The sequence below is a fragment of the Solimonas flava DSM 18980 genome (genome assembly GCF_000426685.1).
Classification (GTDB): Bacteria; Pseudomonadota; Gammaproteobacteria; order Nevskiales; family Nevskiaceae; genus Solimonas; species Solimonas flava.
Map to the genome: position 1 here is coordinate 57,260 of NZ_AUFV01000010.1, position 113,262 is coordinate 170,521.

A 113,262-nucleotide genomic window follows, 5' to 3' on the forward strand; every position below is an offset into this window, starting at 1 on the left:
GCGCGCCGCATGCCGAGACGCCCGCGGCGCTGTCGTGGCGACGGCGGACGCACTAAGCTTGCCGGGCCCGCTTCCGGGCCGCTCCGCCGCTGCCGTGATCGTTCCGCGCTACCGCATCGCATTGTCCCGTATCCCGCAGGCCGGTCAGGGCCTGTACCTCGATGAGCCGGTCGCCCGCGGCGCCGTGATCATTGCGCCCGACAAGGTTCACACCGTCTGGCCGGAATCGCGCCTGCGTGCCTGCGCGGCCGATTCGATCGAGGTTGAATCGAGCGTGCGCTGGTTCGAGGACTGGTTCTCGCTGACGCCGGAATGGAGCGACGAGTGCTACGTCAACCACTCGTATGCGCCGACGGCGCTGTGGCACCTGGGTTTCATCTTCGCGCTCGACGATCTGCCGGCCGGCACTGAAGTGACGATGGACTACCGCTACGTCATCGGCGACGGCGAGCGCATGCCGTTCGCCGACAGCGTGACGGGCCGCGAGATCGTCGGCCTGCCGTGGCGGCAGGTCCTGGCCGACGGCGCCCGCCGGCTGCTCGATCTGTCGGCTTAGGCCGCGCCAGCCGGCGCCGCGCTCGCCGCCGCGCCTGCCGCGGCATCCATTGCCGCGGTTCGCGCGTACAGGGGAATCGAAGGAGATTCCCGATGTCGCCGCTGCCTGCCTTCCTGCTGACCGTGCTGCTCGCCGCCGCCGCCAAGAGCGCGGCCTGGCTGCTGCAGCGCCGTACCGGCAACGCCGGCACGGTCGACGCGATCTGGGCGTGGACGCTCGGCGGCCTCGCCGTCGTCTATGCACTGGCCGGCAGCGCGCCGCCGGGCCTGCGCGTGCTGCTGGCGGCGATGGGCGGTCTCTGGGGGCTGCGGCTGGGCGTCTATCTGTGGCGCCGCAACCACGGACACCCCGAGGACTGGCGCTATGCCCAGCTGCGCGCCGCGTGGGGCCCGCAGGCGCAATTCCGGCTGTTCTGGTTCTTCCAGTTCCAGAACCTGTTCACGCTGCTGCTCGCGGCCTCGGCGTTCCTGCCGGTGGCCTATCGTGCCTCGACGCCGACGGCCGCGGCGCTCGTGCTCGCGATGCTGATCTGGACCGTCGCGGTCGCCGGCGAGGCGCTCGCGGACCGCCAGATGCGCGCGTTCCGCGCGCAGCCGGCGCATCGCGGCAGGGTCTGTCGCCGCGGTCTGTGGCGCTATTCGCGCCATCCGAACTACTTCTTCGAATGCCTGCATTGGCTGGCCTACGTGCCGCTGGCGCTCGGCGCGCCGTGGGGCTGGGTCAGCCTGGCGGCGCCGGCGGTGATGGCCTTCCTGCTGACCCGCTTCTCCGGCCTGCCGCTGCTCGAACGCGAGCTGGCGCGCCGCAAGCCGGGCTACGCCGAGTACATGCGCACCACGAGCGCGCTGCTGCCCTGGTTCCCCAAACGCCGAGAGGACGAAGCCCATGCCCCTGAACGCGATCGACTGCTGTGAGCGAGGCTGGATTCCCGATCCGCTGGCGCGCGCCGGCATGCGCCGCCTGATCGGACAGCGGCTGGTCGACGAGGGCGGCCGCGACGGCGAGCGCCGCGCCGCGCGCTTCTCCCGCCTGCTCGCCGAACTGCGCGCCAGCCCGATCGCGATCGAGACCGGCGCCGCCAACGAGCAGCATTACGAGCTGCCGGCGGCGTTCTTCCACGGCCATCTCGGCCCGCGGCTCAAGTACTCGTGCTGCCTGTACCCGTGCGGCGACGAGACGCTGGCCGAGGCCGAGGAGCGGATGCTGGCGCTCTATGCCGAACGTGCCGGCCTCGCCGACGGCCAGTCGATGCTCGATCTCGGTTGCGGCTGGGGCTCGCTGTCACTGTGGCTGGCCGAGCGTTACCCGCACGCGCGCATCGTCGGCCTGTCGAACTCGCACGGGCAGCGCGAGTTCATCGAGGCGCGCGCCCGTGCGCGCGGCTTGCGCAATCTGCGCATCGTCACCGGCAACATCGTCGACTTCGAAATGCCGGCCGAGCTGCTGCAGCACGGCTTCGACCGGGTGCTGTCGATCGAGATGCTCGAGCACATGAAGAACTACGGCCTGCTGTTCGCCAAGCTGGCGCGCTGGCTCGCGCCGGACGGGCGTCTGTTCGTGCACGTGTTCGCGCACAAGCTGCTGGCGTATCACTTCCAGGACGAGGGCCGCAGCGACTGGATGAGCCGCCATTTCTTCACCGGCGGCACCATGCCGAGCGCGGCGCTGTTCGCGCATTTCCAGGACGATCTGAAGCCGGTCGGGCAGTGGTGGGTCAACGGCCGTCACTACGAGAAGACCTCGAATCACTGGCTCGAGCGGCTCGACGCGCAGCGCGAGATCCTCCTGCCGATGCTGCGCGAGGCCTGTGGCGATCAGGCCGAGCGGTGGCTGCAGCGCTGGCGCATGTTCTACATGGCGGTCGCCGAGCTGTTCGGCTACGACGGCGGTGAGGAGTGGGGCGTCGCCCATTACCTGTTCGCGCCACGGCGCGTGCCGGGCGCTGCGCCGTGACGCGGCGCCGCGCGTCCCTGATCGGCGCGATGACGGGCGCGATGACGGGCGCGATGACGGGCGCGATCTGGACGCTGGCGGCGGCGGCCGGGCCTCAGCCGCTCAAGTTCTATGGATATGCCTATGACCTGCACTCGAACCGCTATCTCTACACCGAGGTGCACGACCAGCGTGCCGACGGCGAGCGCTGGCTCGGCGGCACGATCGCCTACTACGCGGCCGACGGCACGCGGCTCGGCCGCAAGACACTCGATTTCTCGCAGGACCCCTATGTGCCCGTTTATCGGTTCGAGATGGACGCCAGCGGCTATCTGGAGGCGATCTTCCGTGTCGACGACCGCGTGCACCTGCGCCGGCGGCTCCGAAGTGGCGAGGAACTGAAGGAAACCGCGGTTCCCCGTCTGGCCTCGATGTGCGCCGACTCCGGCTTTCACGCGCTGATACGGGCCCGCTTCGACGAACTGATGTCCGGACGGCCGCTGCATCTTCAGCTTGCCGCCGCCGGCAGCCTCGATTCGTAAAAATTCGTCGCGCGGCGCGTCGACGACGGGCCGTTCGAGGGACGCGCGGTCGTACGCCTGCGTGTCGAGCCGGATTCGGTCCTGCGCTGGTTCGTCGCCCCGCTGGAACTTCGCTACGCGGCCGCGGAGCGCCGCCTGCTCGAATACCGCGGGCTGTCCAATGTCCCCGATCCGGCCACCGGGCGGCGCCGCGAGGTACGCATCGCGTACTATGCCAAGCCCCCGAACGATGTGCCGGTCCTGCCGGCATTGGAGCCGTGATGTCCAACCGTCCGCTGCTGTCGCTCGTCTCCGTCGCCCTGCTGCTCGCCGCCTGCGGCGAGCGCCAGTCCGCCCAGGCGCCGGCCCCGGTTGCCGACGCCGCACCGGCCGCGACGCAGGCCTCGCTGTCGTTCGACGAAGGCCTGGCCCAGGCGCGCGCGCGGCAGGCGCCGCTGATCGTCGATTTCCATGCGCCGTGGTGCTACTCCTGCTACTTCATGGCCACCAACGTGCTGACCGGCGCCGACTGGGACGCGGTCGAGAAGAAGGCCGTGGTCGTCGAGGTCGACGCCGACTCGCCGGACGGCGCGGCGCTCAAGGACCGCTACGGCATCAAGGCGCTGCCGAGCTACCTCGTGCTCGACGGCGAGGGCCGCGAGCTGGGACGCATCCTCGGCGAGCAGACGCGCGCCGAGTTCTATCCGCAGATCAACCGGCTGGTCGACGGCGGGCAGCCGCTGACGGCCGTCGCCGAGCAGGTCAGGGACGGCTCGGCGGCATCGGTCGAAGCCGGCCGCAGCGTGCTCAAGTCCTATCAGGCGCGCTACGACGCCGACGGCGGCCTGCGCTGGTTCGCGGCGCTGCCGGCACCGGCGCGCGCGGCGCTGCGCCAGGATGCCGCCGCGCAGCTGCTCGTCGCCCGCCTGCAGTTCCTGAAGGCGGTACAGCAGAACGACGCGAAGGCCGCGCTGGCGGTCGGCGCGCAGGTGCTCGCCGGCGATCTCGGCTGCGAGCGGCCGTACGAGCTCGACCGCTATCTCGCCTTCGCGGCGCAGCAGGCCGACGCCAGGGCACTGGTCGCCGTGCAGCGACCGGCGATGGAAAAGCTGGTTGCCGACGGCGTGTTCGGTCCGGCGCCGTGCGCGGACAAGCGGTCCGCCGTGCTCTCGCTCGCCGACGTCGACGCGGTGCTCGGCGATCAGGCGGCGCGCCAGACCTTGCTCGAGAAGGCGATCGCCGATGTCGAGCGGCAGATCGGCGGCGATCTGAAGAAAGACCGCAATCTCGACGACAACCTGCGCATCTATCGCGATCAGCTCGCCGAACTCAGCGGCGATTACACGGCTTACGACGCGCTGATGCCGAAGCTGATCGCCGCCTGGCCCGACGACTACGTCTACGCGGCGCGCTGGGGCAAGAGTCTGCTGGCGCGCGGTCAGGCCGAGCAGGCGCTCGCGCAGCTCGATGCCGCCGCCGCCAAGGCCTATGGCGTCAACCGCCTCAAGGTTGCGCAGGATCGCGTCAAGGCCCTGCAGGCGCTGCATCGCGACGCCGACGCCCGACGCGTCGTCGCCGAGACGCTGAAGGCCAACGGCCCGTGGTTCCCGGACGAGGCTGCCAGGCTCAAGGATCTGGTCAAGACCTGAGCCGCGGACGTGCGTGGCGCAGCGGCTGAGGAGTTTCCCGGGGGCGCCGCTTCCGGTATAAACGCGCCTCCCGCACGTGCCGCGGGGCCTCGCTGCGCGCCATGACGACCGAATCCGACACCACCGCCCGCCTGCTGATCACCTGTCCGGACCAGCCGGGCATCGTCGCCGCGGTCACGACGTTCCTGTACCACCACGGCGTCAACATCACCGAGCTCGATCAGCACTCGACCGATCCGGAAGGCGGCCGCTTCTTCCTGCGCCTCGAATTCCAGACGCCGCATCTGGACGTCTCGCGCACGGCGCTCGAGCGCACGTTCCGCGATGCCGTCGCCAGCCGCTTCACGATGGACTGGCGCATCAGCTACGCGGCCGACAAGCCGCGCATGGCGATCCTCGTCTCCAAGCACGATCACGCGCTGATGGAGCTGCTGTGGCGCTGGCAGCGCGGCGAACTGCGCGTCGACATCCCGGTCGTGATTTCCAACCACGACGATCTGCGCGCCGAGGTCGAGCGTTTCGGCGTGCGCTTCGAGCACGTGCCGATCGACGCGGCGACGCACGCCGAGGCCGAGGCGAGGATGCAGGCGCTGCTCGACGGCCAGACCGACTTCATCGTGCTGGCGCGCTACATGCGCATCCTGTCAGCGGATTTCGTCGCGCGTTATCCGCATCGCATCATCAACATCCACCACAGCTTCCTGCCGGCGTTCGTCGGTGCCGATCCCTACCAGCAGGCCTACACGCGCGGCGTCAAGCTGATCGGCGCCACCGCGCACTACGTGACCTCCGACCTCGACCAGGGGCCGATCATCGACCAGGACACCGGCCGCGTCTCGCACCGGCACGAAGTCCCCGACCTGCGCCGCCTCGGCCGCGATCTGGAGCGTCAGGTGCTCGCCCGCGCCGTGCGCTGGCACGTCGAGGACCGCGTCATCGTCGACGGTAACAAGACGGTCGTTTTCGCCTGATGCCGGACCGCGCACGGCGGCCGCCGTGCGCAGGCGCGGATCAGGACGCGAGCTTGCGTCACGCATGAAAAAGCCCTCGCAGAGGCGAGGGCTGAAAGTGCGCGTGCCGGCCGGTGTGCGGCCGGCACGAAAATGGATTCTCAGTCTTCCCAGACGACCTTCGTGTTGCGGTCGCCCGCGCACTTTTCGAGCAGGGTCGCGTAGCGCTTTTCCACTTCGTTGCGCTTGACCTTCATGGTCGGCGTCATGATGTTGTTGTCGATCGTCCACGCGTCCTTGGCGACGATGATCTTGGCGATCTCTTCGTGGTTCTCGAGCGTGGCGTTGACGGCCTGCATCTCGGCGAGCAGGCCGGCCTCGACCTCGGCGCGCGGCTTCCTGGCGCCGTCGGCCGACAGCGTGACGATCATGATCGGCTGCTTGAGGCCGGTGCCGACGAAGCACAGCTGGTCGATGTCGGTGTCGCGCGACAGCGCGCCTTCGATCGGCGCCGGCGCCACGTACTTGCCCTTCAGCGTCTTGAAGATGTCCTTGGTGCGGCCGGTGATGTAGAGATAGCCGTCCTCGTCGATGCGGCCCTTGTCGCCGGTACGCAGCCAGCCGTCGGCGGTGTACAGCTCGGCGGTCTTCTCCGGGTCCTTGTAGTAGCCCGGCGTGCAGGCGGCGTGCTTGAACTGGATCTCGCCGTCGTCGCCGATGCGCATGTCGGCGCCCGGCTGCGCGCGGCCGACCGAGCCCCAGCGGTTGGCGCCCGGCAGGTTGACCGTCGCGTAGATGTTGTTCTCGGTCATGCCGTAGCCCTGCAGCACGGTGATGCCGAGCTTGTCGAGCCACAGCATCAGCGGCATCGGCATCGGCGCGGCGCCGACGATGATGTAGCGCGCGTTCTGCAGGCCGAGGCCGGTCTTGATCTTCTTCTTGACCAGCGACGCGACGATCGGCAGCTTGAGCAGCAGGTCGAGCTTCTTCTGCGGCAGCTTCTGCAGGATGCCGGCCTGGAAGCGGCCGTAGACCAGCGGCACGCCGAAGAAGCGCGTCGGCGCGACTTCCGGCAGCTGCTCGGCGAGTTTTTCGAGATTCTCGAGGAAGAACACCTCGGCCCCGTAGTAGATCGAGCCGAGCTCGACGGCGCCGCGCTCGAAGGCGTGCGCGAGCGGCAGGTACGAGAAGAAGCGCTCCTGCCCCTTGGCCGGCATCGACTTGAGCATGCCCTCGGCCGCGAACAGGACGTTGCCCATCGTGATGATGACGCCCTTCGGATTGCCGGTGGTGCCGGAGGTGTAGACGAGCGTGTGGATCGCGTCGAGCGCCGGCGGCTGATAACCGGCGAACGGCTCGGACGCGCGCACCAGATCGTCCCAGAGGTGGTCGCAGCCGGACACGCCGGCGTACGGGAAGCCGATCTTGACGATGCCTTCCGGCAGCGCCTGCATGAACTCGTCGGCATCCGGCATCGGGCCGATGAAAATGGCCGTGGCCTCGGCGTGGTTGAGGATGTACTTGACGGCGTCGCTGGCCTGCTTCGGATAGAGGCCGACGCTGATGTAGCCGGCCATCGCGATCGCTAGGTCGGCGAGGAACCAGTGCGCGGTGTTGCGGCCGGAGATGGCAATGCGCGAGCCCGGCGGCAGGCCGAGCTTGCGCAGCGCGGTCGCCATGCCGCGAACCTGCGCTTCGCACTCGGCGAAGGTGTACTTCTTCCAGATGCCATCGACCGGCTGGTAGAGCCAGGCCTTGTTCGGCTGCTCCTTGGCCCACTGCACCAGCATCTCGACCGGGTTCTTGAGAGACATCTGCACTCCTGCAAGTTGCGAAAACCGTTTGCGGAGCGATCCACCGGCGGGCGGCCGCCGGGCTAGGCGCCTGCGGACGCGCCGGCATGAACGGGCACGGTCCGGCGGATCCGGATGGTCGTGTGGCCCGTCGAGGGTGAACGGCTCCGAGGGCGGCGCGGGGCGTTGGGGGAATCGCGGCGCGGCGGCCCTTCTGTCGGGCGATTGTAGCGGCCTTCGCCGGCGGCGTGGTCCGCGCGGGCGGGTGTCAGCGGACGGTCAGCGCCGGCGCGAACGGCGCCGGAGCGCCGGCATGGTCGAGGAAATGCCAGAGCGCATCGCGGTATGCGTTCTGGCGACCGCCGGCGCGCAGCTCGATGCCGGCGACTTCGTTGAGCATCGCCAGATAGAGCCGCGCCAGCGCGTCGGCGCGTGCGCGGCCGGCCGCGCGCATTTCGGCGGCCAGCAGCAGGCCGTAGATTTGCGTCTGCTGCCGGATCGCGTGCAGTACGCCGGGCTGCCCGTAGGCGGCCAGCAGCCAGTGGCGCAAGGCCGCATTCTCGAGGTTGTAGCCGAGGTAGGTTTCCGACGCGAGCATGATGCGCCGCAGTCCCGGCGCGGTGCCTTCGGTGACCTTGATCAGCCGCTGCCGCATCTGCTCGAGAAAATGGGCGTGCAGGGCCTGGACGTAGGCGGACAGATCGTCGAAGGCCAGGCGGAAGGCGCCCGGCGCGACGCCGCCGGCCGCGCAGACGCGTTCGACGGATAGCGCGCTGTACGGGACACGCTCGGCCAGTCGTGGCGCGACGGCGAGCAAGTGCGAACGGAGCTGCCGCTTCATGCTGCGCGCGCCGGATCGAAATAGCCGAGCAGCGCCGCGCGCAGCTCCGGCAGGCGTCTGCCGGCCGCGGCTTCCGCGGTCGCCGTCTCGATCAGCGCGGCCGTGCACAGCCGCGCGGTTTGCGGCGCGAACGGCCAGCCCATGGCTTTCAGCTCCAGCTGGAACATCAGGCTGAAGCCGGTGACGCGCTGCCGGAGGATGGCGGCGCCCCGCGGATGGAAGCGCAGCCGACGGGTCAGCGCGGCGAGCGCCGGTCGATCGAGCAGCGCCTGCAGATAGGTGTCGATCGCCAGCTGCAGGCGCACGCGGCCCGCCGGCATGTTCAGGGTCAGCTTGGCGACGAGATCGCGCACCTCGTCGTACAGCAGGGCGAGCAGCTCGCACTGCAGGGCGTCGAATCCGCCGAAGTGCGCGTCGACGGCGCTCGGCGGCATCCCCGCGGCCGCCGCGATGCGTGCGGCATCGGGCGGTGCGCCGCCTTCGCCGGCGAGCCGGTGCGCGGCCTGCAGCAAGCGGATTCTGGGCGGAAGCGATTCGGACATCGGCAGAGTATCCTTTCCGGCTGAGTCTGCCGTCCTTGCGGCGGATCACGTCACTCCTCGAACGTGGGGTATTCGGGCCTCTTGCTCTGGCCGAGTCCGGCTGGCACAATTGCGCCCCTTTTCGTGGCCCTTGGGCCGCGTCGCACTTTCCCTAAGGGTTTTGTGTCATGTCGAAAGTCTGTCAGGTCACCGGCAAGCGTCCGATGGTCGGTAATACCGTCTCGCACGCCAACAACAAGCGCCGTCGCCGGTTCGAGCCGAATCTGCACACGCACCGCTTCTGGCTCGAGTCGGAAAAGCGTTTCGTGTCGCTGCGCGTTTCCGCGCAGGGCATGCGCATCATCGACAAGAAGGGCGTCGACTCCGTCGTCGCCGAGCTGCGCGCGCGCGGCGAGAAGGTCTAAAGAGACCGGGAGCTAGATCATGGCCAAGAAGAAGGATGTCGAGAAGATCAAGCTGGTGTCGACGGCCGACACCGGTTATTTCTACACGACGACGAAGAACCGCAAGAACACGCCGGACAAGTTCGAGTTCAAGAAGTACGATCCGGTCGCGCGCAAGCACGTCGCGTTCAAGGAAGCCAAGATCAAGTAAGAGCCGCCCGGCTTTTGCTGGTTTGTGGTGACAACGCCGCCCTCGGGCGGCGTTGTTCGTTGGGTCCGCGGTTCTTGAGCGGACCCGGACGCCGGGAGCCGCACGAGCGCAGCAAAAAGCCGGGCATCGCCCGGCTTTTTTGCATGATGTCTGTGCGCTCTAGTGATGGCGGCCGTGATGTTCCCAGCCGCGCGGCGGAGGACCGTAGCCGCGCGGGCCGCGGTCGACGTAGACGACGCGCCGCTCGTAGTAATACGGCGCCGGGTAGTACACGACCGGGGCCGGCGCGTAGTAGCGCGGCGGCGGCGGGGCGTAGTAGACCGGGGCCGGCGCGACGTAGACCGGCGGCGGCAGGCCGAGGCCGATGCTGAGGGATACGTCCGTGTGGGCCAGTGCCGGCAGCGGCGCCATGGCAGCGGTCAGCAGGCCGGCTGCTGCGAGGGCGGTCATTTTCGTCTTGATGTTCATGGTCGATGCTCCTGTCCTCCTCGGACGCCTTGCAATCTACGGGCAGGCGATGAACCGCTTCTGAATGCCGCGCGGAACTGCGCGCGCTCCGGCGGACGCGACGCTGGCGGGTTTGATCGGCGCGCACGGGCGGGGTGGCGCAGGCACCAGTTACTTCGTCCTCGCGGCGGCGTAGAGTCGCGCGGATTCCTCCCAGCACGCCGCGCCATGCAGCGCCGGCCCACGACGGAATTTCCAGACATGAGAGGTACTCTGGCGCTGCTCGCGCTGTGCTCGATTTCCCTGCCGGCGCTGGCACAGCAGGCCGGTTCGATCGTCCTGCAGGCCGGCTGGATTCATGCACAGACGCTCGACAGCAGCCAGCCGCTGCATACCGACGTCAAGCCGGGACTCGGGGCGCTGATCGGCATTCCCGACAGCTTCGATTCACCCGGCACCGCGGCGTCCGTCAACGATGCCGATACCCTTCTGCTGGCGAGCACCTATTTCGTCACCGATCATTGGGCCGTGAAGATCGAAGGCGGCATTCCGCCGACCTTCGATCTGCAAGGCAAGGGTGTGGTGCAGCCGAACCGGAACATCGACGCGCTCAGCGTCGATCTGGGCGCGCACAATCCGATCGCCTCGTCGCGGCAATGGAGTCCGGTGCTGCTGCTGCTGTACCACTTCGGTCGCGCCGAGGCGCGCTGGCGGCCCTCTCTTGGCCTGGGCGTGACGTACACGTGGTTCACCGACGTCGAGCTCGGCCAGGGCTTCTACGACGATCTGAACAACACCTTCGGTCGCGCGCTGGCCGTGGCCAACGGCAAGCCGCCCGGCGACACCTATGTGGAGGCGGATTCGTCGCCGGCCTGGGCGCCGATCGTCAATGCCGGTCTGTCGTACGCGCTCAGCCGGCAATGGGGGCTGTCCGCCTCGGTTTCATACGTGGCGCTGAAGACCGAATCGACGATCGACATCTACGCCGGCGACGGCACGCGCCTGTCGCACAGCACCACGCAGATCGACATCGATCCGCTGGTGACGGCGCTGATGCTGACGTACGTCTGGTAAGCGCGGCTGCCCGGCGTCGAGCAAAGGCCGGTCGCGTGACCGGCCTTCGTCGATGCGGGCGCGGCGCTTGCCGCCGCCGTTGCCGTCAGCCCGGGACGCCCGCCGCGAAGGCTTCGGCCAGGAAGTCGTGCATCAGCGCGAACGCGCGGCGCGCGGCCTTGGCGTCGTACATCGACTGGCCCGGCTGATTGGCCTTCTTGTCGGTGAACGAGTGCACGGCCCCGCCGAAGCGCACCAGTTCCCAGTCGACGCCGCTGCTGCGCATTTCGACGAGGAACGGGTCGATCTGATCGGCCGGCACGTACGGATCGGCGTCGCCGTGCAGCGCCAGGATGCGGGTGCGGAACTTTAGGTTCCGCTCCGGCGGCGCGATCGCGAGATTGCCGTGGAACGATACCGTCGCCGCCAGCGGTTCGCCGGTGCGGGCCAGTTCCAGCGCCGTGCCGCCGCCGAAGCAGAAACCGATGACGGCGACCTTGCTGGTGTCGGCGATCCGCGCCTCGCCGGCGTAACGCACCGCCTCGTCCTTCGCCGCCTTGGCGCGGCGGCGCAACTCGGGGCGATCGCCGTACAGCGCACGCACCGCCTGACCGGCGGCAGCGGCGTCGGCCGGCTGGCGGTCGCGGCCGTACATGTCGGCGACGAAGACGACATAGTCGCGCGCGGCGATTTCGCGCGCCTGCTCGCGATTGTCGGCGTTCGTGCCGAGCCAGTTCGGCACCATCACGACGAGCGGCAGCGGCTGCTTCACGGCGTCGTCGTAATAGACGTAGCCGCGATAGTCGGCCTCGCCGATCCTGTAGTCGACGATCTTCTCCACGCTGCGTGCCGCCGCCGGCATGCTGAGCGCAGCCAGGGTCAGGGCGCCGGCGACGGCGAGCAGGGCGGTCATCTTCGTTTTCATCGGGACTCCTCCGTTGCTTCTTCGTGTGGATGCGCGCGTCAGCGGCGATGCCAGAGCGCCCACTCGCGCAGTGCGAGCAGGAACTTGCCGAGCAGCTCGCGGGTCGGTTCGTGCACGAGCTGGCCGCTCGCGTCGAAGCGCTCCGGCGCGTGGCCGATCATCACTTCCGGCTTGTTGAGAAAGCGCAGATCCAGATACACGCCGATCTGCCGCAGGTGATATTGCGCACGTGCCGTGCCGAGCATCCCGGAACTGGCGCCGATGATCGCTGCCGGCTTGCCGGCGAACGGATTCGGCTGCAAGCGCGAGACCCAGTCGATCGCGTTCTTCAGCGTGCCGGGCACCGAGTAGTTGTACTCCGGCATCGCGAACAGCAGCGCGTCGGCTTCCGCGATCTGCCGTGCGAGCCGCAGCACCGCTTCGGGATAACCCTCGGCCTGGCGGTCGGCATCATAGAGCGGGACATCGGCGATGCTGCCGATGTCGATCTGCATGCCTGCCGGGGCCAGCGCCTGGCAGGCGCGCAGCGCGGCGGTGTTGTAGGAGGCCCGGCGGAGACTGCCCGACAGGGCGAAGACCTTCAGTGCGTGTGACACGGATTCGATTCCTCTTGGATGGCGACCGATCCCAGACCCCGCGCGCATGGTAGCGAAGCCGCCGGCGCTACGGCGCGCACGCGCGCCGTAGCGATGCGACAATGCCGCGGCCGCCATGAGTACGCCCCCGATGAACGACGACCGGCTGATCGATCTCGAGACCCGCCTGACTTATCAGGAGGCGCTGCTGCACGATCTCAATGCGGTGGTGGTCGCCCAGCAGCGACGCATCACCGAGCTGGAGACGCTGGGCCGCCAGCTGCTGGACCGTGTCGCGCGCCTCGGTCAGGACATAGACAAGGGTTCGGCGGCGGACGAGATTCCGCCGCACTACTGACGCCGCCGTCAGCGCGCCGGGTTCCTGCGCGTGAAGGTCTTTGCGAACCAGGCGTCGAGCATGTCCTTCTCATAGCGCAGAGGATCGGTCGAGCGGCGCAGGCTGCTGCTCGCCAGATAGTTCATGTCGCTGAGGCTGGCGTCGGCGTCGGCCAGCGTGCGGCCGTCCTGCTGCAGCGTGTAATGCAGGTCGATACGAGGCCAGTCGACGTCGCGCATGATGCGGACGCGATCGTTGCCGCCGGGCTGCGGATCGAAGCGGCCGGCGAGGTCGATGTCGGTGATCGTGATCTGCAGCGTCTCGCCGGCCGGCAGCTTCTTCGCGCCGAGCTGCTCGAGATGCACCTTCAGCGCATCCAGCACCCGGGGACTGGTGCGCGAGCCGATGCCCTCGGTGCCGGCGTCGGTGAACTTGTCCGGCTTCTTGAAGCTGACCGTGGTGTTGCCGGCTGGCGGTGCAGCGGCGGGCGGGGTGGCAGGATCGGCGGCGATGGCCGTGCCGGCGACCAGCATCAGCAACAGGGCGGGAGCGCGCATGACGGAACTCCAGACGGGGGGGACGGGGCTAGTGTGCGCCGGACGCCAGGCGGTCGCCAGACGTCCCGGCGCCTGGCGCCTGTTGCGCGGCGACCCAGCTTTCGAGGCGTTGCCGCTCGTCGGCAAAGGCGCGCCCGATCGCCGCGTGCAGGCCGTCGTGCGCGAACCAGTGTGCCGAGTACGCGAGTTCGGCGGCGAAGCCGCGCGCCAGCTTGTGCTCGCCCTGCACGCCGGCGTCGAAGTGCGGCAGTCCGCGCGCGAGGCAGCGCTCGATGCCCTGGTAGTAGCAAAGCTCGAAGTGCAGGGCGTCGACCGGCATTGCCGCGCCCCAGTGGCGGCCGTAGAGCGTGTCGCCATCCTCGAAGAAGAAGGCCATCGCCAGCAGGCGTGTGCCGTGGCGGGCGAGGCAGAACGACATGCGTGCGCCGAACGCGTCCGCCCAGCGGCGCAGGCAGTCGAGATTGAGGTACGGCTCCTGGCCGCGCTGCGCATAGGTGCCGGCGTACAGCGCGTAGACCTGCGGCCATTCCGTGTCCGACAGCTCGGCACCGGTGCGCCACTCGATCGTCAGCTCCGTCAGCTTGCGGCGTTCGGCGCGGATGTTCTTGCGCTTCTTGCCCGGCAGGCGGGCGAGAAAGGCGTCGAAATCGGCGGCACCGTCGGCATGCCAGACGTAGCGTGGCTGGGCGCGGCCGATCCAGCCGTCGGCGGCCAGCAGCGCCAGCTCCTCGCGCGGCAGGAACAGCACGTGCGCGCCCGAGCCGGCGCGGCCGGCCTGTTCGCGCAGCGTTGCGCCGAGCGCGCGCCGGCCGGCGTCGTCCGCGGCGAGCAGACGCGGGCCGGGCACCGGCGTGAACGGCACGCAGGCGACCTGCTTCGGGTAATAGCGCAGTCCCATCTGGCGGTAGACGCGCGCGATCTCGAAATCGAAGACGAATTCGCCCCAGGAATGACTTTTCTCGTAGCACCAGACGCGGCCGGCGACGGTCTCGATGTGGCGCGGCGTCCAGCCGGTCTCCGGCGTCACGCAGCCGCTGTCCTCGAGCGCGGCGATGTAGGCCGGATCGGTGAACAGCGTGGCGGGCGGCAGGCGGGATGGCACGGCTGCGATCATTGTGGCGCAAATATCCGCCCCCATCTTCACGAACCCGGCCGGCGCAGGCGTTATCGTGTGGCCGGTCCCCGCATTCGGAGCAGACGATGATCGGCAGTTTTTTCGGCGGCAGTCTCAAGATCAGTCCCAAGGACGTTCCGGCCGCGGCCTACGATCCGCCGGAAAGCGGCGCGCCGAAGCTCGCGGTACTGGCCGGCGGCTGCTTCTGGTGCGTCGAGGCGGTCTATCGCGAGCTCGACGGCGTGCTGGCGGTGACCTCCGGCTACGCCGGCGGCAGCGCGCAGACGGCCGACTACAAGGCCGTCTGCACAGGCGACACCGGCCACGCCGAGGTCGTGCAGATCGCCTACGATCCGGCGCGGACCAGCTTCGGCAAGCTGCTGAAGATTTTCTTCACGGTCGCCCACGATCCGACGCAGCTGAACCGCCAGGGCAATGATGTCGGCACGCAATACCGTTCGGCGATCTTCTACGCCGACGCGCAGCAGCGGCAGGTCGCCGAGGCTTACATCGCCCAGCTCGACGCCGCCGGCGTCTACAAGGCGAAGATCGTGACCCGGCTCGAGCCGCTGCAGGCCTTCTTCGAGGCCGAGGCCTACCACCAGAACTACGCGGCGCTGCACCCGGACCAGCCCTACATCGCCGCGATCGCGCTGCCGAAGGTCGACAAGCTGCGCGCCTACTTCGGCGAAGACCTCAAGGTCTAGCAGCGGTGCGGGCGAACCGCCGGCTGCGTCACAGTGCGCGGCCGGCTTAAGGATTCTTTATGGTTTTCTTAATCAAGAAATAAGAACGCCGGCGCCCTCGCCTGCCTACAGTGGCGGCCATCCGGAGCAAGGCCTCCGCCACCATCCACGAGGGAACAGACCATGCAGCACAGTGAACAGACCGCGGCGCGCTACGACATCTACGCGCGCATCCACAAGGCCATCCGCGCGATGATGAGCGAGACGCTGACGGCGGTCGGGCGCTGCGACTGGCACGATCGCGATGAATGCGCGCAGACGCTGGCCCAGGTCCGCGATCTCGCCGACTTCTGCTTCGCGCACCTCACGCACGAGAACCAGTTCCTGCATCCGGCGATGGAAGCGCGCGCGCCGACGACGTCGATGGCGGTCGCGCACGAACACGTCGAGCACGAGGCGGCGATCAAGCGTCTGCGCACGCAGGCCGCCGCCGTCGAAATGCTGAACGGCGACGCGCGCCTGGCCGCCGGCGACGCGCTGTACCGCATGCTCGCCGCCTTCGTCGGCGAGAACTTCCTGCACATGCACGATGAGGAGACGCGCCACAACGCGGTGCTGTGGGCGACCCGCAGCGACGCCGAGATCGCCGGCATCGAACAGGCCCTGGTCCGCTCGCTGACGCCGGTCGAGAATCAGCAGTCGATGCGCTGGATGATTCCGGCGCTGACGCATCACGAGCGCGTCGCGCTGTTCGCCGGCATGCGCGAGCATGCGCCGGCGCCGGTGTTCGAAGGCACGCTGGCGATGGCGCGCGGCCTGCTGTCGGCCGCCGACTGGAACAAGCTCGACGCGGCGCTGCAGCTCGACGTCGAGGTCGACGCGGCCTGAGGCGGCGTCCGCGCGTCCCGGCGGGATTTTCTCAGGCCACTTCGGTCAGGCGCAGCGGCCGGCCGACGTGCAGACGGAAGCGGCCACGGCCGGTCTTCTCGATGCGCAGGCAGTCGCTGCGCTCGGCCAGGCGCCGGGCGAGCAGCACGAGGCGCGCTTCGAGGTTGTCGGCGATTTCCGGCAGGCGCAGCGAGGGATCGAGGCGCAGCTCACGATTGCTGAAATCGGCGCGGCCGTCCTGCTGCCAGCTGCCGAGCAGCTTCCAGATGATGGCGCCGGCGACGCCCTTGATGAGGTAGTCGTCATCGAGGAACACGCTGTCGTCGCCGCGGTAGCGGCGCACCGTCAGCGGCGCGCCGGCGGACGCCGGCGCCGGTGCCGGAGCGACGCCGCGTTCGTCGGCGACCGCCTCGGCTTCGTCCTGCTGGGCCGCCCGCTGCGCCTGTTCGAGCGCCAGCCCGAGCTGGGCGGCGAGCGCCATCAGCGCGTCCTCGTCGTCGTAGCCGAAGCGGCGCTGCTGCGGGCTCTCGGCGTAGAGCACGCCGAGCACTTCGCCGCCATGCACGATCGGCACCGCGAGCTGGCTCTCGGCGTCGGCGAGGCCGGGAAAGGCGATTTCGGTCGGCGCCGGCGGCAGGCCGCTGCCCTGCGCGGCGGCGCGCACGTAGCTGTAGTCGGAAGTGGCGTAGTTGATGCGGATCGGGATGTTGTGCGCGGCGGCGACGCCGATCACGCCGTCGCCGAGCGCGATCTCCGCGCCGACGCCGGACTCGGCATAGCCGCGGCTGGCGATCGCGTAGAGCCGGCCGCGGCCGGCGTCCAGCATCAGCAGCAGGGCGTGGCGGATGTCGAAGTGGCGCTCGAGCGCATCGAGCGCGGCGTCGAGCAGCGCCTCGAAGCCGCCGTTGCACGATGCGATCGCGGTCGACGCGGCGCGCAGCGCGGCGAGCGGTTTGCGGCCAGGGGCCTGCGGCAGCGGCGCCAGACCGGGGACGGCCTCGATCTCGCGCACGCGGTAGACGTCGGCGCCACGCAGGCGGAACACCGCCGCCATGCTGCTGTGCGAGGCGATGCCGGCGAGTCGCGCCTTCATGCGCTCGAACAGCGGCCCCTCGGATTCGGTGCGCAGGTAGTCCAGCGTCAGGCGATAGCTGGCGCCGGTCTGCGAGTCGGTCGCGTACAGCACGGCCTCGCGCCGGCACAGGACGTTCTCGCGGGTCTTGTTGAAGAACTGGAAGCTGAGGGCCAGATGTGCGGCGTCGACGTACTCGGCATGCGAGACGAGCGTGACGTTGGGCACTCCGTCGGCCGAGACGGTGGCGATCGCGCAGGGGATCGCGCTGTCGAGGCATTCGCGGACCGCGTCGAGATCGGGCTTCACGGCGTGTGATCGGGAATGCGCTGGCCGGCCTGCGGACCCGGCGTCTGCTCGAAAGCGGTGTGCGGGACGAACGCGATCGCGGCGAGCGCCGCCGGCGTGCCGCCGATGATGACCCGCACCAGCGGCCGGCTGAAGCCCATCGGCTCGATCATGGCCGCGAACGTCTCGAAATGCCGTTCGGCGAGCGCCGCCGTTTCGGCCGGCGGCAGCGCGACGCGCACCGCATGGCCCTTCAGCTGCAGCGTCCGGTGGGTCTCGGGGGCATTGATGACGACCGCCAGGTCCGGATCGATGTCCAGGTCGCGCAGGAGCTGCGCCGCCTGTTCGGGATGCACGATCAGCAGCAGCCCGCGGCGGTCGTCGGCGATGCGCACCCCGAGCGCACGTGCCAGCGTCGGCCGCATCTGGCGGTCGCGACTGGCGACGTAGAGCGAGCGCGGCCCCGCAATGAACGCGGCCTGCTCGGCCGTCAGTGTGGTGACAGGGTTACCCATGCCGCGGATCATAGCGGCGCCGGCGCTCCACCGGCGTCACGGCGGCCTTACAAATCCCTCACAAATGCCGGATGGCAGGCGCCGGGCCTCTCGACCCCTAGCGTCGCCGTCCGAACCAGCCGCGCAGGCGCAGCTCGGTGCGGTCGAGGAAGCCGGCGAAGGCGTGCGACTCGCCGGCGACGATCGCCGCGCCGGCGGCGGCGATCAGCGAGCCCGGCCCGGGCGCCGGCATCAGGATTACCCCGACGGTGATCAGCCCGCCGCCGCCCGCCAGCAGCAGCGGCCGCTGCCAGCGGTAGCGGTGCTGCTGCTGGCGGAGGGCGTGGTAGCGGGCAAAGCGCTCGCCCGGCGGCGCTTCCCTGAGAAACGTCCAGTGCTCGCGAAGGCGGCCGCTCACCGGGCCCTTCAGGCGCCGAGCGTGGCGTTGTCGATGACGAAGCGGTACTTCACGTCGCTCTTGAGCATGCGTTCGTAGGCCTCGTTGATCTTGGCGATCGGGATCAGCTCGATGTCGGAGACGATGCCGTGCTCGGCGCAGAAGTCCAGCATTTCCTGCGTTTCGCGAATGCCGCCGATCAGCGAGCCGCCGAGCTTGCGGCGCGAGAAGATCAGGTGCTGGAACTGCAGCGTCGGCGGTGTGTCCGGCACGCCGACCAGCGCCATCTCGCCGTCGCGCTTGAGCAGCGCGAGGTAGGCGTTGATGTCGTGCGGCGCCGACACGGTGTCGAGGATGAAGTCGAAGCTCTTCACGTGCGCTTTCATCTGCGCCTTGTCCTTCGACACCACCACTTCGCGGGCGCCGAGGCGCCTGGCGTCCTCGGCCTTGCCGGGTGAGGTCGTGAACAGCACGACGTGGGCGCCGAACGCGTGCGCGAACTTCACCGCCATGTGACCGAGGCCGCCAAGGCCGACGACGCCGACTTTCTGGCCGGGCCCGACCTTCCAGTGGCGCAGCGGCGAGTACGTGGTGATGCCGGCGCACAGCAGCGGCGCGGTGGCGGCGAGATCGAGCTTCGGCGAGATGTGCAGCGTAAAGGACTCGTCGACGACGATGTGGTTCGAATAGCCGCCGTAGGTCGGCGTCTTGCCGTCGCGCTCCAGCGCGTTGTAGGTGCCGGTGAAACCGTTCTCGCAGTACTGTTCCAGCCCCTCGGTGCAGGCCGGGCAGGTGCGGCACGCGTCGACCATGCAGCCGACGCCGGCGAGGTCGCCGACCTTGAAGCCCTGCACGTGCGCGCCGACCTCGACGACGCGGCCGACGATCTCGTGGCCCGGCACCATCGGGAAGAGGCCGTGGCCCCATTCGTCGCGCACCTGATGCAGATCGGAGTGGCAGACCCCGCAGTAGGCGATCTCGATGCGCACGTCGTGCGGACCGGGCGCGCGGCGCTCGAAGCGGAACGGCCCGAGCGGGGTCTTGGCGGCGGGGGCGGCGTAGCCGAGGGCGGCGGTCATGGGAAGGCTCCTGGACGGAAGTCGGGAGCCCGCATCATGCCGCACGATGATGAACGCCGGGAAAATCGCGGCGGATCAGGCAAGGCCGGGCCGCGGTTTGGGCAGGCCGGAGATGAGAACGCAAGGTTGCGTGGCGTTCCCGGCGGGCGCCGGGCGCTATACGACCTCGCCGGCCGCGTGACCGGAGGCCCAGGCCCACTGGAAGTTGTAGCCGCCGAGCCAGCCAGTGACGTCGACGACTTCGCCGACGAAGTGCAGGCCCGGCACTTTGCGCGATTCCATCGTCGCCGACGACAGCTCGTGCGTGTCGACACCGCCGAGCGTGACCTCGGCGGTGCGGTAGCCCTCGGTGCCGCTGGCGACGATCGGCCAGTCGTGCAGCCGGGCGGCCAGTTCCTTCAGCTCCTGCGCCCTGAACTGCTTCAGCGGCCGGCTCGGCAGCCAGCGCTCGCAAAGCCGCTGCGCGAAGCGCGACGGCAGCACGCCGGCCAGCGCGGTGCGCAGTTCGGCGTTCGGATGCGTGTGCTGCTGCTCGCTCAGGTAGTCGAGCGCGTCGAGGTTCGGCAGCCAGTCGACGCGCAGTTCGTCCTTCGGCTGCCAGTACGAGGAGATCTGCAGGATCGCTGGCCCGGACAGGCCGCGATGCGTGAACAGCAGGCCGGCGCGAAAGGCCTGTCCGTTGGCGCGCGTCTCGACCGGCAGGGCGATGCCGGCCAGCGGCGCGAAATCGTCGAGCGGCGCGCCCGACAGCGTCAGCGGCACCAGGCCCGCGCGTGTCGGCAATACCGTGTGCCCGAACTGGCGCGCGAGCTGGTAGCCGTAGCCGCTGGCGCCCAGGCTCGGGATCGACAGGCCGCCGCTGGCGACCACCAGCGAGCCGCAGCTCAGCTCGCCGAGCGCACTGGTGCGCAGGCGGAAGCCGTCCGCGCCGCGCTCGACCTGTTCGACGCTGCAGTTGACCGCGATCTGCACCGCCGCCGCCGCGCATTCGTCGAGCAGCAGGCGCACGATCTGCTTCGAGGACTCGTCGCAGAACAGCTGGCCGAGTTCCTTCTCATGCCAGGCGATGCCGTGCCGCTCGACCAGGCCGATGAAATGCGCCGGCGTGTAGCGGGCCAGCGCCGACTTGCAGAAGTGCGGATTGGCCGACAGATAGTTGCGGGCGCCGACTTCGAGATTGGTGAAATTGCAGCGCCCGCCGCCGGACATCAGGATCTTCTTGCCGACGCGGTTGGCGTGCTCGATCACCAGCACGCGGCGACCGCGCTGGCCGGCGGTCGCCGCGCACATCAGGCCGGCGGCACCGCCGCCGATGACGATGACGTCGTAGCGCATGGCTTCAGCGCGGCGCGGCGCGCGCGCGACGGGCTCGGCTCACGAAGGACCGGCGCCTAGTAGCGCTTCGCCTTGCCGCCGGGTTTGCCTTTGCCGCCGGCGAAACCGCTCTTGAAGCCGCCCGGGCCCTTGCGCGGCCCGGCCGGACGCGAGTCGCCGTCGGCGGCCCGCGCCTTGAACGGGCGCGGACCCTCGCTGCGGGCGCCGAAGCTCTTCTTCTCGAAGCCGGGCTTGGCGTAGCTCTTCTTCGCGAACGGTTTGCTTTCGAGGCTCAGCGTGTCGGTGCTCTTCTTCGGGAATGTTTTTTTCTCGAAGTCCGGCTTGTCGGCGCTGCGCTTCTCGAACGTCCGCGGTTCCCGAGCCTCGTCGTGGAAAGGCTTGCGCTCGAACGGCTTCTTGCCGAAGTCACGGTTCGCGCCGGCCTCGAAGCGCGGCTTGGACGGCTTCTTTCCGGTAAACGGGTGGCTGCCCGACGCTTCGGCCGCGCCCTCGGCCGCCACCGGAGTCTCGCCGGCGCGCGCGATCTGCAGCTGCCGGCCGCAGACCCAGACCTTCTGCAGCTCGCGGAAGATGTTGTTCGGCATGCCCTGCGGCAGATCGACGAGGCTGTAGTCGTCGAAGATCTCGACGCGGCCGATGTACTGGCTGTCGAGGCCGGCTTCGTTGGCGATGGCGCCGACGATGTTGCCGGGCTTGACCTTGTGCGCGTGTCCGACCGCGATGCGGAAGGTTTCCATGCCTTCTTCCGGCGCGCCGCGCGGCGGTCGGGCGGGGCGGCGTTCGCGCGTTTCGCGCTCCGCGCGTTCGAAGCGCTCCGCGCGCTCGTCGTGCCCGGCCGCTTCGCCCGCCTCGGCTTCGGGACGGCGGAAGGCGGCGGGCGCGTAGTCCTCGCGCGCCGGTCGCGCCGTATCGCGGCGGCGGGTGTCGTGCGCGAAAGGATTCACGTCGGCGCGCGCGGCCGCCTCGCGACGCGGTGCCGGCTTGTCGCCGGCCGGCGCGTTCAGCAGCAGCGGCGTGTCGCCCTGCAGCAGGCAGCCGAGCGCGGCGGCGATGTCGAGCGCCGGCACGCCGTGCTCCTGTTCGTATTCGGCGACCAGCTTGCGGAACGGCTCCAGGCCGCCGGTGCCGAGCGCCTCGCCGATGCGTTCCTTGAACTTGGCGAGGCGCTGCGCATTGACGTCTTCGACGCTCGGCAGATCCATCGGCGTCACCGGCTGCTTGGAGGTGCGCTCGATCAGGCGCAGCAGGTGGCGTTCGCGCGGCGCGACGAACAGAATCGCCTCGCCCGAGCGGCCGGCGCGGCCGGTGCGGCCGATGCGATGCACGTAGGATTCGGGATCGGTCGGAATGTCGTAGTTGACGACATGGCTGACGCGCTCGACGTCGATGCCGCGCGCGGCGATGTCGGTGGCGACGACGATATCGATCTCACCGTTCTTGAGCTTGGCGATCACCCGCTCGCGCGCTTTCTGCTCCATGTCGCCGTTCAGCGCCGTGGCGTTGAAGCCGCGTGCCGCCAGCTTGTCGGCAAGCTCGACGGTCTCGGCCTTGGTGCGCACGAAGATGATCATGCCGTCGAAGGGCTCGGCTTCGAGGATGCGCGTCAACGCGTCGAGCTTGTGCAGGCCGACCGCCAGCCAGTAGCGCTGACGCACGTTGGTCGCGGTCGTGGTCTTGGCGGCGATGCGCACCTCGACCGGCTCGTTCAGATAGGTCTGCGCGATGCGGCGGATCGGCGGCGGCATGGTCGCCGAGAACAGTGCGACCTGACGCGAGTCCGGCGTCGCCTGCAGGATCGCCTCGATGTCTTCGACGAAGCCCATCTTCAGCATCTCGTCGGCCTCGTCGAGCACGAGGTAGCGGACCTGCGAGAGGTCCAGCGTGCCGCGCTTCAGATGGTCGAGCACGCGGCCCGGCGTGCCGACGACGACGTGCACGCCGCGGCGCAGCGCCGCGAGCTGCGGGCCGTAGGCCTGGCCGCCGTAGATCGGCAGTACGTGGAAGCCCGGCAGGTTCGCCGCGTAGCGCTGGAAGGCCTCGGCGACCTGGATCGCCAGCTCGCGCGTCGGCGCCAGCACCAGGGCCTGCGGCGCGCGCTGGCCCCAGTCGAGGCGCGACAGGATCGGCAGCGCGAACGCCGCGGTCTTGCCGGTGCCGGTCTGCGCCATGCCGAGCACGTCGTGGCCGTCGAGCAGATGCGGGATCGTCTGCGCCTGGATCGGCGAGGGCGTTTCGTAGCCGACCGCCTCCAGCGCGGCAACGACTTCGGGGGCGAGTGCCAGATCGCGGAACGTGAGCGGGGCGACGGCTTCGTCGGACATCGGCATAACCTCGGTGGCCAGAGCTGCGGCCGGCTGACTGCGGCGGCGCGAAGTTGCGCCGATCCCGCGTAGGCGGCAAAGGCCCGCCAAAAGGGCGGCGATTCTACTCGCTCGCGGCCCGCAAAGCCCGTCCGCGCCTCACCAGATCGTGCGCCCGGGCAACAATCCGCGCAATTCGGCTTCGCTCAGATCGCGCCACTGGCCGGGCTTGAGGGCGCCGAGGCGGACGTTGACGATGCGCACGCGCTGCAGGCGCCGGACCTTGCAGCCGAACGCTTCGCACATGCGGCGGATCTGCCGGTTCAGTCCCTGCGTGAGCACGATGCGGAAGGTGTTGCCGGCGATTTTCTCGACACGGCAGCGCTTGGTCGTCGCGTTCAGCTCCGGCAGATGCACGCCGCCGGCCATGCCGGCGACGAATTCCGGCGTCACCGGGCGGTCGATGGTGACCAGGTATTCCTTCTCGTGGTTGTTTTCGGAGCGCAGGATCTCGTTGACGATGTCGCCGTTGCTGGTCAGCAGGATCAGACCGTCGGAGTCCTTGTCGAGGCGGCCGATCGGGAAAATGCGCTGCGGGTGGCCGATGAAATCGATGATGTTGCCGGCGACGTGGCGCTCGGTCGTGCAGGTGATGCCGACCGGCTTGTTCAGCGCGATGTAGACACGGCGCGTCGCGTGCTCGGCGCCGCGCACGCGGCCGTGTACCGGCTTGCCGTCGACGCGCACCTCGTCGGTCTCGCCGACCTGCTGGCCGAGTTCGACCGGCTTGCCGTTGATCGTCACGCGGCCGGCCGCGATCAGCGCGTCGGCCTCGCGCCGCGAGCACAGTCCGGTTTCGCTGATGTACTTGTTGAGGCGCACGCTGCCGGCCGCATGAAGAACCGGCGCGCATGCTAAGGCCCAAGCCGGCGGCCCGCCAGCGATCGCGCGCCTATGCGATTCGAGCGGCCGGGAGATCCGGCAACGTCGCATGGCGCCGCCGCGCCGGAGGGCACGGCCGTCGGCGCTGCTGCGCGCGCGGGCGCTTCGCGGAGACGGCGGCGCGGCGGCGCCGGCGCCGCGCGCGTCGCGGTTGACAGTCAGGCGTTGCCGAGCGCAGGTTTGCCGTACGCGGCGTCGATTGGGGGATTGATCATGCGGACGTGTTCTCGCTCGGTTCGGCGGTGCGGCGGCTTCGCGATCGGTGCATCCGCCGTGGCCAAGACATGAGCGCCCTGGCGCGCTTGCTGGCGGGGGCCTGGGAGATCATCCGCCAGCCGAACAAGGACAACTCCCAGGTTGCGCTCATCATTGCCGCGATCGCGATCGCCACGGTCATCGGCGGCGTCGTGGCGGCGCTCTACGGATTCAGCGTTCGTCAGTGCGGATTCGGCTGTCGTACGGCCGGAGCGTTCCTGGCCCTGCTCAGCGCCGCGGCGGCGTTCGCCGCCGGCGGCCTGTTCGGCCTGCTGTTCGGCGCGCCGTCGTGGAACGGCAGCACGCCGGCGGCGGGCAGCGGCGACGCCGACGGATCGGCGACGGACAGCGCCCGTCAGCCGTCGATCCGGCCGAACACGAGCCTCGAGGAAATCGCGCGATGGCTGACGACGATGATCGTCGGCCTGAGCCTCGTCAATCTGGGCAAGATCAGCGCCGAGGCCACCCAGCTCGGCCTCTGGCTGACGCAGGCGGTCACTCTCGATGCGCACGGCGCGAACGCGACACCGGGCATCGTGCTGGTGCTGCCGTTCGGATTCGCGGGCTTTCTGCTGATCTATCTGTGGTCCTTGCGCTTCCTGCCGTCCGAACTGCGCGAGTCCTATCTGGAACTGAAGAACGAGGTCCGCGCGGCCAAGGCGAAATCGGAACGGCTCGAAACCAAGCTCAAGGAACTGCCGCTGGCCGTGCCGGCCCACGCCCTCGACCGGCAGATGGCGGAAATGAAGGACGCCGGCGTCGATGCCGCAACCGTCGACGAAATCCGCAAGCGCTACGACGCGGCATCGAAATGGGACGACGAGCCGCTGCAGGGCTTCGGCCCTGCGCAGGCCGCGGGTTACACGCTGAGCGCCGAGGTCACGAAGGCCGCCGACAACGTCTATTCGATCAAGGTCAGCCTGAAGAGCGGTGATGTGCAGGAAAGCGGCAAGATGTTCTGGCTCCTGCACCACTCGTTCCTGCCGGAAGTCGTGTCGGCCTGCCCGTTCGAGTCCGGCCTTGCGATCTATGCCAATACGGTCAGCGAGGCCTTCTGGATCGGTGCGGTGATTCCGAAAGCCGGCGGCGAAGCGGTACGGCTGGCCCTCGATCTGGGTACGGCGGCGGGCGCATCGGATGCGTTTCGCGGCATCGAGTCCTGAACGGGGCACTGAGTCCGGCTTTCTTCCGGCTCGGCCGGGCAATGCGGGAGTACGACATGGCGACAGTGAAGAAATCGGCCGGGAAAGCATCTGGCAAGAAGGCGGTCACCAAGAAGGCGACCGTCAAGAAGGCAGCGGCCAAGAAGGCGACCGTCAAGAAGGCAGCGGCCAAGAAGGCGACCGCCAAGAAGGCAACGGCCAAGAAGGTCGTGAAGAAAGCGACCGCCAGGAAGGCCGCGGTCAAGAAGGCCGTGAAGAAGGCGATCCGCAAGCTTGCGGCCAAGAAAGCGGCCAGGAAGGCGATGGAGACGGGCGTGCGGGCCGCGGCGCCGTGGCGCGGTTTCGGGTCCGCGTTGCGCTAGAGGAGGCGCTCCTGTTCCTGCGCCAGAGCCTGCGCTCCGACTACTGCGCGGTCTATGCGTCCGGCATGCTGCTGAGCCTGCTGGGCGTCGCCACCGATCGGCGACAGGCCCGGCAACTGTTCGGCGTCCGGCCCGGCCACTGGCGCGGCTCGACCCATCGACAGATCCGGCAGGTCTTGTGCGATCGCGTTCCCGGCGTGGCGTTTCACTGGCGACATTCGCGGCGCGGACGCGATGGCGTCTGCGACTTGTTGCAGACCGCGGCGGCTGCCGGGCAGCCGGCGCTGGTGACGGCCTACTGTCGCCATCCGCGGCTGCAAGCTTCGTGCGGTCATGCGTTTCTGCTGACGGGCGCGCGGATGGATACCGTGCTGCTGCTCGACCCGCTGGGTCGGCCGCCCGCCGCGGGTGAGCGCTTCAACGCCTGCCTCGATGCCGCGCCTCGCGCCGGCGCTGCCGACGCCGCCTTGCTGGAGGTCGACGGCGTGGCGTGGTCGATCGACAGCTCACGGCGGGTTTCGGTGCTGATCCTGTCGGCGTCCGATCCGGCTTGAAGACGACAGACGCCGCCGGCTCGCGACGTGTCGGGTGGCAGCGCCGGACGGCGGGCGACGCGCTCCGGCTGCCGCCGCCTCAGTGGCGCAGGCCTTTGACGCGTACCTTGAAATCCATTTCCGGGCCAGGCGTCGGCGCGGTCTTGGTCTTCAGCACGTAGTCCGGCGGGTCGAGTTCGAGATCGAGCTTGTAGAACAGGCGCGCCATCGACAGCGCGATCTGGATTTCGGCGAGGCTCTTGCCCAGGCAGGTGTGCGGGCCGCGGCCGTACGGCGAGTAGACGCCGGGCTGCATGTGCTCGGCGCGCGGCTTGGCGTAGCGGTCGATGTCGAACTTCTCCGGCTCCGGCCAGTACTCGCCCATGAAGTGCGGCACCGAAGTGCCGACGTAGATCATCTCGCCGGCGCGGATCTGGTGGCCGGCGAAGACGAAGTCGCGGGTCGCGGTGCGCATCTGCGCGACGGCGATCGGATACAGGCGCATGGTTTCCATGATCGCGCCCTGCAGCGACGGAATGCGCTTGAGCAGATCGTCTTCCTCGATCGTGCCGCCGGCGAACAGCGCGTCGACCTCGGCCTGCACGCGCGCGAGCACGTCCGGGTGCTTGAGCACGGTGTAGACGATCGCCGCCGTGGTATTGGCGACGGTGTCGAGGCCGGCCACGTACGGGCCGGTCAGCGTCACGATCAGATCCGAGGCCGGCATCACCTCGGGCGTGTCGAGATGCGCTTGCATGACGTCGTCGATCAGGTTGCGCTCCTCGTCCCTGATCTTGCCGACGCGCGCCTTGGCGGCGGCGATCATCTTCTCGCCGAGTTCGTAGACGCGCGCCTTGGCCTTTTTGTACTGCGGTCGCTTGAGCAGGATCTTCGGCCGCTGGCGCGTCACCAGCACGTTGAGGATGTGCAGGATGGTGATGCGGATGTCCTTGACGTATTCGAGCGGCGCGGCGCCGGTCAGGATGGTGCCGAGCTGGTCGACGACCATGTACTGCATCGCTTCGACCACCGGCACTTTCCTGCCGACCGGCCAGTCGCGCCGCAGCGAGCCGTCGGTGATCGCGATCAGCTCGTTGTAGCGGCCCTGGATCGATTCCTTCGAGTAGCCGTGGCGCATGACGTCGCGCAGCTTTTTGTGGGCCTCGCCGTCGGTGCCGGGCAGCACCTGGGTCGCGCCGTATTCCTCGACGAGGCCCTGCCAGAACTCCTTCGAGCGCAGGCATTCCTTGCCTTCGCGCGTGCCCATGAAATTGGCGGCCTCGACGCCGGCGATCAGCACGTACGGCTGGCCGAGCACCTTCATGCGCACCACCGGCCCGAAGCGGCGATAGCAGTCGAGGAAGAATTTGGCCGGGTCCCGGGCCATCGGGATCAGGCTGCCGATCAGCGGCAGGCCGCGCAGCGTCGGCGTTTGGCGGGCTTCGAGCGTGGGATGGACGGTGCTCACGGGACTTCCTGTCGGCGGGCGGCGCTCGGCGCCGCGGATCGACGCCCTTGTAGCAAAGGGTCGCCGGACTCAACTCATCCGAGCGGGGGAGGCGGGTATGCCGTCCCGCGCGGACGTGGGAAACTCGACCTTCCCCCACGGATCGGAAGGAGCGTCATGAGCCAGACCCGCAACATCCTGATCGCAGTCGCTGCCGCCGCCGGTATCGGCGCCATTCTCTGGTATCACTACGGACGCGATCTGCTGCCGGACGCAGCGGCGCCATCGACCGTGCCGGAGGCTGCGACGACGCCTTCGTCGGCGCCGGCGCCCGCCGCGTCGGCACCGGCGTACCGCGTGCCCGAACAAAGCGCCGCACAGCCCGATTTCGTGCTGCCCGAACTGGCCGGCAGCGACAGCGCCGTGCGCGGCGAACTGGAAGGGCTCGTCGGTCGTCAGCCGCTCGAGGCCTGGCTGATTCCGAATCAGATCGTGCGCCGCTGGGTGGTGTTCATCGACAGCCTCGACCGCGACGGCGTGCCGCTGCCGCAGCGTCCGGCGCGCCACGTCGCCGGCGTGCCGGTCGTCGAGCAGCGCGACGGCCAGCTCGTGCTCGGCGCCGCCAACGCGCAGCGCTACGCGGCGCTGATGACGCTGGTGCGCAGCGTCGACGCCGAACGTCTGGTGAGTTTCTACTTCCGTTACTACCCGCTGTTCCAGCGCGCCTACGGCGAGCTGGGCTACGGCCAGCGCGACTTCAACACGCGCCTGATCGAAGTCCTCGATCACCTGCTGGCGACGCCGAGCGTCGACGGGCCGATCGTGCTGACGCAGCCGAAAGTGCTCTACCAGTACGCCGATCCGCAGCTCGAAGCGCTGTCGTTCGGCCAGAAGGCGATCATCCGCCTCGGCGCCGACGACGCCACGCTCGTCAAGGCCAAGCTGCGGCAGATCCGCGCGGTGATCGTCACACGGGCGCTGCCCGCCGACGCGGCGCCGCGCTGAGCCGCTGGCCAGCGGCGCCGGCGGCTGGCAAAGTGAGGGGCGTTGCCGCGCCCCCCACGCGGCCTGGAGTTTCGCCATGCAGCGCATTCGCCTGAAGGCAGCCCTTGTGGCCGGCGTCGCCGCCGTCCTGCTCGGGGCCTGTGCCGCCACCCCGCCCGGACAGAAGCCGAAGACGCTCGAGCAGAAGCTCGACGACAAAGGCTATGAACTTGGCAAGCCGGTCGACCGCATCGTCAACTGGACCATCAACGGCTGGGGCTACATCGACGACGAACACGTCGTTTTCAGCGCCGGTGTCAGCCGCGACTATCTCGTCACCCTGCTCGGGCCGTGCAACGACCTGTCCTCGGCGACCACGATCGGCTTCACCGCGATGGGCAGTGAGGTCACGCGCTTCGACAAGCTGATCACGCGCAACATGGGTTTCTCGCAACAGTGTCCGATCCGCGAGCTGCACGAGCTCAAGCGTCTCAAGAAGAAGGACTAGCGATCGGCGCGCGGCCGCGCGTCCTGCAGGTCGGCCGCCTGATGCCGTCGCTGGAGGCCGCGCTTGCTGCCGAGTTCGACCTGGCGCCGCTGTGGCGGCAGGCCGACGCCGACGCCTTCCTTGCCGCGCAGGGCGCCGGCTTCGTCGGGCTGGTCACCTCGGTCTGGGGTCCGGTCGACGCGGCGTTGCTGGCGCGCCTGCCGAACCTGCGCGTCATCTCGAACTTCGGCGTCGGCTACGACGCGCTCGACGTCGCCGCGATTCGCGCCCGCGGCATTCCGTTCAGCAACACGCCGGACGTGCTGACCGACTGCACGGCCGACCTCGCCTGGGCGGCGCTGCTCGATGTCGCGCGCGGCGTTTCGGCCGCCGAGCGCTTCGTGCGCCGCGGCGACTGGGCAGCCGGCCGCCCGTTTCCGCTGCAGACGCGCGTCAGCGGCAAGCGGCTCGGCATCGTCGGGCTTGGCCGCATCGGCCGCGCGATCGCGCGGCGCGGCGAGGGTTTCGGCATGCGTATCGCCTACCACGGCCGCCGGCCGCAGGCCGGCGTGCCGTACGCCTATCACGCGACGCCGCAGGCGCTGGCGGCGGACAGTGATTTCCTCGTGATCGCCGCCGCCGGCGGTGCGCAGACCCGGCATCTGGTATCGCGCGAGGTGATCGCCGCGCTGCCGCCGCAGGCCTTCCTCATCAACGTCGCGCGCGGCAGCGTCGTCGACGAAGCCGCGCTGGTCGCGGCGCTCGTCGAAGGCCGCATCGCCGGCGCCGCGCTCGACGTCTATGCGCACGAGCCGCAGGTGCCCGAAGCCCTGCTGGCGCTCGACAAGGTCGTGCTGCTGCCGCACATCGGCAGCGCCACGCGCGAGACGCGGCAGGCGATGGCCGATCTGACGATCGCCAATCTGCGCGCGTATTTCCGCGACGGACGACTGCTGACGCCGGTGCTCGACTAGCGTTCGTCCTTCGGCGCGGGCCGTGCCCGGCCGTGACGCCGGCCCCACCTCGTACCGCAGCGCGCGGCGCGGCGATGGTAAATCGAGCCCCGCGCTCGCCGGCTGTCGCGCTTTTCATCTTTCCGACACGGCTTTGCAAAACGCCTGCGTTGCAATCCTGCATTCGCGGCCGGGGCGGGTGCCCGGTCATGCCCGGCTTCGTTGCCGCCGGACCGCATTTCGATCAGGGTTCTGGATTTCCTCATGTTGCGTCATCGTTTCCGTCTGCCGGCGCTGGCTGGCGCCTGGTGTTTGTCCCTTCTGCTGGCGGCCTGCGGCGGTGCGTCCGGCGACCGCGATACCGCGGCGCCGCTGACGCTGCAGGAGAGCGCGACGCAGTACGCGATCGGCGACGGGCGCAGCATCGTCGAGCTGGACCGTGCGCAGTGGCGGCTGCGCTGGCGTGATGCGGGTGGCGCCGAGCTGACGGTCGACGCGACGCCGTCGGGAGCGATGAGCAATCCGGACTACGCGCGCTTCAACGACAAGCAGGACGGCATCGACAAGGCCTATCCGGGCCTGCCGACGATCACCGACCAGCCGTTCGCCTATCTGGCGGGCGAGACCTGGCATGCGGCGCTGCGGCCGACGGCGGTGACGCTGCAGGGGCGCGAGGCGATCGTCGCGGTGCAGACCGACGACGGCGCCGGCGCGACGCTGACGCTGCGCTTCGCCGACGACGGCACGCTGCGTTTGCGCTACGCGCCGAAGGCGGCCGGCGTCACCGCCGTGTCGACGGTCTGGCAGGCGGACGAGGGCGATGCCTGGTTCGGCGGCGGCCAGCGCTTTTCCGGCTTCAACCTGCGCGATACGGCGCTGCCGCTGTGGATCAGCCACGGTCCCGGCGCCAATCGCGAAGGCTCGACCAACGAGATCGCCGCGCCGTTCTTCTGGTGCCCCTGCGGCTGGGGCGCGGCGCTGGCCTCCGACGCGCGCGGCGAGATCGTCTTCGCACGCCGCAACGAACGCGACGACGCGGTGCGCGCGACGATCGAGGACGATGCGCTCGATCTCGTCTACTACCGCGGCACGCCGGCGCAGATGCTGTCCGCGCATACCGCGCGCGTCGGCCGTCCGCAGTGGACGCCGCCGGACTGGATGTGGCGGCCGATGGTCTGGCAGGACTCGGACACCAGCACCGAGAGCGTGCGCAAGCTGGTCGACGGCATGATCGAGCGCGACATCCCGCTCGGCGCGGTCTGGCTCGACAACCCCTGGGACGCCGGCAAGGCAAGCTTCGATTTCGATCCGGCGCGCTTCGACGACGCGGACGCGCTGATTCGCGAGGTGCACGACAAGGGCGTGCGCTTCATGGTCTGGCTGTCGCCGTTCGTATCGGGCGACGCGCAGACGCTGGCGACGCAGAACGGCTGGACGGTCACCGGCACGCGTGCCGACGGCAACGACGCGACCTACTACCCGACGCGCGGCATCGACACGCATCTGGATTTCACCAACGCCGCCGCCTACGCCTGGTGGCGCGACGGTCTGCGCCGGCTGATCGAACGCGGCGTCGACGGCGTCAAGGTCGACCGCGGCGAGGAAGATCTCTCCGACGATTCGGTCTGGGCCAACGGCCTGCCGAACCGGCTCAACCACAACGCCTACGTCGGGCTTTATCACAAGGCCATCTACGACGCCTTCGCCGCCGCGCGTCCGTCCGGCGATTTCGCGATCTTCGCGCGCGGCGGCTGGAACGGTTCGGCGCAATGGGCCGGCCACTGGGCGGCCGACAACACCAGCCTGCTCGGCGAGCTGGGGCTGACGCAGGCGCTGCGCTCGCTGCTGTCGCTGTCGGTGTCGGGCTTTGCGTTCAACGGTTCGGACATCGGCGGCTATGCCGGCGCGCGCCAGGATCTGGGCGAGGCGGCCGGCGGCATTCCGCTGCTGCCGCCGACCGAGGCGACCTATATCCGCTGGACGCAGCTCGGCGCGCTGTCGCCGATCATGCAGACGCCGGTGCCGCCGTGGTGGGTCAGCGCGCGCGCGGTGACGGTCTACCGCCGCTACGCGACGCTGCACGATCGGCTCGTGCCGTACATCGCCGCCGCCGCGCGGCGCACGATCGCCGACGGCACGCCGATCGTGCGGCCGCTGCCGTACGCGTATCCCGACGATGCCGACGCGGTGGCGGCCGACGACGAATACCTGTTCGGCGACGACCTGCTGGTCGCGCCGGCGACGACGCTGGCCAGCGGCCTGCCGCTGAGCACGCGCCGCGTCTATCTGCCGGCCGGCCGCTGGCGCGACTTCTGGAGCGGCGCGGTCCACGAAGGTCCGCAGACGCGCCTCGAACTGATCGACCTCGAAACCCTGCCTCTTTACGTCCGCGACGGCGCCGAGCTGCCGACGGGCGTCACCGCCGGAGAATTGCCGTGATTACCCGCCGCAGCCTGCTCAAGTCCACGCCCGCGCTGCTGCTGCCGCCGCTGTTCGGCGCGCTGCCCGGCTGCGGCGGCAGCGACGGCGACGCCGCCGGTGCCGGCTGCGCGACGCCAGTCTCGACCGCGGGGACGCAGCCGCCGCGCGGCCTGCACGCGAGCTGGACCGGCGATCCGCGCACGACGCGGACGCTGACCTGGTTCACCGACGGCAGCAGCGATCCGGGCAGCGTCATCGAGTACGGCCCGGTCGAGGCCGGCATGAGCGACTGCGAGATCGCCAGCGCCGCGTTTCCGTCGCGCGCCGAGGGCAGCGCGCAGGCGACCTACGGCGTCGACGCGCTGACGCACACGGCGACGGCGAGCGAGCTCGATCCGGCCAAGGCGCTGCGCTACCGCGTCGGCTCCGAGGCCGGCGGCTGGTCGGCGGTGCGCGTGCTGCCGGCGGCGCCGGCCGAGGGCTTCCGCTTCTGCCACTTCGGCGATCACGCGATGTCCGATGCCAGTCGCGCGGTGGTCGCGCGCGTGCAGCAGCGCGCGCCGGACTTCACGATCATCGCCGGCGATCTGTCGTACGCCAACGGCGAGCAGCCGGTCTGGGATCAGTACTTCGACATGCTCGAGCCGCTCGCCGCGCGCGTGCCGCTGATGACCTGCCCGGGCAATCACGAGGCCAAGGACGGCGGCGGCGATGGTTACCGCACGCGCATGACGCAGCCCGGCCAGAACACCTACTACAGCTTCGACTACGGCAACGTGCACTTCTGCTTCAGCACTGGCGGCTCGCTGGTCGGCGATCTCGCCGATGCGGGGGCGCTGCTCGCCGAGCTGGCGTGGCTGGAGTCGGATCTCGCCGACGCCGCGCGCCGTCGCGCCGCCGGCGCGATCGACTTCATCGTCTTCGTGCAGCACTACACGATCTGGACCAGCTGCGAAGGCCGCGATCCGGCCAACTTCACGCTGGTCGCGCTCGAGGAGAACATCCTGCTGCGGCACGGCGTCGACCTGCTCGCCGTCGGCCACGACCATATCTACGAGCGCTCGCAGCCGATGGGCTACGGCCGTCCGCGCGACGGCGGCTACGTGCAGGTCACGCAGGGCGGCGGCGGGCAGTCGCTGTACGAACTGGTCGTCAATCGCTCGGACTGGTCGGCGATCGCGCTGCTGCGCCACGGCTTCACCGAATTCGTCGTCGACGGCACGACCCTTCGCGGCACCACCTACGGCGTCGAGAACGACGCGCTCGAAGTGCTGCCCGACGGCGCCGAGCTGCCGGTGCTCGATACCTTCGAGATCCCGGCGCGCAGCACCACGGCGCGCGCGGCATTCGTCGTCGCCGCCGCCAAGTCGCGCGCCGACGCGGGCTTCGACTACGAGGCGATGATCCGCCACACGATCGAGCGCAACCGCCTGCACGATCTCGCCGAAACCGGCGCCTGACATTTCGTCACGCGCGCCGAAGAAACTTCGGCGCCCGGCACGGTTCCGACGCGCGGCTTCGTGCGGTGCGCGAAGAAGGAGGCGCGCGCGAGCGTTGGGCCGAACAAGGTTCGGTGCGTACTCCTGACTTCCACCCAGGCGACGGCGATCCAAGGGTTTTCACCGCAGGCGCTTCGCGGCGCCCGGCATATACTCGTCCGAAAAACGCGGTGTCTATCATCCCCTCGGCCGTGCAGGAGCGCGCATGAGATCGGAAGCCGTCGAAGAACAGGCGATGTTGCTGGAACGCCTGCAGGTTCTGGGCCGCGAGCGCGCGCCGGCCAATGTCCGCGCCGCCTTCGTGCCCTTCATCAAGGCCTACTACGAGATGGCCTCGCAGGACACGCTGCGCATGCGCTCGGCCGAGGAACTGGTCGACACGGCGCTGCGCCATTTCCTGTTCGCGCAGCGGCGCGCGCCGGGCGAGGCGCTGGTGCGGGTACTGCCGCCGGCCGACTTCGCGTCGCGCGACGGCCGCGGCCTGGCGCGACTGGAGACCGTGGTCGACGATATGCCGTTCCTGGTCGATTCGCTGAGCATGGCGATTCGCGACACCGGCGCACCGATCGACTGGCTGGTCCATCCGATCGTGCATGTCGCCCGCGACCGCGAGCAGCGCTGGGACGAGCTGGCCGCCGACGGCGAAGCCGAGTCGATGATCCATATCGAGTTCGAGGCCTTTGCCAACGCCGCGAGCTACACCGCGCTGGAAGCGACGGTCTCTGGCGTGCTCGGCGACATCCGCTGCGTGGTCGACGACTTCTCGGCGATGCGCACGCGCGCCGTCGAGCTGGCCGAACACTATGGTGCCTTGCGCGCGGACGCGACCAGCGACGACGGTCACGAGGCCGGCGAGTTCCTGCGCTGGCTGGAGGACGGCCATTTCACCTTCCTCGGCTACATCGAGACCGATGTCGTCGCCGGCGACGACGGCCGGTCGCGCTTTGCGACGCGGCCCGAGGCCGCGCTCGGCCTGGCCCGGCCCGGCCGCCGCTACGCCGACGCCGACGCGCTGATCGCGCCGCGCGAGGAACTCGACAAGTACAGCGAGTCCTCGCGCCTGGTCGTCATCACCAAGGGCAATTTCCGCTCGCACATTCATCACGCCGAGTTCGTCGACGTGGTCTCGGTCAAGCGCGTGCGCGCCGACGGCAGCATCGGCGGCACCTCGCGCTTCATCGGCCTGTTCTCGGCCGATGCCTACATCGACCGGCCGCGCAATATCCCGCTGATGCGGCGCAAGGCCGAGCACGTGATGCAGCGCTCGCGGCTGCCGGAGCTGTCGCATTCGGGCAAGTACCTGCGCGAGATTCTCTACCAGCTGCCGCGCGACGAGCTGTTCCAGTCCAACGAGGACGAGCTCTACGACATCTGCATGGGCGTGCGCGCGCTGCGCGAGCGCGCGCAGCTCAAGCTGTTCATGCGCCGCGACCGCTACGGCCGCTTCTTCTCGTGCCTGGTGTTCCTGCCGCGCGAGCGCTACTCGCGCGAGTTGCGCGACCGCATCGGCAGCGAGCTGATGGCGGCCTGCGGCGGCGTCGGCATGGACCGCAACACCGAGTTCCTGCGCCACGGCATGGCGCGCATCCACTACATCGTGCGCACGCCGCCGGGCACGATGCTGACATCGACGCCGGCGCAGATCGAGCATCGCCTGCTGGCGGCGACGCGTTCCTGGCGCGAGCAGCTGCGCGATGCCTGCGCGCGCGGCAAGCTGCGCGAGAACGTGCATCTGAACCGCTTCCTCGATGCGTTCCCACTTTCGTATCAGGAAAGCGCGAGTGCCGAAGAGGCGGCGATCGACCTGCGCTACCTGCTGCAGCTGACGGCGGCGAAGAGCGTGCTGCCGCGCCTGATCGTCGAGTCGGGCGACGAGGCGCCGCCGCACGTGACGGCGCTCAAGCTCTATTGCTGGGGGCAGCCGCTGCCGCTGTCGGACGTACTGCCGACGCTCGAGAACTTCGGGCTGCGCGTACTCTCGCAGGACCCGCACGAGATCCGGCCGAAGGACGGCCCCGTGCTCTGGGTGCAGCAGTTCCAGATCGAGCTGGCCGGCGCCGGCCCGCTGCCGGCCGAGCAGCAGCGCGCGTACTTCGAGCACGCGTTCCTGCAGACCTGGCAGAACCAGACCGAGAACGACGGACTCAATCGCCTGGTGCTGCTCGCCGGCCTCGACGCGCGCCAGGTCGTCTGCCTGCGCGCGCTGACCAAGTACCTGATCCAGACCGGCCTGCCGTACAGCCAGGACTACCAGGAGCGGCTGCTGGCCGAATACGCGACGGTCGCGCGGCTGCTGGTGCGGCTGTTCGAGACCCGCTTCGATCCGACGCTCGCCGACGACCGCCGCCGCGACGAGGAGATCAAGTTCGCGCAGGCGCTCGACGATGCGCTCGACAAGGTCGCGACGCTCGACGGCGACCGCGTGCTGCGTGCCTATACCGCCGTGGTGCGTGCGTCGCTGCGCACCAACTACTTCCAGAAGGACGCCGACGGCGGCGCCAAGCGCTACGTGTCGATCAAGCTCGATCCGCGCAAGGTGCCGGAGCTGCCGGCGCCGCTGCCGATGTTCGAGATCTTCGTCTATGCGCCGGAGGTCGAGGGCATTCATCTGCGCGGCGGTCGCGTCGCGCGCGGCGGCCTGCGCTGGTCCGACCGCCGCCAGGATTTCCGCACCGAGGTGCTGGGCCTGATGAAGGCGCAGATGGTCAAGAACGCGATCATCGTTCCGGTCGGCGCCAAGGGCGGCTTCGTCGTCAAGCAGGGCGATCCGTCGCAGCGCGAAGCCTGGGCGCAGCAGGGCGTCGAGTGCTACAAGACCTTCCTGCGCGGCCTGCTCGACATCACCGACAACCGCGTCGGCGATGCGATCGTGCCGCCGCCCGACGTGGTCCGCCACGACGGCGACGATCCGTATCTGGTCGTGGCCGCCGACAAGGGCACGGCCACGTTCTCCGACATCGCCAACGGTCTCGCCGCCGAGTACGGCTTCTGGCTCGGCGACGCCTTCGCCTCCGGCGGCAGCGCCGGCTACGACCACAAGAAGATGGGCATCACCGCGCGCGGCGCCTGGGAGAGCGTCAAGCGCCATTTCCGCGAGCTGGCGTGGACCGACGAGGCCGGCGCGCAGCGCGCCGGGCGCGACATCCAGCGCGAGCCGTTCACGGCCGTCGGCATCGGCGACATGAGCGGCGACGTGTTCGGCAACGGCATGCTGCTGTCGCGGCAGACCCGCCTGATCGCTGCGTTCGATCATCGCCACATCTTCATCGACCCCGAGCCCGATGCCGAACTCGGCTTCGCCGAACGCGAGCGCCTGTTCGCGCTGCCGCGCTCGTCCTGGGACGACTACGACCGCGCGCGGATCTCGGCCGGCGGCGGGGTCTGGCCGCGCAGCGCCAAGCTGATCCGGCTGTCGGACGCTGCGCAGCGCGCGCTCGGCCTGACGCAGGGCAGCGTCACGCCGCAGGAGCTGATGCGTGCGATCCTGCTGGCGCCGGTCGACCTGCTGTGGAACGGCGGCATCGGCACCTACGTGAAAAGCCATCTGCAGTCGCATCAGGAGTGCGGCGACCGCGCCAACGACGCGATTCGCGTCAACGGCCGCGAACTGCGCTGCAAGGTGGTCGGCGAGGGCGGCAATCTCGGCATCACGCAGCTCGGTCGCATCGAGTATTCGTTGTACGGCGGGGCGCTGCAGGGCCGCGGCGGCGAGGGCGGTCGCATCAACACCGACTTCATCGACAACGCCGCTGGCGTGCACACCTCGGATCGCGAGGTGAACATCAAGATTCCGCTCAACGGCCTGATGCACGAGGGCAAGCTGACGCGCGCGGTGCGCGATCCGCTGCTCGCCGGCATGACCGGCGAGATCGCCGCGGCGGTGCTGCGCGACAACTACGTGCAGAGCCTGGCGATCAGCCTGATCGAACGCGGCGCCGCCGAGCAGCTCGGCGAGCACAACGAGGTGATGCGCACCCTCGAGCGCGACGGCCACCTCCATCGCGCCGTCGAGTTCCTGCCGGACGACGAGGGCCTGAAGGAGCGTCGTGCGCGCGGCAAGGGCTTGACGCGGCCGGAGCTCGCCGTGCTGCTGTCGTACAGCAAGATTTCGCTGTACGACTCGCTGCTGCAGTCGGGCGTGCCGGACGAGCCCTTCTTCGATCGCGACCTGCTCGATTACTTCCCGCGCGCGCTCGTCGCGCAGTACCGCGAGCCGCTGCTCGGCCATCGCCTGCGGCGCGAGATCATCGCCACCGTGCTCGCCAACGCGGTCATCAACCGCATGGGCTTTTCGTTCGCGCACCGTTTCGCCGAGGATCACGGCGTGCCGCGCGCCGAGGTGGTCAAGGCCTATGCGGTCGCGCACGAGATCTTCGACGGCGATCGCTACTGGCTGCCGATCCAGGAGCTCGACGGCCGCATCCCGGCCGCGCAGCAGCTGCGCCTGTTTGGCCGCGCGATCGGGCTGATGAAGCACGCCACGACCTGGCTGCTCAGCTATCGCTGGACCGCCAGGCCGGTGCATGAGGCGGTCGAGCGCTTCGGCGACGGTGTCGGCAGCCTGGCGGCGATGTGTCCGGACCTGCTGCCGCCCAGCTATCGCGCCGACTGGGACAAGGCCGTCGCCGCGATGCTCGCCGACGGCGTGCCGGTCGGTCTCGCTCACCAGCTCGCCAACACCATGGTGCTCGGCAGTGCGCTCGACATCATCGAGCTGGCGCGCGACGCCGGCGTGCCGCTCGGCGAGGCGGCGCGCGCCTATTTCCTCGTCGGCGACCGCCTCGGCATGCTGTGGCTGCTGTCGACGATCATCGCCTTTCCGACCCACAGCAAGTGGCAGGCGCTGGCGCGCTCCAACCTGCGCGAGGACAGCTACCGCCTGCACCGCAAGATCGCCGGCCGCGTCCTGCAATGTCCCGGCGCAGACGCCGAGGCGCGCTTCGCGGCATGGGCGCAAGCGCGGCAGGCAAAGCTGCAGTTCGCGACCCGGCGCCTGCAGGAACTGCAGGCCGGCGGCGTGGCGGACTTCATGACGCTCGCGGTCGCGGTGCGGGAGCTGCGCGAGGTCGGCGGCTCGTGATGTGGCGGGCGTCCGCCGGATGCGATCCCGGCTGGCGCCGGCTCTTGCCTTGTCTTCTTCGGCAAAGAATGACGGCGTGAGGCGTATCACATTGCGAGTGAACGTGATGCTGTGACGCAACAATTCAACAGGCCGAGAGATGTCGCGATGCTGGGGGGTTTCCCGGGTTGTTCATTAACGTGACATGAACGCATCCTCGGTCTCGCGCCGCGGCGTAAGAAATTTGTTGGGGAGTTTTCGCGGCGACGCTTCGTTAAACCAAATTGGGAGTTTCGCGATGAAAATGACCGCGATCGCCGCTGCCGCCTGCGCGTTGGCAGCGACGTCTGCTTACGCTGCAACCGCCAGCAAGCAAACGGTGCTGCCGCAGTACGATGCTTTCTCCGCCAAGCTCGGCGCCTCCACGACCGCAAAGTCGATTTCGGGACAGGCCAAGCTTTCCCGCCAGGCGGTCGCGAAGGCCAAGCGGGCCAATGTCGGGCCGCGCGGCATCAAGTCGAATTACGACTCCAAGCTCGGCGCGCACACGTTCCTGTGGCTTGCCAATGGCGCGCAGGTTGCGGAGAAGGCAGCGAGTTCGCCGCTCAAGCGTTCGGTGCTGGCTGAATCGGTTGCCCGTTCCGCAGTGGAGACCAATGCTTCGGCGCTGGGAATCGGTCGGACGTCGATCGAGAATGCGAAGCTCACGGACCTGCAGGACGATGGCAAGGGCTTGGTGATCGCCAAGTTCCAGCAGCGCGTAAGCGGCCGCGACGTTTTCAATCGCCACATTTCGGTCCTGATGGATCGCAAGCTGACGCCGAAGACGGTGTCCGGCTATTTTGCGCAGGACAAGCTCCAGCTCGACGCGGCGAAGAGCGCCAGCTTCAGCCGCAGCCCCGCCGAAGCGATCTCTATCGCGTTCCGTCAGATGGGCGGTAGCGTAGCGCCGGCTGCACTGCAGCTCGCAGCTACGTCGGGCGAATACAGCCTCTTCAAAATTCCGTCCACGGACGGTTATGTGATGCGCTCGGCCCCGCGCGTCAAGGAAGTTTTCTATCCGGCCCAGGATCGCTTGGTTCCGGCTTACTACGTTGAACTGTCGGGGAAGCAGTTCGACGGGGGCAACATCGACCAGTACGGCTTCGTTGTGGCCGCCGACACCGGAGAGGTGCTGTTCCGCAACAATCAGGTCGCCTACGACGCTGCGTTCACCTACAAGGTTTACGCGGACGCGACGGGTATCCAGCAACCCTTCGATGGTCCGCTTGGCAACGATAAGCAGCCGGTGACAGCGGGGCCAAACGGGCCGTTCTCGCGCGCCCCGGGGACGCAGAACAGTGTCGCGCTGATCAACGGTCCGATCGTTCCGACGACTTTGGTGCGTCCATGGCTGCCCGATGGGGCGAACGTGACGACCGGCAACAACGTCAACGCCTATCTGGACCTCAACGATTACCTGCTGCCGGACGCGACGCACGGCGCAGACGGCTTCGACGAAGGCAGCAGCGATGTTCGCGGCGAGATCAGCGCGGCGAACACGTTTGCCTATACCTACACGCCCGACGCCGATCCGACGACGGCAACGCAGCGCCAGGCGGCCGCAGTCAACCTGTTCTACCTGAACAACTGGTTGCACGACTGGTGGTATCACAATGGCTTCGACGAAGCGGCCGGCAATGCGCAGGATGACAACTTCGGTAGCGGCGGCGTTGGTGGTGACGCGATCGAAGCGCAAGGACAGGACGGCACCGGCACCGACAATGCCAACATGTCGACGCCTGCCGACGGCGGCAAGCCGCGCATGCAGATGTATCTGTTCACCGGACCGATCGCCGGGCACGTGACGGTCAATTCCCCGGCTGCCATTGCCGGAGAGAAAGAGTTCGGCGTTGCGGTGATGGGGCCGGTTGAATACGACCTGACCAAGGACGTCGTGATCTATTCGGACGGAACGGCCAGCCCGACGCTCGCTTGCAACCCGGCGACCAACGCCGCCGCTCTGGCGGGCAAGATCGCTATGGTTACGCGCGGCACCTGCGCCTTCACGGTGAAGGTCAAAAATGCGCAGGATGCCGGCGCCGCCGCCGTGCTGATCGCGAACAATGCCGCCGGCGTGCTGTCCTCGTTCGGCGGTGCCGACGCATCGATCACGATCCCGTCGATGATGGTGTCGAACACCGACGGTGCGGATATCAGCGGTGCGATCACGGGCGGTCAGACCGTCAACGTGCGTCTGCAGCGCAACGAAACGCCGATGCGCGACGGCACGATGGACAACGGCATCATCGCGCACGAGTGGTTCCACTACGTCAGCAACCGTCTGATCGGCGATGCGAGCGGCCTGTACAACCAACAGGGCCGCGGCATGGGCGAGGGCTGGTCGGACTTCTCGACGCTGATGCTGATCGTCCGTGAGGAAGATCGCATGGTGCCGGGCAACGATCAGTGGCAAGGCGTTTATTCGACGGGTACTTACGTCGACGACAATCAGTACTTCGGCATCCGCCGTGCGCCGTACACCACCGACCTCACCAAAAATCCGCTGACCTTCGCTTATATCGAAGCCGGCGTGCACCTTCCGGAAGGCACTTATGCGCCGGGGACCGACCTCACGGGTTCGGTGTTGTACTCCGATGGTTCGGTCGGTAATGCCGAAGTCCACAATGCAGGTGAAATCTGGGCCAATACGCTGTGGGAACTGTATGCCTCGCTGCTGAATGACAGCCGCTACACGTTCGCCGAAGCGCAGGACCGGATGAAGAGCTACGTCATCGCGGCGCTGAAGATCACCCCGGTGGCGCCGACGATGCTGGAGGCCCGCGACGCCTTGCTGGCGGTCGCGGCGGCGAACGATGATCAGGACTTCGACCTGTTCGCCAAGGCGTTCGCGAAGCACGGCATGGGCTACGGGGCTGTCGCGCCGGATCGTTACGATGACCTCAATTCCGGCGTCGTCGAGAGCTTCGAGCCTTACGGCTCGTCGTTCATCTTCGACAGCGCCGCGGTCGATGCTTCGTACAGCAGCGAAGGCGAAGGCTATTGCGATACCGACAACGTGTTGGACGTGGGCGAGACCGTTGAGCTCAAGCTGACGATCCGCAGCACGGGCTCCGAAGCGATGACCACGCCGATCACCGGCAAGCTGATCGCGCCGGAAGGTGTGTCGCTGCCGGACGGCGATGAAGTGACCTTCACCTCGCTCGGCGTTTTCGATCAGACGGCGACGGCGTCGGTGCTGGTCAAGCTCGACGGCCCGGCGACCACCGGCGAACCGCTGACCTTCTCGGTCGAATTCCCGGAGCCGGAAACGGCCGACGGTATCGGCCGCCCGGATACCGCTGAATTCGAACTGGCGGTCAATTACGATCTTGGCACCGGCGGACGGAGCGACAACATGGAGTCGCCGCTGGCCTCGTTGCACGACTGGACGGTGGCTGATCTTGAAGGCACACCGCTGCCGGGCTACGAGAATCTGCCGGGTTGGGAAATCACGGATGGATTCGATTCGGTGCTGCACAGCGGTAATATCTGGTATGCGCCGGACAACGATGGCATCTCGGACCTGACGCTGACCTCTCCCGCGCTGGAAGTCGGTTCGCAGCCGTTCACGCTCAGTTTCCAGCACCGTTTTCAGATGGAGGTGGCCGGTCAGCTTCAGGACGGCACGATCGTCGGCTATGACGGGGCGGTCATCGAGATCAGCGTCGATGGCGGCGTGTGGGAAGACGCTCTGACGTCGGAAGACTTCGGCGGTACCGTGACGAATGGCGCGGGCTACAACGGCAAAGCGCTGGTCTTCAACGGGGCAAGCGATTCGGCCGACTGGCGGCCCGCGTTCGTCTATCGCAATGGTGCGTTCGTGCCAACGACGATCGACTTCGGCACCGCGCTGGCAGGTCATTCGGTGCGGATTCGCTTCCGCGAGCGCTCCGATCAGTCCACCGGTGATGTGGGCTGGCTGGTGGACAACATCGCGTTCACCGGCATCAACAACTCGCCGTTCTCGGTGGTCAGCGACAACGTCGGCGAATGCGCTGCGAGCATCGATGCGGGCCCGAGCCAGCACGTGATGGTGCCCCATTCGGTGACGCTCCAGGGCAGCGGCTATACGCTCGGTGGCCTGACTTACCAGTGGACGCAAACCTCCGGCCCTGCGGTGACGCTGGACGATCCGACCTCGCCGACGCCGAGCTTCGGCGTCACGACCGCCGGTTACTACACGTTCAAGTTGACGGCGGAGACGCCGGACGGCCGCGTGCTGACCGATACGGCGGAAGTTACGGCCTCGAAGTCGGTGCCGAGTGGAAAGTCGAGTGGCGGTGGCGCGATGGGTTGGGTGATGGTGCTGCTGGCGCCGCTGGCGCTGCTGCGCCGCCGCCGCAAGCTGCACTAAGCCTCGTTCGGTTGTAAGCGGTATGCTCGCACGCGGAGGACTTTCCTCCGCGTGCGATTTTTTATGAACGCCAACCTTGTCGTCTTTGTCGCGACGCTGATGCTGACGCTCGCGAACTGCAGCAACATGAACTCGAAAGGTGCAGAGAGAAAGAGCGCGGAGTCGTCCTTGGCCCAAGCCGTGAAGAATGACGCTGCAATGCAGCCCTTGGCTCCCGAACGTTCGGTTCCTGCCATGCTTGGCACCGAGGCGGCACAAACGGACAATGGCGCAGCGGCGGTCGTCCCGGGGGCAACCGGGCCGTTCTCGATCGGCATGCGCCACGGCCCTTGTTATGGCCGTTGTCCCGTGTACCGTGTCACCCTGTATTCGGACGGACGTGTCGAGTTTGTTGGTGATCGATTCGTTGCCGCGCCCGGCGTCCAGAATAAGCAGATCGACGTTGCCGGGATCGCTGCGCTCGGTGCCCAGGCGAGGAGACTTTTTACAACGGTGGGTGACGTCAAGCCGGGCACGAAAAGTTGCGGAACGTACGCGACGGACATGCCGCAGATTAGCCTGGAGTTCGACGAGGGCGGCCGGGCTCGCACGATCGCGCACTACACGGGATGCGCCAACGTTCCGGCCGCGCTGGCGGCATTCGAGCGCTCCTTCGCCGAGACGGTTGCCGTCGACGAGTGGGTCAAGGGGCCGGTGCTGCGCTGAAGCCGAGTGCGGCAAGCGTGCTCGACAACGGTATCGTGAGTCGCGCGTACGGGCCGCGAACGGACGCGTGATCGGGGGGCGGTTCAGGCCAGATGCGGCTTGGCCAGATATTCCTCGGACTGCATCTCGGTGAGGCGCGACAGTGCGCGGCGACGACACGGTGCCTGCGCAGCAGCGGGTGCGGGAGCCGCCGCGAACGGACGCGTGCTCGGGCGCCGGTTCAGGCCAGATGCGGCTTGGCCGGATATTCCTCGGATTGCCTGTCGGTGAGGCGCGACAGCGCGCGGCGGCGACACGGTGCATGCGCAGCAGCGGGTGCGGGAGCCGCCGCGAAGGGACGCGTGCTCGGGCTCCGGCTCAGGCCAGATGCGGCTTGGCCAGATATTCCTCGGACTGCATCTCGGTGAGGCGCGAAAGCGTCCGCTGGAATTCGAAGCGCGATTTCTCGCCGCGATAGAGGTCGTCGAGCGCGACGTCGGCGGCGAGCAGCAGCTTGACGCCGCGGTCGTAGAACTCGTCGACGAGGTTGATGAAGCGGCGCGCCGCGTCTTCGCGGAACACGGTCATCTGTGGCACGCGCGAGATCAGCACGGTGTGATGCGTGCGGCCGATCTCGATGTAATCGGCGGCGCCGCGCGGGCCTTCGCAGAGCTCGTCGAAGTCGAACCAGATGACGCCGTCGAGTTCGCGGCGGGCGTGGATCACGCGGTCGTTGATGCGCAGGTCCGGATCGGCGCAGCCTTCGCCGTGGGCGATGGCGGTGAACCACTTCTCCAGCGCCTGTTCGCAGGCCTCGTCGCAGGGCCAGCGGTAGATGTCGGCGTGGGTCAGCGTACGCAGACGGTAATCGACGCCGCCGTCGACGTTGAGGGCGTCGACGTGGCGCTTGAGGATGTCGATGAACGGCAGGAAGTTGGCGCGCTGCAGGCCGTTCTCGTAGAGCCGTTCCGGCGGGATGTTGCTGGTCGTCACCAGCGTCACGCCGAGCGCGAACAGGTTCTCGAACAGGCGGCCGAGGATCATCGCATCGGCGATGTCGGAGACGAAGAATTCGTCGAAGCACAGCACGCGGACTTCGCTCGCGTATTCCTCGGCGACGAGCTTGAGCGGATCGCGCTCGTCGGGGTAGCGCTTGCGGCGTGCATGCACGTCGAGCATGAAGCGGTGGAAGTGCGTGCGCAGCTTGCTAGCGAACGGCAACGCGTCGCAGAACGTATCCATCAGGTACGTCTTGCCGCGGCCGACGCCGCCCCACATGTAGAGGCCCTTGACCGGCGTCCACGACTGCCGGCGGAACCAGCGGCGCGGCGGTGTGTCGACCAGGCGTTCGTAGACGTTCTGCAGGGCGTCGATCGCGCGCGACTGGGCTTCGTCGTGCGCGAAGTCCTCGCGCCGAAGGTCGTGCTCGTAGCGCGCGCGGGGGGACAGCGGGCGTTGATGCGTCATGTTCGGGTTCAGCGCAGGCTCGCGCCGAACAGCCGGGCGAGATGCGGGTTCAGGAAGAGGCCACGCGGGTCCAGCTCGGCGCGCAGCCGGCAGAAGTCGTCGAAACGCGGATACAGCGCGCGCAGTTCGACGACGGTCTTGTCGTGCGCCGACGCCCAGTGCGGGCGGCCGTCGACGCGGTCGAACAGCTCGGTGGCGGCCGCGTAGTAGTCGCTGTGCGGGCGGTCGCGGTAGGCGGGCAGGGTGATGCAGACGCTGTCGCGCTCGTACTGCGGTGACAGCCAGGCGTCGTCGCGGCGCACGAAGCGGATCTCGACCGGCACATGCACGCGGAAGTCGAGCGCGCGAACCACGCGTTCGAGCTGGCGCAGCGTCTCGCCGGCGTGCTCGATCGGGATCGCGTATTCCAGCTGCTGCACGCGCGTGCGGCGCGGCAGATGATAGGCGTGCTCGGCGCCGAGCACGGTGTTCTCGGCCGGAATGCGCGCGGCGAGCAGCTTGCCCGCGTATTCGGCGGCCTGCGGCGAGCGGCGCGCCAGCGTGCGCATGCTGCGCATCACCACTTGATCGTAGAACAGGCCGCGCAGGGCCTGCCGGCCGAGCGGGCGATCGGGGACTTCGCGTGTTTCGTCGCCGAAGCGCTGGCGCACGATGTTGGCGTACGGGAACCAGTGCAGCTCGAGGTTGCGATGGTCGCGGCGCAGCTCGGTCAGACGCGTGACGGTTTCGCCGAAGCTGGCGCGCCGCGAGCTCATGCGCAGCCGGTAGTAGTCGACGCACTGCAGTTCGACATGGGTGACGACGCCGAGCGCGCCGAGCGATACGCGCGCCGCGTCGAACAGTGCCGGTTCATGCTCGCGCGAGCAGACGCGGACCGAGCCGTCGGCGAGCACCAGGCGCAGGCCGGTGACGAAGCTCGACAGATTGCCGAAGGCCATACCGCTGCCGTGCGCCGCCGTGGCGATCGCACCGCCGATCGTCGGCCAGTCGATCGACGGTCCGTTCTCGAGTGCGAGATCGCGATCGGCCAGCATTTCGTAGAGGCGGCCCAGGCGCGTGCCGGCGCGGACCCAGACGCGATTGCGCTGCACATCGGCCGCTTCGATGCCGGTGAAGCGGCGCAGCGACATGTGGTTGTCGTCGGTCCAGCACAGCGGCGCGAACGAAGCGCCGCCGCCGATCACGCGCAGGCGCTCGCCCTCTTCGGCGGCGCGCAGCACTTCGGACTGGATTTCTTCGAGCGTGACCGGCTCGGAGCACCAGTTCGGTTCGCAGCGGACGGAGCCGGACCAGTTGCTCCAGCCTCGCGGTCGGGAGAAGCGCTTCATGCGGAGTCAACAGCGGCCGGGGCGGCGAGGATAGCGAATCCGCGGGGCGAATACATGACGTTCAGAGTTCCGAATCGCCGCTGGCGCCGGCGGCGGCCGGCGCGCGATCGTGCTCGCCGCACAGGCGCAGCACTTCGCGCCGCGCCGCGTCGCGCAGGCGCAGGGCGGCGTCGCGGTCGCTGCCGTCCGGCACGAGCGGCGCGGCGACCTCGATATCGAGCGCGCTCCAGCGCGGCAGGTGCCGCCCGCCGCCGTACAGGCGTCGCGAGCCGCGGATCGCCGCCGGCACGACCGCGACGCCGCAGCGCGCCGCCATCAGGAAAGCGCCGGCCTTGAACGGCAGCAGGCCGGGTTCGGGCTTGAACGTGCCTTCGGCGAAGATCGCCAGCGCCTCGCCCTGGTGCAGGCGGCGCATCAGTACCCGCGTCGTGCGCGCACCGGCGCGGGCTTCGGCGCGGTTGACGAAGATCACGCCCATCGCGCGCAGGCAGCGGCCGATCAGCGGCCAGCGCTCGGCGCCGTCCTGCACGACGAAGCTGTAGTGCGGCGGCAGCGCCGCGGTCAGCACGATGCCGTCGAGGTAGCTGGCGTGGTTGCAGACCACGATGCCGGCCCCGGCCGGCAGATGTTCGAGGCCGCGTACGCGGACCGGCACGCCGATGCAGGCCATCATCAGGCGCACGCCGAGACGGCCGGTCTGGCGGCGGACCGCGAGCGACGGACCGAGGATGACGGCGACGCAGACCGGCGGGATCAGCAGAGCGAGCACGAGCGCCGCGAACGGCGCGTAGATCAGGTCGAATAGGCGGCGCATAAACCCGCCCATTGTCGCCGATCGGTACCGGCGTCGTCAGCGCAGCGGCAGGAACACGTCGGTGCTGGCGGCGTCGGCCGCGACGTCGGGGAACGTCGCCAAGCGCTGCAGGAACGGCGGATGGTCGCGCAGCGCTTCGCCACTGTCCGGCAACCAGTCTGCGTACAAGCAGCGCAGGGTGTCGCCGAGCCCGTCGTCGCCGCCGCGGTGGCGCAGCACCGCGCAGCGGCCGGCCGGAATCCAGGCCGCGACGAGACCGTCGTCGTCGGCGGTGATCTCCCGCGTCGTCGCCACCGCGAGGCCGAGGCGGAATTCGTCTGCCGGAACCGCGGCGGGATCGTCGTAGAGCAGGTTGTAGGTCGCGGCAGCCGACGGCGGCAGGTGCCGCGCCCGCCGCCAGGCGATGAAGCGGCGGATCGACTCGCCGAGGCGCTGCGGATCGCCGCGGTGCACGAGCAGGGCGATGCGCGTGGCCGGAAAATCGACGATGCGTACGGCGGACGGGACGGGCGGCTTCGGCATGTGCGTGCTCCGGATGTGGCGCAGCGCGTCCTCGCGTGCCTGCCACATGGGCCAGTCCGGCTGTCGGCGGAATGCGCTCGGCGTCTGTCCGGTGGCGGCTTTGAAGGCGCGGGCGAAGGCTTCCGGCGAACCGTAGCCGCAGGCCAGCGCGATCTGCGCGACGCTCTGCCGCGGCCGGTAGGCCAGCCGCCAGGCCGCGCTGCGCAGCCGGGCCTGCGCCAGATAGTCGCGTACCGTGCAACCGGCCAGGGCCGCGAACTGCCGATGGAAGTGGAACCGCGAGCACGCGGCGACGCCGGCGAGCGTCGCGGTATCGAGCGGTTCGTCAAGGCGGGTCTCGATGTACTCGAGCACCCGGCGCAGGCGCTGCTCGCGGCGGGCGGCGGCTGTGGCGGCGGATTCGACGGTAGACATGGCGGCACTGTACGGCGCGGCCGGCGCGCCGGCCTGACCCGGATTGCGCACCTGCGCTCACGGCGCTTGCCCGCGCCGGCGCGGCGACGCTTCAATACGCGGATGCCGCACGCCGCCCCGTCCTCGCCCCCGCTCGCCACCGCACCGTCCGAGGAGGACCGCGCGGCGATCGAGCGTTTCCTCGACCGCCTCTGGCTCGAACGCGGCCTGTCGCCGAACACGCAGGCCAGCTACCGTTCCGATCTGGCGCTGCTGGCACGCTGGCTGGCGCCGCGCGGTACGCCGCTCGTCACCGCCGGCGAGGCCGATCTGCGCGAGTACCTGGCGGCGGTGCGGCGCAGTCCGCGCAGCCAGGCGCGCTTGCTGTCGGCGCTGCGCCAGTTCTTCCGCTATCTCAATGCCGACCGCCAGCGCGACGACGACCCGAGCGCGCGCATCGAGTCGCCGAAGCTCGGCCTGCGCCTGCCGAAGACGCTGAGCGAGGGCGACGTGCAGCGCCTGCTCGACGCGCCGGACGTCGAGACCGATCTGGGCCTGCGCGACCGCGCGATGCTGGAGCTGATGTACGCCAGCGGCCTGCGCGTCAGCGAGCTGGTGACGCTGAAGCTGACCGGCGCCGACCTGCGCCAGGGCGTCGTGCAGATCGTCGGCAAGGGCGGCAAGGAGCGGCTGGTGCCGATGGGCGAGGAGGCCGTCCACTGGGTGCAGCGCTATGTGCGCGAGGCGCGCGGCGAACATGCGCCGGCCGGCACCGACTGGATGTTCGTGAGCACGCATGGTGCGGCGATGACGCGGCAGAACTTCTGGATGCGCATCAAGGCCCACGCGCGCCAGGCCGGGATCCGCAGCGCACTGTCGCCGCACACGCTGCGCCACGCTTTCGCCACGCATCTGCTCGAACATGGTGCGGACCTGCGCGCGGTGCAGGCGCTGCTCGGCCATGCCGACCTGTCGACCACGCAGATCTATACGCACGTCGCCAAGGCGCGGCTACGCGAGCTGCACGCCCGCCACCATCCGCGTGCCTGAGCGACGGCGGGCGGCGTCGCGGCACTGAACCAGCGGCGGACGGTGCTGTCATAATGGCCGCCCTCATCCGCCCGCCGTGAAACCTCCATGAAGTTCGCGTTGCCGCTTTCCGTCGCCGCCACCGTCCTGCTGCTCGCGGCCTGCGCGCCGAAGCAGGATTCCGAACTCGAAACCGTCCGCGTCCGCGTCAAGGAGCTGCTGCCGAGCGTCAAGGCCGAGAACATCCGTCCGGCGGCGAGCAAGGGGCTCTACGAAGTCCAGGACGGCCCCAACATCGGTTACGTCACCGCCGACGGCAAGTTCCTGATCGAGGGCGACCTGATCAGCCTGAAGGACGGCAGCAACCTCACCGAGAACCGCCGCAAGGCCGATCGCGTCGCCAAGCTCGCGGCGTTCGGCGAGGAGAACATGATCGTGTTCGCGCCGGAAGGCCGGACCAAGCATGTCGTCACCGTCTTCACCGACGTCGACTGCGGCTACTGCCGCAAGCTGCACAGCGAGATGGCGCAGTACAACGCCGCCGGCATCGAGATCCGCTATCTGTCGTATCCGCGTACCGGTCCGAACTCGGAGTCGTTCCGCAAGGCCGAGGCGGTCTGGTGCTCGGCGGACCGCAAGGCGGCGCTGACCCAGGCCAAGCTCGGCGCGGTGGTCAGCGGCGGCGAGAAGTGCGAGAACGTCGTCGAACGCGAATGGGCGCTCGGTAACGAGTTCGGCCTGCGCGGCACGCCGCTGCTGGTGCTCGAGGACGGCAGCCTCGTCAACGGCTATCTGCCGCCGGCGGCACTGGCGCAGCGCCTCGATGCCGGCGCCGCGCCGGCGCTCGGCGGCCCCGGCCAGAGTTGAGCGCGCGCTGCAGGCTTCGGACCCCGGCCCCGGCCGGGGTTCTTTGCATCCGGCCGCCGCGCGCTGCCGCTGCGCGTGGCCGCCCCTTACAATCGTCCCGCGATCCCTAGATCGAGCCCGTCGTCACTCTCCAGATGTCGGAACCGTCCTCTCCCTCCGCCGCTGTTGCGTCCCCTGCAGCGGCTGCCGCGCCGATGCCACCTGAACTGCCGCTGGCCGGGCACTGGTCGCGCTGGCGCATCGCCCTGACCATCGGCGGCGCCGTGCTGCTGACGGCGTTGATCCTCTATGCCCTTCAGCGCCTGACCCAGCAGATCCGCTACGCCGACCTGCTCGCCGCGATCCGCGCCACGTCGTGCGCCGGCATCGCCCTGTCGATCCTCGCCACGGCGGCGAGCTTCATCGCCCTGAGCGGCTACGATTTCTCGAGCCTGCGTTACGTCGGCGCGCGCGTGAAGCCGCGCGTGGTGATGCTGACCTCGTTCATCGCCTACGCGCTCGGCAATACGGTCGGCCTCGGCGTGCTGACCGGCGGCGCCGTGCGCATGCGCATGTACACCGCCGCCGGTGTCGAGGCGCCGCAGGTCGGCCGCGCGATCGCCTTCAACGCGCTCGCGTTCGGGGTCGGCATCTCCACGCTCGGCGCGCTCGGCCTGCTGTGGGGCGCGCGCCAGGTCGCCGACGTCGCGCACCTGGCGCCGAACCTGCTGCGCACGATCGCCGTGCTGCTGCTGATGGGGGTCGCCGCCTTCATCACGCTGTGCGCGGCGCGGCCGGAGATTCCGCTCGGGCCGAAGCTGACGCTGCGCCTGCCGGCCGCCAGGCTGGCGCTGCAGCAGCTCGGCATTTCCGTCGTCGAGCTGGTGTTCTCGGCGGCGGCACTGTGGTTCCTGCTGCCGCACGGCAGCGTCAGCTTCGCCGGCTTCGTCGCCTTCTACGCGATCGCGATCGCGCTCGGCATCATCAGCCACGTGCCCGGCGGCCTCGGCGTGTTCGAGGCGACGATGCTGCTGGCGTTCTCCGGGCGCCTGCCGGTCGACCAGCTGGCCGGCGCGCTGGTGCTGTATCGCGGCGTCTACTACCTGCTGCCGCTGCTGGTTGCGGTGGCCATGCTCGCGGTCTTCGAGCTGCGCTCCGGCGTCGCCGCGCCGGTGACGCGCGCCGCGGCGCGTCTGTCGCCGGTGTTCCTTGCCGCGTTCGCGATGATCGTCGGCGTGATGCTGCTGGTGTCCGGCGCGACGCCGGCGACCGACGAAGCCGCGGAGCTGCTGGCGCTGAAGGTGCCGCTGCCGATCGTCGAGGCCTCGCACTTCATCGGCAGCATGGCCGGCATCGCCTTCCTGTTCATCGCCCGCGGCCTGCTGCATCGCCTCGACGCCGCCTGGTGGGCGGCGCTGGGGCTGACGGTGCTGAGCTTCTGGCTGGCGCTGCCGAAGGGCTTCGCGATCGGCGAGATGGTGCTGCTGGCGTTCCTCTGCCTGACGCTGATCGCCTCGCGCAAGGAGTTCTACCGGCGCGCTTCGCTGCTGTCGCAGAGCTTCTCGCTGGCCTGGTTCGTCGCCGTCGGCTGCATCATCGCGGTGGTCTTCTGGGTCCTGTTCTTCGCCTATCGCGACGTCGATTACGGCAACGAGCTGTGGTGGCAGTTCGCGTTCAACGCCAATGCGCCGCGCTCGCTGCGCGCGATCACCGGCATCGCCGCGCTGGCGCTGGTCTACGCCTCCTGGCAGCTGATGCGGCCGGGCTCGGGGGAAATGACGCCGCCGAGCGACGAGGAACTGGCGCGTGCGCAGGCCATCGTCCGCAAGCAGCCGCGCGCCGAGGCGACGCTGGCGCTGACCGGCGACAAGGGTCTGCTGTTCTCGGCGTCCGGCAACGCCTTTCTGATGTACGGCAAGCACGGCCGCTCGTGGGTGTCGCTGTTCGATCCGGTCGGGCCGGTCAAGGAATGGCCCGAGCTGATCTGGCGTTTCATGGAGATGGCCTCGGCGCACGGCGGCCGCGCGGTCTTCTATCAGGTACTGCCGGCCTCGCTGCCGATCTACCTCGACACCGGGCTGCATGCGCTCAAGCTCGGCGAGTACGCTTCGGTGCCGCTGCCCGACTTCACGCTCAAAGGCAGCGCCCGCGCCAATCTGCGCCACGGCGCCAGCCGCGGCGAGCGCGAGGGCCTGACCTTCGAATGGCGCGAAGGCGCGGCGGTCGCCGAGTGGCTGCCGGAGCTGCGCGAGGTCTCCGACGGCTGGATGGCCGAGCATGAGGCGCGCGAGAAGAGCTTCTCGCTCGGCCGTTTCGACGAGCGTTATCTGCAGTGCGGCGCGATCGGCGTCGCCCGGGCCCAGGATCGCATCGTCGCTTTCGTCAGCGTGCTGGTCACCGAACAGCGTATCGACGCCGTCGTCGATCTGATGCGCTACCGTCCGGATGCGCCGAAGGGTGCGATGGACTTCCTGTTCGCCAAGACCCTGCTGCAGCTGCAATCGCTCGGCTACCAGAGTTTCGGCCTCGGCATGGCGCCGATGTCCGGCATGATCGAGCACCCGCTCGCTTCGCGCTGGCATCGCTTCGGACGCCTGCTGTTCGCGCATGGCGGCCAGTTCTACAACTTCCAGGGCCTGCGTGCGTTCAAGGAAAAATTCGCACCGACCTGGGAGCCGCGCTACCTGGTCGCGCCCGGCGGACTCGGTCCGCTGCTGGCGATGACCGACATCGCCGCCCTGATCGGCGGCGGGCTCAAAGGGGTCATCAGCAAATGAGCGCTCGCCTGCTCGCCGCTGCGGCGTTCGCGCTGCTCAGCGCCGCCGCGCTGGCCGCGGAACCGCCGTCGGTCAGGCCGGCGCACGCCAGGCCGGCGCCGCCCGCCAGGCCCGTCGCGCCGAAGCCGCCGAAGGAAATCCCGCTGGCGCCGGGCGCCGAGCAGATGGTCTCGCACGGGCGCTTCGACGGCGTCGCCATGTATCCGCCGCGCCATCAGGTGAAGAGTTTCGTGATGCTGCTGTCGGGCGCCGACGGCTGGAACGCCGATGACGTGGCGACCGCCAAGCGGCTCGCCGAGCGCGGCGCGCTGGTCGCCGGCATCGACACCAAACGCCTGTACGCGGAGTTCGCGAGCGCCGACGACACCTGTCTGTATGCGAGCGGCGACTTCGAGAATCTGAGCCGCTTCGTCCAGGCCTACTACAAGGTGCCCGGTTACTTCCCGCCGATCCTGGTCGGCGAGGGCAGCGGCGCGGCGCTCGCCTACATGCTGATCGCGCAGGCCGAGGACGGGAAGTTCACCGGCGCGGTGACGCTCGGCTTCTGTCCGCAGACCGGCCTGCGCAAGCCGTTCTGCGAAGGCCAGGGCGTGCGCTACGCCTCGCCGCGCGCCAAGCCCGGCCTGCTGCTGCCGGCCAAGGATCTGCACGCGCCGTGGACCTGGATCGACGCCGGCGTCGATCCGAAGACCTGTCCGGTGAAGATCGACCGCGGCTTTCCGGACGTCGACAATGCGCGCCGCATCACCTCGGCGGCCAGCAATCGCGACCGCCTGTTCGACCAAGCCTACGATGCGCTCGCCGCCAAGCTCGAGCCGCTGACCGGCATGGCGCTGCCGACTTCGCTGTCCGACCTGCCGCTGATCGAAATTCCGGCGAGCGCGCCGGGCGACACCTTCGCCGTGCTGCTGTCCGGCGACGGCGGCTGGGCGGGGCTCGACAAGGATGTCGCCGAAGCGCTCAAGGCGCATGGCATCCCCGTCGTCGGCGTCGATTCGCTGCGTTATTTCTGGAGCGAGAAGACGCCGGCCAGCCTGGCCCGGGACATGGACCGCGTGATCCGCTACTACGCGCACCAGTGGAAGCGCGACAAGGTGCTGCTGATCGGCTACTCGCAGGGCGCCAACGTGCTGCCGTTCGCGATGAACCGCATGCCGGACAAGACCCGCGAGATGGTCGCCGTCACGGCGATGATGGGGCTGTCCGAGCGTGCCGATTTCGAGTTCCACGTGACGAACTGGGTCGGCGGCGGCGACGACGGTCTGCCGATCGCGCCGGAAGTCGCCCGGCTCGACGGCGGCAATCCGCTGTGCATCTACGGCGCCGAGGAAGACGACACACTGTGCCCGTCGCTCGATCCGAAGAAGGTCAAGCTGGTCAAGCTGCCAGGCGGCCACCACTTCGACGGCAACTACGATCATCTGGCGCGCATCATTCTCGACACCGCCGGCGTGACGGCGCCGAAATGAGCGCGGCGCGAGGCAACGTCCTGCTCGATCTCGACGGCACGCTGACCGATTCCGCCGAAGGCATCGTGCGCAGCATGCAGTACGCGCTGCAGCAGATGCAGCGGCCGGTGCCGGACGACGCGGCGCTGCGCCAGCTGATCGGTCCGCCGACGCAGGTCACCTTCGGTCTGTTGCTCGGCAGCGACGACCGCAGCCTGATCGATGAAGCCGTAGGCCATTACCGCGAGCGCTTCGCCCGCATCGGTCTCTACGAGAATCGCCTCTATCCCGGCATTGTGGACATGCTCGACGGCCTGCGCGCACTCGGCTGCCGCATGCTGCTGGCGACTTCGAAGCCGCAGGTCTACGCGCAGCGCATCGTCGAGCACTTCGACCTCCAGCGCTGGCTGTCCGGCGTCTACGGCGCCGAGCTCGACGGCACGCGCGCCGACAAGGCCGAGCTGCTGCGCCATCTGCTGCAGGCCGAACGGCTCGATCCAGCGAGCTGCCTGATGGTCGGCGATCGTCGCCACGACGTGCTCGGCGCGCACGCCAACGGCGTGACGGTGTGGAGCGTGCTGTGGGGCTACGGCGCGCGTGACGAGCTGCTGGCGGCGGGCACCGACGGCTTCTGTGCCACGCCCGCCGAACTCGTCGCGCGGCTGTCCGCACGTCTCGGCGCGGCGCGCTGAACTCAGCCGCGCGCGTACCCGCTGCGCAGCGCGATCTCCCAGTCCGGCCGCCCGTTGCGCGCCGCCAGCCGCGCCATCGCCTCGTGATCGTAGGGCACGGCGATCAGCTCCGCCTGCCAGACGCCGGCGCGGCGTTCGGCGATCGCGTAGCGCGCGTCCGGCGCGCCGTTTTCGACGACGTAGGCGTGCGGACGGTCTTCGGCGTAGGCCGGCAGACCGACGCTGCCCGGATTGACGATCAGCTGGCCGCTCGCCGTGCGCGCGAGCCGCGGCAGGTGCGTGTGGCCGCAGGCGATCAGCCGCGCGCTTGATGCGCCCGCGCGTTCGGCGATCTCGGCCGCTCGCGCCCTGCGCAGGCCTTGCGGTGTCAGCGTGTCGAGCAGCGGCTCGATATCGCTGTGCGGCGTGCCATGGCACAGCAGCACGTCCTCGGCATAGGCCTGGCAGTGGCGCAGCGTGCGCAGCCACGCGAAGACCGCCATCGGCAGCTGCTCGTGCGCGTAGGCATCCGACGCGCTGCGCCGTTGCGGCGGATCTTCGAGCAGCTGCCGTTCGTGGTTGCCGGCGAGCTGCGTCCAGTCGCGCCGCGCCATCAGCAGCTCGGCGGTCTGGCGCGGCAGCAGCGGGCCCGACAGGCTGTCGCCGAGATTGATGACCGCATCGGCGCCGCGCCGCGCGACGTCGGCCAGCACCGCTTCGAGCGCCGGCAGGTTGCCGTGAATGTCGGACAGCAGGGCAAGGCGCATGGCGTCTCGGCATCCGCCGCCGGTCCGCGGCGGCGCGGGCGGCCATTATGGGCAGCGCCGGCTTCAGGGCGCCATCGGATAGGGACCGTCGGCAAAGGTCTGCGCGTGATAGCCCTTGCTGCCGACGGCGATCGCCAGCGGGCTGCGGAAGTCGCGCTGCCTCGCGCAGGCAGTCGAGCACATGCGCGAAGTCGTGGGCCGGCCGCCAGCCGAGCGTTTCGCGGGTGCGCGCGTTGACGTAGACGCGGTCGAGGGATGGAAATATCCGCGGCCTGCGGACGGGTGCGCACGCCGATTATCGCCGAGGCGTGCGTCCGGTCACGGTGCCACGCCCGACGCACGCCGCGAATCGGCTACAGTCGGAAGACCGTGACGCGAACTGCGGCGCGGCTTTCGATTTCGACAGGGGGAAATCATGAAGAAGTTTCTTGCCGGGCTACTGCTCGGCAGCACGGTCCTGCTCGGCGCTTGCTCGACGACCGGCCATTTCGTCACGCCGCCCGATACGCAACTGGTCGTGATGGGCCGCTCGCTCGACGTGCCGGCCGACGGTGTCGTCACCACCAAGCCGTTCTTCTGGAGCGCTGCCGGCGGCATTCCGTACCGCCTCGAAAAGGACGGTCAGGTGGTTCAGGCCGGCAAGCTGCGCACCAAGTTCCGCGTCGCCTCGATCTTCTGGCCGCCGTTCGGCGCGATCTACTGGCCGATGGGCTTCAATCCGGACATTACCTATGATCTGGTGCGCCAGAAGCAGGAATAGTCTGCGTCGGGCGGGGTGAGCGGGTGATTCCGGAGCTGCGCCCGCCGCGGCGCGCGGTTCGGCAGGAGCGCGATCTGCTGCCGTCGATCCTCGCTGTCGTGCTGATTGTTGGCGTCGGCGCTTACATCGGCTTGCGCAAGCTGGCGCCGCCTGAGGAGCTTGCTGTCGACGTCGAGACGCCGCCCTCATCGCTGCCGGCATCCGCCGGGCCGGTGCGCGCCCCGGCATCGGCTCTGAACGCGGTGCCGGCGCCAGCGCCCCTGCCGGATGGCACGCGCGTCGATTGCGGGCTCATCAACGGTGAGCGCCGCTGCGTGCCGCGCTCGGCCGCGGCGGACGAGTCGGCTCCCTCCGCGGCCGAGCGCGTGCAGCGGGCGCTGGACATCATGCGCGAGCGGCCGTCCTCGCCGCCGGCGCATGGCGACGCCGCCGCGCGCTATCCGAGCGTCGACGGACTGCTCGCGCTGGCCGAGCGCGACTGTCGGCTGGTGCGGGCCGAGGGCAGCATCGCCTATCGGCAGTGCCGCGCCCGCTGGTGGCAGCACTTCCGGGACCATTGCATCGGCTGGCGCGGGCGGCTGAATCTGGCCGGCGCCGCGCAGTACGAGACAGTGCGCAGCCAGACCGACGCGTTCTGTGGCGCCGAGCAGCGCTATCGCATCATCGAATGAAGCCTAGGATGGCGCCGTCATGAGTAAAACGAACGGGTGGATGACGGGGTGCGCGTTGCTGCTGGCGGCTTGCGGCGGCGGCAGCGGCGGCGGTGAGGATGCCGGTGGCGGTCCAAGCGACCCCGCGCCACTCGCGCAGCCGATGTTCGAAGACTACGCCCAGCTGCAGGATGGTCCCTACCTCGCGGCCAAGCAGACCATGTCGATTGCCAATGGCATCTTCCAGGGCAGCGATTGCGGGACGTTGACGTCAGCCACGCTGGAAGACCGCGCTGTGCAGATCCGCGCCGAGGGCGGGATGGTCAGCCTCGACAGCGAAGATGCCTGGTGTGCGGCCTCGGACCGCGACCGCTGGTGCCTGCGGCGCGGCGAAACGACGTTCGTTCAGGATCACTACTGGCTGGCGCCGGAAGCTTCTTCCTGGGCTCACGATCTGGAGATCGTGATGGCCACGGGCATCGATGTCCATCGCGCGTATTTTTCGATCCACCTTCCGGATGCCGCCTCGGACAACGATCGCGAGAGCGGGCGCGCCCGCGCCGCCTGGCGCGATGTCGCCGCGCCGTCTTCCGGCGAGTGCCAGCCGCCGGCCTTTGATCTGTCCGACGATGCGATCGATGGCGTCTGGCAGGGAACGCGCCTGCGTTACGAACCTGCGAGCGGCTTGCTCAGCGAAGCTGCGGGTGAAATGCGCTGCGCGGGAGGGAACTGCACGTTGAGTGACGGACCGATCGATTTCGTCACGGCCTTGCACCAGTTCGGATCCTGGTTTGGTTCCAGGGCGCAGGCGGCCGGTCCGATCGTCGGCTTGTCGATGAGCGCTGACGCGCGAGCATTGGCGGTCTGGACCTGTCCATTTCCGGGCATCAGTACCAGCCGGATCGGCAGCTGCACGCTGTATGCGCTGACGCGCGAGTGAGGTGCGCGGTGTGCCCGGCGATTTCGGCAGCGCGACGGATCGCGCGGAGGCGACCGAAACGGACTTGCTTCGAACCAGCCCGAAAAACAAAAACCCCCGGCATCAGCCGAGGGTTCTTGCGGTGTTGGTAGGCGCGATTGGACTCGAACCAACGACCCCTACCATGTCAAGGTAGTGCTCTAACCAGCTGAGCTACGCGCCTAGGGTCCGTCGAAGGGCGCGAAAGATACCGTGTCGCCGGGCCGGGCGCAAGCCTCGACGGGTTTCCTCTGCGTCAGGCGGCGTTGACCAGCGCCTGTTCGCGCAATTTGCGGATCTCATCGCGCAGCTTGGCGGCGGCCTCGAATTCGAGGTTCATCGCGTGTTCCTTCATCTGCTTTTCGAGCTTGGCGATCTTCTTCGCCATCTGCTCGGGCGGCAGCACCTCGTAGCGCGCCTTGACCTCCGCGGCCTTGAGCGCGGCGCCGGCACCGACCTGGTAGTCCTCGTAGCCGTAGCGCATGACGTCGGCGATGCGCTTCTGCACGCCCTTGGGCGTGATGCCGTGCGCCTCGTTGTAGGCGATCTGTTTGGCGCGGCGGCGGTCGGTCTCGCCGAGCGCGCGCTTCATCGAGTCGGTTTCGCGGTCGGCGTAGAGGATGGCCTTGCCGTGCAGGTTGCGCGCGGCGCGGCCGATGGTCTGGATCAGCGAGCGCTCGGAGCGCAGGAAGCCTTCCTTGTCGGCGTCGAGAATGGCGACCAGCGAGACTTCGGGGATGTCGAGGCCTTCGCGCAGCAGGTTGATGCCGACCAGCACGTCGAACAGGCCGAGGCGCAGATCGCGGATGATCTCGGCGCGCTCGACGGTGTCGACGTCGGAGTGCATGTAGCGGACCTTGACGCCGTGCTCGTGCAGATAGTCGGTGAGATCCTCGGCCATGCGCTTGGTCAGCACGGTCACCAGCACGCGCTCCTTCTTGTCGGCGCGCAGGCGGATCTCGCCGAGCAGGTCGTCGACCTGCGTCGAGGCCGGATGAATCTCGGTCGGCGGATCGATCAGGCCGGTCGGCCGCACGACCTGCTCGGCGATGGCGCCGGCCGAGTGCTCGATCTCGTACGGGCCGGGCGTCGCCGAGACGTAGATCGTCTGCGGACAGATGCGCTCGAATTCATCGAAGCGCAGCGGGCGGTTGTCGAGCGCGCTCGGCAGGCGGAAGCCGTATTCGACGAGCGTTTCCTTGCGTGAGCGGTCGCCCTTGAACATGGCGCCGATCTGCGGAACGGTGACGTGCGATTCGTCGAGCACGACGATCGCGTCCGGCGGCAGGTAGTCGAGCAGACAGGGCGGCGGCTCGCCCGGGTTGCGGCCCGACAGATAGCGCGAGTAGTTCTCGATGCCGTTGCAGTAGCCGATCTCGCGGATCATTTCGAGATCGAAGTTCGTGCGCTGTTCGAGGCGCTGTGCCTCGACGAGCTTGTTCTGCGCTTTGAGCAGCTTCAGGCGCTGACCGAGTTCTTCCTTGATCGCGTCGAACATGTTGACGATCTTCTCGCGCGGCGTGACGTAGTGCGTCTTCGGGAAGATCGTCACGCGCGGCAGCTTGCGCTTGACCTCGCCGGTCAGCGGGTCGAACTCGGAGATCGTTTCGATCTCGTCGTCGAACAGCTCGACGCGGATCGCCGCCGCGTCGCTTTCGGCCGGATGGATGTCGATGACTTCGCCACGCACGCGATAGGTGCCGCGGTCGAGCGCGACTTCGTTGCGCACGTACTGCATCGAGGTCAGCTGGCGGATCAGCTCGCGCTGCGGCAGGCGCTCGCCCTTGACCAGATGCATCACCATCTGGAAGTACTGCTCCGGATCGCCGAGGCCGTAGATCGCCGAGACCGAGGCGACGATGATGGTGTCGCGCCGCGTCATCAGCGCCTTGGTCGCCGACAGGCGCATCTGCTCGATGTGGTCGTTCACCGAGCTGTCCTTCTCGATGTACGTGTCGCTGCTCGGCACGTACGCCTCCGGCTGGTAGTAGTCGTAGTACGAAACGAAGTACTCGACCGCGTTGTCCGGGAAGAACTCGCGGAACTCGCCGTAGAGCTGCGCGGCCAGTGTCTTGTTCGGCGCCATGATCAGCGCCGGGCGCTGCAGCTCGTTGATGACGTTGGCGATCGTGAAGGTCTTGCCCGAGCCGGTGACGCCGAGCAGGGTCTGATGGGCGAGGCCGTCGCGCAGGCCCTCGACCAGCGTCGCGATCGCGGTCGGCTGGTCGCCGGCCGGCTGCCAATTGGCCTTCAGGTGGAACAGGCCGGCGTCGCGCTCCTTGAGCCGGCGGTCCTTGAGTTCGTCGCGGGGGGCTTCTCGCATGGCGGCAAGATGGGGCCGACGCCGGCCCGGTTCAACAGGGCCCTACAGCCTACTCCAAGGCAACCCCGCACCGGGTGGCGGCGTGCGTGTCTGCTGACGGGGAAGTGTCAGCAGACACGCGCGGCTCAGCGGCTTTCGAGTTCTTCCCAGCGTGCATAGGTGGCGGCGAGCTGCGTCTGCAGCGCGGCGAGCCGCTTCTGCATCTCCGTGGCCTTGCCGGGATCGCTCGCGTACAGCTCGGCGAGCTTGAGGCCCAGCGCCTGCTGCTCGGCTTCGAGCTTTTCGATCTTGCCCGGCAGGTTCTTCAGCTCGCGACGCTCGTCGTTGCTGAGCGCCGGCCTGGCCGGCGGCGGTGCGGCGACCGGCGCCGGCGCCGGCACCGGCGTCGCGGCCGGCTTCGGCGCAGCGGTCTTGGCGGCCGGCGCGGGGCGCTGGCGCAGCCAGTCGCTGTAGCCGCCGATGTATTCGCCGATGCGGCCTTCACCTTCGAACACCAGCGTGCGCAGCACGACGTTGTCGAGGAAGGCGCGATCGTGCGAGACGACCAGCACGGTGCCGTCGAAATCGGTGATCAGTTCTTCGAGCAGGTCCAGCGTCTCGACGTCGAGATCGTTCGTCGGCTCGTCGAGCACCAGCAGGTTCGCCGGCTGCGAGAACAGCTGTGCGAGCAGCAGGCGCGAGCGCTCGCCGCCGGACAGCACATGCGTGGGGCTGCGCGCGCGGTCCGGCGTGAACAGAAAGTCCTGCAGATAGCTCATCACGTGCTTGCGCGCGCCGCCGATCTCGATGAACTCCTTGCCGCCGGCGATGTTCTCCCAGACCGGCTTGCTCTCGTCCAGTGTCGAGCGCAGCTGGTCGAACCAGGCGATTTCCAGATTGCTGCCGATGCGCACCTCGCCGCTGTCCGGCTGCAGCTGGCCGAGCAGCAGGCGCAGCAGCGTGGTCTTGCCGGCGCCGTTCGGACCGACGACGCCGATCTTGTCGCCGCGCAGGATGGTCGTCGAGAAATTGCGGCAGATCAGCTGCTCGCCCCAGCGGTACGTGAGGTTCCTGGCTTCGGCGACGAGCTTGCCGGAGCGCTCGGCCTCCTGGACCGTGAACTGCGCGGTGCCCTGCAGCTTGCGGCGCTGCGCGTACTGATCGCGCATCTCGTAGAGGCGTTTGACGCGGCCCATGTCGCGCGTGCGCCGCGCTTCGATGCCCTTGCGGATCCAGGCCTCTTCCTGCGCGAGCTTCTTGTCGAACAGCGCGACTTCCTGCGCCTCGGCGTGCAGGCGCTCCTCGCGGCGGCGCAGGTAGTTGTCGTAGTCGCCGGGCCAGCTCGTCAGCCGGCCGCGATCGAGCTCGACGATGCGCGTCGCCAGCCGGCGCAGGAAGGCGCGGTCGTGGGTGATGAACAGCAGCGCGCCTTCCCAGGCCGCCAGGAAGTCCTCGATCCAGGCGATCGCGTCGACGTCGAGATGGTTGGTCGGTTCGTCGAGCAGCAGCAGATCGGGCTCGGCGGCGAGTGCGCGGCCGAGCAGCACGCGGCGCTTGAGGCCGCCGGACAGCGACTCGAACGCGGCATCCGGCGGCAGGCCGAGACGCGAAACGACGCCATCGATGCGCGCATCGAGCGCCCAGCCGTTCTGCGTGTCGAGCACGTGCTGCAGCTTGCCGAGGCGGTCGAGCTGCTCGGGGTCGTGCAGCAGCAGGTGGTGGTATTCGGCGAGCGCCGCGCCGACCGCGCCGGCGCCGCTGGTGACGATCTCGCGGACCGTGCCGGTCAGGCCCTTCGGCACGTCCTGCGGCATCTCGGCGATGCGCAGGCCCTGGGTGCGGATCACCTCGCCGTCGTCGGCGTGCTGCTGGCCGGTGATGACGCGCAGCAGCGTCGACTTGCCCTCGCCATTGCGCCCGAGCAGGCAGACGCGCTCGCCGCGTTCGATCGCGAAGTTGACGCCATCGAGCAGCGGCGGGCCGCCGAAACGCAGGGTGATGTTCTTGAGAGCGAGCAGGGTCACGGTTGGGGATTCCGGCGAGGGATGCGGATTCTAGCCGCCGGCAGGGCCGGCATGCGGCCAAGCATTGCATCGGCGGCCGTCGCTCACTAGAATGCGCACCCCTGCCGATCCGCGATAGCTCAGTCGGTAGAGCAAGTGACTGTTAATCACTGGGTCCCTGGTTCGAGTCCAGGTCGCGGAGCCAAACATGGAGGGTCTGCCGGATGGCAGACCCTTTTTTGTGCGGCAGCGATCCTGATCAGCGCTCCCGAGGATTCCGCATGTCCATCTTCTCCGCCGTCGAAATGGCGCCGCGCGACCCGATTCTGGGCCTGAACGAAGCTTTCGCCGCCGACAAGAACCCGAACAAGATCAACCTCGGCGTCGGCGTCTATTACGACGACAACGGCAAGCTGCCGCTCCTGCAGTGCGTGCAGGCCGCCGAGAAGGCGCTGATGGAAAAGCCGACGGCGCGCGGCTATCTGCCGATCGATGGCATCGCCGCCTACGACGCCGCGGTGAAGGGCCTCGTGTTCGGCGCCGACAGCGAGCCGGTCAAGAGCGGCCGCGTGGCGACCGTGCAGGCCATCGGCGGCACCGGCGGCCTGAAGATCGGCGCGGACTTCCTGAAGAAGCTGAATCCGAAGGCCAAGGTCCTGATTTCCGATCCGAGCTGGGAGAACCACCGCGCGCTGTTCACGCAGGCGGGCTTCGAGGTCGGCACCTACCGCTACTACGACGCCGCCAGCCGCGGCATCGACTTCGCCGGCCTGCTGGCCGATCTGAAGGCCGCCGCGCCGGGCACGATCGTCGTGCTGCACGCCTGCTGCCACAATCCGACCGGCTACGATCTGAGCGCGGCGCAGTGGGAGCAGGTGATCGCCGTCGTCAAGCAAGGCGGCCTCACGCCGTTCCTCGACATGGCCTACCAGGGCTTCGGTTCGGGTCTGGCCGAGGACGGCGCGGTGATCGGCAAGTTCGTCGCCGCCGGCCTGACCTTCTTCGTGTCGACCAGCTTCTCGAAGAGCTTCAGCCTCTACGGCGAACGCGTCGGTGCGCTGTCGGTGCTGTGCGCGAGCAAGGAAGAAGCCGATCGCGTGCTGTCGCAGCTCAAGATCATGATCCGCACCAACTACAGCAACCCGCCGACGCACGGCGGTGCGGTGGTGGCGGCGGTGCTGAACACGCCGGAGCTGCGCGCGCAGTGGGAGCAGGAGCTGGCCGGAATGCGCCAGCGCATCAAGCTGATGCGCAGCCAGCTGGTCGAGGGCCTGAAGGCGGCGGGTGTGCAGCAGGACATGAGCTTCATCACCCAGCAGGTCGGCATGTTCAGCTACTCGGGTCTCAGCAAGGAGCAGATGCAGCGCCTGCGCAGCGAGTTCGGTGTCTACGGCGTGGACAGCGGCCGCATCTGCGTGGCCGCGCTCAACAGCAAGAATCTGGACTACGTCTGCAAGGCGATCGCGGCGGTGATCTGAGCGTCGCCGCGGCGGCCCGACGTCCGGGTTCGCCGGCACTCGAAAGCCCCGGCTCCGGCCGGGGCTTTCGCATTTCCGGGCCGGCGTTACGCTGCGCGGCAGGTTTGCCCTTGTGAGTTCGTCGATGCCCTCGTCTGCTGCCTCCTTCGTGTCGCCCGCCGATCCGCGCGCCGTGTTGCTGGTGATCGACGTGCAGAACGACTTCATGCCGGGCGGGCGCCTGCCGGTCGCCGATGGCGACGCGGTGGTGCCGCTAATCAACCGGCTGGGCGCGCGCTTTGCCCATGTCGTGCTGACGCAGGACTGGCATCCGGCCGATCACGCCTCGTTCGCCAGCCAGCATGCGGGACGTCAGCGGTTCGAGCAGATCGCGCTGCCGTATGGCGCGCAGACGCTGTGGCCGGATCACTGCGTGCAGGACAGCGCCGGCGCGGCGCTGCATCCGGACCTGGCGCTGCCGCAGGCGCGGCTGCTGATCCGCAAGGGCTGCCATCGCGATGTCGACAGCTATTCGGCCTTCGTCGAGGCCGACCGCCGCACGACCACCGGCCTGGCCGGCTATCTGCGCGAGCGCGGCGTCGATACGGTCTATCTGGCCGGCCTCGCGCTCGATTTCTGCGTGGCCTGGTCGGCGCTCGATGCCTGCGCCGCGGGCTTCGCGACGGCGGTGATCGACGATGCCTGCCGGGCGATCGACCTCGACGGTTCGCGCGAGCGTGCCTGGCGCGACATGACGGCCGCCGGCGTGCGGCGTCTGCAGCTGCGCGATCTGGCGGTGGCTTGACCCGCGCCACCGGTTGCGCGCGCAGGCGGCCGCCGGCGGTTCAGGTGGACTTCATTTTGAGGGGGCTACTTTCCCGACCGTTCGCGACTGCTCGCGGACAACCATGACCAGGGATCCAAGGAGAGTCGTCGATGAAGACGTACGGAGTCGCCACCAAGCTCGCGATCGGCCTGACGGCGGTCGTGCTGGCCGGTTGCCATCACTATGTGAAACAGGAGGATTACGACGCGGCCATTGCCGAGCTTCGCGCCAACGACGCGGCGCTGCGCAATGACCTCAATGGCCTGAAGAGCGAGCTCGACAGCCGCTTCGCCGCCTACGACGCCAAGATCTCGCAGTTGCAGGGCCGCGTGCGCGTCGATCTCGGTGCGCATTTCGACTACGACAAGGCGGCGCTGCGCGAGCAGGACAAGCCGGCCCTCGACGAGTTCGCCGCGGTGATTCGCGAGCACCACCCGAACGTGCTGGTCACGGTCGAAGGGTTCACCGACGCCGCCGGCTCGGCGGGCTACAACAAGAAGCTCGGCCTGAAGCGCGCCGAGGCCGTGCGCGACTACCTCGTGCAGACCGGCGGCCTCGACGCCGGCAAGGTGCGCGCGGTCAGCTACGGCAAGGACAAGAACCGTCAGGTCGAGCCGGGCGCCTACGGGGCGCAGGGCGAGGCCAATCGCCGCGTCGCGCTGGTCATCGACCATGCGCCGGCCGATGCGGCAGCCACGAGCGCCGGCAACGCCGACTGAAAACACCTCGGCGGAATCCGCCGTGCCCGGACCGGCCTCGCGGCCGGTCTTTTTTTGTCCGTCACTACAGGCTGCGGCTGATCCAGCCGTCCGGCTGGCGCGCCGGCAGCAGTTCGCCGAGGTGCTGGCTGGCTTCCAGTTCAAGCTCGGCCGGCGGGCGCTCGCTGCGGAAGGTCTCCTGCTCGCCGGCGCGTTCGGTGTCGAGCACAGGCCGTTCAGGATCGGAGGCTTCGACGGAAGTCGCCTCGGATGCGGCGCCGGCGGTTGGTGACGGCCCCGCCGGGGCGGGATGGAGCGAGCTGTTCATGTCCGATTCCTCCTTGTGCCGGGGTTGCGTGTTGCAAGCCCGATCACATCTTGGACCGCGCAAACGGCGCGACGTTTGGATCTTTTTTTGCGCTACAGGCCGCGCGCGGTCCAGCCTGCGGGCAGCGATGCGGCACCCGTCTGCGCCGCGCCGCTCGCCGCCTGCGGGTGACGCAGCAGGTGGAAGTTGCGCGCGCACTGCGCCAGCTCCCAAGCCAGCGGCGGACGCGGGCGGCGGCGCAATGTGTCCAGCGTCGGGGCTGGGATCGCCGCAACGGCCGACGCCGCGTTCGCGGGGGTGGCGGTCGTGGCGGCGGGGCGGGGAAACAGCGGGACGAAGAAGTCCGCGCCAGGCAAGGTGGCGATTTCCATGATCGGGTCTCGGGTGGAACGGCGGCGGCGATGGGTTGCTGCCGTTTGGATGCGCGCCCTGAGCGGATGGTTTACACGCTTGGCGAGCGGCGAGTCGACAAATACCGAAGGATCGCGTAGTGTGCACGCCGCAGTCGCCTCAAGTAGTGCTATCCGTTGGACATCCGCCATTTGGGTGGTATGAATTTCCCGATGCGTTCCTCTTGACCGTATGCACCCCACGGGCGGGATTGCCCGATTACCGTTTAAAAGGAATGTATCCATGAGCAATGTTTCGACCGGCACCGTGAAGTGGTTCAACGACGCCAAGGGCTTCGGCTTCATCACGCCGAGCGAAGGCGGTGAAGACCTCTTCGCGCACTTCAAGGAAATCCAGGGCACGGGCTTCAAGACCCTCGCCGAAGGCCAGCGCGTCGAGTACACGGCGGCTCGCGGCCCGAAGGGCATGCAGGCCACCAAGATCCGCGCGATCTAAGCCGTCCTGAGCTGTAAAGAAAACCGCGGCCTCGGCCGCGGTTTTTTGTTGTCCGGCGTTTATTGACGGCGTTATTGCCCGGCGTTGGCGAGCGGCAGCCGCACGCGGGCCCGCAGGCCGCCGCCCGGCGTCTCCTCCAGGCGGAATTCGCCGTGATGCTGGCGGACGATGTCGGCGACGATCGCCAACCCCAGTCCGGAACCGCCGCCGTCGAGCGTGCGGGCGTGGTCGCGGCGATGGAACGGCTCGAGCACGGTCTCGCGCTCGGCGGCCGGAATGCCGGGTCCGTGGTCGTCGACCCGCAGCTCGGCCTGCGCGCCATCGCGCCCGAGATGAATCTCCGCGGCGCCGGCGTACTTGAGCGCGTTGCCGACCAGATTGCTCAGCACGCGCGCCAGCCCGAGCGCCTGCCCGGACACGACCAGCGTCGCCGGCGCATGCAGCGACACCTGGCCGCCCTCGGCGTGGCGCTCGCGCCGCTCGCGCTCGGCGAGCGCGACCAGATCGACCGCCTCGGGCTGCGCGTCGCCGGCCGCTTCGGTGCGCGCCAGCGCCAGCGCGTCGCGCAGCAGCTGGTGCATGTCGTGCAGGTCCTGGCCGGCGCGCGCGCGCTGCTCCGGATCGTCGATCAGTTCGACGCGCAGGCGCAGGCGCGTCAGATAGGTGCCGAGGTCGTGGCTGATCGCCGCGAGCAGGCGCGTGCGCGCTTCGAGCAGGCCATGGATGCGCTCGCGCATGCGGTTGAAGGCGTCGACCAGCTGGCGCACCTCGCGCGCGCCGCTCTCCGGCAGCGGTGCGCCGTCGGCGTTCGTGCCGATGCGCTCGACCTCGCGCGCCAGCGCTTCGAGCGGGCGGATCTGCGCGCGCAGCGCCCACAGCGCGGCGAGTCCGATCGCGCCGACCAGCAGCATCGTCGCCAATGCGAACGGCCGGCCGAGCGTGCGCCGCAAGCTGGCGCCGCGAACCTCGGCTTCGAGGACGCGCCCGTCCCGCAACGCGACCGTCACGCGCAGCGCGCCGCTGCCGTCGCCGGCCTCGTCGCTGGCGCGCTGGCCGCTGACGGACAGCGCGTGCTCGCGCAGCGTGGCGGCGCCGCGCTGCAGCAGCGCCGCCACGCGCGGATGCTCGTCGTGGTCCTGCGCGCCGAGCGGTCCCGGGCGCAGGCTGAGCCGGAAGTCCGGCGAGGTCGCGGCGCGCAGGATGCGCGCGCTGTTCGCCGGGTCGGCTTCCAACAGCTCGACGATCGCCGCCAGCCGGCCGGGCAGTGGCGCCAGCGGCGTTCGGCCGGTTTCGCTCGCGCGCTGCAGGTAGAACGCGCCAAGCAGGGTCATCGACACCAGCAGCAGGGTCGTCACCATCAGCACGGTGACGCGGAGCGCGAGACCGATCACGGCGCGACGCGCTCGACCAGCGGCGTGAACAGGTAGCCGCCGTTGCGGACCGTGCGGATCAGCGTCGGATGCGCCGGGTCCGGCTCGATCTTGCGCCGCAGCCGCGAGGCCGCGATGTCGATCGAACGATCGTAGATCTCCCAGCTGCGACGCTTGGTGAACTCCATGATCTGCTCGCGGCTCAGCACGCGCTGCGGATGGTGCACGAACATCGCGAGCAGGTCGTAGTCGCCGGCGGACAGTTCGATCGGCGTGCCGTCGTCGCGGCGCAGTTCGCGCGCGCCGAGATCGAAGACGTAGCCGGCGAAGCGCAGGCATTCGTGGCCGCTCGGCTGCAGCGTCGTCGCCGAGGCGGTGCGGCGCAGCACGGCGCGGATCCGCGCCAGCAGCTCGCGCGGATTGAACGGCTTGCCGAGATAGTCGTCGGCGCCGAGTTCGAGGCCGATGATGCGGTCGAGGTCCTCGTCCTTGGCGGTCAGCATCACGATCGGCAGATTGCCCTGTGCGCGCAGGCGCCGGCAGATCGACAGGCCGTCCTCGCCGGGCAACATCAGATCGAGGATCAGCAGGTCGGCGCGCTGGCGGGCGAGGGCAACATCCATCTCGCTGCCGGAGCGCACCCACTCGGCGCCGTAGTTCTCGCGTTCGAGCAGGGCGCGCACCAGCGGGCCGATCTCGCGATCGTCCTCGACGATGACGATGCGGGCGGCGAGATTCATGCGCGACGGCTCCACGGCGGACATGCCGCTTTATAGCCGACCGCGGTCGGCCACGACACGCCTGTTACACGGCGTCACATGGCGTGCAGCGGCGGACACCTGCGTGCAGACGCCGCGCGGCACTCTGGCCGCACTGTCACCGACCGGAGCCTGTCCATGAATCGCCGCCGTCTGTTGCCCGCCCGGGTTGCGCGGCACGTCGCCGCCTTGCTGCTCGCCGCAATGGCGCTGCCGGCGGCCGCCCAGCCGCCGGCCGACGTGCCCGGCGGCGCGCGCATGAAGGCCGTCGACACCGACGGCGACGGCGCGATCAGCCGCGACGAGGCCGCGGCCGCGCTGCACGCCGAATTCCGGCGGCTCGACCGCGATCACGACGGCGCGCTGCGCGAGGATGAGTTCGTCGCCGCGCGCCTTGAACGCTTCAGCGCGGCCGACGCCGACGGCGACGGCAAGCTGACGCGCGCCGAACTGCGCCAGCGGGCGCGCGCCGCGCGCGGTTCCTGAGCCATCACGCTTCGATTTCCCCCTTCCCCCCAGCGGAGCTTCGCCATGTCCCGTTCCCTTCGCATTCCCCATCTCCTGACCCTCACCGGCGCGGCGCTGTCCGCGGTGCTCGCCTGCAGCGCCGTGCTGCCGCGCGACGCCGAGGCGCGCGAGCGCCAGCACAGCGTCTCGCGCAGCGGGCCCGAAGGCCGCACGGCGCAGCGCAGCGCGCAGGTCTCGGCCCAGCCCGGCCACCGCGAGGCCGAGCGCACGCAGCAGGGCCCCAACGGCGCCACGCGCGAGGCCGAGCGCGGCTACGACGCCGCGACCGGCACCGCCTACCGCGACGTCACGGTCACCGGCGCCAACGGCCAGACGGTGACGCGCGGCGGCCAGACCGTCGTGCAGCCGGGCAGCGTCAGCCGCTCGCGCAGCGTCACCGGTCCGTACGGCGAGACCGCTTCGCGCAGCGCCACGCGCAGCTACGACGCACAGACCGGCGCGCGCTCGGCCGAGGTCGTGAAGACCGGCCCGAATGGCGGCAGCGTGGTGCGTGAAGTCGAGCGCACGCCGGCTTCGGCGCCGTAAGCGGCGGGCCGGTGCGATGTTCGCCTCGTTCGCCGCCGGCGCGCCGCACCGGCCGCTGCTGCCCCTGCTGCTGATGCTGTTCGCGCTGGCCGAGCTGGGCTGGCTGGCCTGGCGCCGCCGCGGCGGCTACGACTGGCGCGAGAGCGCTGCGTCGGCCGCGGTGGCGTTCGGCAACGTCGGCGTGCGCGCGCTCAACGCCGCGCTGCTGGCGCCGCTGTTCGCCTGGGTCTACGCGCATCGCCTGTTCGATGCGGACCTCGGCGGGCCGTGGGCGCTGGCCGGCGTCGTGCTGCTGGTCGATTTCCTCTACTACTGGATGCATCGCAGCAGCCACCGCCTGCGCTGGCTGTGGGCCACGCACGGCGTGCATCACTCGCCGACCGAACTGAACCTGTCGGCGGCGTACCGGCTCGGCTGGACCGAGCTGCTGTCCGGCGCCTGGCTGTTCCTGCTGCTGCCGGTGTGGCTCGGCGTGCCGCCGCTCGCGGTGGCCGCGGCCTTCGCGCTGAACCTCGCCTATCAGTTCGCGCTGCACAGCCGGCTGATCGGCCGGCTCGGACCGGTTGAATGGGTCTTCAACACGCCGACCCATCACCGCGTCCATCACGCCTGCAACGCCGAACTGCTCGATCGCAATTTCGGCGGCATCCTGATCGTCTGGGACCGCCTGTTCGGCACCTTTGCCGTGGCGCCGGCGGAGGTCGAACTGCGCTACGGTGTGCTCGGCCGGCCGCCGCGCTACAACCCGTTCGCGATTGCGTTCGGCGAGTGGCGCGCGATGTTCGCTGACTGGCGCCGTGCGCGGGGCTGGCGCGCCCGGCTGAAGGTTTTCGTATGAGCGCATTCGCGTCCGCTGCCGCGCAGGTCCTGCTCGGGCCGGTCTGTGCCGCCATCGTCGCCTGGTGGCTGCATCGTCGGCGCCGGCAGCGCCGCCGTTCGCGCTCGCGCACGGTGCGCCGGGTGGCGCCGTTGTCGCTGCTGGCGCTGGCGACCTGCGGGAGCACCGCCGCGCAGCGCGATCTCGGCGACTGGAGCGATGGCGTGCCGGTGCATCCGCTCGCCGTCACCGACACGCCATGAGACGCGGCCTGCGCAGCGCCGCGATGCTGCTGCTCGCCGCCGCACTGCCGGCCTGCGCGGTGACCTCGGACGGCGAGGGCAGCGTCGAGCGCGAGCTGCGCTACACGCCGCCGGACTGGCCGCAGGCGCTGGCGCTCGATGTCTACGAACCCGTCGGCGCCGGGCCGTTTCCGGCAGTGCTGCTGGTGCACGGCGGCGCCTGGCAGCGCGGGTCGCGCGCGCACATGGCGCCGGTCGCGCGCCAGCTCGCCGCGCACGGCTATGTCGCCGTCAATGTCGACTACCGGCTGGCGCCCGCCTATCGCTTTCCGGCGCCGCTGCAGGATTTGCAGCAGGCGCTGCGCTGGATGCAGGCGAACGCGGCGCGCTACCGCATCGATCCGCAGCGCCTCGCGGCCTGGGGCTACTCGGCCGGCGCCAATCTGGCCGCCTTGCTCGGCGGCATCGGTACCGCGCCGCCGTACGGCGCGGCGCCGGCGCGGCTGCGCGCGGTCGTTGCCGGCGGCACGCCGGCCGATCTGACGCGCTTCGCCGACAATCGCATGGTGGAGGCTTATCTCGGCGCGCCGTGCTCGCAGGCGGCGGCGCTGTGCCGCGCCGCTTCGCCGGCGCTGCAGGTCGATGCGCAGGATCCGCCGGTTTTCCTCTATCACGGCAGCGACGACCGTCTGGTGCCGATCGCCCAGGCGCAGGCCTACGGGCGCGCGCTCGATGCCGCCGGCGTGCCGAATGCGTTGTTCGTGGTGTCCGGCGCCGGCCACATCGGCGCGGTGCGGCACGGCGACGACGCGGTGCGCGCCGCGCTCGAGTTCCTCGGCCGCCATCTGCGCGGCTGAACGCGCGGCGGCCTTCAGTCCGGCGTGCCGGGCGCGTCGCTGTCCGACCGCGCGTCGCCGGGTTCGCGCTGCAGCTGATCGAGGCGTTTGCGCGCGTCCTCGGTGCGCGCGGCGTCGAGCGTCTTCTCGGCCTTGCTGCGGCCGAAGCGCACGCGATTCTCGGCCGCCTGCCGCTCGGCCTCGGCGCGCGCCTTCTTCTTGCGCGCCTTGTTGAAGTTGATGATCTCGGCCATCGCACGCTCGCGGCGGGGGAGGGTGCCGAGCATAGCCAAAGATGCCGGCGCCGGCTCGTGCGGCGTCCTACGCGCCCTGTCCGTCGCGGCTGACACCGGTGTCGGGGCCGCCCGCGATGGCGGCGTGTCGCGGCGCGGCAAGAATTGCTCCCGGGCCTTCACTTTCCTGCGCGCCGCCATGATCGACCCGCACGCCGCCGACACTTCCAGCCGCCCGGCCAGCCAGTGGCCGATCGGCATCCGCCTGCGCTTCCGTCCGGACGCGAGCCTGAATCCGCAGTACGAGCATCTGCGCGGCAAGCCGCTGCTGGTGCTGTCGCGCCTGCAGCTGCTCGGGCCCAACGAACAGGGCTGCTATTCCTGGCGCCAGCAGATCCTCGCGCTGAGCACCGGCCGCGTCGGCTGGGCGCGCCCCGAGCAGCTGACGCTGCCGATCGACGATCCCGACGAGGACGAGGGCTTCTGAGGCCCGGCGAGACCGCCGCGCGGCGAGGCGGCCGGAACCGATGGTAGGCTTCGCGCTCCCCCATCGGTTTTCGAGCAAGAGCATGAATGAAGGTCTTTTCCGTCTGCAGACGTCCGCGCAGCTGGCCGTGCTGACCGACGCCGTCGCCCTGCTGCTGGCGGACCACAGTGTCAGCGCCGGCGTGCCGCTGTCGCGCCTGCACGAGGGCATGGTCGGCTATCTGGCCGACGCGGTCCGGGCCCGGGCCGGCAACGACGCCGAAGCGACGCTCGGCCTCGAAGGCATGCTCGAGGAAGCCGCCGACGATCTGTTCTCGCGCGCGGCGCGCATGCTGGCCGAAGCCGCGAACTGAGCCGATGCGCGCGCCGGCCCTGCGTGCGTGCCGCCTGCGGGCAGCGGTGCTGCCGCCGCGCGCCATTAGCGCACGGCGCGCGCCCGTTCGCGTCGGCGCCGGCCGTCGGCCAGCCGTTTTCCGCTGGTGGTGCGGGACCCGGCTCCTGCGGGCCGCGCCGGCGCTCGTTCTTTGTGCCGCGCTGTCCGCCTGCGGCGGCCCGGCGCGGCTGTCGGTCGAGCAGGGCACGGGGCCCGATCCGCAGCTGCCGGCGCCGGAAAAGGCCTTGCTGCCGGTCGTCAACATCGCGCCCGCGATCGGCTGGCCGGCGGGCGGCAAGCCGACCGCGGCGCCGGGACTCGCGGTCGGCGCCTACGCCGACGCGCTCGACCATCCGCGCTGGCTTTACGTGCTGCCGAACGGCGACGTGCTGGTTGCCGAGACCAATGCGCCGCCCAAGCCGGAGGACGATGCCGGTCTGCGCGGCTGGGTGGCGAAACAGATCATGAAGAAGGCCGGTGCCGGCGTGGCTAGCGCCAATCGCATCACCCTGCTGCGCGACAGCGACGGCGACGGTGTCGCCGACCAGCGCAGCGTGTTCCTGCAGGACCTGCATTCACCGTTCGGCATGGCGCTGGTCGGCGACGCGCTCTACGTCGCCAACACCGACGCGGTGCTGAGCTTCCCGTACGAGAACGGCCAGACGCGGATCGCGGCGGCCGGCACGAAGCTCGTCGATCTGCCGGCCGGACCGCGCAATCACCACTGGACCAAGAACCTCATCGCCAGCCGCGACGGGCGCAAGCTGTACGTGACGGTCGGCTCGAACAGCAACGTGGCCGAGAACGGCGTCGAGGCGGAAGTCGGCCGCGCGGCGATCTGGGAAGTCGACCTCGGCAGTGGCGAGGCGCGCGTCTTCGCGTCCGGTCTGCGCAATCCGAACGGCCTGGCCTGGGAGCCGGACAGCGGCGAGCTGTGGACGGTCGTCAACGAACGCGACGAAATCGGTTCGGACCTCGTGCCGGACTACCTGACGTCGGTGCGCGACGGCGGCTTCTACGGCTGGCCGTACAGCTACTACGGCCAGCACGTCGATGCGCGCGTGCAGCCGCAGAAGCCGGCGCTGGTCGCCCAGGCGCTCGTGCCCGATTACGCGCTCGGCCCGCACACCGCCTCGCTCGGACTGGTCAGCGCGCGCGGCAACCGGCTGCCGCCGGCGTACGCCAACGGCATGTTCGTCGGCCAGCACGGTTCGTGGAACCGCCAGCCGCTGAGCGGTTACAAGGTGATCTTCGTGCCGTTCGCCGACGGCAAGCCGCGCGGCTTGCCGAGCGACGTGCTCGGCGGCTTCGTCAGCGCCGACGGCAAGGCCTATGGCCGGCCGGTCGGCGTCGCCCTCGATGCGCGCGGCGCGCTGCTGGTTGCCGACGACGTCGGCAACGCGATCTGGCGCGTCAGCGCCGCATCGCCCCCAGTCGCATCGCCCTGAACGCGCCGCGCGAGGTCGCGAACGCAAAGGCGGACCACGCAGGCCCGCTTCTGCGTGGCGCCGGGCTATGAAGCGGACGCGGCGGCGTCGACCACCGACTGCAGCACGCGGCCGACGCGCGAGCGCTGCGGATGGTCGCCGACCGGGATGCTCGCGATCTTCTGCTCGCTCGCGTAGTCGATGACGGCGATCGCGTCGTCGCCGGACATCGACACGAAGCAGCGCGTGCCGTCGCCGCTGTTGGTCGCCCAGTACGGCTTCGAGCCGTTGGCGACGATCTTGTACGCGAAGGTCTCGCGCGAGACGACGGCGACGTAGTCGTCCATCGTGCCGGCCACGCAGAGCTTGGTGCCTTGCGGATTCATCGCCAGGCCGTGATGCGCGCTGTCGAGCAGATACTGCGAGCGCGGCACGTCGGGAATCGCGTTCGGCAGTTGCGCGACGCGCAGGATGCGGTCCTGCGCGAGGTCGTATTCGACGAAGCCGTGGAAGAACGAGAGCTGGAAGTAGAACAGGTTCTCGTCCGGCGCGATCGCCATCGGCCGCACCGCCGAGCTCATGTCCGGATAGCCGGCTTCGGCGAGTTTTTCGCCGATGTCAACCTTGTGCGTCACTTCCAGCGTGCCGGCATCGACGACCTCGAACACGCGCTCGCCCTTGGTGGTGTCGAAGACCGGCGCGTCGGTCGGCGTGAACACGGTGCCGATGCTGGCGTGGAAGATCCGTGAGCCGTCCTTCGAGTAGTTGTTCTCGTGCGGCTGGTCGCCGGACGCAAAGCTGCCGACGATCGTACCGGTCGCGGTATCGATCACGTGGACTTGCTTCGACGTCGAGGCCGAGACGGCGAGGCGCTTGCCGTCCGGCGAGATCGCCATGTGGTCCGAGCGGTAGCCTTCGACCGGCGTGCGCCAGACGATCTGCCGCGTTGTCAGGTCGAAGGCGACGACGTCGGCGAAGCTCGGCCGCGACACATACAGGTAGCGACCGTCCGGCGAGGTGAAACTGTCGTCGACGAACTGGTCGTGGCCTTCGCCGATCAGCTGGCGCACGCCGAGGAACAGGGCGAGCCGCAGCGGATTGCGGGTGATTTCCGCCATGCGCTCGTCCTTGTCCGGGATGATGTCGAGACGCAGCAGGCGTTCGTAGCTGCGGGTATCGATGAAGTCGGCGGTGCCGTCCCAGTTGTTGCTGACGACGAGGACCTCGCGCGTCTTGCCTGCGGCGCCGCCGCCGCTGTCCGAGCCGCCGCAGGCGGCGAGCGCCAGCGCGGCGACGCCGGCTGCGCAAAGATGCTTGAGTGTGACCACCATGGGCGCTATCCCCCGTATCGGTTTTGTAATGCCGACATCGTAGGCATGCGGCCGCCTCGCGCCGCTAGTAAATCGTGCCCGGCGCGGCAGGCTGTCGGGGCGCTGACAGCGGAGCGCAAGCTCCGGATGTCGGTGTCGGGTGCGGCGGCGCAGGCTGGCGCGTCCCTACCGGAGTCCGCCATGTCCTTTCGCATCACCGGCCTGCCCGCCGATCCCTTCCGTCCGCTCTATGACCTGTCCGACGCGGCGCTGCGCGCGCGTGGCGTGCGGCGCTGCGTCGCCGACCGCAAGCCCGGCTTTCCCGATCGCATCGAGCTGCGCGACGCCGAGCCGGGCGAGACGCTGCTGCTGCTCAACTACATGCACCAGCCCGCCGACAATCCGTATCGCGCCAGCCATGCGATCTTCGTGCGCGAAGGCGCCGAGCGCACCTGGGATCGCATCGACGAAGTGCCGGCGCTGCTGCGCTCGAGGCTGCTGTCGGTGCGCGCTTTCGATGCCGACGATCTGATGATCGACGCCGACGTCGTCGACGGCGTCGCGCCGGAGACGCTGATCGAGCGCAGCTTCGCCGATCGGCGCGCAGCCTATCTGCACCTGCACTACGCCAGACGCGGCTGCTACGCGGCGCGCGTCGAGCGCGCCTGAAGGCGTCAGCGCGTCCGGCGTCCGCTCCAGCGGTCCATGCGCCGCTGGATCACGGCGCAGCGCTCGGCGAGCGGCACGAGCCGTTCGCGTACGCGCTGCGGCGTGTGGCCGCGGCCGGGCAGCAGCGCCTGCACCGGCGCCGCGCCGCCATGATGGCCGGGCAGCAGCGGCACGAGACGGCCGGCTTCGAGATCGTCGATCACGTCGGTGAGCGCCTTCACCGCCACGCCGCGGCCCTGCAGCGTCCATTCGCGCACCAGCGCACCGTTGCCGCACAGGCCGCCGTGCGCGCGCACTCGTTCGCCGTCGCCGGCCGTGCGACGACCGCGCCACAGCCGCCAGTCGCGGAACGGCCGGCCGTCGAGCTGCAGGAAGATGCCGTCGTGGGATGTTCGCGCGCTCCAGCTTCGGCACGCCGGAGATGATCGAGCAGGGCCGCCCGCTCGACGAGCTCGCCCAGCTGTTCGACGCCGGCGCGATTCGCGCGACGCTCGCCGAGCACTACGGCCGCATCGACGCCGCCAATCTGCGCCGCGCGCATGCGCTGGTCGAGCGCGGCACCGCCCGCGGCAAGATCGTGCTCGAAGGCTTCTGAAGCGTCTCGGCGCGAAGGCGGGTGCGCGGCGAACGAGCGCCGCGCACCGTCCGCACGGGCTCAGTGCGTCAGCGGCACGTTGGGTGCGGACGGCGTGGTCGGCGCGGTGGTCGACGATACCGGGCAGCCGGGAATGTCGCCGGGCTGCGGTTCGCGCGCGACGATCGCGTCCTGGTAGGTGTCGCCGAAGGTCTTCCACAGCTGGTCGGCCTCGCCGCAGCGCGCGGCGAAGTCGAACAGCGCCTTCATGTGCTCCGCCTTGAAGTCGAGAGCGCCGCCGAAGCGGAAGGCGTTCGGGATCGCGGTCAGCTTGAAGTCCATGCCGTAGTGCCGCGCCGTCGCGAAGGCCAGGCCCAGCGCCGCGCGCGTGCCGTGCGTGAGGCTGACGTCGAAGCCGCGCACCAGGATCTTGCGCGCGCCGATGCGCGTGGTGCCCGGCTCGCGGCTGAGCTGACTGTTGACCAGTGCGTAGACGCGCACGTCGCCGATGCGGGGGACGCCTTCGGCGACCAGCGAGGCGATCTCCGGACCGATGAACAGCGGCACTGAAGCGCCGCCGTCGACGTGCATCTCGTCGTAGGTTTCGCCGTTCTCGCTGACGCGGATCATCACCGGCGGAAACACCACCGGAATGCTGGCCGAGGCCACCAGCACGTTGCGGAACAGCAGCCGTGCATCCGAGCCGCCGCGCGCGGCGATCGCGCCCATGTCCCAGATCACCGCTTCGCCCTTGTCGAGGTCGGTGGTCTCGATCAGCAGCATGCGGCCGCGCATGTACTCGCGCGCGACGGCGAGCAGCAGCTGGTCGGTGACGAAGCGGTCGACGAGATCGACCAGCGGCTGGCCGCGATACATCGCCGGCTGGCCGAGCATCAGGCCGGTGAGGTCGCGTTGCAGCAGATTGCTGCTGCTGTCGCCGGACAGCGCCTCGGTCAGCTGCGCGTCCCAGGCCGGGCCGAGGTAGGCGAGCGGCGCGATCAGCGCGCCGACGCTGACGCCGGTGACGAGCTGGAATTCCGGGCGCCGGCCGCTGCGGCTCCAGCCGACCAGCGCGCCGGCGCCGAACGCGCCGCCGGCGCCGCCGCCGGACAGCGCGAGGATGTTGATCGGGCCGTCGCCGGCGGCCGCTTTCATGCGTTGCAGGTTCTGCGCCGAGTGCTGGCGGAAGCTTTCCGGGCTGTCGTAGGCCAGGCGCACCGGCGCGTCGAAGCCGAGCGGGGTCGCGGTGCTCAGCTTGCCGGGCGGTGCCGGCAGGCGCTCGATCGAGATGCAGCCGGCGAGCAGCGCGAGGCTCGCAGTCGTCAACAGGGTGGGGAGGCGGCGTCGGTCCATGGCAGGCCGGAAGCGGGAAAGGCTCGCGCACACTACCGAGTTTCGACGGCGCGAAAAAGGATGCGCGTCGCGCGCGGTTCGCCGGCGGGCGTGGTTCGCCGGCGGTGATACGCTCGCGCCCCTCGTCTTGCCATCCGCCATTGCCGTGAAGATTCTGCTGACGCCGTTCGCGCAGGCACGCCTGTTCCCCAAGTCCGGTCGCGCCAACACCCTCCAGGACACGACGCCGGAAGATTTCGAGCGCCATCTCAACGCGCATGCGCCGCTCAAGGTGCTCGACGGCTACGCGCCGTTCTGCAAGCTGCACGTGCATCGCAACTGGACCTCGACGCGCTGCCTGACGGTGCCGATCACCGATGCCAACCGCCACCTGCTGCGCTCCGCCTACGAGGCGCGCACGAAGCGCGAGCTGCCGGTGCTGGTGCGCTGGTTCGAAGGTGTCGAGGCGCCGGTCGCGAACTATCTCGTCGTGATCCTCTACAGCCGCGAGCAGATGGCGCGCGAGGGCACGCCGATCGACGCCGACTGGGGCGTGGTCGGCTGTCTGGCGACGGCCGCGCCCGAGGAGATTCCGATGGCGCCGATCACGATGATGCGCAACGCGCTCGGCGTCGAGGAAGGCGGCTCCGGCGTGCCGCTCGACCGCGAGGCCTACCGGCGCAGCGTCGAGTTCTGGGAGCGCAACGCCAACTGGCGGCCGTGACGCACGGGCCGTGACGCACGGGTGCTAGCGCGGATCGCCGCGGCGCGACATGACGCGGGTCATGGTGCGCGGCGGCCGTGCTGCCGAGACTCGTGCGCCCGAAGCCACGAGAGCGAAAAGCCGATGAGCGATCCCACGCCCTATGACCTGATCGGCGGCGAGAACGGCGTGCGCGCCCTCGCGGTCGCGTTCTATGACGCCATGGACCGCCTGCCGGAAGCGGCGACGATCCGCGCCATGCACGGCGAATCGCTCGACGGCATCAAGCAGAAGCTGTTCGAATTCCTGTCCGGCTGGCTCGGCGGTCCGCGGCTCTATTTCCAGAAGTACGGCCACGTCTGCATCGGCAGCGCGCACGGCCCGTATCCGATCGGCGAGGCCGAGCGCGACCAGTGGCTGCGCTGCATGGACATCGCGCTCGACGAGATCGGCGCCAGCGACGAGGTGCGCAACATTCTGCACGCGCCGATGTTCCGCATGGCCAACGCCATGCGCGATCGCTGAGGGCGAAGCCGTCGCACGCCCTCACGTCGCGGCGCCGTCGCGCGGCGTTTCACGGCGGCGCGGCGGTCGGCGCCGGCGCCGGGCCGGCGTCGAGGCGCTCCGCGAGCGCGCGCAGGTGCCGCGCGAACGGCATCACCGTCTTGACGCTGCCGAGCGTGACGAGCACGCCGTAGCGGCCTGAGCTGCGGTCCAGCCACGGATAGGTGCCGAGCGCGCCGGCGCTGCTGACGCGCGTGCAGCGGCGCCCGTCCTGCTGTTCGCACCACAGGCCGAGCCCGTACGACCAGGTCGGATCGATGCCCGGCGGCCGGAAGTTCTGCACCAGCGCGCTGCTGTAATCGGTTTCGATGGTGTCGATCGAGGCTTGCGACAGCAGCATGCCCGGCCGCTGCAGCGCGACGAGGAAGCGCGCGTAATCCTGCGCCGAGGTGTGCAGGCCGGCGGCGACGTTGGCGCTCGGCAGGTCCGCGCCCTCGCGATACCAGATCGGGTGCGCGTAGAAGCTCGACGCCATGCCGGCCGGTGTGGCGACCTCGTCGACGAACAGCGTCGTCCAGCGCCGGCCGCTGACGCGTTCGGCGAGGTGGCCGCCGATCTGCATGGCGATGCCGCCGTAGGTGAAGGCGGTGCCCGGCGCATCGTGCATCGGCAGCGCGACCAGACGCGCGAACAACTCATCGGCCGGCATCTCCGGCGAGTAGTTCAGCGCGTGGCCGAGATCGGCGCCGGCGGTATGGCTGAACAGCTGGCGTGGCGTCGTGCGGGCCCAGGGGCCGCCGAGTTCCGGCAGATAGGCCGACAGCGGCCGGTCGAGGTCGAGCCGGCGCTGCTCGACGAGCCGCATCAGCACGACGGCGGACACCCATTTGCTCGACGAGGCGACCGGCACGACGCTGTCGAAGCCGATCGCGCCGACCTGCACGCGCGCCTGCTCGGCGCCGTCGCGGCCGACGATCAGCGCCGCGCCGTCCAGTTCCAGCGCCGTCGTCATCTGCTGCAGCGCCGCGCGCAGATCCTCGACCGACGCGCGCGCCGGCAGCGCCGGGTCCGGCAGGCCGCGCGCGTGCATCCGGATGCGCAGGTTGCCGAGCAGCGCGCTGGCCGAGAAGCGCAGCAGCTCGGCGTCGTCGAGGCTGCCGTCGCCGTCGCGGTCGAACTGTGCGAAGTGCCGGCGCAGCAGCGGTCCGGCCTCCTCGGGTTCGAGCCGGCCGTTGCGGTTGAAGTCGAGTTCGGCGGCGAGCGTCCGCGTCATCCGCCACTGCCAGAACAGCAGGCCGCCGGTGGCGACGAGCGTCAGGGCGAGGCCTGCGAGCAGGATCTTCTTCATCGTCTCGCCTCCGTTCGCGCTGCGCGGCGCGCCCGCGCCGGTCGGCACTGCGGCGCGTGCGATACGCACGATGCCGGTGGCGTGTCGGTACGGCGCGCGCTGTGCCCGCGTCCTGTCCGGTGTTTCATGCCTGTTCTCCTCCCGCGTCAGGGTCGATGGTTCTGATTTCTTATTGTGCACAATGTATGCGCATTGGCCGCTTGTGCGCCACTCTGGGTTCCGGCCTTCGCGCTTGCGCAACTATCGAGATATTGCGGCTTTGTCGCATGTCCGCCAATCGCATCCGGAAATGGCGGTGGCCATTGACAAGCGAAGATTGCCGGAAATATTGTGCACAAAAATTGGCAGGACAACGATCCTGCCCGGAGGAGAGACATGCTTCGCAAGGTTCGCAGCGCCGTTTCGGAGCAGCGCCGATGATCGACCGGCGCGCCTTCCTGCTCGCCGGGCTCGGCCTCGCCGGCGGCTGCGCCGGCTGGCGGACGCGGCCTGCCATTGCCGCGCGCCGCGCCGAAGAGTGGCCCTGCTATGCGGCCGACAACGCAGCCAGCAAGTATTCGCCGCTCGACGCGATCCATGCCGGCAACGCCGGCCGCCTGCGCGTCGTCTGGGAATGGGAGTCGCCCGACGCGGCGATCCTCGACGCGCATCCGCAGCTCGGTCCCGGCGAGTTCCAGGCGACGCCGATCATGATCGGCGGCGTGCTCTACACCTCGACGGCGATGAGCCAGGTCGCCGCGATCGACGCGGCCAGCGGCCGCACGCTGTGGGTCTACGATCCGGGCACTTGGCGCCGCGGGCCGACCACGATCAAGGGCTTCCAGCATCGCGGCGTCGCCTGGTGGAGCGACGGCGAAACCTCGCGCATCTACATCGGCACCGGCGACGCGCGCCTGATCGCGCTCGACGCGCGCAGCGGCCGGCCGGTGCCCGGCTTCGGCCGCAACGGCGAGATCGACCTGCGCAGCGTCGGCCTGAGCCGGCCGGTCGAGCGTGATCCGGCCGATCTCTACGGCTGCACGTCGGCGCCGCTGGTCTGCCGCGACACGGTGGTGATCGGCGGCTACATCCACGACCGCGCGCTCAAGGACCCGATGCCGCTCGGCGACGTGCGCGGCTTCGACGTGCGCACCGGCGCGCTGAAGTGGAGCTTCCGCACCATCCCGCTGCCCGGCGAATACGGCGCCGACACCTGGCCGGACGGCGCGGCGGCGCGCATCGGCAACGGCAACGTCTGGGCGCCGATGAGCGCCGACGACGAACTGGGCATCGTCTACCTGCCGGGCAGCTGCGCGACCGACAATCTCTACGGCGGCCTGCGTCCCGGCGACAACCTGTTCTCCAGCAGCCTGATCGCGCTCGACGTCGAGACCGGCGCGCGGCGCTGGCATTTCCAGACCGTGCATCACGACGTCTGGGACTACGATCTGCCGTGCGCGCCGAACCTCGTCGATCTCGATATCGGCGGCGCGCGCGTCAAAGCGGTCGCGCAGGTCACCAAGCAGGGGCTGTGCTTCGTCTTCGACCGCGTCAGCGGCAAGCCGCTGTGGCCGATCGAGGAGCGCGCCGTGCCGCAGAGCACGATTCCCGGCGAGCGCAGCGCGCCGACCCAGCCGTTCCCGACGCGGCCGGCGCCGTTCGAGGTCAACGGTGTGACGCCGGACATGCTGATCGACTTCAGCCCCGAGCTGAACGCCGAGGCGCGGCAGATCCTCGAAACCTACCGCTATGGCCCGCTCTACACGCCGCTCGACCGCCGGCCGACGATCGTGCGGCCGAGCTGGCTCGGCGCCGCCAACTGGCAGGGCGCGGCGGTCGATCCGGACAGCGGCGTGCTCTACGTGCCCTCGCAGTCGGCGGCGACCGCGCTGGCGCTCGACGAGCACGGCGCGCCGGCGCTGCCGGACGGCGCGCGCGACACCGAGATCGCCGGCGCCTCGGTTGTGGTGCGCGGTCCGCGCGGTCTGCCGCTGTTCAAGCCGCCGTACGGCCGCATCAGCGCGATCGATCTGCGCCGCGGCGAGCTGCTGTGGACGCGGCCGAACGGTCCGGGCGCGACCGACAGTCCGGCGCTGGCGCCGTACCGGCTCGGCTGGATCGGTTCGCAGCAGCGCGCCGCGCCGCTGCTGACGCGCAGTCTGCTGTTCGTCGGCGAGGGGCCGCACGACCGGCGCTACGCGCAGAAGGTGCTGCGCGCCTACGACAAGCGCAGCGGCGAGGTGAAGGCCGAGATTGCGCTGCCCGGCCACACGCTCGGCGCACCGATGAGCTACGCCGTCGGCGGCCGCCAGTTCATTGTCTACGCGATGGGCTTCCGGCAGCGGCCGCACAAGCTCGTCGCGCTCGCGGAGGTTTGATGATGATGACGTTCCCGCGATTCGCCGCGTTCGTCCTGGCCTTCGCCCTGCTCGGCTTCGGCGCCGCGCGCCCGGCGGCGGCCGAGGCGGTCAAGTTCTACATCATGGTCGACGTTCCGGACCCGACGCAGCTGCTCGCGCTCGACCGCTGGTACCTGCGCTATCACGGTCCGGAAATGCATCGCGCGATGAAGACCTGGCAGCGCAACTACGTTTCGTACCGCAGCATCGCGGTGCCGGCCGAGGCCGAGCGCTACGGCGCGATCTGGCGCGGGCGCCTGACCGAGATCCAGTACGACCGGCTCGAAGACTTCTACGAAGGCCGCCGCAACAACCCGTATCTGGACCTGCTGACACCGCCGCCCGGCGGCTGGCGCAAGACCTTCTTCCGCACCGAGACGGCGACGCTGCCGATCAATCCGCCGGAAAACTATCTGGCGCCGGAGCCGTCCAGCGGCGTCGATCGCGGCTGGGTCGACCGCCCGCCGGCGACGCCGCCGAAGGAAACGCCGTACCTGCGCTGGGTGCTGTTCCTGCGGCCGCCGGCGGGCGTCGACGCCGAGGCCGCCGAGCGCTGGTTCCGCGAGGTGCACGTGCGCGAGGTCGCGCGCCTGCCGGGCCTGCGCCGCTACGTCGGCTATCGCAGCGTCGGCCGCGAATCGCGCTATTCGCGCGTCGTCGAGCTGTGGTTCGACGACTACGCCGCCTGGCGTCAGGCCTTCATCGAAGCGGCCCCGACTTTCACCGCGCCGCCCTGGGGCGGCACGTTCCCGTTCATGGATTCGGTGTCGACGTTCATCGGCGAAAACCCGGACGTCGATTTCATCAACGACCGGCGCGTCATTCCGTAGCGGCCGCCGGCCACAAGCGCAGATCCCGGACCACCGGGACGGCAGAGAAGGGGGAGAACATGGCTGGACAAGTGCCAGGGATGAGGCTGGCCGCCGCAATGGCGGTCCTGATGGCGGCCGGTGCGCTGGCGGCCTGCGGCAGTAGCGGCGGCGGCATCGACGAGGCGCGCGCCGCGGCGGCGGCGACGCCGGTCGACAGCTGCGTCAGCGCGCCGCTGGACGGCTACGGCGGACCGGGACCATACGCGGTCGCCGTGCAGAGCGTCGCCAATCCCGAGCGCCGCGGTGCGGAGGTCACCGTGTTCAGCCCGCAGGACGCCGGCACTGCGCCGCGCCCGGTGATCTTCTTCTCGCACGCGTTCGCCGCCGGCGAGCTCGACACCTACATCGAACTGCTGGAGCGGCTCGCCTCGCAGGGCTGGATCGTCGTGCACTCGCCGTACGGCATCCTCGAATCATTCCAGCTGCTGTCGCCGGGCAAGGTGCCGCCCGCCTACGACCAGCTGTGGGCGGGATTCGAGGCGGCGGTGACGCGCTACGGCGCCGAGCTGCACATGGACACCTCGCGCATCGGCTTCATCGGCCACTCGTTCGGCGGCGGCGCGTCGCCGGCGATGCTGACGCGCGCACTGGCGCGCGGCTGGGGCGGCAATGCGCGCTTCGTGTTCATCATGGCGCCGTTCCGCGTCTACGAGATCACGCCGGACGACTACGCGCGCTGGCCGTCCGACACGCGCGCGCTGATCGAGGTCTACGACGATGACGACACCAACGATCACCGCTACGCGATCGACGACATCTGGGCGCACCTCGGCACGATTCCCGACGCGCGCAAGGACTATCTGCTGCTCGGCAGCGCCACGCACGGCAGCTGCACGCTGCCGGCCGACCACGCGGTGCCGATGGCGCGCAACGGCCGTTACGGCCAGCTCAACGGCTTCGATCCCTGGGCGGTCTGGCGCCGCGCCGACGCGCTGGCGCGCTGTACGTTCGACGGCGACGCCACCGGCTGCGCGATCGCGCTCGGCCGCGGCGATGCCCGGCAGGCCGCCATGGGCAACTGGCTCGACGACGGCTCGCCGCTGCCGCCGATCCAGAGCCTGATTCCGCCGCAGCCGCGCAACTGCGGCGAGGGCGAGCGCTGCACGTTCCGACGCGACTGAAGGCGCGCGGTTCCAACCATAACGACAGAAGGGGGAGAGTCATGCGCATCGAAACGATGAGCGTGCTGATGCTGGCGTGCCTGTGCGCGTCGCCCGCGCTGTGGGCGCAGGACGGGGACGCATCGGCCCCGGCGCCGTACGCGACGCTGCCGGTGCCCGCCGCACCCGAGCCGCCGCCGGCGGTGGAGCCGGCGCCGGCCGCGCCGCCGGCGCTGGAGGAGATCGTCGTCACCGCCGAGAAGCGTTCCGACCGCCTGCAACGCGTGCCGCTGGCGATCACCGCGATCACCGCCGACCAGCGCGAGGAGCGCGGCATCAAGAGCGTCAACGACATCGCCGACGTCACGCCGGGGCTTTCGTACGACAAGGGCACCGGCAGCGATCGCATCAGCGTGCGCGGCATCGGCCGCCTGACGTCGGCGATCGGCACCGATGCCGGCATCGCCGTCTACAACGACGGCGTGTTCACCGGCAGCGGCACGCAGATCCAGAAATCGCCGCTGTTCGTCGATCGCGTCGAGGTGCTGCGCGGGCCGCAGGGCACGCTCTACGGGCAGAACTCGATCGGCGGCGCGATCAACGTCGTGTCCAAGCGGCCGTCGTCGCAGTTCGACGCGCAGGCGCGCGGCGCCTATGGCAGCTACGGTGCGTTCGAACTTGAAGGCTTCGTGTCCGGGCCGCTGCGCGACGGCCTGCTCGGCCGGCTGTCGCTGAGCCAGACCGGGCAGCAGGATGCGCAGTTCGACAACGAAGGTCCGGCCGACGGCCTCGGCCGCGAGCAGCATCGCCTGGCCGAGGCGCAGCTGCAGTTCGGCGACGGTGCACCGTGGCAGGTATGGACGCGCCTCTCGTACCGTGAGTGGGACGACCGCAAGCCGACCGCGAATCTGGTGACGCCGTACGTGCGCGATCAGTTCAGCAATGCCGTGTATCCGAATCCGGCGTACCGGTACGAACAGGAGAACCCGGGCGTCGGCAACTTTCACCGGATCAACACCAACCGCGACAGCGTCTACCAGATCAACGAGAACTACGCGGCCGTGCTCGAAGCGAGCTATGACCTGGGCGCGGTGCGCGCGAAGTATCTCGGCGGCTGGCAGACGCTCAAGCTGCCGCTGCGCGGCGACTTCGATCGCACTGCGCGCGGCGACTTCCGTGTCGGCCTGCCCGGCGATCCGCAGACCTTCACGCTGCTCGATCCCGACGGCTACACGATCTCCGGCGACATGCGCAGCCAGACCGACGTCGACAAGACCTACTGGTCCAACGAGCTGACGTTCTCGGGCGAGGACGAGCGGCTGCGCTGGATCGCCGGGCTCTACGAATCCGGTGATCGCAGCACTACGGTCGGCGTGCTGCGCAATCCCGGCCAGCCGCAGTACGAGCAACCGCTGACGCAGGCTTCCGTGCTCGGCGTGCCGAGCGCGGCGCTGCCCAATCCGGCGCGCGACGTGCTGCGCACGGCGGCCGATCTCGACGTGCGCTCGTACTCGGGGTTCGGCCAGCTCGACTGGCATCTGAGCGAGCGCGCCAAGCTCAGCTTCGGCCTGCGCTACACGCGCGACGAGAAGAAGGCGCGCGAGCAGCTGCGCATCGTGCTGTGGAGTCCCAGCAACAATCCGCTGGTCAGCGGCCTGTCGCTGCAGGACCTCGGTGCGACGATCAGCGATCAGCTCGACAGCCTGATCGGCCTCAATCCCGGACTCGATACCGGCGCGCTGCCGCCGACCGATCCGCTGTGCTGCACCGGGCGCGGCGACAACGAGCCGGCCTACGACATCACGCCGACGCTCAGCGGCGCGCCGGCGAGCACCAGCGGCCCCGCGGTGCGCCACCTGGATCGCTCGTGGACCGGTCGTACCGGGCGTCTAGCGTTCGACTACGCAGCCAGCCGGCGCGCGCTCGTCTACGCCAGCTATGCGCGCGGCTACAAGGCCGGCGGCTTCCGGCTCGGCGGCTTTTCGCAGGACTACGACGTCGGTCCCGAACATGCCGACGCCTTCGAGCTGGGTCTGAAGAGCGACTGGACGCCACTGCTGCGCACGAATCTCGCGCTGTTCTATACGCAGTATCGCGACGCGCAGGTGCCGCTGCTGTTCGACAACGGCGTCACCGCCGACAACCTGTTCATCAACCTCGAACGCTCGCGCAGCTACGGCGCCGAGCTGGAGAGCCAGTGGATCGCGCTGCGGGGCCTCAGCTTCAATTTCAGCTACAGCTGGCTGGTCGCCGAAATCCAGTCGGCGTGCTGTTTCGTCAATCTCGAAGTGCCGCCGGAGCAGCGCAGCCCGCAGGCGCTCGACGGCAATCGCCTGCCGTTCGCGCCCGAGCACAAAGCTTCGCTCAACGGTCTTTACCGCTACGGCTTCGAGCGCGGCGACCTGCTGCTGTCGGCGACTTACTCCTGGCGCGACAAGACCGACTATCAGGTCTTCAACGACCCGCGCGCGCGGGCCGATGCCTACGGCACGCTCGGCGCGCGCCTTGCCTGGATCGACCGCCGCCTGCCGGTGCAGCTCGCGCTGTTCGGCAGCAATCTGCTCGACGAGCAGCAGGTCACCAACATCGAACTCGGCACCGGCGCCGGCGTGGTGGGCTACGGCAAGGTCGTCAGCGTGTCCGATCCGCGGCTCGTCGGGCTCGAAATGCTCTGGTACTTCCAGTGACGCCGGCCGGCCGTTGAGCCATCGCCCGGCCGCGTCCAAGAGACCGGGCGCGGCCGGGCGATGTCGCGGCCATGCACGCATGCACCGGGCACGCTGCGCATCACTCGGGACGTGCCCCGACGCGAGCCGGCGCGGCGGGGCGCCGGCGCGTCCTACAACCCCAGCGCACTCAGGCCCGGATGGTCGGCGGGACGCGGCGCGCGGCGGTCCCAGTGGAACAGGCGTTCCTCGGCGCGGATCGGCCGCTCGTTGATGCTGGCGTGGCGATGGGCCATCAGGCCCTGCGCGTCGAACGCCCAGTTCTCGTTACCGTAGGCGCGGTACCACTGACCGGAATCGTCGCGGTACTCGTAGGCGAAGCGCACCGCGATGCGCGCGCCGTCATGCGCCCAGACTTCCTTGATGAGCCGGTAGTCCAGCTCGCGGTTCCACTTGCGGGTGAGGAACGCCACGATCTCGTCGCGGCCCTGGAAGATCTCGCTGCGATTGCGCCAGCGGCTATCCGGCGTGTAAGCGAGCGAGACGCGCTGCGGGTCACAGCTGTTCCAGGCGTCCTCGGCGGCGCGCGCCTTCTGCGCGGCGGTTTCGGCGGTGAAGGGCGGCAGCGGCGGGCGGCTCTGCATGGTGGATTTCCTCGGGGTGGGCGATCAATGTAGACAAGTCTGTCTACATCGCCACTGTGGCAGGTGTAGACAGGTTTGTCTACCATGCGCCGCATGACAACCATTGCCCAGCTCGCCGCTGCCTCCGAGGAAGAACGCGCCGCGCTGCCGCCGCGCGAGCGCATCCTGCAGACCGCCTACGCGCTGTTCTACCGGGACGGCATCCGCGCCACCGGCATCGACCGCGTAATCGCCGAATCGGGCGTCAGCAAGGTGACGTTCTACCGTCAGTTTCCGAGCAAGAACGACCTGATCCTCGCCTTCCTCGACTTGCGCCACGAACGCTGGATGGTCTGGTTCAGCGACGCGCTGCAGCGCCACGCCGCCAAGCGGCAGGGGCTCGATGCGCTGGTCGCCGCGCTCGGCGAATGGTTCGCGTCCGAGGACTTCCGTGGCTGCGCATTCCTCAACAGCGTCGGCGAGCTGGGCCACACGCTGCCGGAAGTGCTGGAGGTGACGCGCCGGCACAAGGCCGACATGGCCCGGGCCATCGAATTGCTGCTGCCGGCAGGGGCGGGGAGAAAGCAGATTGCCGCCGCGGCCGTGCTGGCGGCGGACGGCGCGATCCTGCATGCGCAGTACGAGCCGGGCGCGCAGGCCGCGCTCAAGCAGCTCACTGCCATCGTTCACGGTCTGGCGGCATAGCGCGCGGCCGGAGCCGGCGCTGCCGCATGTTTCACGCGGGGCGCGACGCTACACTGCGCGGCCGTTCCAAACACAAGGCCTGCGAATGTCCGTCGATGCTTTCCTGAAGCGCCTGCGCGAAGCGCCCGAGCAGATCGAGTTCTCCGAAACCATCGCCGCGATCGACGGCGCCTACGACTACACCCCGACCGCGTTCCGCAACGGCGATCTCCACAACGAAGCCGGGCAGAACGCCGGCTCGTGCAAGCTGTTCTCGTTCGCCCAACTGCAGGGCCTCACCGAAGCCGAAACGCTCGCCTGCTTCGGCCGCTACTACCGCGACGACGTCCTGAAGAATCCGGACGGCACCGAACACCAGAACATTCGCAACTTCATGCGGACGGGGTGGAAAGAGGTTCAGATTGGCGGTGACGTACTGAAAAAACGCTGTAGGGATTAAGTCGGCCTGCTGTTGGGCAATGGAGATCAGCGGCGTGGGTTTCGCTGGCTAGTTGCCAAGCCCTGTCTGGCAGCATCATTGGCTTGGACTCGAAGTAAAAAATCTCGGTAGGCTGGATTAACTTCCCAAACGATCTTTTGTAGGTCAGTCCAGCGTGATTTGCTGACGAGAGACGGGGACTCTTCAGGTTTGATGTGGCGATAACCATCTTTCTCCCGGACGTCAGAAATTCTTGCGTTTAGGACTCCAAGGTCAAACAGTAACTGTAAAAGAAGTAAGAAGCTATCATCGTCTTGCGGCTTAAGGGCGCGATTAAAAATTGAATGTGCGCCTGTAGATGGAATGCTGTGGCAATAATTCCGAAGGATTTCAAATGACGCTTTGAATGAACCTTGATCGAAGGGGATGAAGGCTAGCCGCTCCACTATTGCCTTTATTGAGGGGCATTCACTTTCACTTTCGTTTGACAAATACTCCACGCGTCCCATAGAGAAATCAGGCATTGCCGCATCAAGGTCATCTTGATTAATTCTGGCTGCGCTTCGCTGTTTTGCTTTTACGGCTAGGCTTCTGATCAACTGAACAGCGTCTCGCGGCCGCTCACGCGAGCGGCTTACGATTATGTCTTCCCAACTGCTCTGTTCCTTGCTCAAGGGCATATATGCAGTCTTTCCATCAAAGAAGACTTCAAATGGATTCAAGTCATCCCTGCCAGCGTCCCTTGCCGCTTCCCCGAGACGTTTGGAGACTATAGCGGCCAAGTGTTGCCTACTAGATCCAAGGCGCCTCACTAATGGTGCAAAGTGATCGGCTTGGTCTCGTTGTCCGGCTCCTTCTCTATTAATTCGCCGCCATACTTCTTCTCTTAAGGTTATGAGAACGCGAATTCTTTCGGAGTCTTGGGCGATTTTTCTGGCGGCCAGAAGAACTCCCCAAATTCTATTTAAGTGATCAGCTCTATCGGGTAAGGCGACTTGATCCGTATCGTCTAGAACTAAATATAGACAGCCCACAGAAGTTGATAGTTTTCTTACAATCGCTTCGCGCAGGGCAGGTAACTGCGGCGCCGATGGGCCATCGTCTATTTCTGTCAGATCAATTTCTGCTATCGGCTTCGCAAGCCGTGGAAGTAGAACGGCGAGACGAGAAATTAAGTCGGGGCGAATTATGCCTGTCTGTAGTCCGTGGTCTAGAAGTTCTTTGTCTTTCCCTCTGACCAGAGGTTGTAAGCGGAGCGCTAAATGCTTGGCAACGGCCCCGATCAAGGCCGCATACCCCACTCGCATATGTTCACCAACCGCCGCATCAGTTGCGAGATCGGCAAGCGCCATATCCCCTGGCGTGACTTTGACGAGCGGGATATCTGCGGGTAGGAGAAGCGATGCGAGCGCATCGATTAGCGCCGTTTTCCCTGTTCCCTTTTTGCCGACCAAAAGAAGCGGGCTGTGGGCCGGCGGTACTACTAAATCCGCGAAATTAGGATGTTCGACAAAGACACGTTGTATGAACTGGCGCTCGCCCTCTGCTGTTCCCGTCGGCACTAGTGCAAGCAGAGAGTCGAGCGCATCCATGGTTTTTTATTGCTTAGTTAATGTCTTGTATTATTTCTACTCGCTATTCTTAATCCCAGCTCAACGCGCCACCCGTCTGATACTCCGTCACGCGCGTTTCGAAGAAGTTCTTTTCCTTCTTGAGGTCGAGCACTTCGCTCATCCACGGGAACGGATTTTCGGCGCCGGGGTAGAGGGGCTTGAGGCCGATCTGGGCGCAGCGGCGGTTGGCGATGAACTTCATGTACTCGTTGAACATGCTGGCGTTCAGGCCGAGCACGCCGCGCGGCATGGTGTCGTGCGCGTAGCGGATTTCGAGGTCGGTCGCTTCCCGGATCATCTTCAGCGCTTCTTCCTGGAAGGCCGGCGTCCACAGGTGCGGGTTTTCGATCTTGATCTGGTTGATCACGTCGATGCCGAAGTTCATGTGCATCGCTTCGTCACGCATGATGTACTGGATCTGCTCGGAGACGCCGACCATCTTGTTGCGGCGGCCGAAGCTGAGCAGCTGCACGAAGCCGACGTAGAAGAAGATGCCTTCGAAGACGACGTAGAAGGCGATCATGTCGCGCAGCAGGCGCTGGTCGGCTTCCGGGGTGCCGGTCTGGAACGCCGGGTCGCCGAGCGACTGCGTGTACGGCAGGGCCCAGGCGGCCTTGTCGTGGATGCTCGGGATCTCGCGGTACATGTTGAACACTTCCGCTTCGTCCAGGCCCAGCGATTCGATGCAGTACTGGTAGGCGTGCGTGTGGATCGCTTCTTCGAAGGCCTGGCGCAGGATGTACTGGCGGCATTCCGGATTGGTGATCAGGCGGTAGACCGCCAGCACGAGGTTGTTGGCGACCAGCGAGTCGGCGGTGCTGAAGAAGCCGAGCGAGCGCTTGATGATGGTGCGCTCGTCCTCGGTCAGGCCCTGCGGGTCCTGCCACATGGCAATGTCCGCGGACATGTTGATTTCCTGCGGCATCCAGTGGTTGTTGCAGGCGTCGAGATACTTCTCCCAGGCCCACTTGTACTTGAACGGCACCAGCTGGTTGAGGTCGGCGTGGCAGTTGATGATCTTCTTGTCGTCAACGCGGATGCGGCTGGCGCCCATCTGCACGTCTTCGAGGCCGGTCGCGCCGGCTACTACAGGCGACGCGGCGTGCGTCATCGGCGGCACCGGCATTTTGGCGGCCGGGGCGGCGGGCGTGTTCGTGGCGGGGGTGTCGTCCCAGGTCAGCATTTCTTATCTCCATGTGCCGGGCAGCGTTGCCCGGTGGTCCGGTTGTTTGTTCGCGGCGCTTTGGCTGCGTCTGCGGCTTGTTAGGCCCTGAATGCCGGCATTTGCCGGCTTTTCCCCTGCCGGGCACCGCAGGGCGAAGGCCAGCTTCGCGCGGGTGTGGCGGCAGCTAAGAGTGCTCCGCGGTCCCAGGTGAGTCAAGCAAAAAATACTACGGGTTGTGGCTCAATCCGGCTTCCGCTTCTACATATTGTGATTGGACACAAGTTTTCCCGGCCTTGCCCCCATCTTGTGCACAGCTTTGTCCTCAGGCGCCCGAATGGGGCGCCAGGAAAACGGGCGGGCTGCAAGACGGGTCGGGCGCGGGCGATCGGCCGCCCTGGGCTCAGGCCGGGCCGCTGTAGCCGCGGGCGATGAGCACGATCAGCAGCGTGATGACGGCGATCGCCGTGAGCTGCACATGCACCAGCACGCGTGTCGAGCGCAGCTCGGTCTCGGCGGGCAGAGCGCCGCCGGCTTCCAGCGCGCGCCGCCAGCGGATGAAGCGCACGGTCGGCAGCAGCGAGAGCAGGGCGGCAAGCACGAACAGGCCGACCATGCCGTGGAACAGGCCGTTGTGCCAGTAGTAGTCGGCGCCCTTGGCGCCGTGCCAGACGCGCGCCAGCCCGGTGATGAAGACGAGCGCGGCCATGATGCCGTACAGGCGGTCGACGCGCGGCAGCAGGCGCACGGCGTCCGGCGTGCTGCCGATCTTCAGCAGATAAAGTTCGGTGACGGCGGCGCCGGTCATCGTCCAGACGGCGAGGTAGTGCAGCCACGGCAGGGCGACGGTGCTGAGCATGAAAGGCTCCGGTTGGGTGGGCTCGTCGAGTCTGGAAAGCCTGGTGGCGGCGCAGAAGCGCGGGGCCGGAAGGCGCTGGCACAATGCGGCACGGGCCGCTGCGGCCGTGATGGAGATGGTACGTGAAGAATCTGCGGAAGTCGGGATGGTGCTGGGTGCTGGGGGGCGCACTGGTCGCCGGCGGCGCGCATGCGGCCGATGCGACCGTCTCGTTCGCGCCAGTGACGGCGGTGCAGGGCGGCCTGGCGCTGCCGAAGCTGCAGCAGCCGGCGCCGCGGCTGTGGATTTCCGGCCAGCCGGCCCCGGCGCAGTTCGAGCAGTTGCCGGCCTCGGGCATCCGCCGCGTCATCAATCTGCGGCCGGCCGGCGAGACGCCGGATTTCGACGAGGCCGGCGCCGCGCAACGGCTGGGCATCGCCTATCGCAACCTGCCGATCGCCGGCGCCGGCGATCTCACGCTGGGCAACGTCCGCGCGCTCGATGCGCTGCTGGCGGAAGCGCCGGACACGCCGACGCTGCTGCACTGCGCAAGCGGCAACCGGGTCGGCGCGCTGATGGGCCTGCGCGCCGCCTGGCTGCAGGGCCGTCCGCTGAACGATGCGCTGGCGATCGGCCGCGCGCATGGTCTGGCATCGCTGGAAACCGTCGTTGCGCAACTGCTCGCGCGCGGCGTCCAGACCGCGCCCTGAGCACTTGCGCCGAGTCGGCGCGTTCGTCGCTTCGCCGGTTGTTTCAGCGTTGCGCTTTCGCGCACGCTCCGGCCAGAGGCGCCGCATCGCCGTAAAGCTTGCGCAGCGATCGGCCATGAAAAAGGCCGCCCCGAAGGGCGGCCTTTTCGTTTGCAGCAGGCGCTTCGACAACGTGCTTACTGGCAGGCCTCGCAGTCCGGATCGAGGATCGAGCAGACCTTGGCGCTGCCGGTGCCGGCTTCGAGCGTCGGCAGCACGATCGGCTCGGCGTCGGCCATGACCGGCTTCGGCGCGGCCAGCGCTGCGGCCGGGGCGGACGGTTTGGCGGCGCCGCCGCCGCCAGCACCGGTCTTGCCGACGGCGTTCAGGCGGTCGTCCTGGATCGTCGTCTTCTCGGCGTGCGTGGCGCCCAGCGTGCGCAGGTAGTACGTGGTCTTCAGGCCGGACAGCCAGGCGTGCTTGTAGAGCTCGTCCAGCTTCTTGCCCGAGGGCTGCGCCATGTACAGGTTCAGCGACTGCGCCTGATCGATCCACTTCTGGCGGCGGCTGCCGGCATCGACGAGGCGCCTGGCGTCGACCTCGAACGCGCACTTGTAGATGTCCTTCAGCTCCTGCGGGATGCGGTCGATCTTCTGCACCGAGCCGTCGAAGTACTTGAGGTCGTGCGCCATGACCTCGTCCCACAGGCCGAGCTTCTTGAGGTCGTTGACGAGGTATTCGTTGACGACCGTGAACTCGCCCGAGAGGTTCGACTTGACGTAGAGGTTCTGGTACGTCGGCTCGATCGACTGCGACACGCCGGTGATGTTGGCGATGGTCGCGGTCGGCGCGATCGCCATCGTGTTGCTGTTGCGGATGCCGGTGGCGCGGATCTGCCCGCGCAGCGCGTTCCAGTCGAAACGGCCGGACTCGCGGGTGTCCTGCTGCAGGTACTGCTCACCGCGCGCCTTGGCGAGGATCCGGATCGAATCGATCGGCAGGATGCCCTGGTCCCACAGCGAACCCTTGAAGCTCGAGTACGCGCCGCGCTCGATGGCGAGGTCGGCCGAGGACTTGACCGCGTAGTAGCTGATCGCTTCCATCGACTCATCGGCGAACTGGATCGCCGCTTCCGACTCGTACGGCAGGCGCAGCTTGTACAGCGCGTCGTTGAAGCCCATCACGCCGAGGCCGACCGGGCGGTGGCGCAGGTTGGAGTTACGCGCCGTGGCCACCGAGTAGTAGTTGTAGTCGATGACGTTGTCGAGCATGCGCATCGCGGTGCGCACGGTCTTCTCCAGCTTGACGAGGTCGAGCTGGCCGTCAGCGCCGATGTGCGACGGCAGGTTCACGGAGCCGAGGTTGCAGACCGCGATCTCCTGGCCGGCCTTGGTGTTCAGCGTGATCTCGGTGCACAGGTTCGACGAGTGCACGACGCCGACGTGCTGCTGCGGCGAGCGCAGGTTGCACGGGTCCTTGAACGTGATCCACGGATGGCCGGTTTCGAACAGCATCGACAGCATCTTGCGCCACAGGTTGAGGGCGGGGATGCGCTTGAAGTTCTTGATGCGGCCCTCGTCGGCGAGGCGCTCGTACTCCGTGTACTTCTTCTCGAAGGCCTCGCCGATCAGGTCGTGCAGGTCCGGCGTTTCTTCGGGCGAGAACAGCGTCCACGGGCCTTCTTCCATCACCCGCTTCATGAACAGGTCCGGCACCCAGTTGGCCGTGTTCATGTCGTGCGTGCGGCGGCGGTCGTCGCCTGTGTTCTTGCGCAGTTCGAGGAATTCCTCGATGTCGCGGTGCCAGGTTTCCAGATACGCGCACAGCGCGCCCTTGCGCTTGCCGCCCTGGTTGACGGCGACGCAGGTGTCGTTGGCGACCTTGAGGAACGGCACCACGCCGTTGCTCTTGCCGTTGGTGCCCTTGATCCAGCCGCCCATGCCGCGCACCGGCGTCCAGTCGTTGCCGAGGCCGCCGGCAAACTTGGAGAGCATGGCGTTGTCGTGGATCGCGCCGAAGATGCCGTGCAGGTCGTCCGGCACCTGCGTCAGGTAGCAGCTCGACAGCTGCGGACGCAGCGTGCCGGAGTTGAACAGCGTTGGCGTGCTCGACATGAAGTCGAAGCTCGACAGCAGCGTGTAGAACTCGATCGCGCGCGCTTCGCGGTCGATCTCGTTGATCGCCAGGCCCATCGCCACGCGCATGAAGAACGCCTGCGGCAGCTCGAAGCGCGTCTTGTTGCTGTGGATGAAGTAGCGGTCGTACAGCGTCTGCAGGCCGAGATAGTCGAACTTGCCGTCGCGGTCGGCGAGCAGCGCCTTGCCGAGCGCGTCGAGGTCGTAGAGCGCGAGCTTGGGATCGAGCAGTTCGAGCTCGACGGCCTTGTGGATGTAGGCGCGGAAGTAGTCCGGGTAGATCGCCTTCATTTCCTCGAAGGTCGGCCGCGTTTCCGGCATGCCGAGGAACTTCAGCGCCTCGTGGCGCATCGCGTCGAGCAGCAGGCGCGAGGAGACGTAGGTGTAGTTCGGCTCCTTCTCGATGCGCGCGCGGGCGGCGAGCGTCAGCGCCTGACTCAGCTCGGCTTCCGGAATGCCGTCATAGAGATCGCGCAGCGCGGCGGCGACGATCTCCTCGACGTTGACGTTGGCGAAGCCGGCGCAGGCTTCGCTGACGAGGCGGTGCATGCGGGCCTCGTCGAGCGCCACGACGCTGCCGTCGTCGCGCTTGACGCTGATCGACGGCTTGGCGGCGTCGGCCGGCGCGGCCTTGGCGGCTTCGGCGGCGCGCTTGCGGGTCTGTTCCTCGCGGTACAGCACGTAGGCGCGGGCAATCTTGTGCTCGCCGGCGCGCATCAGGGCCAGTTCGACGTGATCCTGGATGTCCTCGATATGCAGCGTGCCGCCGCCGGCCATGTTGCGCGTCAGCGCGGCCTGCACCGACTGCGTGATCTGCTCGACCTTCTCGCGCACGGCGGCCGAAGCCGCGGCGGCGCCGCCTTCGACGGCGAGGAAGGCCTTGGTGATGGCGACGGAAATCTTCTTGGCGTCGAAGCTGGTGAGCTTGCCGTTGCGGCGGATCACCTTGATGCCGCCCGGCGCGGTCGCCGCGACTTCCGCGGTGCTGACCAGCGTGTCCGGCGGGGTGCGGCGGCTTTCGACGGGCGAAGCGGTGGTTTGTGTCAGCATTTTTTGTGTCCCCTTCGAAATGAATCGGTCCCGGCCTGGGTTCCAGAGCGGGTGCCAGGTGCGCGCGTTCCTCGCTTATTTCCGTGGGAGCAGGGTGACGCGTGGCAGTGTCGCAAGACTAGGCTGCGCGCCTACGAGCGTCAACCGATTTTTCAACATGTTGTGGTTGTCTCCGCCATGAACCCCAATGGCTTGTGTCATCGCGGTGCAATACGGGTTCAAAACTTGTGCATAAGCTCGGGACAATCCGGCTTTGCCGACCGCAAACAGACACTTAGCAGCGCGTGCCCGGCGCCGGGCCAGCGTCGAAGCGGAATCGGCCGGCAAAAGCCCGGTTCCATGCGCGTTCCACCGGCTGCGACGATGTGACAATAAATCGATCATTATCGCGCTGAATGTCAATAAATCTCATACGCCGGGGGCTTCCGTCCGCGAAATTCGCGTTGTCGGTCACAGGCTTTGCCCCGATATGGCGTCGCGGCCCATCGTTTTTTTCGTGACGGAGATCGCGCACAGAAAAGACCCGAGGCCGCGGGCTGCGCGAATGGCGGCTGCGGGGTGCGTGGCGGGCCGCGCCGCCTGCGGCCGGCCGCCGCGGCGCGGCGACGGCGCGTTTCGCGGTGCGGAAGCGGCGAGCCGGCGGCGGCGCAGGCCGGCGCGGCGCGCGGCCGCGCGGCACAAACATCGGCTGGCGGAGGCGGCCTTCGGTGTCGCGCCGGCGCGGGAGGACGTCCCGGCGACGCCGGCGGCCCGGCCCGGCTACGGCGCCTTTCGCCGGCTCAGGGCGCGGCCTGGCTGACGACGGCCTGGCTGGCGACGGTGCTGGCCGGCGCGGCGCCGTCGGTGCTCGACCAGCCGCCGCCGAGCGCGCGGATCAGCGCGACGCTGGCGCGCAGGCGGTTGGTTTCGAGACTGACACTGTCGCGCTGCGTGGACAGCGCCGCGGTTTGCGCGCTGGTCACTTCCAGATAGCTGGCGGCGCCTTCGCGGTAGCGCGTCATCGCGTAATCGACCGACTGCTGCGCCGCGGCGACGGCCTGCGCCTCGTCCTCGGCCGCCGTGCGGTAGCGCGACAGCAGCGCGAGGTTGTCTTCGACCTGTGCGAACGCGGCGAGCGCGGTGGCGCGGTAGCGGGCGCCGGCTTCGTCGAGCGCGGCGCGCGCCTGACGCACCTGCGCCTCGCGCAGGCCGCCGTTGAACAAGGTCAGCGCCAGATTCGGCCCGGCCGACCAGAACAGATTGGAGGCCTTGAACCAGTCGGTGCGCTCATAGCTGGCGTAGCCGATCGTGCCGCCGAGGCTCAGCGTCGGGAACCAGGCGGCGCGGGCGATGCCGACGCTGGCATTGGCCTGCGCGGTGCGGCGTTCGGCGGCGGCGATGTCCGGGCGGCGCTGCAGCAGCGTCGCCGGCACGTCGGCCGGCACGTCCGGCAGGCTCAGGTGCGCGGTGCGCGGCGCGATCGCGAAGCTCGACGGCGATGCGCCGACCAGCACGGCGATGGCGTGTTCGAGCACGGCACGGCGTGCGGCCGTGGTCGAAACCTGCGACCTGGCGGTCTGCAGCTGGGTGCGGGCGCGGGCGACGTCGAGGCCCGACGCGGCGCCGGCGGCCTGCCGCGACTGCGTCAGCTCCAGCGCTTTTTCGTAGGCGACGACGGTGTCCTGCAGCAGCTGCTGCTCGATGTCGAGGCCGCGCAGCTGGATATAGCTGTCGGCCAGCTCCGCCTGCAGCGACAGCCGCGCCGATTCCAGATCCGCGGCGGCCGCGGCGAGGCTGGCGTCGCCGGCCTTCACGGTATTGCGCACACGGCCCCAGAGATCGAGCTCGTAGCCGGCCGACACGCCGAGCGTGTTGTTGCCGTAGTAGTCGGGCAGCGAGCCGGTCGGTGGTTGCAGGTCCGAACTGCGGTCGCGTTCGACTTTGCCGCCGAGCGAGAAGCTCGGGAACAGCGCGGCGCGCGACTGGTCGCGATAGGCGCTGGCCTGCTCGTAGCGCGCCAGCGCCGCGGCGAGGTCCGGGCTGTTCAGGGCGAGGCGTTCGGCCAGCGCGTTCAGCTCGGCGTCGCCGTACCGCGTCCACCAGGCGCCGCGCGGCAGGTGATCGGCCGGCGCGGCCGGCGTCCAGCCGTCGGCGGCGGCTTCCTTGTAGTGCTCGGCGAGCGGCACCGCCGGCACTTCGTACTTCGGCGCGAACGAACAGGCGGCCAGCGCCGCCAGGCTCAGCATGGCGAAGGCCGGGCGCGCAGCTGCGGGCAGGCGGGGCATCGCGCTCAACCCTTCTTCGCCGCGCCGGCCGGCGCGGCCTTGTCGTCCGCCGGCTTCTCGGCGACGCGCACGCTATCGCCTTCGAGCAGCGAATCGGGCGGGCTGTCGATGATGCGGGCGCCGGCTTCGAGGCCCGACACCTCGACGACCTTGCCGAGGTCGCGGGTGATCGTCACCGGCTTCATCGCCACCTTGCCGTCGGCGCCGAGCGTCGCGACCTGCATGCCGTCGGCGTTGAAGATCAGCGTGCTCGCCGGAATCGTCGCGCCGACTGCGCGGCCCGGCAGTTCGAGGCTGACGTCGGCGTAGCCGCCCGGCAGCAGCGCGCCGTCGGCGTTGTCGACCACCATTTGCACCAGCGCGCCGCCGGACGTGGCGCTGACCGCGCGTGCCATGCTTTCGATGCGGGCGTCGAAGCGGCGGCCGGGCTGTTCCGGCACGTTCAGCGTCGCTGCCTGGCCGATCTGGATCGACGGCACGTACACCTGCGGCACCTGCGCGTAAAGGCGCAGGCGCCGCGTGTCGGCGACGACGAACAGCGGGCTGCCGGCGCCGGCCGTGATCAGCGCACCGAGGTCGGTGTTGCGCGCGGTAACGACGCCGTCGAACGGCGCGACCACGCGCTTGAAGCCCTGCGTGGCGACCAGACGCTCGAGATTGGCGCGCGCCGACCGGGCGGCCGCTTCCTTGACCGCGGCGTCGCCGGTCTTTTCGTCGACTTCCTGCTTCGATACCGCGTCGGTGCCGAGCATCGACTGCCAGCGCTTGGCGGTGCTGCGCGCCAGCTCGGCGTCGGCCTCGGCCTTGGCGAGATCGGCGCGCGCCTGCGCGAGCTGCTGGTCGAGTTCCGGCGTCTCGATTTCGGCGAGCACCTGGCCGGCCTTCACCGGCGCGCCGATGTCGACGGTCCAGCGCTTCAGGTAGCCGCTGGCGCGCGCGTACAGCGGCGCCTGCGCGTAGGCCTCGAGGCGGCCCGGCAGCTGCAGCGCGGCGGCGGCGCCGAGCGGCTGTGGCTGCACGACGGCGACCGTCGGAATGGCGTTCTCGGCGGTCCAGGCGCGCAGCTCGCTGGCGCCGCGCGCGCGCGTCGTCAGGCCGATCGCGACGATCGCCAGCAGCACGAGGGCCGCGACGATCGCCGCGGTGCGCAGGCCGCGCGGCGCGGCGGGGGCGGTGTTAAGGGGCGACATGGGCAACTCCCGCAGGGGCGGACGGTGAGGGCGTGGCGCGGCCGTGGCGCGCGTGGACGATGCTGAAGACGACCGGCACGAAGATCAGCGTGGCGGCGGTGGCGAACATCAGGCCGCCGATCACGGCGCGGCCGAGCGGCGCGTTCTGCTCGCCGCCCTCGCCGAGGCCGAGCGCCATCGGCGCCATGCCGATGATCATCGCCAGCGCCGTCATCAGCACCGGGCGGAAGCGCACGAAGCCGGCTTCCAGCGCCGCCTGCACGGCGTCGCCGCTGTGGGCCAGGCGCTCGCGCGCGAAGCTGATGACGAGGATCGAGTTGGCGGTCGACACGCCCATGCACATGATCGCGCCGGTCAGCGCCGGCACCGACAGCGTGGTGTGGGTCGTGAACAGCATCCAGACGATGCCGGCGAGCGCGGCCGGCAGCGCCGTGACGATGACGAACGGGTCGGACCAGGACTGGAAGTTGACGACGATCAGGAAGTAGATCAGCACCACGGCGCCGAGCAGGCCGAACAGCAGACCGGAGAACGCCTGGTTCATCGTCTGCACCTGGCCGCGCAGCGTCACGGTCGTCGCGCGCGGCGCATCGGCGGCCGCGGCGTCGACGAGCTTCTGGATGTCGGCGGCCACGGCGCCGAGGTCGCGGCCCTGCGGCGTCGCATAGAGGTCGACGACCGACATGATGTCGCGGTGCGAGACCACGGCGTCGGTGGCGCCGCGCCGGATCGTCGCCAGGCTGCCGAGGATCTGCGTGCCGCTGCCGGTCGCGATCGGCAGCGACTGCAGGTCGGACAGCGAATCGAGCCGGTACTGCGGCACCTGCGCGACGATCGGATAGGACACGCCGTTCTGCGGATTCAGCCAGAAGGTCGGTGAGACCTGGTTGGTGCCGACCAGCGAGATCACCATGCTGTTGGTGACGTCGCGGGCGGTCGCGCCGAGCTGCTGCGCGCGCGAACGGTCCATCGCGAGTTCCAGCGTCGGGTAGCGCTGCGACTGCTGGATGCGCGCGTCGGCGACGCCCGGCACCGCACGCAGCTGGCGCAGCAGCGTACGTGCATAGGCGTAGTTGGCGTCGCTGTTCGGGCCGCGGATCTGCAGGTCGATCGGCGCCGGCGCGCCGAAGTTGAGGATCTGGCTGACGATGTCGGCCGGCAGGAACGAGAAGGTCACGCCCGGGAACTGCCGCGGCAGCGCCTCGCGCAGCTGCTGCACGTATTCCGCGGTCGGGCGGTGCCCGGCCTTCAACGCGACCTGGATGTCGCCGTCCTGCGGGCCGATCGTGCCGGTGTTGTTGTAGGTGTTGTTGATGCCCGAGATTGGCAGGCCGATGTTGTCGGCGATCGCCGCCAGCTCGTCGGGCGGGATGATCTTCTTGATGGCCTCGGCGATGTGCGCGAAGGTCTGCGAGGTTTCCTCGAGCCGCGTGCCGATCGGCGCGCGGGCGTGGATCAGGATCGCGCCGGAATCGACCGACGGAAAGAAGTTGCGGCCGAGCATCGGCACCAGCAGGAACGACAGGGCGATGAAGGCCAGGAAGCCCGGCACGAACACCCGGCGCTGCCGCAGGGCCAGCGCCAGCAGGCCGTGATAGCCGTCGCGGACGCGCTCGAAGCGCGACTCGAAGCCGCGCTGGAAGCGCACCAGCGGATTGCGCGACGGCGGCAGCGCGGCGTCGTTGCCGTGCAGGTCGGTATGCGGTGCGTGCGGCTTGAGCAGGTACTTGGCCATCGTCGGCACCAGCGTGCGCGACAGGAAGAACGAGCAGGCCATCGCGAACATCACCGCCATCGCCATCGGCACGAACAGGAAGCGGGCGACGCCTTCGAGAAAGAACATCGGCACGAACACGATGCAGATGCACAGCAGCGACACGAAGGCCGGCGTGACGATCTGCTGCGCGCCGTCGAGGATCGCGGTTTCGACGTCCTTGCCCTGTTCGAGATGCCAGTTGATGTTCTCGATCGTCACGGTGGCGTCGTCGACGAGGATGCCGACCGCCAGCGCCAGGCCGCCGAGCGTCATGATGTTCAGCGTCTCGCCGGCCAGCGACAGCAGCGAGATCGCGCCGAGCACCGACAGCGGGATCGACACGGCGATGATGACGGTCGAGCGCCAGGAGCCGAGGAACAGCAGGATCATCAGGCTGGTCAGCGCCGCCGCCAGCGCGCCCTCGTGCAGCACGCCGTTGACGGCGCCGCGCACGAACAGCGACTGGTCGCCGATCAGATCCATCTTCAGTCCGTCCGGCACCAGCGCCTTCAGCGATTCGACGCGGGCGCGGATGCCGTCGACGATGTCGAGCGTCGAGATCGCGCCGTTCTTGAACACGGTCAGCAGCACCGAGCGCCCGCCGTTGACGTGCACGATGTTGCTCTGCACGGCGTTGCCGTCGTGCACCAGCGCGACATCGCGCATGTAGACGTTGGTGCCGCCGACGGCCTTGATCGGCAGGTCGTTCAGCTCGTCGAAGCCGAGCGGCGCATTGTTGAGCTTCACCGTGTAGTCGAAGACGCCGATCTTCTGCGTGCCGACCGGCAGGATCAGGTTCTGCGCGGCGAGCGCGTTCGACACGTCCTGCGGCGACAGGCCGCGCGCCTGCAGCTTGGCGTTGTCGATGTCGATCATGATCTGGCGCGTCTTGCCGCCGAACGGGAACGGCACTGCCGCGCCCGGCACGGTGACGAGCTGCGTGCGGATCGTGTTCATCGCCAGGTCGCCGAGGTTCTGCTCGGAGAAGCCGGGGCCGGACAGCGCGAGCTGGATGATCGGCACCGTCGAGGCGTTGTAGTTGAGGATCAGCGGCGGCGTGGCGCCGGCCGGCATCTGCTTGAGCAGCGTCTGCGCGATCGCCGTGACCTGCGCGTTGGCGGTCTGGATGTTGACCGTCGGCTGGAAGAAGATCTTGACGATGCCGAAGCCGACCATCGAGTTCGATTCGATGTGCTCGATGTCGTTGACGGTGGTCGTCAGCGCTCGCTCGAACTGCGTCGTCATGCGGCCCGCCATCTGGTCCGGCGGCAGGCCGGAGTACTGCCAGACGACGGCGATCACCGGAATGCGGATTTCCGGGAAGATGTCGGTCGGCGTGCGCAGGTAGGACAGCGGACCGACGATCAGGATCAGCAGCGCCAGCACGATGAACGTATACGGGCGCGACAGTGCGATTCTGACCAGACCCTGCATGAGGTGATCCGTGTAGAGGCGGGCGGGCCCGGCAGTATGGGCGCGGGGCCTTAGCGCAGTCCTGTCCCGTTCATGAAGAAAAAGTCATCTGTGCGACGGCTCGCGCGGGTGACGCCAGACCGGCGCCGTTGCCGGCGCTGCACCGCGCGTCAGGCGGCGCCGGAGAGGTCGCGCGGCACGCAGTACAGCGACACGCGTGCGCCGCCGTGCTCGCTTTCGCCGATTTCGAGGCGGAAGCCATGCAGGCGCATGATCGCCGAGACGATGCTGAGCCCGAGACCGGAGCCGGGCAGGTGGCGCGTGCAGTCGCTGCGGTAGAAGCGCTGCAGGACCGCTTCGCGTTCGCCGGGCGGAATGCCGGGGCCGCTGTCGACCACGCACAATTTGGCGCCGCCGTCGTAGGGGCGCAGGCGCATGCGGATCGCGCCGCCGGGCGGGGTGAACTTGACGGCGTTGCTGAGCAGATTGCTGATCGCCTCGAACAGCAGCTCGCGGTCGGCGGGGATCGCCGGCAGGGCCTCCTCGATCTCGATCTGCAGCTGCACGTCCTTGTCCTCGGCCAGCGGCGCATAGAGATCCTGCAGCTCGCGGACCGTCGCGGCGAGATCGACGTGGCCGAAGCCGGCGCGGCGGCGCAGGTCTTCCATCTCCGAGATGCGCAGCAGCGCGGCGAAGCGGGCCAGCAGCGCGTCGACGTCATCGATGCAGCGGTCGATGGTCGCGGCGCGCGCATCGGCCGGCGCGGTCTGCGTGCGCAGCCGGTGCAGCTGCGCACGCAGGCGCGTCAGCGGCGTGCGCAGGTCGTGGGCGATGTTGTCGCAGACGCCCTTGACCTCGCCCATCAGGTGTTCGAGCTCGGCGAGCATGGTGTTGACGATGGTCGCCAGCAGATCGAGCTCGTCGCGGCGGCGGCTGACCGGCAGGCGCGCGTCGAGTTGTCCCTGCATGATCGGCTGCACGGCGGCCTCGATCGCGCGCACCCGGCGCAGCGGGCCGCGGCTCAGCAGGTAGCCGCCGATCAGGCCGGGGATCAGCGTCAGCGACAGCGCCCACAGCAGGCTCTGGCGCAGGATCAGTCCGACCTGCTCGATGACGTTGGTGCCGCGCGCCAGCACCATCAGCTCGCCGCTCGGCAGATACAGCGCGAGCGTGCGGGCCGGAAACTCGCCGTCGCGATCGCGCCGTTCGATGCCGCGCGCCAGCAGGCGGACGCGGCCGTCGGCCGGCAGGCCCTGCGGCGGTCGTCGCAGGTTGCCGCTCAGATAGCGGCCGTCGGGCGTGAACAGTCCGTACGCCATGACACCCTGCAGGTCGATCGCGCTGGCGGCCTTCATCGCCTCCGGCAGGCGCTCGCGCTCGATGGTCGCGAAATAGTGGGCGCGCTGTTCGAGGATCTGGTCGACGACCGTCGACAGATAGTTGCGCGTCTCCCAGTGCACGACGCCGATCAGCACCGCGCTCCAGACCACGAACAGCGCGCCGTAGATGACGATCAGCCGCGTCGTCGACGAGCGCCACGACAGGCTCAGCTCGATCGGTACGCTGTTGCCGGGCGGCCCCGCCGGCGCCCTGCTCGGCGCACGCGGCGTCGCCACCGCCGCGGCGTCGGCCTTCGGGGTCACGTCCGCGGCCGGTTCAGCCGGCATCGGCGATCATGTAGCCGGAGCCGCGCACGGTGCGGATCAGCGGCGGCAGGCCGGGGTGGTCGACCTTCTTGCGCAAGCGGCCGATGTGCACGTCGATCAGGTTGGTGCCCGGATCGAAATGGAAGCCCCACACCGTCTCGAAGATCATCATCCGCGTCAGCACCTGGCCGGAGTTGCGCATCATGAATTCCAGCAGGCGGAACTCGGTCGGCAGCAGCTCCAGCTCGTGGCCGGCGCGCCGGGCGGTGCGCGTCATCAGGTTCAGTTCGAGGTCGCCGACGCGCAGTTCGGTGGCCGGCGCGGCGCTGCGCCGGCGGCGCATGAGCACCTCGACCCGGGCCGCCATCTCGTCCGGCGCGAACGGCTTGGTCATGTAGTCGTCGCCGCCGGCGCGCAGGCCGCGCACGCGCTCGTCGACATCGGACAGCGCGCTGATCATCAGCACCGGCGTCTCGATGCCGACCTGGCGCATGGTGGTGACGATCGCCAGACCATCGAGGCCCGGCAGCATGCGGTCGAGCGTGACGGCGTCGTAATGCGCGCCGACCGCCTTGACGAGGCCGTCGCGGCCGTTGTCGACCCAGTCGACTTCGATGCCGTGCGCGCCGAGTTCGGCGATGATCTCGCGCGCCGTGACCTCGTCGTCTTCGATCGTCAGAACCTTGGACATGGTAGAAACTGCGTTGCCGGCCGAGACCTTACCCGAAGCCGCGCCGATTCCCAAACCACGATCCCCCTCTTTTCCGCGCCGCGCATGACTCAGCCCGAAGCCGCCCCGACCGCCGATCCGACCGGAACCGGGCGATCGCCGCGCAAGCGCGTGGCGGTACGGCGCTGGTGGACCGGGCTGCCGGACGCTGCGCAGCGCAGCGCCGCGCTCGACGCGGCGATCGGGCGCCTGCGCGCCGCCGGCGAAGCCGAAAGGCTGGAAGCGCTGCGCGGGCTGGTCGCCGCCGTGCGCCCGGCGCGTCCGCAGCAGGGCAACGTCGCGCGCGCGCAGCTGCTGAACCTGACGCAGCGGGTGCGCGAGGCGCCGCAGGCGCGCGCCGCGGTGCGCGATGCGCTGCTGTGGCTGCTCGGCACGCGCCAGCCGCTGCGCCTGTTCACCGAGTCCGGCGTGCTGCCGCAGGAAGGCCTGTTCGCCGGTCTGTGGCGGCGCCTGACCGATCGTCTGCTGCCGGAGGAGTGGCGGCCGAACGAGCTCAAGGATTGTCTGCATTTCCTGTTCGACCGCGAGACCGATTACCTGTGGGTCGACGCGGTCGACGACGCGGTCTGGGTCGCGCTGCTCGACGCGCTCGACTTCTCCGCCGCCGGGCCCGAACGGCCGACGATGGCGATGCCGATCCTCGAAGCGCTGCAGGTGGTTTCGTACCGCATCGCCGCGATCGGCCTCGAACCCGAGCTGGTGCGCAACCACCCGGCGATCGAGCGCTACGAATCACCGTTCCTGATGCAGAACGTCGAGCTGCGCGACTACCTGGAGGAGCGCAAGCGGGCGCTCGCCGAGCAGCGCGCGCCGGCCCTCGACGACCGCCACCTGCTGGTGCTGCTCGAGCAGTGCGGCGAGATCGTCGACAAGGTCCGCAAGCAGGCGGCGCAGAGCGGCGCCAGCGTCAGCCTGACGGTGCTGCTGGTGCGACTGTCGCAGAACCTCGAGCGCCTGCGCCTGCTGCTGCGCCTGCTCGAACCGCAGCAGGCGCATGATCTCAACGTGCTGCGCGTCGGTTTCTTCAAGGTGCTGGTGCGCGCCGAGAACCAGCGCAACAGCGTGGCGCAGACCTGGCGGCAGATCATCGAGCTGCTTGCCGCGCGCATCACCGAGAATGCGAGCAAGACCGGCGAGCATTACGTGACCGCGTCGCGCCGCGAGTACTTCGGCATGCTGCGTTCCGCGCTCGGGGCCGGCTTCATCGTGCCCTTCATGGCGATGCTGAAGATCGCGATGGGTGCCGAGCCGCATTCGCCGCTGGCGACGGCCCTGCTGTACAGCCTCAACTACGGCCTCGGCTTCGTGCTGATCTACCTGCTGCATTTCACGATCGCGACCAAGCAGCCGGCGATGACGGCCTCGTACCTGGCCGCCAGCATCGCCAATGCCGAGGGCCGCGACCGTTTCGGGCCGCTGGTCGAGCAGATCGTGCGCACGCTGCGCACGCAGTTCGTCGCGATCTTCGGCAACGTGCTGTTCGCGTTCGCGATCCCGGTCGCGGTGGCGACGGCGATCCAGCTCAATACCGACACGCATTTTCTCGACGCCGGCAAGGCCGAGCACCTGCTGCACGAACAGAATCCGTTTGCGAGCCTGGCCTGGCTGCACGCGGCGATCGCTGGTGTCTGCCTGTTCCTGGCCGGGCTGATCTCCGGCTACTTCGACAACAAGGCGGTCTACAACCGCATTCCGCAGCGCCTGCAGCAGAGCCGCGCGCTGCGCCGCTGGCTCGGCGCGGCGCGGCTGGCGCGGCTCTCGGCGTACCTGGAGAACAATCTCGGCGCGCTGGCCGGCAATTTTTTCTTCGGCTGCATGCTCGGCTCGATGGGCACGCTCGGTTTCATCCTCGGCCTGCCGCTCGACATCCGTCACGTGACGTTCAGCGCAGCCTACGTGGGCTATTCGGTGGTCGCGCTCGACTGGGCGATCGGTTGGCAGTACGGCCTGCTGCTGGCGCTCGGCGTACTGGGCATCGGCCTGATCAACCTGACGGTCAGCTTCGGTCTGGCGCTGTGGGTCGCGCTGCGTGCGCAGCGCGTGCGCTTCGAGGACCGCCGCGAGCTGCTGCGCCGGCTCTGGCGTCGCTTCCGGGCGCGGCCCAGCGAGTTCTTCTGGCCGCCGAAGGACGCCGATGCGACTCGTCCGCAGCAGGAGCCGCCCGTGGCCTGACGGGCGCGCACGCCGTTCAGCGCGGCGCGGCGTGCAGCCAGAGCAGGCCGAGCATGATCGTGGCCATCGCGGTCGGGGCGTGGCGGCGCAGCGGCGGCAGCGGCAGCCGCTGCGCGGCGTGTCCGAGCCCGCGCAGCGCCAGCAGTGCGACGCCCGCGAGCGACCAGTGGCCGAACGCGGTCGCCGGGTCGCCCGCGGCATTCCACAGCACGAGCGCCGCGGCGTGCAGCAGCAGCGCGGCGAGGCCGCGCTCGAGGCGCGACGAATCGTCGCCGCCGCCGGGCAGGCGCACGCCGGCGGCGGTGAAGCCGAGCGCGGCCAGATCGACGAGGCTCATGGCGTCGCGCCGGTCGGCGCGGGGAAGCAGAGGATCGACACGGCAGACCTCGCAGGCAGCGGCGCGCGCTGCAGTCGAAAAAGGAGGCTGCCGGCGGCGGGGCGGCCGCGAGGTGGCGAAGGCCGGGAGGAGGACCCGGCCGGGAAGATGATAATGGTTTTCATCTTTGAGGCAAGCGAGGGCGGCGCGCTGACTGCTGCGCCGGCGTCGCGGCGCGCCGGCGGCGAATGCCCTGTCGTGGCGCAGTGGCTATGCTCGCGAACAACGGAGGAATAAAACCATGAGCCTAGCCGTGCAGTTTCTGACGCATAGCGTCGACAACCAGGCCCCGCCGCTGGTCGACTACAACGCCTATCTGACCGATCCCGCGCTGCGCGAGGCGGTCGCCCGCGAGGGCGGCGGCTGGGCCGAGGCGCATCTGTCGGCCTATGGCGCGGTCGCCGGTGGCGAGCTGATCGCCCTCGGCTTCGCCGCCAACGAGAACAAGCCCAAGCTCAAGACCTACGACCGCTACGGCCATCGCATCGACGAAGTCGAGTTCCATCCGTCGTATCACCGCGTGATGCAGCTCGGCATGCAGTACGGCGTGCACGCCTTTGCGTGGCGCAATGCCGACAAGGCCGGTGCGCACGTCGCCCGCGCCGCGATCTCGTACCTGCACAACCAGGCCGAGTCGGGCACCAGCTGCCCGCTGACGATGACGCACTCGGCGGCGCCGGCATTGCTGCATACGCCGGAGCTGGCGCAGCGCTGGCTGCCGCTGATCCATTCCTACGAGTACGACTCCCGCGTGCTGCCGGCGGCCCAGAAGAAGGGCTGCACGATGGGCATGGGCATGACCGAGAAGCAGGGCGGCTCGGATGTGCGCGCCAATACCACGAAGGCTTATCCGCTCGGTGGCGGCGTCTACGAGATCGTCGGCCACAAGTGGTTCTTCTCGGCGCCGATGTGCGACGCCTGGCTGGTGCTCGCCTACGCCGAGGCGGGGCTGAGCTGCTTTCTGGTACCGAAGCTGCGGCCGGACGGCTCGCGCAATCCGATCCGCGTCCAGCGCCTCAAGGACAAGCTCGGCGACTGGAGCAACGCGTCGAGCGAAGTCGAGTTCCTCGGCGCCTATGCCGAGCGCGTCGGCGACGAAGGCCGTGGCGTGGCGACGATCCTCGAGATGGTCTCGCTGACGCGGCTCGACTGCATGATCGGTTCAAGCAGCCTGATGCGTCAGGCGCTGGTGCAGGCGGTGCATCACGCCCGCTATCGCAAGGCTTTCGGCAAGCGCCTGATCGAACAGCCGCTGATGCAGAACGTGCTGGCCGATCTCGCGCTCGAGACCGAAGCGGCGACGGCGCTGACCATGCGTGTCGCGCGCGCGGTGGACGCGTCCTCGCGCGACGCCGGCGAAGCCGCGTTTGCGCGCATCGCCACCGCGATCGGCAAGTACTGGATCTGCAAGCGCTGTCCGCCGCTGGTCAACGAGGCGCAGGAATGCCTCGGCGGCGCCGGCTACGTCGAGGAAACCAACCTGCCGAGGCTTTATCGGCAGGCGCCGCTGAACTCGATCTGGGAAGGCAGCGGCAACATCCAGTGCCTCGACGTGCTGCGCGCGCTGGCCAAGGAACCGGAATCGCGCGAAGCGCTGTTCGCGGAGCTGCTCAGCGCGCGCGGCGAGCACGCCGACCTCGATCGCGAGATCCACTGGCTCGGCCAGGCCTTCGACGATCGCGCGACGCTGGAGCTGCGCTCGCGCATGGTCGTCGAGCGCACGGCGCTGGCGCTGCAGGCGGCGATCCTGCTGCGCGCCGGGCTGTCCGACGTCGCGGCAACCTGGTGCAGCAGCCGTCTCGGCGGCGAGCACGGCCTCAACTACGGCACGCTGCCGGCGCAGGCGCCGTTCGGGTCGCTGATCGAGCGTGCGTTTCCGGGCTGATCGTCGCGGCATCTGCCCACGCGCGGCGGCATCGCCCGCCGCGCGTGGGTTCGCCCGCCAGCGAGCGCCGACGTGGAGCAAAAACGCGGCGCAAAGAAAAACCGCGCAAGAGCGCGGTCTTCGGCGCGGCGTTGGACGCCGCTGCGGGATTAATGGGGCGAGAGCAGTTGAAGAACGGCGGCAGTGCACAGTTTTCAATGACTTTATTGGTGCTCTCGGTTAATCGGTACCCGAAAAGTGCCCCGATGTATCTATTGGATGTCTCTGGACAACTTTGCTTGGTCTCGTACGCTCGGAAAGTACCAAGTTATTTTTATCGTAGTTTCCGACGAGCGGTAAGGCTCATGCTGAACGAGAAGTGCGTTCTGCACGGAGACTCCCAGAGTGCCGGAACCTTTGTAGCTCAACTGCTACGAGGGTTCTGAGTGGCGGCGCGCCTGGATTTGGGAGCGCCTCGATGTCATTGGACGTGAAGATAGCCACGCACATCCTGATCAATGGACGACTGATGCAGTGTAGACGCGAGGTTTCCAGTCCAGGTCGTTTGCTTCCAGTATCCACTGGCCGTTGAAGCGGTAGAGCTTGATGAAGGCCTTGATCCGGCCGTTTCTGGCATTGGCGTCAACGTTGATGATGTGGACGCTGTCGGGGTTCAGCTTTTTATCCCACAGGATTTCGTGGCCGCCCGGGAATATGATCTGCCAGGCGCTCCTTTTGATCGGCTGCCTGTTCGACGCAATCATGAATCCCGACTGGTCCGTCGGTATGGGGGCGTGTCCCCAGAGCAGTTCGATATCGAGATCGTAGATCGGAATGCTGCCATGATGGCGAAATCTAACAATGAAATAGCCATCGTCGGAAACATTACATTCCAGTAGCAACTGGCTGCTCCCGCCCATCATCCAGCTAATCAGTTCATCAGTTTGTTTCTCAAGCCTCGTGGCAAGAGCGTCGAGCTTCTGCGAATGAGACAGCAACTTTCCTTCGGTGAATTGTTGTCTGGCAACACGCACGACATTGCCGACAAAGAAACTGCCGAAGAACAGTCCGGCAGCGAAGTTCTTGAACAGTTGCTTGGAAAGCGCCTGCGCGGGATCCATCGCGCCCCACTCAAGCCAGCACCAGACGCAGCCGATCAGCGCCGGTAACCAGAGTTCCTGCAGCAGGCGCAAGGCAACCGCCTTCCACCTGGCGTCGATCGTCAGTGGCATCTTCGGGCTCTCGGTGTGTTGCGAGTGGACATCCAGAGGGTATTGGCGAGCGTGCTTCATCCGGCCGTGAGGTCACGCTCATTCGGCGGCAGATGGGAAGCGTAGAGCAGATAGACGACGTGAAGCTCCATAGTCTGACCGCCATGTTCGATGTAGACACGGTTGAGGAAGCGGCCGCCGTCGGCGGGGATGCCGAAGATGGTATCGATGGTGTGCGGATTGTCGTGGGGGTGTTTGAGCCAGTCTGCGTAGTGCTTTGTGTAGTGCTCGGAGAATTCGAGCTCACCGCTGGCGGTCTGCACGAGGCAGAGCATGTGCCGGTGGCGGGTCTGCATCAGCGTCTTCCAGGTTTCGGCGGAGACGGGGAGGAACTCGGTGTTGCGGGCCACGCGATCGAGGTGGACCTCGTCGAGTTGTGCCATGCGTGGCAGTCGGTGGCTGTTGCCGCGCAGGCTCTTGAGGAAGTCCTGTTTGCTGAGGCCGAAATCGATATATGCACAGTAGGTCAACAGCAGGGTGATCTTGGCGACGATGACGTTGATGTCGGTCAGGTTGCGATGATCGATCGGGGGCTCGTCGGAGTGCGCGATGGCGTCGCGCACGTCCTTGATGATTTCGAAGTGCTGCTCCGAGATGTTGATGATCCTGACGATATCGGGATCGGTCGTGGCCATCACCTTCCGATAGTTGCGGGCGAACGACTGCTTGCCGTGCCGACAGAACACCGCGCCGATCTCGCGCAGCAGGGCGTCGCGCTGTACGTTCGATAGCGGCACAGCAGCAGCGGTGATGGCTTGTTCCAGCTTTCTGAGTTTTCTGCTGTCCTGATGGCTGATGCCCGGCGGGGCGGACCCTTTTTCTTTCTGCTGGACATACTGATCGAGCAGGCTGACGAATCCGAGTACCCGGTATTCCCAGTAGCCCTCGTACTGCTGCATGCCGGCGAAGCGGCGCCATAGCAGCTTGCGCAGCGGTGAGGCGTAGTAGCGCTCGAAGATCGTCTGCCAGCGCCCGTCGAGGCTGTTCTTGCGGATCAGGCTGCCGACGGCGGGGTCACCGGGTTCGATACTGGTTTTCGCCGTCTCGATGCCAGGGAAGTACAGGGTATGCCGGCGCCCATCGTCGGTCACGACCGACATGCCGGTCAGCACCAGCGGGCGTGCACGCAGGATCGTGAACAGGCAGCCGATGTCCCTGGCCTGCTGAGGCAGGTCGGCGGCGCGGAATGTACCGCCAGTATTCTCGACGACGAACTCCAGATGCTCGTGCAGGACGAAGTCTTCGCCACGCTGTTCGCCGCGACCGACCAGCCGGCTGCGGATCGCGATCTGCGCG

General features: G+C 68.9%; 100 protein-coding genes, 2 tRNA genes and 2 pseudogenes (1 of these 104 running past the window's edge). 57 read left to right on the forward strand and 47 right to left on the reverse strand.

The features are described from left to right. Positions 1-94: 94 nt before the first annotated feature. The 6 genes from K343_RS21855 to purU all read left to right on the forward strand — a co-directional run bounded on the left by K343_RS21855 (position 95) and on the right by purU (position 5,629). On the forward strand, positions 95-556 hold the full coding sequence (locus tag K343_RS21855; RefSeq protein ID WP_043112640.1) for an SET domain-containing protein: 462 nt from the start codon (positions 95-97) through the stop codon (positions 554-556). Positions 557-648: 92 nt separating this feature from the next. After that, positions 649-1,470: a DUF1295 domain-containing protein gene (locus K343_RS0111855; protein WP_028008372.1), complete on the forward strand. Its 822-nt coding sequence runs from the start codon at positions 649-651 to the stop codon at positions 1,468-1,470. Further along, on the forward strand, positions 1,442-2,509 hold the full coding sequence (locus K343_RS21860) for an SAM-dependent methyltransferase (RefSeq protein ID WP_043112642.1): 1,068 nt from the start codon (positions 1,442-1,444) through the stop codon (positions 2,507-2,509). The genes K343_RS0111855 and K343_RS21860 overlap by 29 nt, the downstream gene beginning before the upstream one ends. A 53-nt stretch (positions 2,510-2,562) precedes the next feature. Further along, complete coding sequence (locus tag K343_RS0111865; RefSeq protein WP_154662533.1) at positions 2,563-3,030, forward strand: hypothetical protein; 468 nt, start codon at positions 2,563-2,565, stop codon at positions 3,028-3,030. Between the two features lie 260 nt (positions 3,031-3,290). Then, complete coding sequence (locus K343_RS0111870) at positions 3,291-4,658, forward strand: thioredoxin family protein (RefSeq protein WP_028008271.1); 1,368 nt, start codon at positions 3,291-3,293, stop codon at positions 4,656-4,658. Positions 4,659-4,759: 101 nt separating this feature from the next. Beyond that, positions 4,760-5,629, forward strand: a complete 870-nt coding sequence (gene purU, locus K343_RS0111875) for a formyltetrahydrofolate deformylase (RefSeq protein WP_028008272.1) — start codon at positions 4,760-4,762, stop codon at positions 5,627-5,629. A 140-nt stretch (positions 5,630-5,769) separates the two neighbouring features. Here the strand turns inward: purU and K343_RS0111880 are convergent, their stop codons facing one another. From K343_RS0111880 to K343_RS0111890, 3 genes are all read right to left on the reverse strand, one after another. Beyond that, positions 5,770-7,422, reverse strand: a complete 1,653-nt coding sequence (locus K343_RS0111880) for an AMP-binding protein (RefSeq protein WP_028008273.1) — start codon at positions 7,420-7,422, stop codon at positions 5,770-5,772. 247 nt (positions 7,423-7,669) lie between these two features. After that, entirely contained in the window at positions 7,670-8,242 is a 573-nt protein-coding gene (locus K343_RS0111885) for a TetR/AcrR family transcriptional regulator (protein WP_028008274.1), read from the reverse strand. Further along, positions 8,239-8,784 carry a hypothetical protein gene (locus tag K343_RS0111890; RefSeq protein WP_154662534.1) on the reverse strand — a complete coding sequence of 182 codons (546 nt, stop codon included), beginning with the start codon at positions 8,782-8,784 and terminating at the stop codon, positions 8,239-8,241. The genes K343_RS0111885 and K343_RS0111890 overlap by 4 nt, the downstream gene beginning before the upstream one ends. Before the next feature lie 167 nt (positions 8,785-8,951). Here K343_RS0111890 and rpmB point away from each other — a divergent pair, with 167 nt between their 5' ends. Continuing rightward, positions 8,952-9,188: a 50S ribosomal protein L28 gene (gene rpmB, locus K343_RS0111895; RefSeq protein ID WP_028008276.1), complete on the forward strand. Its 237-nt coding sequence runs from the start codon at positions 8,952-8,954 to the stop codon at positions 9,186-9,188. 19 nt (positions 9,189-9,207) lie between these two features. Next, positions 9,208-9,378: a 50S ribosomal protein L33 gene (rpmG, locus tag K343_RS0111900; RefSeq protein WP_020648996.1), complete on the forward strand. Its 171-nt coding sequence runs from the start codon at positions 9,208-9,210 to the stop codon at positions 9,376-9,378. A 159-nt stretch (positions 9,379-9,537) separates the two neighbouring features. Here the strand turns inward: rpmG and K343_RS0111905 are convergent, their stop codons facing one another. Beyond that, the gene (locus K343_RS0111905; protein ID WP_043112643.1) at positions 9,538-9,846 is read right to left on the reverse strand and encodes a hypothetical protein; all 309 of its coding nucleotides are present in this window, start codon (positions 9,844-9,846) and stop codon (positions 9,538-9,540) included. Positions 9,847-10,086: 240 nt separating this feature from the next. Between K343_RS0111905 and K343_RS0111910 the strand changes: the two genes are divergently transcribed. Next, positions 10,087-10,899, forward strand: coding sequence for an OmpW/AlkL family protein (locus K343_RS0111910; protein WP_028008278.1), 813 nt, complete (start codon positions 10,087-10,089; stop codon positions 10,897-10,899). Between the two features lie 85 nt (positions 10,900-10,984). On the opposite strand, the gene K343_RS0111915 is transcribed toward K343_RS0111910, so the two are convergent. Next, complete coding sequence (locus K343_RS0111915; protein ID WP_051278284.1) at positions 10,985-11,803, reverse strand: dienelactone hydrolase family protein; 819 nt, start codon at positions 11,801-11,803, stop codon at positions 10,985-10,987. Positions 11,804-11,841: 38 nt separating this feature from the next. Beyond that, the gene (locus tag K343_RS0111920; protein WP_028008280.1) at positions 11,842-12,399 is read right to left on the reverse strand and encodes an NADPH-dependent FMN reductase; all 558 of its coding nucleotides are present in this window, start codon (positions 12,397-12,399) and stop codon (positions 11,842-11,844) included. A 115-nt stretch (positions 12,400-12,514) separates the two neighbouring features. Here K343_RS0111920 and K343_RS0111925 point away from each other — a divergent pair, with 115 nt between their 5' ends. After that, a complete protein-coding gene (locus tag K343_RS0111925; RefSeq protein ID WP_211226243.1) occupies positions 12,515-12,736 on the forward strand; it encodes a SlyX family protein in 222 nt (73 codons plus the stop codon). A gap of 8 nt (positions 12,737-12,744) precedes the next feature. Here K343_RS0111925 and K343_RS0111930 read toward each other — a convergent pair whose 3' ends face one another. Both K343_RS0111930 and K343_RS21865 read right to left on the reverse strand, forming a co-directional pair. Continuing rightward, positions 12,745-13,272 (reverse strand): DUF3016 domain-containing protein, encoded by a 528-nt coding sequence (locus K343_RS0111930; RefSeq protein WP_028008282.1) that lies wholly within the window; start codon positions 13,270-13,272, stop codon positions 12,745-12,747. A 28-nt stretch (positions 13,273-13,300) separates the two neighbouring features. Next, entirely contained in the window at positions 13,301-14,374 is a 1,074-nt protein-coding gene (locus tag K343_RS21865) for a GNAT family N-acetyltransferase (RefSeq protein WP_161628885.1), read from the reverse strand. A gap of 98 nt (positions 14,375-14,472) precedes the next feature. Between K343_RS21865 and msrA the strand changes: the two genes are divergently transcribed. Further along, positions 14,473-15,093: a peptide-methionine (S)-S-oxide reductase MsrA gene (msrA, locus tag K343_RS0111940; protein WP_051278288.1), complete on the forward strand. Its 621-nt coding sequence runs from the start codon at positions 14,473-14,475 to the stop codon at positions 15,091-15,093. A gap of 162 nt (positions 15,094-15,255) precedes the next feature. After that, a complete protein-coding gene (locus tag K343_RS0111945) occupies positions 15,256-15,960 on the forward strand; it encodes a hemerythrin domain-containing protein (protein WP_028008284.1) in 705 nt (234 codons plus the stop codon). A gap of 31 nt (positions 15,961-15,991) precedes the next feature. Here the strand turns inward: K343_RS0111945 and K343_RS0111950 are convergent, their stop codons facing one another. From K343_RS0111950 to K343_RS0111980, 7 genes are all read right to left on the reverse strand, one after another. Next, complete coding sequence (locus tag K343_RS0111950) at positions 15,992-17,341, reverse strand: GAF domain-containing protein (protein ID WP_028008285.1); 1,350 nt, start codon at positions 17,339-17,341, stop codon at positions 15,992-15,994. Further along, the gene (locus tag K343_RS0111955; protein ID WP_028008286.1) at positions 17,338-17,835 is read right to left on the reverse strand and encodes a pyridoxamine 5'-phosphate oxidase family protein; all 498 of its coding nucleotides are present in this window, start codon (positions 17,833-17,835) and stop codon (positions 17,338-17,340) included. Before K343_RS0111955 ends, K343_RS0111950 begins: the two co-directional genes overlap by 4 nt. Before the next feature lie 97 nt (positions 17,836-17,932). Continuing rightward, the gene (locus tag K343_RS21870) at positions 17,933-18,232 is read right to left on the reverse strand and encodes a PGPGW domain-containing protein (RefSeq protein WP_043112644.1); all 300 of its coding nucleotides are present in this window, start codon (positions 18,230-18,232) and stop codon (positions 17,933-17,935) included. 8 nt (positions 18,233-18,240) lie between these two features. Beyond that, positions 18,241-19,290, reverse strand: a complete 1,050-nt coding sequence (locus tag K343_RS0111965) for an NAD(P)-dependent alcohol dehydrogenase (RefSeq protein WP_028008287.1) — start codon at positions 19,288-19,290, stop codon at positions 18,241-18,243. 156 nt (positions 19,291-19,446) lie between these two features. Then, the gene (locus tag K343_RS0111970; protein ID WP_028008288.1) at positions 19,447-20,625 is read right to left on the reverse strand and encodes a BaiN/RdsA family NAD(P)/FAD-dependent oxidoreductase; all 1,179 of its coding nucleotides are present in this window, start codon (positions 20,623-20,625) and stop codon (positions 19,447-19,449) included. A 56-nt stretch (positions 20,626-20,681) separates the two neighbouring features. Then, complete coding sequence (locus tag K343_RS21875; RefSeq protein WP_245585188.1) at positions 20,682-22,946, reverse strand: DEAD/DEAH box helicase; 2,265 nt, start codon at positions 22,944-22,946, stop codon at positions 20,682-20,684. Between the two features lie 138 nt (positions 22,947-23,084). Beyond that, complete coding sequence (locus K343_RS0111980; RefSeq protein WP_028008290.1) at positions 23,085-23,807, reverse strand: pseudouridine synthase; 723 nt, start codon at positions 23,805-23,807, stop codon at positions 23,085-23,087. Positions 23,808-24,151: 344 nt separating this feature from the next. Here K343_RS0111980 and K343_RS21885 point away from each other — a divergent pair, with 344 nt between their 5' ends. From K343_RS21885 to K343_RS0111995, 3 genes are all read left to right on the forward strand, one after another. Next, entirely contained in the window at positions 24,152-25,285 is a 1,134-nt protein-coding gene (locus K343_RS21885) for a hypothetical protein (protein WP_028008291.1), read from the forward strand. Between the two features lie 56 nt (positions 25,286-25,341). Next, the gene (locus K343_RS24915) at positions 25,342-25,647 is read left to right on the forward strand and encodes a hypothetical protein (protein WP_043112670.1); all 306 of its coding nucleotides are present in this window, start codon (positions 25,342-25,344) and stop codon (positions 25,645-25,647) included. 65 nt (positions 25,648-25,712) lie between these two features. Then, positions 25,713-26,201 (forward strand): hypothetical protein, encoded by a 489-nt coding sequence (locus tag K343_RS0111995; RefSeq protein ID WP_154662535.1) that lies wholly within the window; start codon positions 25,713-25,715, stop codon positions 26,199-26,201. A gap of 79 nt (positions 26,202-26,280) precedes the next feature. Here K343_RS0111995 and K343_RS0112000 read toward each other — a convergent pair whose 3' ends face one another. Further along, positions 26,281-27,648 (reverse strand): cytochrome P450, encoded by a 1,368-nt coding sequence (locus K343_RS0112000; protein ID WP_028008293.1) that lies wholly within the window; start codon positions 27,646-27,648, stop codon positions 26,281-26,283. 156 nt (positions 27,649-27,804) lie between these two features. On the opposite strand from K343_RS0112000, the gene K343_RS21895 reads away from it, so the two are divergent. The 8 genes from K343_RS21895 to K343_RS0112040 all read left to right on the forward strand — a co-directional run bounded on the left by K343_RS21895 (position 27,805) and on the right by K343_RS0112040 (position 44,131). Then, a complete protein-coding gene (locus K343_RS21895) occupies positions 27,805-28,632 on the forward strand; it encodes a DUF3014 domain-containing protein (protein WP_051278293.1) in 828 nt (275 codons plus the stop codon). A gap of 76 nt (positions 28,633-28,708) precedes the next feature. After that, positions 28,709-29,119: a DUF6491 family protein gene (locus tag K343_RS0112010; RefSeq protein WP_028008294.1), complete on the forward strand. Its 411-nt coding sequence runs from the start codon at positions 28,709-28,711 to the stop codon at positions 29,117-29,119. A 41-nt stretch (positions 29,120-29,160) separates the two neighbouring features. Next, positions 29,161-30,072, forward strand: a complete 912-nt coding sequence (locus tag K343_RS0112015) for a 2-hydroxyacid dehydrogenase (RefSeq protein WP_051278295.1) — start codon at positions 29,161-29,163, stop codon at positions 30,070-30,072. Positions 30,073-30,315: 243 nt separating this feature from the next. Beyond that, the gene (locus tag K343_RS0112020; protein WP_084615852.1) at positions 30,316-32,490 is read left to right on the forward strand and encodes a TIM-barrel domain-containing protein; all 2,175 of its coding nucleotides are present in this window, start codon (positions 30,316-30,318) and stop codon (positions 32,488-32,490) included. Continuing rightward, on the forward strand, positions 32,487-33,932 hold the full coding sequence (locus tag K343_RS0112025; RefSeq protein ID WP_028008297.1) for a purple acid phosphatase family protein: 1,446 nt from the start codon (positions 32,487-32,489) through the stop codon (positions 33,930-33,932). Before K343_RS0112020 ends, K343_RS0112025 begins: the two co-directional genes overlap by 4 nt. 244 nt (positions 33,933-34,176) lie before the next feature. Then, entirely contained in the window at positions 34,177-39,051 is a 4,875-nt protein-coding gene (locus K343_RS0112030) for an NAD-glutamate dehydrogenase (RefSeq protein ID WP_028008298.1), read from the forward strand. A 277-nt stretch (positions 39,052-39,328) separates the two neighbouring features. Beyond that, positions 39,329-43,426, forward strand: a complete 4,098-nt coding sequence (locus K343_RS21900; RefSeq protein ID WP_051278297.1) for a M36 family metallopeptidase — start codon at positions 39,329-39,331, stop codon at positions 43,424-43,426. A gap of 63 nt (positions 43,427-43,489) precedes the next feature. Then, on the forward strand, positions 43,490-44,131 hold the full coding sequence (locus K343_RS0112040; RefSeq protein WP_028008299.1) for a DUF6438 domain-containing protein: 642 nt from the start codon (positions 43,490-43,492) through the stop codon (positions 44,129-44,131). 357 nt (positions 44,132-44,488) lie between these two features. Here K343_RS0112040 and zapE read toward each other — a convergent pair whose 3' ends face one another. The 4 genes from zapE to K343_RS0112060 all read right to left on the reverse strand — a co-directional run bounded on the left by zapE (position 44,489) and on the right by K343_RS0112060 (position 48,655). Next, complete coding sequence (gene zapE, locus K343_RS0112045; protein ID WP_028008300.1) at positions 44,489-45,559, reverse strand: cell division protein ZapE; 1,071 nt, start codon at positions 45,557-45,559, stop codon at positions 44,489-44,491. Between the two features lie 26 nt (positions 45,560-45,585). Continuing rightward, positions 45,586-46,905 carry a D-arabinono-1,4-lactone oxidase gene (locus K343_RS0112050; RefSeq protein ID WP_028008301.1) on the reverse strand — a complete coding sequence of 440 codons (1,320 nt, stop codon included), beginning with the start codon at positions 46,903-46,905 and terminating at the stop codon, positions 45,586-45,588. A 61-nt stretch (positions 46,906-46,966) separates the two neighbouring features. Beyond that, positions 46,967-47,719 carry a lysophospholipid acyltransferase family protein gene (locus K343_RS0112055; RefSeq protein ID WP_028008302.1) on the reverse strand — a complete coding sequence of 251 codons (753 nt, stop codon included), beginning with the start codon at positions 47,717-47,719 and terminating at the stop codon, positions 46,967-46,969. Positions 47,720-47,755: 36 nt separating this feature from the next. Next, the gene (locus K343_RS0112060; protein WP_043112676.1) at positions 47,756-48,655 is read right to left on the reverse strand and encodes an AraC family transcriptional regulator; all 900 of its coding nucleotides are present in this window, start codon (positions 48,653-48,655) and stop codon (positions 47,756-47,758) included. Between the two features lie 102 nt (positions 48,656-48,757). Between K343_RS0112060 and xerD the strand changes: the two genes are divergently transcribed. From xerD to K343_RS0112085, 5 genes are all read left to right on the forward strand, one after another. After that, positions 48,758-49,684, forward strand: coding sequence for a site-specific tyrosine recombinase XerD (xerD, locus tag K343_RS0112065; RefSeq protein ID WP_051278299.1), 927 nt, complete (start codon positions 48,758-48,760; stop codon positions 49,682-49,684). 87 nt (positions 49,685-49,771) lie between these two features. After that, entirely contained in the window at positions 49,772-50,530 is a 759-nt protein-coding gene (locus K343_RS21905) for a DsbC family protein (protein WP_051278301.1), read from the forward strand. Positions 50,531-50,724: 194 nt separating this feature from the next. Continuing rightward, a complete protein-coding gene (gene mprF / locus K343_RS0112075) occupies positions 50,725-53,286 on the forward strand; it encodes a bifunctional lysylphosphatidylglycerol flippase/synthetase MprF (protein WP_028008305.1) in 2,562 nt (853 codons plus the stop codon). Beyond that, positions 53,283-54,755 carry a virulence factor family protein gene (locus K343_RS0112080; RefSeq protein WP_043112650.1) on the forward strand — a complete coding sequence of 491 codons (1,473 nt, stop codon included), beginning with the start codon at positions 53,283-53,285 and terminating at the stop codon, positions 54,753-54,755. The genes mprF and K343_RS0112080 overlap by 4 nt, the downstream gene beginning before the upstream one ends. Further along, the gene (locus K343_RS0112085; RefSeq protein WP_028008306.1) at positions 54,752-55,426 is read left to right on the forward strand and encodes an HAD family hydrolase; all 675 of its coding nucleotides are present in this window, start codon (positions 54,752-54,754) and stop codon (positions 55,424-55,426) included. The genes K343_RS0112080 and K343_RS0112085 overlap by 4 nt, the downstream gene beginning before the upstream one ends. 2 nt (positions 55,427-55,428) lie before the next feature. Here the strand turns inward: K343_RS0112085 and K343_RS0112090 are convergent, their stop codons facing one another. Next, on the reverse strand, positions 55,429-56,172 hold the full coding sequence (locus tag K343_RS0112090) for a metallophosphoesterase family protein (protein ID WP_028008307.1): 744 nt from the start codon (positions 56,170-56,172) through the stop codon (positions 55,429-55,431). Between the two features lie 63 nt (positions 56,173-56,235). After that, a pseudogene (locus K343_RS25300) lies at positions 56,236-56,440 on the reverse strand (NAD-dependent epimerase/dehydratase family protein); the annotation flags it as partial. Between the two features lie 147 nt (positions 56,441-56,587). Here K343_RS25300 and K343_RS0112100 point away from each other — a divergent pair. From K343_RS0112100 to K343_RS0112110, 3 genes are read left to right on the forward strand one after another with little or no spacing between them, the layout of a single operon-like run. After that, a complete protein-coding gene (locus tag K343_RS0112100) occupies positions 56,588-56,932 on the forward strand; it encodes a hypothetical protein (protein WP_051278303.1) in 345 nt (114 codons plus the stop codon). 23 nt (positions 56,933-56,955) lie between these two features. Beyond that, on the forward strand, positions 56,956-57,603 hold the full coding sequence (locus K343_RS0112105) for a hypothetical protein (protein WP_028008309.1): 648 nt from the start codon (positions 56,956-56,958) through the stop codon (positions 57,601-57,603). Positions 57,604-57,622: 19 nt separating this feature from the next. Continuing rightward, complete coding sequence (locus K343_RS0112110) at positions 57,623-58,522, forward strand: hypothetical protein (RefSeq protein WP_028008310.1); 900 nt, start codon at positions 57,623-57,625, stop codon at positions 58,520-58,522. 125 nt (positions 58,523-58,647) lie between these two features. Here the strand turns inward: K343_RS0112110 and K343_RS0112115 are convergent. From K343_RS0112115 to K343_RS0112125, 3 genes are all read right to left on the reverse strand, one after another. Beyond that, positions 58,648-58,724: transfer RNA gene (locus tag K343_RS0112115), tRNA-Val, on the reverse strand. A gap of 72 nt (positions 58,725-58,796) precedes the next feature. Continuing rightward, entirely contained in the window at positions 58,797-60,863 is a 2,067-nt protein-coding gene (uvrB, locus tag K343_RS0112120; protein WP_211226249.1) for an excinuclease ABC subunit UvrB, read from the reverse strand. Between the two features lie 125 nt (positions 60,864-60,988). Further along, positions 60,989-62,866 carry an ATP-binding cassette domain-containing protein gene (locus K343_RS0112125; protein WP_028008312.1) on the reverse strand — a complete coding sequence of 626 codons (1,878 nt, stop codon included), beginning with the start codon at positions 62,864-62,866 and terminating at the stop codon, positions 60,989-60,991. 108 nt (positions 62,867-62,974) lie between these two features. On the opposite strand from K343_RS0112125, the gene K343_RS0112130 reads away from it, so the two are divergent. The 4 genes from K343_RS0112130 (at position 62,975) to K343_RS0112145 (ending at position 65,847) form a co-directional block, all read left to right on the forward strand. Then, a tRNA-Asn gene (locus K343_RS0112130) sits at positions 62,975-63,050 on the forward strand. 76 nt (positions 63,051-63,126) lie between these two features. Continuing rightward, the gene (locus K343_RS0112135; protein WP_028008313.1) at positions 63,127-64,323 is read left to right on the forward strand and encodes an amino acid aminotransferase; all 1,197 of its coding nucleotides are present in this window, start codon (positions 63,127-63,129) and stop codon (positions 64,321-64,323) included. A gap of 124 nt (positions 64,324-64,447) precedes the next feature. Continuing rightward, the gene (pncA, locus tag K343_RS0112140) at positions 64,448-65,107 is read left to right on the forward strand and encodes a bifunctional nicotinamidase/pyrazinamidase (protein WP_028008314.1); all 660 of its coding nucleotides are present in this window, start codon (positions 64,448-64,450) and stop codon (positions 65,105-65,107) included. A gap of 131 nt (positions 65,108-65,238) precedes the next feature. After that, positions 65,239-65,847 (forward strand): OmpA family protein, encoded by a 609-nt coding sequence (locus K343_RS0112145; protein WP_028008315.1) that lies wholly within the window; start codon positions 65,239-65,241, stop codon positions 65,845-65,847. A gap of 64 nt (positions 65,848-65,911) precedes the next feature. Here K343_RS0112145 and K343_RS24480 read toward each other — a convergent pair whose 3' ends face one another. Beyond that, the gene (locus tag K343_RS24480) at positions 65,912-66,154 is read right to left on the reverse strand and encodes a hypothetical protein (RefSeq protein ID WP_154662536.1); all 243 of its coding nucleotides are present in this window, start codon (positions 66,152-66,154) and stop codon (positions 65,912-65,914) included. 92 nt (positions 66,155-66,246) lie between these two features. Further along, positions 66,247-66,525 carry a hypothetical protein gene (locus K343_RS24485; protein ID WP_154662537.1) on the reverse strand — a complete coding sequence of 93 codons (279 nt, stop codon included), beginning with the start codon at positions 66,523-66,525 and terminating at the stop codon, positions 66,247-66,249. 262 nt (positions 66,526-66,787) lie between these two features. Here K343_RS24485 and K343_RS0112160 point away from each other — a divergent pair, with 262 nt between their 5' ends. Then, complete coding sequence (locus tag K343_RS0112160) at positions 66,788-67,000, forward strand: cold-shock protein (protein WP_020649042.1); 213 nt, start codon at positions 66,788-66,790, stop codon at positions 66,998-67,000. 71 nt (positions 67,001-67,071) lie between these two features. On the opposite strand, the gene K343_RS21910 is transcribed toward K343_RS0112160, so the two are convergent. Next, positions 67,072-68,391, reverse strand: coding sequence for an ATP-binding protein (locus K343_RS21910; protein ID WP_051278304.1), 1,320 nt, complete (start codon positions 68,389-68,391; stop codon positions 67,072-67,074). After that, positions 68,388-69,110 (reverse strand): response regulator, encoded by a 723-nt coding sequence (locus tag K343_RS0112170; protein ID WP_028008316.1) that lies wholly within the window; start codon positions 69,108-69,110, stop codon positions 68,388-68,390. Before K343_RS0112170 ends, K343_RS21910 begins: the two co-directional genes overlap by 4 nt. Positions 69,111-69,266: 156 nt before the next feature. Here K343_RS0112170 and K343_RS21915 point away from each other — a divergent pair, with 156 nt between their 5' ends. The 5 genes from K343_RS21915 to K343_RS0112195 are packed head-to-tail and all read left to right on the forward strand — an operon-like array spanning position 69,267 to position 72,097. Continuing rightward, positions 69,267-69,614, forward strand: a complete 348-nt coding sequence (locus K343_RS21915; RefSeq protein ID WP_161628886.1) for an EF-hand domain-containing protein — start codon at positions 69,267-69,269, stop codon at positions 69,612-69,614. Positions 69,615-69,659: 45 nt separating this feature from the next. Next, on the forward strand, positions 69,660-70,181 hold the full coding sequence (locus K343_RS0112180) for a hypothetical protein (protein ID WP_028008317.1): 522 nt from the start codon (positions 69,660-69,662) through the stop codon (positions 70,179-70,181). Positions 70,182-70,197: 16 nt separating this feature from the next. Then, a complete protein-coding gene (locus K343_RS0112185) occupies positions 70,198-71,019 on the forward strand; it encodes a sterol desaturase family protein (protein ID WP_028008318.1) in 822 nt (273 codons plus the stop codon). Next, positions 71,016-71,261, forward strand: coding sequence for a hypothetical protein (locus tag K343_RS0112190; RefSeq protein ID WP_028008319.1), 246 nt, complete (start codon positions 71,016-71,018; stop codon positions 71,259-71,261). Before K343_RS0112185 ends, K343_RS0112190 begins: the two co-directional genes overlap by 4 nt. Beyond that, entirely contained in the window at positions 71,258-72,097 is an 840-nt protein-coding gene (locus tag K343_RS0112195; RefSeq protein WP_028008320.1) for an alpha/beta hydrolase, read from the forward strand. The genes K343_RS0112190 and K343_RS0112195 overlap by 4 nt, the downstream gene beginning before the upstream one ends. A 14-nt stretch (positions 72,098-72,111) precedes the next feature. Here the strand turns inward: K343_RS0112195 and K343_RS0112200 are convergent, their stop codons facing one another. Further along, positions 72,112-72,330 carry a DUF4169 family protein gene (locus K343_RS0112200; RefSeq protein WP_028008321.1) on the reverse strand — a complete coding sequence of 73 codons (219 nt, stop codon included), beginning with the start codon at positions 72,328-72,330 and terminating at the stop codon, positions 72,112-72,114. Between the two features lie 178 nt (positions 72,331-72,508). On the opposite strand from K343_RS0112200, the gene K343_RS0112205 reads away from it, so the two are divergent. The 3 genes from K343_RS0112205 to K343_RS0112215 all read left to right on the forward strand — a co-directional run bounded on the left by K343_RS0112205 (position 72,509) and on the right by K343_RS0112215 (position 74,616). Continuing rightward, a complete protein-coding gene (locus K343_RS0112205; RefSeq protein ID WP_028008322.1) occupies positions 72,509-72,796 on the forward strand; it encodes a hypothetical protein in 288 nt (95 codons plus the stop codon). A gap of 82 nt (positions 72,797-72,878) precedes the next feature. Then, entirely contained in the window at positions 72,879-73,148 is a 270-nt protein-coding gene (locus tag K343_RS0112210; protein ID WP_020649052.1) for a hypothetical protein, read from the forward strand. Positions 73,149-73,293: 145 nt separating this feature from the next. Continuing rightward, entirely contained in the window at positions 73,294-74,616 is a 1,323-nt protein-coding gene (locus K343_RS0112215; protein ID WP_028008323.1) for a PQQ-dependent sugar dehydrogenase, read from the forward strand. Between the two features lie 65 nt (positions 74,617-74,681). On the opposite strand, the gene K343_RS0112220 is transcribed toward K343_RS0112215, so the two are convergent. Continuing rightward, positions 74,682-75,926, reverse strand: a complete 1,245-nt coding sequence (locus tag K343_RS0112220; RefSeq protein ID WP_028008324.1) for a YncE family protein — start codon at positions 75,924-75,926, stop codon at positions 74,682-74,684. Between the two features lie 180 nt (positions 75,927-76,106). Here K343_RS0112220 and K343_RS0112225 point away from each other — a divergent pair, with 180 nt between their 5' ends. Next, a complete protein-coding gene (locus K343_RS0112225; protein ID WP_028008325.1) occupies positions 76,107-76,574 on the forward strand; it encodes a DUF1203 domain-containing protein in 468 nt (155 codons plus the stop codon). 5 nt (positions 76,575-76,579) lie between these two features. Here K343_RS0112225 and K343_RS21920 read toward each other — a convergent pair whose 3' ends face one another. Further along, a complete protein-coding gene (locus K343_RS21920) occupies positions 76,580-76,870 on the reverse strand; it encodes a type 2 periplasmic-binding domain-containing protein (protein ID WP_028008326.1) in 291 nt (96 codons plus the stop codon). Positions 76,871-76,962: 92 nt separating this feature from the next. On the opposite strand from K343_RS21920, the pseudogene K343_RS25385 reads away from it, so the two are divergent. Then, positions 76,963-77,169: pseudogene (locus K343_RS25385) on the forward strand (zinc-binding dehydrogenase); the annotation flags it as partial. Between the two features lie 60 nt (positions 77,170-77,229). On the opposite strand, the gene K343_RS21925 reads toward K343_RS25385, so the two are convergent. Beyond that, entirely contained in the window at positions 77,230-78,474 is a 1,245-nt protein-coding gene (locus tag K343_RS21925) for a patatin-like phospholipase family protein (protein WP_161628887.1), read from the reverse strand. Positions 78,475-78,646: 172 nt separating this feature from the next. On the opposite strand from K343_RS21925, the gene K343_RS0112245 reads away from it, so the two are divergent. Further along, positions 78,647-79,204: a DUF3228 family protein gene (locus K343_RS0112245; protein WP_028008328.1), complete on the forward strand. Its 558-nt coding sequence runs from the start codon at positions 78,647-78,649 to the stop codon at positions 79,202-79,204. A gap of 123 nt (positions 79,205-79,327) precedes the next feature. Continuing rightward, complete coding sequence (locus K343_RS0112250; RefSeq protein ID WP_028008329.1) at positions 79,328-79,708, forward strand: group II truncated hemoglobin; 381 nt, start codon at positions 79,328-79,330, stop codon at positions 79,706-79,708. A 49-nt stretch (positions 79,709-79,757) separates the two neighbouring features. On the opposite strand, the gene K343_RS0112255 is transcribed toward K343_RS0112250, so the two are convergent. After that, positions 79,758-81,035 (reverse strand): serine hydrolase, encoded by a 1,278-nt coding sequence (locus tag K343_RS0112255; RefSeq protein ID WP_154662539.1) that lies wholly within the window; start codon positions 81,033-81,035, stop codon positions 79,758-79,760. 416 nt (positions 81,036-81,451) lie between these two features. Between K343_RS0112255 and K343_RS21930 the strand changes: the two genes are divergently transcribed. From K343_RS21930 to K343_RS0112275, 4 genes are all read left to right on the forward strand, one after another. Beyond that, positions 81,452-83,392, forward strand: coding sequence for an outer membrane protein assembly factor BamB family protein (locus K343_RS21930; protein ID WP_051278310.1), 1,941 nt, complete (start codon positions 81,452-81,454; stop codon positions 83,390-83,392). 5 nt (positions 83,393-83,397) lie between these two features. Further along, positions 83,398-84,243 carry an EthD domain-containing protein gene (locus tag K343_RS0112265; protein ID WP_154662540.1) on the forward strand — a complete coding sequence of 282 codons (846 nt, stop codon included), beginning with the start codon at positions 83,398-83,400 and terminating at the stop codon, positions 84,241-84,243. Between the two features lie 80 nt (positions 84,244-84,323). Further along, complete coding sequence (locus K343_RS0112270; RefSeq protein ID WP_161628888.1) at positions 84,324-85,406, forward strand: alpha/beta hydrolase fold domain-containing protein; 1,083 nt, start codon at positions 84,324-84,326, stop codon at positions 85,404-85,406. 41 nt (positions 85,407-85,447) lie between these two features. Then, positions 85,448-88,072, forward strand: coding sequence for a TonB-dependent receptor (locus K343_RS0112275; protein WP_028008333.1), 2,625 nt, complete (start codon positions 85,448-85,450; stop codon positions 88,070-88,072). 152 nt (positions 88,073-88,224) lie between these two features. Here the strand turns inward: K343_RS0112275 and K343_RS0112280 are convergent, their stop codons facing one another. Next, positions 88,225-88,695: a nuclear transport factor 2 family protein gene (locus K343_RS0112280; RefSeq protein WP_028008334.1), complete on the reverse strand. Its 471-nt coding sequence runs from the start codon at positions 88,693-88,695 to the stop codon at positions 88,225-88,227. A 93-nt stretch (positions 88,696-88,788) separates the two neighbouring features. On the opposite strand from K343_RS0112280, the gene K343_RS0112285 reads away from it, so the two are divergent. Then, entirely contained in the window at positions 88,789-89,379 is a 591-nt protein-coding gene (locus K343_RS0112285; RefSeq protein WP_028008335.1) for a TetR/AcrR family transcriptional regulator, read from the forward strand. A gap of 85 nt (positions 89,380-89,464) precedes the next feature. Further along, positions 89,465-89,818: a HopJ type III effector protein gene (locus K343_RS0112290; protein WP_028008336.1), complete on the forward strand. Its 354-nt coding sequence runs from the start codon at positions 89,465-89,467 to the stop codon at positions 89,816-89,818. Between the two features lie 26 nt (positions 89,819-89,844). Here the strand turns inward: K343_RS0112290 and K343_RS24490 are convergent, their stop codons facing one another. From K343_RS24490 to K343_RS0112300, 3 genes are all read right to left on the reverse strand, one after another. Further along, positions 89,845-91,389 (reverse strand): P-loop ATPase, Sll1717 family, encoded by a 1,545-nt coding sequence (locus K343_RS24490; RefSeq protein ID WP_154662542.1) that lies wholly within the window; start codon positions 91,387-91,389, stop codon positions 89,845-89,847. A 49-nt stretch (positions 91,390-91,438) separates the two neighbouring features. Then, positions 91,439-92,593 carry a ribonucleotide-diphosphate reductase subunit beta gene (locus tag K343_RS0112295; protein ID WP_084615859.1) on the reverse strand — a complete coding sequence of 385 codons (1,155 nt, stop codon included), beginning with the start codon at positions 92,591-92,593 and terminating at the stop codon, positions 91,439-91,441. 382 nt (positions 92,594-92,975) lie between these two features. After that, the gene (locus K343_RS0112300) at positions 92,976-93,431 is read right to left on the reverse strand and encodes a DUF2214 family protein (RefSeq protein WP_028008338.1); all 456 of its coding nucleotides are present in this window, start codon (positions 93,429-93,431) and stop codon (positions 92,976-92,978) included. A 122-nt stretch (positions 93,432-93,553) separates the two neighbouring features. Between K343_RS0112300 and K343_RS0112305 the strand changes: the two genes are divergently transcribed. Continuing rightward, positions 93,554-94,120, forward strand: coding sequence for a protein tyrosine phosphatase family protein (locus K343_RS0112305; RefSeq protein ID WP_211226250.1), 567 nt, complete (start codon positions 93,554-93,556; stop codon positions 94,118-94,120). A gap of 176 nt (positions 94,121-94,296) precedes the next feature. On the opposite strand, the gene K343_RS0112310 is transcribed toward K343_RS0112305, so the two are convergent. From K343_RS0112310 to K343_RS0112340, 6 genes are all read right to left on the reverse strand, one after another. Continuing rightward, positions 94,297-97,284: a ribonucleoside-diphosphate reductase subunit alpha gene (locus K343_RS0112310; RefSeq protein ID WP_028008340.1), complete on the reverse strand. Its 2,988-nt coding sequence runs from the start codon at positions 97,282-97,284 to the stop codon at positions 94,297-94,299. 779 nt (positions 97,285-98,063) lie between these two features. Continuing rightward, positions 98,064-99,548 carry an efflux transporter outer membrane subunit gene (locus K343_RS0112320; RefSeq protein WP_051278315.1) on the reverse strand — a complete coding sequence of 495 codons (1,485 nt, stop codon included), beginning with the start codon at positions 99,546-99,548 and terminating at the stop codon, positions 98,064-98,066. Positions 99,549-99,553: 5 nt separating this feature from the next. Then, positions 99,554-100,738, reverse strand: coding sequence for an efflux RND transporter periplasmic adaptor subunit (locus tag K343_RS0112325; protein WP_028008343.1), 1,185 nt, complete (start codon positions 100,736-100,738; stop codon positions 99,554-99,556). Then, positions 100,725-103,928: an efflux RND transporter permease subunit gene (locus K343_RS0112330; protein ID WP_028008344.1), complete on the reverse strand. Its 3,204-nt coding sequence runs from the start codon at positions 103,926-103,928 to the stop codon at positions 100,725-100,727. Before K343_RS0112330 ends, K343_RS0112325 begins: the two co-directional genes overlap by 14 nt. A gap of 149 nt (positions 103,929-104,077) precedes the next feature. Further along, complete coding sequence (locus tag K343_RS0112335; RefSeq protein ID WP_084615860.1) at positions 104,078-105,574, reverse strand: sensor histidine kinase; 1,497 nt, start codon at positions 105,572-105,574, stop codon at positions 104,078-104,080. Beyond that, positions 105,564-106,244 (reverse strand): response regulator transcription factor, encoded by a 681-nt coding sequence (locus tag K343_RS0112340; protein WP_028008346.1) that lies wholly within the window; start codon positions 106,242-106,244, stop codon positions 105,564-105,566. The genes K343_RS0112335 and K343_RS0112340 overlap by 11 nt, the downstream gene beginning before the upstream one ends. Before the next feature lie 84 nt (positions 106,245-106,328). On the opposite strand from K343_RS0112340, the gene K343_RS0112345 reads away from it, so the two are divergent. Then, the gene (locus tag K343_RS0112345) at positions 106,329-108,455 is read left to right on the forward strand and encodes a site-specific recombinase (protein ID WP_245585192.1); all 2,127 of its coding nucleotides are present in this window, start codon (positions 106,329-106,331) and stop codon (positions 108,453-108,455) included. Positions 108,456-108,471: 16 nt separating this feature from the next. On the opposite strand, the gene K343_RS0112350 is transcribed toward K343_RS0112345, so the two are convergent. Then, positions 108,472-108,792, reverse strand: a complete 321-nt coding sequence (locus K343_RS0112350; protein ID WP_028008348.1) for a hypothetical protein — start codon at positions 108,790-108,792, stop codon at positions 108,472-108,474. A gap of 280 nt (positions 108,793-109,072) precedes the next feature. On the opposite strand from K343_RS0112350, the gene K343_RS0112355 reads away from it, so the two are divergent. Further along, positions 109,073-110,716 carry an isovaleryl-CoA dehydrogenase gene (locus tag K343_RS0112355; RefSeq protein ID WP_028008349.1) on the forward strand — a complete coding sequence of 548 codons (1,644 nt, stop codon included), beginning with the start codon at positions 109,073-109,075 and terminating at the stop codon, positions 110,714-110,716. 494 nt (positions 110,717-111,210) lie between these two features. On the opposite strand, the gene K343_RS0112360 is transcribed toward K343_RS0112355, so the two are convergent. Together K343_RS0112360 and K343_RS0112365 are read right to left on the reverse strand one after the other, a co-directional pair. Beyond that, on the reverse strand, positions 111,211-111,927 hold the full coding sequence (locus K343_RS0112360) for a hypothetical protein (RefSeq protein ID WP_154662543.1): 717 nt from the start codon (positions 111,925-111,927) through the stop codon (positions 111,211-111,213). A gap of 56 nt (positions 111,928-111,983) precedes the next feature. Further along, positions 111,984-113,262, reverse strand: partial view of a hypothetical protein gene (locus tag K343_RS0112365; protein WP_154662544.1) — the 3' portion only. The gene runs 422 nt beyond the window's last position; the window shows 1,279 of its 1,701 coding nt (coding positions 423-1,701); its start codon lies beyond the right edge, outside the window; the stop codon is at positions 111,984-111,986.

What these genes read in the sequence shown, in the direction of transcription:
- K343_RS0111855 (WP_028008372.1), top strand. Translation starts at nt 649, where the DNA reads ATGTCGCCGCTGCCTGCCTTCCTGCTGACCGTGCTGCTCGCCGCCGCC.
- K343_RS21860 (WP_043112642.1), top strand. Translation starts at nt 1,442, where the DNA reads ATGCCCCTGAACGCGATCGACTGCTGTGAGCGAGGCTGGATTCCCGAT.
- K343_RS0111865 (WP_154662533.1), top strand. Translation starts at nt 2,563, where the DNA reads ATGACGGGCGCGATCTGGACGCTGGCGGCGGCGGCCGGGCCTCAGCCG.
- K343_RS0111870 (WP_028008271.1), top strand. Translation starts at nt 3,291, where the DNA reads ATGTCCAACCGTCCGCTGCTGTCGCTCGTCTCCGTCGCCCTGCTGCTC.
- purU (WP_028008272.1), top strand. Translation starts at nt 4,760, where the DNA reads ATGACGACCGAATCCGACACCACCGCCCGCCTGCTGATCACCTGTCCG.
- K343_RS0111880 (WP_028008273.1), bottom strand. Translation starts at nt 7,422, where the DNA reads ATGTCTCTCAAGAACCCGGTCGAGATGCTGGTGCAGTGGGCCAAGGAG.
- K343_RS0111885 (WP_028008274.1), bottom strand. Translation starts at nt 8,242, where the DNA reads ATGAAGCGGCAGCTCCGTTCGCACTTGCTCGCCGTCGCGCCACGACTG.
- K343_RS0111890 (WP_154662534.1), bottom strand. Translation starts at nt 8,784, where the DNA reads ATGTCCGAATCGCTTCCGCCCAGAATCCGCTTGCTGCAGGCCGCGCAC.
- rpmB (WP_028008276.1), top strand. Translation starts at nt 8,952, where the DNA reads ATGTCGAAAGTCTGTCAGGTCACCGGCAAGCGTCCGATGGTCGGTAAT.
- rpmG (WP_020648996.1), top strand. Translation starts at nt 9,208, where the DNA reads ATGGCCAAGAAGAAGGATGTCGAGAAGATCAAGCTGGTGTCGACGGCC.
- K343_RS0111905 (WP_043112643.1), bottom strand. Translation starts at nt 9,846, where the DNA reads ATGAACATCAAGACGAAAATGACCGCCCTCGCAGCAGCCGGCCTGCTG.
- K343_RS0111910 (WP_028008278.1), top strand. Translation starts at nt 10,087, where the DNA reads ATGAGAGGTACTCTGGCGCTGCTCGCGCTGTGCTCGATTTCCCTGCCG.
- K343_RS0111915 (WP_051278284.1), bottom strand. Translation starts at nt 11,803, where the DNA reads ATGAAAACGAAGATGACCGCCCTGCTCGCCGTCGCCGGCGCCCTGACC.
- K343_RS0111925 (WP_211226243.1), top strand. Translation starts at nt 12,515, where the DNA reads ATGAGTACGCCCCCGATGAACGACGACCGGCTGATCGATCTCGAGACC.
- K343_RS0111930 (WP_028008282.1), bottom strand. Translation starts at nt 13,272, where the DNA reads ATGCGCGCTCCCGCCCTGTTGCTGATGCTGGTCGCCGGCACGGCCATC.
- msrA (WP_051278288.1), top strand. Translation starts at nt 14,473, where the DNA reads ATGATCGGCAGTTTTTTCGGCGGCAGTCTCAAGATCAGTCCCAAGGAC.
- K343_RS0111945 (WP_028008284.1), top strand. Translation starts at nt 15,256, where the DNA reads ATGCAGCACAGTGAACAGACCGCGGCGCGCTACGACATCTACGCGCGC.
- K343_RS0111955 (WP_028008286.1), bottom strand. Translation starts at nt 17,835, where the DNA reads ATGGGTAACCCTGTCACCACACTGACGGCCGAGCAGGCCGCGTTCATT.
- K343_RS0111965 (WP_028008287.1), bottom strand. Translation starts at nt 19,290, where the DNA reads ATGACCGCCGCCCTCGGCTACGCCGCCCCCGCCGCCAAGACCCCGCTC.
- K343_RS0111970 (WP_028008288.1), bottom strand. Translation starts at nt 20,625, where the DNA reads ATGCGCTACGACGTCATCGTCATCGGCGGCGGTGCCGCCGGCCTGATG.
- K343_RS21875 (WP_245585188.1), bottom strand. Translation starts at nt 22,946, where the DNA reads ATGTCCGACGAAGCCGTCGCCCCGCTCACGTTCCGCGATCTGGCACTC.
- K343_RS21885 (WP_028008291.1), top strand. Translation starts at nt 24,152, where the DNA reads ATGAGCGCCCTGGCGCGCTTGCTGGCGGGGGCCTGGGAGATCATCCGC.
- K343_RS24915 (WP_043112670.1), top strand. Translation starts at nt 25,342, where the DNA reads ATGGCGACAGTGAAGAAATCGGCCGGGAAAGCATCTGGCAAGAAGGCG.
- K343_RS0111995 (WP_154662535.1), top strand. Translation starts at nt 25,713, where the DNA reads ATGCTGCTGAGCCTGCTGGGCGTCGCCACCGATCGGCGACAGGCCCGG.
- K343_RS21895 (WP_051278293.1), top strand. Translation starts at nt 27,805, where the DNA reads ATGAGCCAGACCCGCAACATCCTGATCGCAGTCGCTGCCGCCGCCGGT.
- K343_RS0112010 (WP_028008294.1), top strand. Translation starts at nt 28,709, where the DNA reads ATGCAGCGCATTCGCCTGAAGGCAGCCCTTGTGGCCGGCGTCGCCGCC.
- K343_RS0112015 (WP_051278295.1), top strand. Translation starts at nt 29,161, where the DNA reads ATGCCGTCGCTGGAGGCCGCGCTTGCTGCCGAGTTCGACCTGGCGCCG.
- K343_RS0112020 (WP_084615852.1), top strand. Translation starts at nt 30,316, where the DNA reads ATGTTGCGTCATCGTTTCCGTCTGCCGGCGCTGGCTGGCGCCTGGTGT.
- K343_RS0112030 (WP_028008298.1), top strand. Translation starts at nt 34,177, where the DNA reads ATGAGATCGGAAGCCGTCGAAGAACAGGCGATGTTGCTGGAACGCCTG.
- K343_RS21900 (WP_051278297.1), top strand. Translation starts at nt 39,329, where the DNA reads ATGAAAATGACCGCGATCGCCGCTGCCGCCTGCGCGTTGGCAGCGACG.
- K343_RS0112040 (WP_028008299.1), top strand. Translation starts at nt 43,490, where the DNA reads ATGAACGCCAACCTTGTCGTCTTTGTCGCGACGCTGATGCTGACGCTC.
- K343_RS0112050 (WP_028008301.1), bottom strand. Translation starts at nt 46,905, where the DNA reads ATGAAGCGCTTCTCCCGACCGCGAGGCTGGAGCAACTGGTCCGGCTCC.
- K343_RS0112055 (WP_028008302.1), bottom strand. Translation starts at nt 47,719, where the DNA reads ATGCGCCGCCTATTCGACCTGATCTACGCGCCGTTCGCGGCGCTCGTG.
- K343_RS0112060 (WP_043112676.1), bottom strand. Translation starts at nt 48,655, where the DNA reads ATGTCTACCGTCGAATCCGCCGCCACAGCCGCCGCCCGCCGCGAGCAG.
- xerD (WP_051278299.1), top strand. Translation starts at nt 48,758, where the DNA reads ATGCCGCACGCCGCCCCGTCCTCGCCCCCGCTCGCCACCGCACCGTCC.
- K343_RS21905 (WP_051278301.1), top strand. Translation starts at nt 49,772, where the DNA reads ATGAAGTTCGCGTTGCCGCTTTCCGTCGCCGCCACCGTCCTGCTGCTC.
- mprF (WP_028008305.1), top strand. Translation starts at nt 50,725, where the DNA reads ATGCCACCTGAACTGCCGCTGGCCGGGCACTGGTCGCGCTGGCGCATC.
- K343_RS0112080 (WP_043112650.1), top strand. Translation starts at nt 53,283, where the DNA reads ATGAGCGCTCGCCTGCTCGCCGCTGCGGCGTTCGCGCTGCTCAGCGCC.
- K343_RS0112085 (WP_028008306.1), top strand. Translation starts at nt 54,752, where the DNA reads ATGAGCGCGGCGCGAGGCAACGTCCTGCTCGATCTCGACGGCACGCTG.
- K343_RS0112090 (WP_028008307.1), bottom strand. Translation starts at nt 56,172, where the DNA reads ATGCGCCTTGCCCTGCTGTCCGACATTCACGGCAACCTGCCGGCGCTC.
- K343_RS0112100 (WP_051278303.1), top strand. Translation starts at nt 56,588, where the DNA reads ATGAAGAAGTTTCTTGCCGGGCTACTGCTCGGCAGCACGGTCCTGCTC.
- K343_RS0112110 (WP_028008310.1), top strand. Translation starts at nt 57,623, where the DNA reads ATGAGTAAAACGAACGGGTGGATGACGGGGTGCGCGTTGCTGCTGGCG.
- uvrB (WP_211226249.1), bottom strand. Translation starts at nt 60,863, where the DNA reads ATGCGAGAAGCCCCCCGCGACGAACTCAAGGACCGCCGGCTCAAGGAG.
- K343_RS0112135 (WP_028008313.1), top strand. Translation starts at nt 63,127, where the DNA reads ATGTCCATCTTCTCCGCCGTCGAAATGGCGCCGCGCGACCCGATTCTG.
- pncA (WP_028008314.1), top strand. Translation starts at nt 64,448, where the DNA reads ATGCCCTCGTCTGCTGCCTCCTTCGTGTCGCCCGCCGATCCGCGCGCC.
- K343_RS0112145 (WP_028008315.1), top strand. Translation starts at nt 65,239, where the DNA reads ATGAAGACGTACGGAGTCGCCACCAAGCTCGCGATCGGCCTGACGGCG.
- K343_RS24480 (WP_154662536.1), bottom strand. Translation starts at nt 66,154, where the DNA reads ATGAACAGCTCGCTCCATCCCGCCCCGGCGGGGCCGTCACCAACCGCC.
- K343_RS24485 (WP_154662537.1), bottom strand. Translation starts at nt 66,525, where the DNA reads ATGGAAATCGCCACCTTGCCTGGCGCGGACTTCTTCGTCCCGCTGTTT.
- K343_RS0112160 (WP_020649042.1), top strand. Translation starts at nt 66,788, where the DNA reads ATGAGCAATGTTTCGACCGGCACCGTGAAGTGGTTCAACGACGCCAAG.
- K343_RS0112170 (WP_028008316.1), bottom strand. Translation starts at nt 69,110, where the DNA reads ATGAATCTCGCCGCCCGCATCGTCATCGTCGAGGACGATCGCGAGATC.
- K343_RS21915 (WP_161628886.1), top strand. Translation starts at nt 69,267, where the DNA reads ATGAATCGCCGCCGTCTGTTGCCCGCCCGGGTTGCGCGGCACGTCGCC.
- K343_RS0112180 (WP_028008317.1), top strand. Translation starts at nt 69,660, where the DNA reads ATGTCCCGTTCCCTTCGCATTCCCCATCTCCTGACCCTCACCGGCGCG.
- K343_RS0112185 (WP_028008318.1), top strand. Translation starts at nt 70,198, where the DNA reads ATGTTCGCCTCGTTCGCCGCCGGCGCGCCGCACCGGCCGCTGCTGCCC.
- K343_RS0112190 (WP_028008319.1), top strand. Translation starts at nt 71,016, where the DNA reads ATGAGCGCATTCGCGTCCGCTGCCGCGCAGGTCCTGCTCGGGCCGGTC.
- K343_RS0112195 (WP_028008320.1), top strand. Translation starts at nt 71,258, where the DNA reads ATGAGACGCGGCCTGCGCAGCGCCGCGATGCTGCTGCTCGCCGCCGCA.
- K343_RS0112200 (WP_028008321.1), bottom strand. Translation starts at nt 72,330, where the DNA reads ATGGCCGAGATCATCAACTTCAACAAGGCGCGCAAGAAGAAGGCGCGC.
- K343_RS0112205 (WP_028008322.1), top strand. Translation starts at nt 72,509, where the DNA reads ATGATCGACCCGCACGCCGCCGACACTTCCAGCCGCCCGGCCAGCCAG.
- K343_RS0112210 (WP_020649052.1), top strand. Translation starts at nt 72,879, where the DNA reads ATGAATGAAGGTCTTTTCCGTCTGCAGACGTCCGCGCAGCTGGCCGTG.
- K343_RS0112220 (WP_028008324.1), bottom strand. Translation starts at nt 75,926, where the DNA reads ATGGTGGTCACACTCAAGCATCTTTGCGCAGCCGGCGTCGCCGCGCTG.
- K343_RS0112225 (WP_028008325.1), top strand. Translation starts at nt 76,107, where the DNA reads ATGTCCTTTCGCATCACCGGCCTGCCCGCCGATCCCTTCCGTCCGCTC.
- K343_RS0112250 (WP_028008329.1), top strand. Translation starts at nt 79,328, where the DNA reads ATGAGCGATCCCACGCCCTATGACCTGATCGGCGGCGAGAACGGCGTG.
- K343_RS0112255 (WP_154662539.1), bottom strand. Translation starts at nt 81,035, where the DNA reads ATGAAGAAGATCCTGCTCGCAGGCCTCGCCCTGACGCTCGTCGCCACC.
- K343_RS21930 (WP_051278310.1), top strand. Translation starts at nt 81,452, where the DNA reads ATGATCGACCGGCGCGCCTTCCTGCTCGCCGGGCTCGGCCTCGCCGGC.
- K343_RS0112265 (WP_154662540.1), top strand. Translation starts at nt 83,398, where the DNA reads ATGACGTTCCCGCGATTCGCCGCGTTCGTCCTGGCCTTCGCCCTGCTC.
- K343_RS0112270 (WP_161628888.1), top strand. Translation starts at nt 84,324, where the DNA reads ATGAGGCTGGCCGCCGCAATGGCGGTCCTGATGGCGGCCGGTGCGCTG.
- K343_RS0112275 (WP_028008333.1), top strand. Translation starts at nt 85,448, where the DNA reads ATGCGCATCGAAACGATGAGCGTGCTGATGCTGGCGTGCCTGTGCGCG.
- K343_RS0112280 (WP_028008334.1), bottom strand. Translation starts at nt 88,695, where the DNA reads ATGCAGAGCCGCCCGCCGCTGCCGCCCTTCACCGCCGAAACCGCCGCG.
- K343_RS0112285 (WP_028008335.1), top strand. Translation starts at nt 88,789, where the DNA reads ATGACAACCATTGCCCAGCTCGCCGCTGCCTCCGAGGAAGAACGCGCC.
- K343_RS0112290 (WP_028008336.1), top strand. Translation starts at nt 89,465, where the DNA reads ATGTCCGTCGATGCTTTCCTGAAGCGCCTGCGCGAAGCGCCCGAGCAG.
- K343_RS24490 (WP_154662542.1), bottom strand. Translation starts at nt 91,389, where the DNA reads ATGGATGCGCTCGACTCTCTGCTTGCACTAGTGCCGACGGGAACAGCA.
- K343_RS0112295 (WP_084615859.1), bottom strand. Translation starts at nt 92,593, where the DNA reads ATGCTGACCTGGGACGACACCCCCGCCACGAACACGCCCGCCGCCCCG.
- K343_RS0112300 (WP_028008338.1), bottom strand. Translation starts at nt 93,431, where the DNA reads ATGCTCAGCACCGTCGCCCTGCCGTGGCTGCACTACCTCGCCGTCTGG.
- K343_RS0112310 (WP_028008340.1), bottom strand. Translation starts at nt 97,284, where the DNA reads ATGCTGACACAAACCACCGCTTCGCCCGTCGAAAGCCGCCGCACCCCG.
- K343_RS0112320 (WP_051278315.1), bottom strand. Translation starts at nt 99,548, where the DNA reads ATGCCCCGCCTGCCCGCAGCTGCGCGCCCGGCCTTCGCCATGCTGAGC.
- K343_RS0112325 (WP_028008343.1), bottom strand. Translation starts at nt 100,738, where the DNA reads ATGTCGCCCCTTAACACCGCCCCCGCCGCGCCGCGCGGCCTGCGCACC.
- K343_RS0112330 (WP_028008344.1), bottom strand. Translation starts at nt 103,928, where the DNA reads ATGCAGGGTCTGGTCAGAATCGCACTGTCGCGCCCGTATACGTTCATC.
- K343_RS0112335 (WP_084615860.1), bottom strand. Translation starts at nt 105,574, where the DNA reads ATGCCGGCTGAACCGGCCGCGGACGTGACCCCGAAGGCCGACGCCGCG.
- K343_RS0112340 (WP_028008346.1), bottom strand. Translation starts at nt 106,244, where the DNA reads ATGTCCAAGGTTCTGACGATCGAAGACGACGAGGTCACGGCGCGCGAG.
- K343_RS0112345 (WP_245585192.1), top strand. Translation starts at nt 106,329, where the DNA reads ATGACTCAGCCCGAAGCCGCCCCGACCGCCGATCCGACCGGAACCGGG.
- K343_RS0112350 (WP_028008348.1), bottom strand. Translation starts at nt 108,792, where the DNA reads ATGAGCCTCGTCGATCTGGCCGCGCTCGGCTTCACCGCCGCCGGCGTG.
- K343_RS0112355 (WP_028008349.1), top strand. Translation starts at nt 109,073, where the DNA reads ATGAGCCTAGCCGTGCAGTTTCTGACGCATAGCGTCGACAACCAGGCC.
- K343_RS0112360 (WP_154662543.1), bottom strand. Translation starts at nt 111,927, where the DNA reads ATGCCACTGACGATCGACGCCAGGTGGAAGGCGGTTGCCTTGCGCCTG.